Genomic DNA, 115343 nt, shown 5'->3' with positions numbered 1-115343 from the left:
GGTTGTTAACGGGAAGGGAGTGGAATTTTTGATAGAATTTAAAAATATTCGCAAAGATTTTAAAAACAAAACAATACTCAAGGATATTACACTAAAGATAAATAGAGGAGAGCTTGTTGCTATTATAGGATCAAGTGGATGTGGAAAGACCACAACCTTAAAAATGATAAATAGGTTAATTAAGCCAACAGCGGGTAAGATTTTTATTAATGGAGAAGATATTGCATCAAAAGATGTAATAAAACTTAGAAGAAATATTGGCTATGTGATACAGCAGACAGGATTGTTTCCGCATCTTACAATTAGAGAAAATATTGAGATGATTCCTAAAGTTGAAAAGTTAAACAAAGTAAGTATAGAAAAAAGAACTCTTGAACTTATGGATATGGTCGGATTAAATAGCAATGACTTTTTAGATAGATATCCAACAGAACTTAGTGGTGGGCAGCAGCAGAGAGTAGGAGTTGCAAGAGCCTTTGCTACTAATCCAGAAATAATTTTAATGGACGAGCCTTTTAGTGCTTTGGACCCAATCACTAGAGTTCAGCTTCAAGAAGAGTTAATTGATTTACAGAGTAAATTAAAAAGAACTATTGTGTTTGTAACTCATGATATGGATGAAGCAATAAAAATAGCGGATAAGATTTGCATAATGAATAAAGGCGAGATTGTACAATATGATACTCCTGAAAATATACTTAAAAATCCTATAAACGATTTTGTAAGTGAATTTATAGGGAAGAATAGAATATGGTCTTCACCTGAATTTATAAGAGCTAAGGATATAATGATTGATCACCCTGTTGTCTGTTTTAAAAATGCATCACTTTTAAGATGTATTGAAAAAATGAGAAGTTCAAAAGTTGATAGTTTAATGGTTATAGATAAAGAAAATTATCTTTTAGGAATTATTACAGCAAAACAGATTCAAAATAAAACTGATAGAAATATTCCGGTAGAAGAGATAATGACTAATAAATTTATAAGCGTTGAGCCTGATGATTCTATTATAGATATTCTTGAACTTGTAAAGGAACATAAAATAGGACAAGTACCTGTTCTTGATGACTTTGGAGTTTTAAAAGGTATAATTACCAAAAGTAGCTTGGTAACAACTCTAAGTAGCCAGTTTTTAGATATGGAAGAGGTGAATTAGTATGAACGAATTTTTAAATTATATATTTACATCAAAAGATCAGATAATTACATTACTGCTTGAACACATTAAGCTTACAGCATTATCAGTTGGGATAGCTATAATAATTGGTATGCCACTAGGAATTCTTACAAGCTATGTGAAAAAACTAAACAAGCCAATACTAGGAATAGCTAGTGTTGTACAAGCAATTCCAAGCATGGCACTACTAGGATTTGCAATACCGTTCTTAGGGATTGGTACACCGCCAGCGATTGTAATGGTAGTACTATACTCATTATTGCCAATTATAAAAAATACAACAACAGGGATTGATAGTATAAATTCAGACATTCTAGAGGCTTCAAAGGGAATAGGACTTACTAAATTTCAAGTTTTAGTTAAGGTTCAAATTCCATTAGCACTACCAGTAATAATGTCAGGAATAAGAATTTCAGCAGTTACAGCAGTAGGACTTATGACTATGGCAGCCTTCATTGGTGGCGGTGGTCTAGGATATTTAGTATTTTCTGGTATAAGAACTGTTAACAATTATCAAATTTTAGCAGGAGCAATACCTGCATGTGTATTAGCATTATTAGTAGATGGATTATTTAGTATTGTGGAAAAACTTGTTACACCAATCAGTTTACAAAAAGCTAATAATAAATCCAAAGAAGCAAAAATAAGAGCTAGAAAAATACAAAAGGGTATATTAGCAGCCACTGCATGTGTACTTATTGGGATTTTTGCAGTAAGTGGATTATCTCAAAAGATTTCTAATAAAAAAGTTATTACAATCGGCAGCAAGGACTTTACTGAACAAGAGATTTTAGGAAATATATTATCAGAGCTTATCGAAAGAAAAACAGATATTTCAGTTAATCGTAAATTTGCATTAGGTGGTACTCAGGTTATATTTTCAGCTATGCAAAATGGAGATGTTGATATGTCTGTAGATTATACGGGTACAGCCTATGGAGATGAATTAAAGTATAAACCAATATCAGATGTAGAAGAAGTTTATAATACAGTAAAAAAAGATTTTAAAGATAAGTATAATATAGAAGTATTAAAACAGATGGGATTTAATAATACCTATACACTTGCTGTAACGAAAGAAACTGCTAAAAAGTATAATTTAAAAACAATAAGTGACTTATCTAAAGTTTCAAATGACATTACTGCGACTACAACCTTAGAGTTCCTAAATAGAGAAGATGGGCTAGTAGGTTTATCTAAAAAATATAGCTTGAATTTTAAGAATACCGTGGGCATAGATGGTAGTCCAAGATATGCAGCTTTAATGAATAAAGAAAGTGATGTTATAGATGCATTTTCAACAGATGGATTATTAAAGAAATATGATTTAAGTGTTTTAAAAGATGATAAAAACTTCTTCCCCCCATATTATGCGGTTCCGGTTGTACGAGCTGAGACATTAAAGAAATATCCTGAAATACAACCACTTGTAGAAGAAGTAGGAGATTTACTTAATAATGATGTAATGAGCGAATTAAACTATGAAGTAGATGAATTAAAAAAAGATCCTAAAGATGTTGCTGTAGATTTTCTAGAAAGGAATGGATTGATTTAATTAAATCAAAATAGATTTAAAGATAAACAATATATAACTTAGACTTATGCAATAATCCACCGAAAGGAGAAACATTGTTATTTCACAGGACTATGAAAATATTTATAATTTCTGGTGAAGATATGAACTTAAAGCTTTAGAAATTTTGTAGATTGGATATTCATAGGCACCCAATTTAGGAATTTCATATATGAGTTAGGTCAGGCACTATATATACAATAAATAAAAATTATGTATAAGTTCACTTATATGCAGAATTATTACCCATTATCCTTAAACTTTTATGTGTACCTGTACCAGAAATACATACATTTTTGTGAAACAGGCATCTGAAATTGAGCTATTGAAAGTTGTTAGTGAAAGGTTGTTCCGTTTGCTGCTTGTCATCAACTTGTTTGAGGAGCATGCAGCAATGGGCACAACCTTTTACTTAGAACTTTCTAGAGAAAATTTCATAAGTCCTGTGGAATAAAAATGTATGTAATTTCGTATTATCATCATATAAGTTTAAGCTTATCTATAAGTTCTAAAGAATGTACGAATTTCTTCAGTAAAATGCTCGGGATCTTCCATAGCCGTAAAATGTCCTCCTTTAGGCATTGTAGTCCAGCGGGGGATGTTTAGATTGCGCATAACCCATTCCTTTGGTGGCAGCAATACATCAGCTGGGAATAAAGCCATGCCTGTTGGTACATCTATGTGTCCCATTGGTGGCAATGAATGTGTATTTTCATAATATGCATTTGCTGATGAACCTATGGTATTTGTGACCCAATAGATCATTATATTAGTGAGAAGTTCATCTTTAGTAAAGATTTTATTTAAATCACCATTACAATCACTCCAGCTGAGAAATTTTTCTATGATCCATGCAGCTAGGCCAACAGGTGAGTCAGAAAGTCCATAGGCAATGGTTTGAGGTTTTGTAGATTGAATAGACATATAACCCCCTTCATTTGAAATCCATTCTGAAGCAATTTTCTTATAATTTAATTCATCTTTTGAAAGCTCTGTATCATCTGATATCATAAGATCTCTGATAATTCCAATATCAGTTAGATAGATTCCTATTAGAAGTTCTGGATGGTTTAATGCCAAGTATCTTGTAACACCTGAACCCATATCTCCACCTGCAGCAGCAAACTTACTGTAGCCAAGCTTTTCAATCATTAGTTTTGCCCAAAGTTCAGAAACACGATAATTATTCATGCCACTATGTTTTGAGGCACCAGAAAAACCAAAGCCAGGTAATGAAGGGATAATTACATCAAAAGAATCATTAGGATCACCACCATAACTTGCAGGGTCAGTAAGAAGTGGGATAATCTTTTGATAGCGTATGAAACTGTCGGGCCATCCATGAGTAAGTATAATTGGGGTGGGGTTAGGTCCTTTACCTGTTTCGTGTATGAAGTGAATATCTATCCCATCTACATTACAGCGAAAATGAGAAAAACGGTTTAATTCTTTTTCTTGTGCACGCCAGTCAAATTCATCCTTCCAATATGAAACAAGTGATTTTAAATAATTTATATTAGTGCCTCTTTCCCAACTTGAGTTTTCTAACTGTTCAGGCCAGCGTATATTATCCAATCTGTATTTTAAATCATTAAGTACCTCATCGGATACTTGGATATTGAATTTTTTAATAGACATAATAATTCTCCTTTCATATAAGTTATAGCAAAATTTATGTGTAAGTTATTAATAGACTTATTGTACATAACTTTCTTTAATTCTTAATAATAGTCTATCATTTAGAAAATATGATACAATGTCATAAATGAAGCTTCTAACTATACTATTTGTAAATGAACAAGAACAAAATCTCAGGTGACTTTGGACTGGGGAGTTTTTTTACACATCTGTTTTAGAATTTGCTCTTGATTAATGAAAATATAAATGGTAATTTGAATTCGTTATTTATTTTAATGTACCCAATGGAGGAATGTTTATGCCGCAGGAAGACCGTCACAAAAATAGAACTGTATATATAGAATTTATTGCAAATGAAAACTTTGTAAATCTTCCTTATAAGGAGCGTTTAACTATAACTTTTATTACGAGTGGAAGCATTAACTTACAACTAAATGATCGCCCTGTAAAAATTGTCGCTCCAAGTATTCTTTGTTTATCGATGGAGGACAAAATACAAGTTGTTGAAAAACAAAATGTATCTTCGCAATCATTTTGTTTCCATCCAGATTTTTTTAATACAGCTCATTTCTCAGAAACTAATGGATATCTGTCAACTAATCTAAAAATAAAAACGGGTCTTTTACTTTTTGGAAAAGATAAAATTCATACTAGGGTATATGCTGTAGATGAGAAAATATATTTGAAATTATATGAGTGGTTCTTTATTATGGGAACAGAAGTATATGCACAAAGTGACTCGCTTTGGGTGTGCAGAATAAAAAAATACTTAATACAAATACTTGGATTGCTTGAAGAGCTGAATCACCATAGCGAAAAATCACCTGTTAATTTAGTTTTAGAATATATACATATAAACTATTCTGATAAAATAACCTTAGAAGATTTAACAAGATGTGCTCACTTGAATCGTGTGTCACTAAATAAAAATTTTCAAGATTTATGTGGATATACAGCAATGGCTTACTTACTGGTATGCCGCTTAAAAGTTGCAGAGAGTCTATTGACCCATACAGATATGAGCTTAAACGAAATTGCACGTGCCACTGGCTTTGAATATGATACATATTTTATAAAACAATTTACGGCTAAAAGGGGCATGACTCCAACAGAGTTTAGGAAAAACTCACGAGAGTTTTCAAGTAAACAATAAAAAATGTGAAATATATTTGATAATGCTATTTAAGAAATGGAATTAGTAATAGAGGATGCTGAAGTTTATAAAAATCGGCATCCTCTATATTTATGGTATTTAATAAAAATTATTTGAAAAAAGATAATTTTTTTATTGTGTATAGATTTACAAAACTTGAATATTTATGAAATTGAGAATAAAATGATATAATGACAGAAAATGTTGAATTATGAAATTATTTATGTATTTTATGCCGGAGGTGGTTTTATTTATATTAGTTTATTTATTTCGTTAATGTTATGTTGCGTTTTTTATTCGTTTATAGGTATATACGGATACAGAATGGACAAAAAATCAAAAGCTAATCAAATATTTTTGAATTTAAGCATGTGTTGTGCTGTTTGGGCATTTGGATATGCAATGATGCTGACTTGTGAAAATATAAATATAGCGTTTTTTTGGAGGGCAGTTTCAATTTTGGGTTATTGTTTTTTTTCAGGTTATTGGCTGTATTTTGCATTTGTATTAAATAATGAGAAAGAAAGTAAATACAATCGGATTATAATAATTTTAGTCCATGTTCCTGCTGCATTATTATTTATGCTAAATATTATGGTTGAACCATCTTCAGCTATGATTAGAAGACCTTATGGATGGATTGATGTAGCTCCAAATTTATTTGGTCAAATTGCATACAGCATATGCTCTATAATTTATTATGTATCAGGTCTTATAATGCTATTTAATAGAGGAAGATATTCAAAAAAGAATAGGATAAGAAAGCAAAATAAAATTATTTTATGGACGTGTTTTATAAGCATTACCATAGGGGTATTCACAGATATTATTTTACCTATGTTTGGAATTCTTGTCTTTCCTTCAGCAGTTTTGAGTGGAACTATAGCTTTAGGTGGTATTTGCTATGCAATAAGTAAGCACAGGTTTATGTTAACTACTTCGAAGTATTTATCAGAATACATTTTTAATAGTGTTAAAAACCCAATATTTATTTTAGATGAGAATTTTGCAATCCAAAATTGTAATGAAGCGTCATCAAATATAACAGATTATAAATTTAAAGAATTAGAAGGAAAAATGTTCAGCGATTTAATATCTTATGAAAATATTGATTTTAATAATATAATAGAAAATAGTTATGTGAGAAATGTAGAGGTTAACTTACAACAAAAAGATGAAGGATACATTGTATGTGAATTATCAAGCACAGTTATATATGATGAGTATGACGATAAACTAGGTCTTGTAATTTTGATACATGATATTTCAGAAAGAACGAGAATAGCAGAAATAGAAAAGAAATATACTTTAAAATTGGAAAGAAAAAATTCGAAACTTATAGATCAAATAAAAGATAAGATACGTGCAGAAGAAAAAATACGTCACTATGTATATTATGATGCCCTCACAGAAATTCCTAATAGAAAAATGATGTTAGAAAATATTAATGAGCTATTAAAAAATAAAGATAGGAAGTTTGCACTACTTTTTATAGATTTAGATGATTTTAAAAATATAAATGATAATTTTGGACATCAAGTTGGTGATAAAGTTCTTAAAAAAGTAGCATCAATACTAAAAGATGCTATAGATCGGCGTGATATAATTAGCAGAATTGGTGGAGATGAATTTATAATTATATTGAAAGATATAGACTCTGACATATATATTAAAGAAATTGCTCTAAGAATACAAAAGGAATTGAAAAAACCAGTTACTTATAATGAGGAATCTTTAATTCTTGGAGCAAGTATAGGAATAAGTATATTCCCAGAGCATGGAGAGGATTCAGATACTTTAATTAATAATGCTGATTTAGCCATGTACGAAGTTAAGAAAAGTGGCGGATATGACTTTGCTATATATTCGCCTAAAATGGAACACAAAGCAATTGATAAATTAGAAATGAAGATGAAATTAAATAAAGCATTATCAAATAATGAATTTATGGTTTATTATCAACCTATTATGGATTTAAAATCTATGAAAGTATTAAATTCAGAAGCTCTTATAAGATGGAAGCAAGGGGATGGAATTATTCCGCCTATAGAATTTATTCCTATTGCTAAAAGTGTAGGAGAAATAATACCAATCGATAATTGGATGTTAGAAAATGCTTGTATACAGTGCAAAAAGTGGAATGAAATTGGCTTGAATGAATTTAATGTATCAGTAAACACCTCTTATTCTCAACTAAAGCAACCTGAATTTGTATCACTTGTTCAAAATATATTAGAGGCATATTCTCTTTCTCCTAAATACCTGAACCTAGAAGTTACTGAAGATGAGGCAATGGAAGATTTTGAAACAATTATAAACATATTGGAACAATTTAAGAGCATGGGAATAAAAATATCATTAGATGATTTTGGGACAGGCTATTCGTCTCTTAATTATGTAAATAAATTACCTATTGATAAAATAAAAATTGATAAATGTCTTATAATGAATTTAGAAACAAACTATAAAAATCTAACGATCATTAAATCTATAATAAATATGGGACATAGCCTAGATATTAAAATTGTTGCAGAAGGAATTGAAACAGAAGAACAGCTTAGAATTTTAAACGAGCTTAAATGTGATTTCATCCAAGGGTATTTAATAGGAAAACCTATGGAAGCATCAGACTTTGAACATAAGTTTATTAATTAATTTGGCGTTTAAAATTAAGCTGATCCATATGAAGAGGATTTATTTTAATGAATTCCATACTGCTTAGTAATTGGGTCCATAAAAATCGGCAATTTAGGAGGAAGAAAAGTAAAAAGAGTAAAGCAAATTATTATTAAAGAACCTATTATAATAGATAAATAAAAATGAAGCATAGTTAATGTTGCATATTTATAAATATGCAAAGATAAACATTGAGCAATAGAAAGCCCTAAAAATAATGAAAATATGTCAAGAAATAATGATTGTATTCCAAGAGCACCTGTGTAGGTATAGTAAAAACATGTTATAACAATACAGCTAGTAATAACTGAAATAACAGAGCATATAACCCAGATATACAAGTTAATTTTATCTCGAAATACTAAAATGCCTAGTATATACCAAATAAAAGTAGGATAGGTTGAAAGCTTTAAGTGTTCCCAGATACTTTCGTTAACAGGAGTAAAAATACCTACTATAACTGATTTACCGCTCCAATCATATGCAAAGTGAGCTAATGATCCAAGTAAAAAAGTAATTGGAATACCGATAATAAACCAAAATTCAGGACTTAAAAGAATGTTGTTCATAATTTAGATACATCTCCAATTTAAATTCTATAACTGCTTTAAATAATGTTATAGATATCCAACTTTAAAACTAGATTTATGTGTTAACTTATCGAAATTATAAATATTTGATTCCGAAAAGCTATAAAAATATCGCTGAAGATTCTAAGCAGTAGGTTGTATCCACTTTAGCATGCTCCAACTCGACTCGCGTTCTCTCGCGAGTAAGCGATTCTCACCAAATCAAAGATGCTCACAGAGAAAGTTTTGCTAGCCAAATATAAAATTTGGAGCATCACTTTTGGATTCTATGCTTAAGAATCTTTAACAGCTTATTTTCAAATATTTTCTTCACATTATGACCCTTGTGGTTACAAATATATTTATGATTTCCAGTGAAGATATGAACTTAAAGTTTTAGTAGCCTTGTAAGTGTGTTAATCTAATAATCTGAATTCTTAAATTGTTTATCTCTATAAACTAATAATAAAGCAGTTTCATATAATAAATATATGTAGCATAGATGGAAATTAATACCTAAATATCTATAATAAAATTTTGCTCGAGTAATTAATATATTACCATATTAAACCACGCTTAAAATATTGGAGGAAATAATGAATAAAGAACGTAAACCACATATTTATAATGAATATAAATATGTATTTGATGAAATTAAGAACTTACTAAAAGATAATGAAAAATTAGTAATAGCCATTGATGGAAGGTGTGGCGGAGGGAAGAGTTCCTTAGGAGCAATGCTTACAGAAGAGTTTGATTGCAGCCTTTTTCATATGGATGATTTCTTCCTTCATCCAAGAATGAAAACAAAAGAACGATTAGCAGAACCTGGTGGAAATGTTCACTACGAAAGATTTGAGGAAGAAATATTAAAGCCACTAAAAAACAATGAGCCTGCTGTATATAGAAAGTATTTATGTAATAAAGGGGAGCTAAGTCAGCCTATAAAAGTAGAAACGAAGAACTTAACTATAATTGAAGGAAGTTATAGTCTCCATCCTACACTAAGAGATTATTATGATTATAAAATCTTTATAACCATTGATCCAAAAGTGCAGCATGAACGAATTCTAAAACGTAATGGTGAAGAAAAACTTCAGGATTTTATAAATAAATGGATCCCACTGGAAGAACATTACTTTACAGAACTAGACATTGAGAATAAATGTGACATAATACTTGATACTACAAACATAAAGAGATAAATGAAAAGTTCGTAGTGTTAAATGAATTATTGAAAAAGTACATAGATATCCAACTCATAAACTAAATTTATGTAGTAACTTACCGAAATCATAAATATTTTGTTCCGAAAAGCTATGAAAATATCGCTGAAGGTTCTAAGCAGCAGGTTGTACCCACTTTAGCATGCTCCAACTTTCAGTTTGACAAGCTAAAATGGAACAACCTACAGCCAAGAACCTTTAACAGCTCATTTTCAAATGTTTTTTCCACAAATATATTTATGATTTCTAGTGAAGATACGAACTTGAAGTCTTAGCGACTTTGTAAAAATGTTCATCTAATAAGTCTAATTCTTAAGTTTTTTATCTATAGAATATAGAAAAAGCACTGCAAGTCTTTAGAGATCCGAGTAGTGCTTTTTCTTGGCTTTTAGATTCACTTGTAACTTTAAAATAATATATAACAGATTAAACTAAAGTGATATTTATGAAGAATAAAATAAATCATCTTTAACATAGTCACATGCCTTATTGAACTTTTTTATGAAAAAGCTCATCCAAAAGTAGTATTTCTGCTTTTGCGCTTATAGCATGGTTTCCAAGCAAAACATCAATAGTAAAATCATTACTAAGCATTTTTCGATACATTGCGATGATATCATCTTCAGATAATTCGCCCATTAAATTTGTTTCCTTTGGGATTACTGGAATTCCTGCTTTAGCAACCAGATGTATATTTTGTTTCAATTCCTTGGCAATCTTAAGTAAAGTGTCTTCACTTTTTGCTGTTTCTATATCCATCATACCAGCATTTGTATAAAAATGTTTAATAACTATAGCAGTGGCAGCATGTGAAATATGGAATGCTTTGATATTTTCTTGTATTTCATAATGTAAATTTGATACTTCAAATATTTGAGCAAGATCTTTAACTCTTTCAGTAATTTGTCCATTTATTTCACCGAAAATGGTTCCTTGATGCTCTTCAGAACCAAATTGTGCATATAAAATACCATCTTTCATATCGCCACCTGCACCTGGAAATCCAGGAAGCAATCGATCCCCTACAATTTCAAGCCAACGGTCATATCCCATTGTGTTAGTTAAGGTGATAATAGTTCTGCTATGATTATTTTTAATTGCTAACAGTGCAGATTCTGCCTGATCATAACGAACTGGAACAAAGATAAAATCGTAGATATCATTATCTTCTAGCTTTTCGATAGTCTTGATAGATATGTTCTTTATAACTCCATTATCGTTATATCTTAATCCATCGTTTTTAAGTGATTTAAGCCTTTCGCCTCGAGCTAATAGAGTAACGTCAAGTCCTGACTGTGCAAATCTAAGTGCATATATACTGCCGACTACACCAGCTCCAAATATTAAAATTCTTTTTTGTTTTATGTTCATTATTATCATTCCTCTCAAGTAATTGTGTATATGTTGTCTAAGCAACATGTGTATGATATTATGATAATACGGTGCTATTGCTATTACAACCAGCAGATTAAATGAAAAGTTGCTTAAACAACAGATTTTGAGATTTGCTGTTTTAGAAAGGAAGATTAAAGTATGGTAAATCAAGATGATCCAAGAGTTTTACGCACACGACAATTAATAAGGGAAGCTTTTAGTGATTTGTTACAGAAGAAAGGATTTGATGCGATTACTGTGAAAGATATCGCACAAAAAGCTTCGATTAACCGAGCTACTTTTTATGCTCATTATGAAGATAAATATGCTTTGTTAGAAGAAATCACAGAACAGGCTTTTCATAAGATGTACCCTGAAGAAGTTATGAATGCTAATGAGTTTACGGATGAGATATGTAATCAGTTAATAATACTTACGTACAATTACATAGTGACTTTTTATAAAACATGTGGATGGGATTCTAAATCTATTGGTACAATTGTTGATGAAAAGATAAAAAAGATGTTGCAAGAAACAATAGGGAATATATTTTTAAAAGGGAAGACTTTCCCCATGGAAGATAACATTAATACTAAGATTGTTTCAGCAATGACATGCTCAGCTATTTATGGAGCTGCATATTCTTGGTTTAAGGATGGGAAAAATGATCAAACTGATTTACTTTTAGATATTGTGCGCCCATATATAATGAATGGTCTTAATATGTATCGCAATATGGATGTTAATAATTATGAAAATGGTGAGAATTAATGAAAGTATATAATAAATTAGTAAGAGATAAAATTCCAGAAATAATAAAAGCTGATGGAAGAGAATGCGATATAGAAGTAGTAACAAAAGAAGAAAAGTATGAGCTTTTAGAAGTAAAACTAAAAGAAGAAGTTAATGAATTTTTAGAAGATAAGAATCTAGAAGAATTAGCTGATGTTATGGAAGTTTTGTTTGGACTTGCTGACAGCCTAGGGTTTAGTGAAGAAGAACTTATAAAAGCTAGAGACAAGAAAAGAGAAGAACGTGGGGGATTTAAGGAAGGGATTGTCCTTAAAAGTACAAAATGATTTTGTTGAGAAAATACAATATCAACATATGCAAATAGCAGGATGTGTTGGACTTCTAGGTTAATTTCACACGCTTAAAAATACAGGCGTAAAAAATTCTAACTTAAAGCCATCTCTGATTTAAAAAGAGAGTTTACATAAAGTAGGCTCTCTTTTTGGTGTTAAGAAAAATATACAAATTTAGAGCTAGAAAATCCAGTTATTTAAATACCTCATGTATATGAGTTGTATGAGAATCTCAAAGTTCTAGAAAAAAGGGGATATGACTTAACCACTTTGTTTTGTTAAGTATACTCATATTATATTTTGTTACATTTCACAAAGGTCATTTATTAAGTGATGAGATAAAGTCATCTATCATGAATTTAAAGGTTTCTTCTAAATCAACCTCACCTTGGAAATATCCAAAGGAATATAATGAAATAAAACCATGTAAGAGACTTCTTATGGTTCTGCTCTTATGTACCAAAAGAATTTCATCCTTAATGTAAGACTTTAGAATTTCATGAATAATATGAGTTGTTTTTCTCATCAAATTAAACAATTCCTTATTTTTAGTGCTAGGAATACTGATAAAAAATTTATAAGTTGTCTTATTTTCAAAAGCAAATTCTTTATAAACACTAGCATATTCTCTTATGGCATCATAACCACTCTTGCCAATCAGCCTCTGCATCAATTTTTGATTCAGCTCATTTAACATATATACCGTCATTTCAATTTTAAGTTCATCCATATTATTAAAGTGATTATACAAAGAAGGATATTTTACATCCAATTTTTCAGCGATCTTTTGAAAATTAAGTTGATTAATACCAATTTCATCTGCTAGACAAAAAGAAACTAGAATAATCTTTTCTCTGGTTAGATTTCTTTTGTGCATACACTTTTCACTCCTATAATCTTATCGTATAAAAATAGTTTAACATTTAAAAAAATATATATGTTGCAATAGTAAATTTACATTTAAAACTCTAATAAGGCAAGTGTTAGTCAAGAGCATGATGTAGAAACTTAATTGCAATATATAATTACAAAAACATTTTGAACTATATAATATAATTATAAACTATAAATTATAATTTATAAACTATAAATTATAATTTATAATGAAATTGAAGATAGGAAACAAAAAAATTAAGGGGAGGAAGTAATACAAACTTATCAAAATGTTAATAGTTACCAATATTTTGTATTCTTTAGCAAATTGTAATGTGGTTAAATTTGAGGAGGATTTATATAAAAGGTTACTCAGATGAGGTTACATGTAATTTTATTTTTAATTTATACAAATAGAAAGGAGTATGCTTATGGAAATATGGAGAAAAAATTTAATAGTTTGTTGGTTTGGAATATTTGTTGCCGCCATAGGGATGAGCCAAATAGCTCCAGTATTACCAATTTACATACAGCATCTTGGAGTTCAAGATACAGCATCAATTACAAAAATTTCAGGAATTGCCTTTGGTATTACTTATGTAATTTCAGCTATTTTTTCACCAATTTGGGGTAGTGCTGCTGATAAATATGGGCGAAAACCAATGATTCTTAGAGCAAGTCTTGGTATGGCAATAACTATAGGGTGTATGGGATTTGCACAAAATGTATATGTTCTAATAGGGTTAAGATTACTTCAAGGGGTAATCACAGGGTATAGCACAGCATGTACAGCACTTATTGCAACTCAGACAGATAAAGAAAATGCAGGATATGCTTTGGGTACACTTTCAACAGCAAATATTGCAGGTTCCTTAATTGGACCAACAATTGGTGGTTTCATAGATGAGATATTTGGTCTACAAAGCGTATTTTTCATAACAGCAGCATTACTTTTGATTTCATTTATTACAACTGCTTTATTTGTAAAAGAATCTTTTACTCGTGAAGATAAAGAAGTTCTAAGCATTAAGGAGGTATGGAAGGCGATTCCAGAAAAAAACCTTACTATTACAATGTTTGTAACTTTCTTTATATTAACTGTTGCATTATATTCTGTTGAACCTATTGTAACAGTATATGTTAAGCAGTTATCTAATAATAGTAGTCATATTGTGCTTTTAGCTGGATTAACATTTTCAGCTTCAGGTCTTGCAAATATAATTGCTGCACCAAGGCTAGGTAAGCTTTCGGATAAAATAGGAGCTCATAAAATAATACTGGCGTGCCTTATAGGTGCAGGAATAATTTTTATACCACAAGCTTTTGTACAAAACACTTGGCAGTTAATGGGCCTTAGGTTTTTATTAGGTATAGCATCTGCTGGGCTTAATCCATCTGTCAATATCCTATTAAAAAAAATAACCCCAGCGTCTCTTACAGGGAGAGTATTTGGATTTAATATGTCAGCAGCATATTTAGGCGCATTTGGAGGTGCAGTTTTAGGCGGACAGATAGCAGGAACATGGGGGATGAAATATGTATTTTTCATCACAAGTGCATTATTATTTATAAATGCAGTTTGGGTCTATTTTAAAGTTTATAAAAAGCTTAGTTTAAATCAATAATTATTATATAAATAAAATGAATGAAAAGGAGAAAAGAAAGATGGAAGATTTAAAATTAAATGAAAAGGAACTTATTAAAGCTGAGACTAGCGCTCTTGTACTTATAGACTTACAAAAAGGAATTGCAGGTGGAGGAATTTCAGGTTCACCTCATTCAATAGACCAGGTAATTCAAAATGCTAGTAAATTAGTTAAGGAATTTAGTGAGAAGGGTGCATTTATAGTTTTAGTAAGAGTTTCAACTGTAGATGGAAAAGATATGGCTAAACCAAAAACAGATTTGGCTGCTAGTGGAATGAAATATCAAGAAGGCTGGGACGAACTTATACCTGAAATAGCAGGAGCTAAGAATGCTCATATTGTTACAAAGAGGCAATGGGGAGCATTTTATGGTACTGACTTAGATTTACAGTTAAGACGTAGAGGGATTGATACAATTGTGTTAGGAGGGATTTCAACTAACATTGGAGTTGATACTACAGCAAGAGAAGCTTTCCAACATGGCTATAATCAAATTTTCGTAGAAGATGCAATGACAGCGATAAGTAAAGAAGAACATGAATATGTTTGTAAATATATATTCCCCAGAATAGGCAAGATTAGAACAAGTAGTTTCTTTATTAAAATAGATATTAGAAGATAGATTTAGAAGAAGATATAGAACATATAGTTCATCGTATCTTCTTCTTTTTTATAAGGTTTACTTTAAATGCTGGGAGTTTCAAATGTACAAAACATTCTAATATGCCAAGACGCTCTCGTAAAAGAGGCAAACAAGTTAAGAAAAGAGAGATGATGCATATGTCACAAATGGTTCTATACTTTGTACTGATAGTCATAAAAGTTATATTCAATTTGCAAATGATTTATCATTAGAACACAAACGTATAAAAAGAGGTGAACATAAAGAAGCATTATATTGCATTAAACACATTAATGCTCTACATAGCAATTTAAAGAAATGGATGAATAGGTTTAATGGTGTGCAACAAAATATATTAGTAACTATATCAAGTGGTTCAAATGGTTTCAAATATGTGGTCAGATAAAGAGACAATAAAGGCTAAAAACTTTATGGTTCAAAGTAATGTAGCATATTCATACATAAAAGCAAAAGATTTTAAAAATAGGGACCTGCCCATGTATAGCAAATTATATATTTTGTAAATTGTGTTATAATAAGTATTACATAAAACTATAATCTAAATAAACAATAACTTTATATTATAATTTAAGGAGATAGCATATGAAACAAGAAAGCACATTTACAAAATGTTCTTTCGGTATTTTAATAGTATCACTTTTAGTATTAGCAAATGAATTTATTCAACTAATACCTACTCATTCTACACGCTTAGAAGGATTTTTATTGTATTACGGACCATTTATATTTGCAATTATCGGTGGAATACTTTCAATAGTTGGATTAATTGAACACAAAACAAAATTAGGGTTGTTGTTAATAGTAATTAATTTTATATTATGTTTTTGGCCAGTATTTCTTTGGAGTTTACCAACTTCTATCTGGGGATTATAGAAATTGATAAATGTAATCTATATGTAAACATATAGATGGACAATCCCACCTATATGTTTTGTCTTAATTTCAACACTATATTAAATCATAACCTAAAAAAATATAGGGGAGTATCCTTGGCGCTTTAAGATATTAAATGATATCATTGTGCATAAAGACGTATACAAGAACATACTAAAGCAAGTTCAAGACAATATCATTTAAATCAATAAATTGATAAGAATTCATGTTGAATATTGTCGAAAAGATGATAAGATAGAGACATGTCCTTACTCGAAAGCAACAAAAACTTAAAAAATACTTTTTGTTTAAATAAAAATTATAAGGACAAATAAAACATATAGAAGGAGAAAAACTAATGAGAAAGAATGGTTTAAGAAGAATAGTAACTACAGTTATTGCAGTTATGTTTGTGTAATAATATAGATATAAATAATTTTTTAAATACTAATTCATTTGTGAATGCTTCTAATGTAAATAACGCTAATAATACAGATGCAGTTTCAAAAAGTGGCACAAATACAACATCAGTAAATGTACAGGGGCTACCTAACCTGCCGACAAATTATTCAATCAGCATGCAAAATTCTGCTGAGGATAAAATTCTTCAATTAATGAATGAAAAAAGGAAAGAAGCGGGTCTTCAGCCATTAACTATAGATAATACATTAGTACAAGTTGCACGATATAAGAGTGATAACATGATTCAAAATAACTTCTTTGATCACACAAATCCAGATGGAACAAAGTGGACAAACTGGTTACACACAATAGGCTATACTTATACTACAGCAGGAGAGAATATTGCATATAACACTTCTGACCCAGTTGAATTATTTAATCAATGGTGGAACTCACCAGGTCATAGAGCAAATATGATGAATGAAAAATATACTAAGGTTGGTATAGGTGTAATCTACGGAAATAACAAATACATGGGAACACAAGAATTCTCAAACTAATTATTAATAATAAGAGCTTATGCAAATAGGCTCTTATTTTCTATTGTATAAGTGTAGGTGTAGACTATAAATAGTTATACATTTGCGCTTATTTTTTTATTTACTTACTTAAATATATTAAAAATATCATACTTATATCTTTGCATTCAATCAATTATTAGGGCGTAATCAGTATTTTAATAATGTAAAATTGCTTTGTAACTTTATAAATAAGTATATCTATTAATTCCAAAAGTAAAGGATTAGAGAATTATTAAAATATAAGTGAAATATTAGAAATAAGACATTAATATATATAGTTTTAATTAATTATGTGACATAAATCTTTGAAAATAATATTATAAAGTGTCAATGTTATGCGAAAAAAGTAAAAATTAGAATAAATACGATAGACATCATAGCTTAAATTAAAGTATAATTAACTTGTTGAGAAAAATATTGGGAGGAATAATGATGGGATTTAGCAAAATTAAGTTATCAAACAAACTAATTATAGCATTTTCATTAATGATTATTCTAATTATGGGAGTATCCTCACTAGCTATACTTAGATTAAGCCAAATTAATGGAACTGTTGATCAATTAATTGACGTAGAAAATGAGAAAGTATCAGCTGCATATAATATGAGAGGGAGCCTTAACAAAGTTGCAATTAGTATAAGAAATATATCAATTAGCAATGATATGGATTATATGAAAGAGCAAAAGAAAATACTAGATAAGAATAAAATTATTTATTATGAAAACGAAGATAAACTTGGTAGCTTAGTTTATACTGAAAAAGGCAAAGAAATATTTAAGCAAATAAAGAACAATTCTAAATTAGCATTTTCAGCATTTGATGAAGCTATTGATTTAGGAATGAGAACTGGAGTATCAACCGAAGAGCTTCAAGATATGATTACTAAGATAGAGAAACCACAAGATGAATTGCTTTTAAGTATAGAAAATATGATAGATGCTCAAAAGAATTTAATGAAATCACAAGGAGAACTTTCTAAAGAGATAACAGATAGTTCTAAACAACAAATGGTTATACTATTAGTAGTAAGTATTATTATAGGAATTTTATTTATGTACTTAATTAGAAAAAGTGTCATAAATCAAGTAAAAGAAGTTATGAAAGGTGCAGGAAAATTGGCAGATGGTAACTTTGATATACAAATGAAAGTAGTTGCTAAAGATGAAATAGGAAATACTGCAACTGCATTAAATGGTGCAGTTGAAAAACTGAACGAAAGTATGTTGTTTATTAAAGATAAAAGCAGAAGTATTCTTGAGAGTAGCGAATTAACAAATAAAATGTTTTCAGAGGTAAGTTCTAAAGTAGATGAAATATCAGCAGCGACAGAAGAAATATCAGCGGGAATGGAAGAATCATCTGCAGCTGTTGAAGAAGTTACATCTATGGCTGCTACTGTAAAAGAGGAAGTGAATGTAACAGCTCAAAAAGCTCAAGAGGGATTAAATGTTGCACTGAATATACAAGAAAAAGCAGTTTCAATCAATAATGATTCTATTAAGTCAAGGGAAAATGCAGAGAGAATATATAGAGAAACAAAAATTGGATTAGAAAAAGCATTGAAGGAAGTTGAAGTTGTAAACGAGATATCAGAAATGGCAAAAAGTATAGATGCAATAGCAGAGCAAACTAATTTACTTGCGCTAAATGCGGCAATAGAGTCCGCTAAAGCAGGGGAAGCAGGTAAAGGATTTGCTGTTGTAGCAGAAGAAGTTAGAAAACTTGCAGAACAGTCATCGCTAACAGTTTCTGAAATTCAGAATAAAATAAATGCTGTATTAGCTTCAGTTGGAAAACTTTCAGGTTCATCACAAGATATCTTATTATTTATAGAAAAAGAGGTTCTTAAAGATTATGATAAACTAATTACTATAAGTGCTGAGTATAAAAAAGATGGAGATACTGTTAAAGAAATTATAGGTAACTTTGCAGAAGTTTCTGAAAGTGTTTCTGAGTCTGTAGATCAAATTTCAAAAAGTATGGAAGATGTTGCAATTTCAGTATCAGAGGTAGCTAAATCATCCACTAATATTGTTTCAAATATTATTGATGTAAGCAGTAAAAATGAATCTATATTAGCTGCATCTAACAATAATGCAGAAAGTGCTTTAAAGTTAGAAGAAATTATAGATCAATTTAAATTAAAATAAAATATAAATGCAAGGAAAACGTTATTTGTACACTTATATTCAACTATAATAATACAATAAATACTTTTTCCAATTGCCACTAACTATAGGTATTATAAATGCAGATTAAGCAATAGAGGTTTAATCTGCATTTATTTAATGCTATCATTCCTATATCAAAGAGGTGCTGTTCATTTAACAGCACCTCTACTTAATTTGTGGCTTAAAAAAGACTGCAAGTGGTTAAAAATCATTATAAAATGAAAAGCCTAAAGTGTATCTAGAAAAGTTTATTATGTTAAGTAAAAATTTAAACCATTACTTTTTTGTAGTGATTGAAATTTATTTATAAAAAGAAAAAGTTGTTAGCAAAGACAAGGAAAGTGAGAATCTATTTGTAAAATAAGTAATTATTGTGATAATATACTAATGTGTACTAGCAGTAATAAAATTGAGTAAGTTAACATAAATGACCTTAACCAGCTTATGGATATAAAGTTAGAATATATGTACAAATAAAAATAGGTTGAGTGTTAATATAGCTTAAACGAACGTGAATACTGAGATAGGGGGATTATATGTATAGTAATGAAATTGAAATAATAATGAAGAGCTTTACCCAATATAAAGACTTTATACCTTTATGTGATGAAGAAAACAAAGTAAGAACAGATGGAAAAGATAATATAATGATGAAAGATTATTTTGGCACAATGATTGTGCTGGAATTAATTAATGGAGACTTGTTTTCAGAAGAGGAAATAAGACAATATTTCATAGATGTGAAAGAAAATCTTCTCAACATTGATAAAAATAAAATTGTATATTCTTTCGGGATATTTATTTTTGAAAATGAGCCACCAATAGATAAAGTTAAGATTATTGAGGATAACCAGGTCAATAAAGTTATAGGTAAAAAATATTTAAGAAGTATAGTTGTAAATCTTGAAAAGCAAAGTGTTATGAGTCATTCTAAAACTAAAAGGGATGAGTTTGGAGTAAAAAAACATTTAAATAAGTATTTTAGTGAATATAAGAAAAGTGATAATTCGCTTGTAAGCTTTGAGGACATTGTAGAGAAAAAGAAATTAGAATCCAGAATTGAGTTTAAGAGTGAAAAACCAACAATTACATATATATTAATTGCATTAAATCTTTTAGTATTTGCAATAATGGGGTTATATTCATGGGACTCAGGTACAGATTATAATGCACTGCTATTGGAATTTGGAAGTAAAGAAAATGGTCATATATTGCAAGGAGAATATTGGAGGTTTATAGCACCAATATTTTTACATGCGAACATAGTTCATGTAGCTTTAAATTGTTACTCATTATATTTTATAGGCATTCTTGCTGAAAGAGTTTTTGGAAAAGCTAAGTTTATAGCTATATATTTTGCGGCAGGAATTTTGGGTAATATATTTAGTTTCGCATTTAATTCAAGTCCTGGAGTGGGAGCATCAGGAGCTATCTTTGGATTATTTGGAGCTATACTTTTTATATGTATAGAGAAACCTGCATTATTTAAGTCTGGATTAGGAGCAAACATTGTTGGAGTAATATGCGTAAACTTATTTTATGGATTTACTAAATCAGGAATAGATAATTTTGCACATTTGGGAGGGCTTATAGGAGGATTAACTTTTGCAGGAATTTTCAATGAATCGAAAAATAGATTATGGTATTTTAATAGATATGTCTACTTATTACTAGCACTTATAATAACATCAGCAACAGTTTTATGGGGCTTTAATAATACTCAAAGTAAGACAACAAGATTAGTAACTCAACTAGAACAAAATTTTAAAGCACAAAATTGGAAAGAGGTTGAAAAAACGTCTAAGGAAATTTTGGCATCAAATCCATCTAAGGATATAAACACTTATGCTTTAAAATGTATTATTAATTCAGATATCTTTTTAATGAAATATGATGCTGCTGTTAACTATTCAAAAAACTTAGAACAATTAGACTCAAAAGATGGGCATTACTTTTTAGGAATAGTATATTATAATGCAAAGAATTTTGATTTAGCAAAAGAAGAATTACTTAAAGCGAAATCACTTGGAGCTAATTATAATAATATAGATGCAATACTAAAAAGTATTAAATAAATTATTTAAGGAAAGAGCTAAAAATATAGATTAAATAAAAACTATCTGTTTTTGATAAGAGTTTATGTAAAAGTAAGCTCTTATTTTTATTGTAGTATATAGTTGAGTTATGGAATAAACACTAGTAACATACCTCCAGAAGATGAAGCAATGAAATATTTAAAGGGAGCGCATCAAGCATATTTAATGTTCCTTGCAGACAAGTGGTATATATGTTAATTTATGAAATTTCAAATAAGAAGAATAAAGAAACACTAGGAAAAGGAATAAGCAGCTAATTCTTTGGAATGTTTAACAAAATTAAAGAAATGAATGAATTCTTAAATAAATCACAAATAAGAAAAATAATAAATACTAAAGAATATAGAAAATATAGGGGAGTATCCTTGGCACTTTAAGATGTTAAATGAAATCATTGTGCATAAAGAAGCATAAGATAACATACTGAAGCATGTCTAATTCAATATCGTTTAAATCAATAAATTGAGAAGAAGTTATGTTGAATATTGTCGAAAAGATGATAAGATAGAAACATGTCCTTACTCGAAAGCAACAAAAACTCAAAAAATATTTTGTGTTTAAATAAAAGTCATAAGGACAAATTAAACATATAGAAGGAGAAAAACTAATGAGAAAGAATGGTTTAAGAAGAATAGTAACTACAGTTATTGCAGCTGCTGTTTTATAATAATGTTAATATAAATAATCTTTTAAATACAAATTCATTTATGAATACTTCTAATGGAAATAATGCTAGTAATACAGATGTAGTTTCAAAAAGCGGCACAAATGCAACATCAGTAAATGTACAGGGGCTACCTAATCTGCCGACAAATTATTCAATCAGCATGCAAAATTCTGCTGAGGATAAAATTCTTCAATTAATGAATGAAAAAAGAAAAGAGGCGGGTCTTCAGCCATTAACTATAGATAACACATTAGTACAAGTTGCACGATATAAGAGTGACGACATGATTCAAAATAATTTCTTTGATCATACAAATCCAGACGGAACAAAGTGGACAAACTGGTTACACACAATAGGCTATACTTATACTACAGCAGGAGAGAATATTGCATATAACACTTCTGACCCAGTTGAATTATTTAATCAATGGTGGAACTCACCAGGTCATAGAGCAAATATGATGAATGAAAAATATACTAAGGTTGGTATAGGTGTAATCTACGGAAACAACAAATATATGGGAACACAAGAATTCTCAAACTAATTATTTATTAATAAAAATTAGAGAATAATATCCTTAATTTGAGGCTATTCAAATTAAATATAAATTTAAACCACTACATTTTTGTAGTGGTTTAAATTATTTTACATGTTTCAATCATTAAACTAACAACATAATTTTATAAATGCAGAATTTGAGTCGCAACATTAATTTTTATTCAGCATTCCTACATGGCCATTTTTAAAATAAGATCTAAATAAATAAGACATTTTCTCTGAATTAGGAGTACAGTTTGACTTTAACCACCAATCAATAGTACCTATTAAAGCATTAGCAGTAAATAAGAATGCCATTTCTTGAATCTCTGGTGAGCAGCTTTCGTTGCTTACAATGAAAGAGCCTCGCAAGTTTTCACGTTCTCTAAACATTGAGATGATGTTGCTGCGCAGTCTAGATATAAACCATATGTTACATGAATCATCCAACATTGACAAATATAATCGCTTGTTTTCAGCAAAGTGATCAAATAGCTTCACCCATGGGTCAGATATTTGTTCTTCATTATAATACTTAAGACTCCTTTTGGGAGGGCCTAAATCCCTATTCATTTTTTCCATTGCTTCTTCAAAAATTTTTAGCACAACGTCATATTTATCTTGATAATACCTATAAAAGGTAGAACGATTAATCATGGCTAAATTAGTGATATCACTAACTGTAATGTTATCAAAATGTTTTTCGGAAATAAGATCAATAAGTGCATCTCTTATTTGCTGATGTGTCCTTTTTGTTCGAATATCATGTTTATTCTGCAACATTTTCACTCCTTTGTTGTATATAAAACAAACTATAAATATTGTTGGTTGAATACAAATCTGTATCTGATATATTTTAATTATAGCAACAAGGTGTTGCATAAACAATAAATACTATAAAGGAGAATGACCATGAATAATTTGATTTTTGAAGATGATCAATTTGCATCCAAGGTATTAGGACTTCTTGGAGACACTGTCTTCAAAGCTGCAGATATAGGAGAAGTAGTTTCGACAGCAGAAAAAATTAAAGAAGGAGATTATGAGAGCTGGTGTGAAGAATGGACTAAAACAGCCAAGCGTTTGCAAAAAGTTGCAGAGGATAGCTACTCAAATGGCCATTTAATAAGTGCAAGAAAATCTTATCTTAGAGCTTCTAATTACTATAGAATTGCAGAATTCTACCTTCATGAAAATCCAGAAGACCCAAAGATAGAGAAATTATATAGTGCAAGCCTAGATTGCTTTTCATATGTTATGAAGCTGAACAAGCCTCTTATTGAAGAAGTGAAAATCCCTTATGAAAATACAACACTTCCAGGACATTTTTATAAATTAGAGGATTCAGATGAACCAAAACCAGTTTTAATTGCTATGACTGGCTTTGATGGAACAAAGGAAGCATTTTACGGAGTGGCAATGGATGCACTTGAACACGGTATGCATTGTATAACTTTCGAAGGGCCAGGACAAGGAGAAGCAGTACATAAGCAAAAACTATTTTTTAGACATGACTATGAAAAAGTTATAACTCCAGTTGTAAACTATCTGCTTACAAGAAGAGAAGTAGACCAAAAGAAAATTGTCTTATGGGGACAAAGTTTAGGCGGGTATCTTGCCCCTAGAGCAGCAGCTTTTGAAACTAGGCTTGCAGCTTGCATTGCAAATGGAGGAGTATATGACTTTTTGGGAGGATTTACAAGTATATTTAATATGCAAAGAGCAGAATTTTTAAATTTCGCACGTTCTGATTCAGAAAGATTTAATAAAGCTATAAAAGAAATAATGGAACTAAGCTCAAAAGCAAAATGGAGTTTTTCACAAGGCATGTATGTATTTGGTGTAAGTACCCCTGCTGAATTTATCCTAAAAGTTGGTGATTTTTATATGAAAGGATTGGCAGAAAAAATACAATGCCCTACCTTAATCGTTGATTCAGAAAATGACAAACTTCTTAGAGATCAAGCAAGGCAATTGTATGAGGAGCTTAACTGCTATAAAGATTTTACTTTATTTACAGCTGAAGAAGGTGCTGAATTCCACTGCCAAGCTGGAGCTAAATTAATCGCAAATGAACGTATTTTCAGTTGGATTGAAAAGATTCTTAGGGATATAGATAACCCAATTAAGACCTGAACTTATGCATATGTCTCGCCGAAATAAGGATTATGCTATTGTTCCAGTTTCTAAGGAAATTATGATGTATGATTCTAAGATCACAAGTTGCACCCAAGATGCTAGCCTCAAAGGCAAGCTTTGAACTAGCATACTTGGAACAACTTTTAATCTAAGAATCAAAACCATCAAATTCCTAATGAAACATTTCACAAAAGCATAATTCTTATTTCTAGTTGAGATATATTTCATGGTATAAATCTAACTTATAATTGGGTTATCTATATAGATAACCAACTTTGAACTTAGACTTATGTGTTAATAAGCAGAAATTATATACATTTTTATATTATAAGGAGAGATGCGAAATGACAAAAGTGGTTATTTTTAAAGGTAGTCCAAGAAAGAATGGATATACAACAAAATTATTAGATCAAGTAGCAAAAGGAGCAAAATCAAAAGGCGCTGAGGTTATTGAATTTGATTTAAATAATACTGGAATTCGTGGATGCCAAGGATGCTTTTATTGTCGTACTCATGATGGATGTGCTGTTAATGATTATTTACAACCAATGTATAAGGCTATTGATGAGGCAGATGCCATTGCATTTGGTTCCCCAATATATATGTACCAAATTACAGGTCAGGCAAAAACTTGGTTAGATCGTACGTTTCCAATGGTTGAAGAGCTTCCCAATAAGTTTATTCCTAGACATCCAGGTAAAAAGTTAATAACTGTATTTGCTCAAGGAAGCTTAGATCCTAAAAAAGGTGCAGAAGCCATTAAATATGTTAATAATATTTTTGACGTATTTGGTTGGAAATTAGAGGATTGCATTCACTACTGTGGAACTGATGATGAAATTTTTAATGATTTATCTTTAAGAGCATTTAAAGATGGGGAAAATTTAGTTGGATAAATGCATCATGAATTAATGTTAGATAAACTGAATTGATCCTTGAAAATTGAATAATGTGCCTGCTAATAATCTTGCTAATCTTGATTTTTTCATATTTATATCCAGTTAAATCTTCAACAACATGCTTTGTTTCAGTAGTAAAATCATTCTTTTAAGAAATCAGATTGAAGACGATCCATTTAATTTTTGATAACCTTATGTATATGTGGGTTAAGATTAAAGGTACAGACTAAATATAAATATATTGAATAAACAAAACATATAAGAGGATTAATGACAAATGAAATCATAAATCCTCTTATCAAAAGAACTAAAATCTAAACTGAAAAGGCTGAGGTTCAAGGCAAATCTGTCTAAAATTCATAGCAAAGATAACTTAAGTTTCCTAATTGGTAATCTCTAAATATAACTCTAGGGGTTAATTCTGAACTGCTGCCTAAAGCTATAAATAGTGGGACAAGATGATCTGCGGTTGGAACTGCTAAGTTAGCATGAGGAGCATATTTTTTATAGTTATTAAGGGCATTTATCTCCTTGTTTCCTATCTTGTCAATTAACCAATCATCAAATTCTTTAGACCAAGAATCAATTGTCTTACTATTAAAATTAACCAATCTTAGATTATGAACTGTATTTCCACTTCCAAGAATCAAAATATCTTCAGCATCAAGTTCTTTGAGGGCATTACCTATTTTAATCTGCTGCTCAATAGGTAGAGTATAATTTATAGAAACTTGAACAACTGGTATATTAGCTTTTGGATAAAGATGCTTTAAAAGAGTCCATGCACCGTGATCCAAGCCTCTTGTTAAATCTGTTTTTACATCAATACCTGAATTTATTAATTTATTTTTAATTTTTGTTGCAATAGTGCTAGAACCTCTAGCAGGGTATTTAATTTTATAGAGTTCTTCTGTAAATCCATAAAAATCATATACAGTATCATATATAGAATCAGAAGCAGAAATAGTAAGTGTTTCAGTTGTCCAATGGGCTGTGAACACAACTATAGCTTTGGGGTTAATAGATCCTCCAAGATCATTTAAAAATTTAGTATACACGCTTTGCTCAATTGCCATCATAGGTGAACCATGAGCTAAAAATAAAGGTTTAATCATATAATAAACACCTCCAAATATTTTGTTAAATTAAATATATTTCATAATAATTAAACTATAAATTTATTTTGCTCAGTGATTAATTTCTTTGTCATATTATTTAAGGTAGCAGAAGCTTTTGCGACTTCATTAGATAGCTTGTACATTTCGTCAGTAGAAGCAGATATTTCTTCAGATGAAGCAGATATTTCTTCGGCTATAGCAGATGTACTTTCAATCTTATCAAGAATATCATCCTTTTCTTTATTTATTTCTATAGTTGCTACATTTACAGTTTGAACTTTTGGAATTACAGTTTTAATAACATCAATTATATTTTCAAATGAGTTTATAGTTTCATTTATAATGCTAACTTGATTGTTGAGATCTGTGGTCATGCTATTTGTATCATCTTTTATTACATTAGTATCATTAGATATATCAGATACTAATTTACTAATATTTTGAGATGAAGACTTTGTTTGTTCTGCCAAGACCTTTACTTCATTTGCTACCACTCCAAAACCCTTGCCGGCTTCACCAGCATTTGCAGCTTCTATAGATGCATTTAATGCTAACAAGTTAGTTTGATCTGCTATTGAATTAATAATTTGTACTATGTTATTTATTTCTTTTATATTGCTGCTAAAAGTAATAATTTTATTAGATAAATTTTTAAAAGATAAACTTATGCTGCTTACTGTATCCATTAATAACTTCATGCTTGAGCTGCTATTATTTGCAAGTTCATTCATTATTATTGTATTTTTATCTATATCTTTAGTGTTCATTACTATATCTTCAAGTTTGCTGCTGAAGATATTTAAAGTTGTAGTGATTTCCATTAGGTTATTCGCTTGAGAATTGATTCCACTTGCTACCTCTTGCATTGAATTTGCCACATTATTAGAAGATAAGACCATATTTTGAGATATAGTTGATAAATTACTTGAGTTTTCATCAATTATTAGGGAACTGTCCTTAGACATTTTAATCATATCTCCAATTGAGTTCTGCATAGTATTCATGGAGTTAGCGATATCACCAATTTCATCTTTAACGTATAAATATTTTTCACTTATCTTATTAGTAAAATTTCCAGTAGCCAATATATTTAAGGAATTAGAAGCATATCGGATTCTTTTAGATAGCCTATTTGAAATAATATAAATTACAAGAATTCCAATAAACAAAAACAATATAGATGTAAGGGTTATTGAGAATTTTAGAGAGTTAAGTTCTGATAAAAGTTCAGATTTCTCTAAAATAACAACTACCGACCATTTTTCTTTTTCGATTGGAGCAAAGCCACCATAAGATTCTTTTCCACCAAAAGTATATAAACTTAAACCAGTTTCACCAGCTATCATTCTCTTTTGCATATCAGCGATACCTTTTAGACTAGGATCTTTTTCTGCTTCTCTTATAGAATTATATTGATTTAATGGCATACTTGAATCTTTATAAGCAATACTATTGCTTTGACTGTTAATCATATAGGCACTTCCAGTTTTACCAAAAGAGATCTTCTTAATCATATCACTAAGTTCCATTCCATCTCTAACTGATACTAACACGCCTATAATTGAGTCATCATTTTTTATTGGTACTGAATATACCATTGTCATTGCAGTTTTGTCTTCATTAACTTCAGGATCATTAATAAAATTATCTCCAGACATTGATTTTTTAAAATAAGTAGTATCTTTTATATTAGTTTGTTCACCAGTAGTATATATAATATTTCCATTCATATCAGCGTATCCCATTTTAATACTGCCATTTCTTTTTGCTTCAGCTTTTAAAATAGTCATTAATTTATCTGGAGTATCATTGCTTAATGAAGCAGTCTTAGCAGTAACTTCCAGTGAATTTAATTGATTATCTAAATTAGCTTGAACAGTATTAGAAGCCTGGATAGCTATTTCTGGTAATGTCTTTTTAATATTTGATATTAAAGCGTTAGATGCATTAATATATGAAATAATCCCAAATCCAGTGCTTACAACTAAGAGTAATATACTTATCAGAATAATTAATTTTGATTTTATAGTTTTTATAAACATAATTAAACCATCTCCTTAATATTTATTTCATAGTTTTCTTATCTTCATATAGATCTCGCATTTTTATAATCAAGTTCTGAGCTTTTAATAGTGATTGAGATAACTCAGCTATTTCTTCATTAGAAAGAACATTAAATCGTTCTAAAAAAATATCTTCGCCAGATGCAGCAACAGATGAAATGAGATTTAATGATTTATTTGATAGTGATAAATAAACAATTCTTTTATCTTTTTCATCTTGTTTTTTTATCAAGTAACCAAGATTATATAAAGCATTAATACTTCTGCTCGTATTTGGTACAGATATATTTAATTTTTTACTTATTCTTGATGCTGTAGTGGTACCTTCAAAATGAATAAAATTCAGTATTTTTGAAAGAAGGGGAGTTATTTCTGTATTAGTTAGGTCTGGAATGAGATCTATAAACTCAACATTAAACAAACTATAAAAGTTAACCATATTTAAAATTAATTCTCTATTATCTTTTTTAGTCATATGAAAACTCCTTTGATAATTATTATTAGTTAAGAGATATTATAACAATATAGTTATCATTTGACAACTACTCTATGAGTTTTTATCATAGAAGTTATTGATAATTCATGGAAAACGATTGACAGGCTAAGAATCTTATGATATCCTTAACATAAATTAAAAGGAATGTTACTGGTTATGCAGGCTTTACCATTTTATAGATAATATTTATTAGTATTATTTGTTGTGGTACGGTCTTTTTTTGTGTCATAATAATAAAAACTACTTTAGATAAAGCACTTTAAATTACAATTTACTAATAGCTAGTGTGTCTTTTAAATTAATTTACTTATGTCAAAGGGGAATATTTATGAAGATAGAGAAAGTAATTAATAACAATTTGGTTCAATCTTTTGATAATAACAATAAAGAAGTTCTTGTTATGGGATGTGGACTTGGATTTAAAAAAAAGGCTGGAGAAATTATTGATAAAGATAAAGTGGAAAAGATTTATTCTCTTGAAGACAAAAACTATTCAAATAAGTTAATAGAATTATTATCAGATATTCCTTTAGAAGTCATACAAACAACCAATGAAATAGTATCTTATGCAAGATACTCTCTAGGTAAGAAGCTTAATGATAATATTTATATTCTATTAACAGATCATATAAGTTTTGCAATGGAAAGAGTTAATAAAGGATTACAATTCAAAAATGCATTATTGTGGGAGATAAAAAGATTTTATAATCATGAGTTTCTAATTGGTAAAGAGGCACTTCAAATAATTGAGAAAAGATTACATGTTGATTTACCAGAAGATGAAGCTGCTAATATAGCATTACATATTGTAAACGCTCAATTAAATTCTAGTAATATAGATGACACTATGAGCATGACTAATATGATTCAAAATATTTTAAACATAGTAAAATTTCATTATAAGTTAGAATTGGATGAATATTCACTTCATTATGAAAGGTTTGTTACTCATTTAAAATTCTTTTCACAAAGAATTTTTAGAGGAAATGAAATTGAAGATGAGGATACAAGCCTTTCTAAAATAATGAGAGAAAAATATAAAGAAGCATATAAATGTGCAGAAAAAATTAAAAAATACGTAAAGAGTGAATTTAATTCTGAGCTTACTGATGAAGAAATGATGTATTTAGCAGTTCATATTAACAGAGTTACAAAGCAAACTGAATAAAAACGGACTGTTAATTTACAATGCAATCTATACCTGAGAAATGTAAAATGAGCGCTCTTTTATGATTCTTAGATATTTTTTATAAAATTATAAACAAAATAAATCTAAATGCAAGGTAGTTACTGTAAGCAGAAAAACTGTGTTACGGGCTTTACTTCATTAAAATTAATTCCAAAAAATTTATCCGGTAGCTAGTATCTGTAATACTCTAACTTTTAAGTGGAGTTAACGGCTACACGCTCATGGATAAGTTAATCTAAAAATAACTTAATTTTAAATGGAGGATTATACTATGGATTATTCAATAGTTGCAAAAGAAATAATAGAAAAAATAGGTGGAGTAAATAATGTAAGTAGTGTTATACACTGTATGACAAGACTTAGATTTACCCTAAAAGATCAAAGTATTGTAAAAGATGAAGAAGTTAAAAAAATAAAAGGTGTTATGGGCGTTATGAAAAAAGGCGGCCAGTACCAAATAATCATAGGGAATGAAGTTTCTAAATGCTATAAAGAAGTATTAAAACTTGGTAATTTTAGTGATAGTGCTAATAATACTGAAGGTTCAAATGAAAAGCAAAATATAATTACAAAAGTGTTAGATGTAGTATCAGGAAGTATGTCAGCTACTATGCCAGCAATAATTGGTGCAGGTATGGTAAAAGTGCTAGTAGTGTTACTTACAACTATTGGACTTTTATCGAATACAAGCCAGGCTTATACTATATTATCAGCACTTGGAGATGCAACGTTTTATTTCTTGCCAATGATACTTGTAATTTCAACTTCTAAAAAGTTTAATATTAATCCATATACTTTTGCAGCAGTAATAGGTGTTATGGTATATCCTGATTTTGTGAAACTACTTGGTTCAGGATCACCTATATCATTTTTAGGATTACCAGTTACAACAGCAAGTTATGGGTATTCAGTTATACCAGTTATACTAATGGCTTGGGTAATGAAATATATAGAAGAAATTGTAGATAAAATTACACCAGCAGTTACAAAGAACTTCTTAAAACCAATGTTAATATTACTTATAGCTATGCCAATTGCAATAATAGTTATTGGACCACTTGGATTCTTAGTAGGTAAAGGTTTATCAACAGTTATGTACACAATTCAAGATAAGGCAAATTGGATTGCATTACCTTTAATGGCTGCGCTTATGCCACTTATAGTTATGACAGGAATGCATTGGGCGTTTATACCTATGGCATTAACAGCTTTAGCAAACCCAGGATATGAAACATTATTATTAGTAGCAATGCTTCCATCTAATTTAGCACAAGGAGCATCAGCGCTCGCAGTATCACTAAAGTCTAAAAATAAAGACTTAAAACAAGTTGCAAGTGCATCAAGTATTTCAGCTTTACTTGCAGGGGTAACAGAACCAGCAATGTACGGTGTAACTATAAAATATAAAAAACCTTTAATAGCAAGTATGATAGCAAGTGGTATAGCAGGTCTATATGCAGGAATTGTAGCTTTAAAAGTTTATGTTTTTGCAACACCAGCACTTATATCAATAGTTCAGTTTATTGATCCAAATGGTAGCTCAAACTTTATTAATGCTTTAATAACAGCAGCTATTGCAATTGTAGGTTCATTTGCATTAACATGGATTATTGGATTTGATGATCCAGCAAATGAGGAAATTGAAGAGATCTTAATTGAAAACAAAATGGAAGTTAAAGAAGCTGCCTTAGATAAAGCTGAAGCTAAAAGCGAAGCAATAATCTTAGCTCCAATTGAAGGAAAATCAGTTTCATTAAGTCAAGTAAATGATATAACATTCTCAGAAGAAATAATGGGAAAGGGTGCAGCTATAATACCAAGTAAAGGTATCGCAGTTTCACCAGTTAATGGAGTGATTTCAGCATTATTCGAAACAAAACATGCTATAGGAATTACAGCTGAAGACGGAACAGAAATTTTGATACACATAGGATTAGATACAGTAAAATTAGGTGGAAAGCACTTTACAGCTCATATTAAGAGTGGAGATAAAGTAAAAATAGGAGACTTATTAGTTGAATTTGATATTGAGGCAATAAAAAGGGAAGGATATGAAGTAATAACCCCAGTTCTAGTTACTAATTCAAGTGATTATAAGGATGTATTATCATTAATAGATAAAGATGTAAAAGAAAAAGATGAGTTAATAAAAGTAATAATGTGAAACTTGATTTAGATGAGGTTTGATCCTTATATAAACCTTAGTTGAACTTATACCATCAAAGGGCACAATGTCCAGGAGCGTGCAGCCGTTAGCTCTCGCTTAAATAAGCGAGAGTGTTACGTATGCTAGCTACTGGATAAAATAATATTGATAAATTATGCTAGTTAAGATATTTTTAGATATGCTTGCTAGCATTATTACTAAAATAAATTTTGAGAATTTAGTATTCAACACAGAGTATATAAACATTTTGTAGGAAAATATAAATATTATAAATTATAAAACATAGGAGGTAAAGTTATGTCAATTAAATTTCCAGAAGGATTTTTATGGGGCGGAGCTACAGCAGCTAACCAATTTGAAGGTGCATATAACGAAGACGGAAAAGGATTATCTACTCAGGATATAGCACCTAAAGGTGTGATGGGAGCTTTAACAGATGAACCAACAGAAGATAATATGAAACTTATAGGAATTGATTTTTATCATAGATATAAAGAAGATATTAAGCTATTTGCAGAAATGGGATTCAAAGTTTTTAGATTATCTATTGCTTGGTCAAGAATATTTCCAAATGGTGATGATAAAGAGCCAAATGAAAAGGGATTACAATTTTACGATAATGTATTTGATGAGTTAGCTAAGTATGGAATAGAGCCACTAGTTACAATTTCCCACTATGAGACGCCACTTGCACTAGCTAAGAATTATGATGGCTGGGTAAATAGAAATCTAATAGGATTTTTCGAAAACTATGTAAGAACAATATTTAACAGATATAAAGATAAAGTAAAATATTGGCTGACTTTCAATGAAATAAATTCTGCAACTCATTTCCCTTATATGAGTGCTGGAATATGGACACCAAAAGAACAATTAAACAAGCAGGATTTATATCAGGCTATGCATCATGAACTAGTAGCAAGTGCACTTGCAGTAAAAATTGGTCATGAAATAAATCCAAAATTCAAAATTGGTTGTATGATTCTTGGAGTACCAAACTATCCATTAACACCAAAACCAAGTGATGTACTTAAAGCAATGGAAGCAGATAGGGAGAATCTTTTCTTTGGAGATGTTCATGTAAGAGGAGAATATCCAAGATATATGAATAGATTTTTTAAGGAAAACAATATAGAAATAAAGATGGAACCTGGTGATAAAGAAATACTAAAGAATACAGTAGATTTTGTTTCGTTTAGTTATTATATGAGCTCATGTGCAAGTGCAGATCCTGAAAAAAATGTTAAAGGAAAAGGAAATCTCATTGGAGGAGTACCAAATCCATATTTAAAGGCTTCAGATTGGGGTTGGCAAATAGATCCAGAAGGATTAAGATACATGCTTAACTTATTCTATGATAGATATCAGAAACCATTGTTTATAGTTGAAAATGGTTTAGGTGCTGTTGATGAATTAATAACTGATGAAAATGGAAATAAAACTGTAAATGATGATTATAGAATAAATTACTTAAATGATCACTTAGTTCAAGTAGGAGAAGCAATTGAAGATGGTGTTGAAGTTATGGGATATACTACATGGGGATGTATAGATTTAGTAAGTGCATCAACAGCTGAACTTAAAAAGAGATACGGATTCATCTATGTAGATAGGCATGATGATGGAAGTGGAACTCTAGAAAGATATAAGAAAAAGAGCTTTTATTGGTATAAAGAAGTTATTGCTACAAATGGAGCTCATTTAAAAAAATAATAATTTAAATGCGATATATAAGGCAGTGTAGGAATTAAATTTTCTACTTTGCTCTTTTTGCTAAATTTAAGCAATTAAGAAAGATAGCATTACTCATTTTTGTTACACTACTTGGTATTGTAACATTTGCAAATTGTCCACCATTTAGCTCATAAATTTAAAGAAACACCCTTTTTTTTCGAAGAGGGTGTTTCTTTGAATTTATAAGTTAACTGTATTTTCTGTGCTCAGTTGTTATATATAATTCTAAAATACTTTTGATTCTAATGGACTTGTCCATTTACTTTGCTTACTAGTTTTTTCCACCATAGCTTTTATATGTCGCATACACTGCATTTGCATATTGATCTGCTAGAATTGGACGGCCATATGAATCTGTAGCTCCTGGATACCAGTTTGGTCCTCCATTGTAATGTAATAGACCATTGTATATATTACCAAATTGCTTAATGTTATCATTTATAATCATTGATCCCATATATACTTGGTCTTGAAGATTACTATGATTGTAGGCATGTCCATATGTTGATTGGAACTCACTCGAATAAGCATTTCTAGTGTTTGGTTCTACTTGCATTAATCCGTCTCCAGAAGATGGACTACCACCTAAACCTGCTCCATAATTACATTCTTTTTTAATAACAGCACATATTAATAAAGCAAAGTCTCCATTTTTACCAAATTTCTTATCAGCATTAAGTGCATATCCCCATATATCATTTGGAGCTTCAGCAGGCTTTGATACTGAGGGGTTTGTAGGGTTTGTAGGGTTTGTAGGGTTTGTAGGGTTTGTTGGATTTGTTGGGGTTGTAGGTCCTGCTCCAATCAATTCCCAAACATCAGCTGAACCAGGCTTATCACCTTGAGTCCACCATTTAGCTTTGTAATTACTGTTCTGATAAGAAACAATATCACCAGATACATAAGCTTTACTACTGTCCCAAGCAGCATAAGTATTATTACTAGGGTTAGATGGTGCTGTTCCAATCAATTCCCAAACATCAGCTGAACCGGGCTTATCACCTTGTGTCCACCATTTAGCTTTATAATTTTTACCTTCATAATTAACAGTATCTCCACTTACATAAGCTTTGTTGGCATCCCAATTAGCATAAGCTACAGATGCAGAGACAATTACTGTGGATGCTTCTGTTGTTGCTGCCTTGGCTAGTATTGACATTTGTGGTAATGCAAACGAAAATACTACAGCGAAAGCAAATAATTTTTTTAATTTCATGTATTTCATAATACATCAACTCCTTATATATTTTTTTGAAATGTATATAAATTATACGTTCCCACTTAAATGTTATTATTTAATTAGTATTTTGGATTCGTTGGTGTAGCAGCTCCAATTAATTCCCAAACATCAGAAGCACCAGGTTTATCACCTTGAGTCCACCATTTTGCTTTGTAATTGTTGTTGTTATAAGAAACAATATCTCCATTTACATAGACTTTACTACTATCCCATGCAGGATAAGAAGTACTAGGATCACTTGGGTTTGTTGGATCCGTTGGATTACTTGAATTAGTTGGGGTTGTTGGCGTAGTTGGATTACTTGGGGTTGTTGGATTAGTTGGTGTAGCGGCTCCAATTAATTCCCAAACATCAGAAGTACCAGGTTTATCACCTTGAGTCCACCATTTTGCTTTATAATTGTTGTTGTTATAAGAAACAATATCTCCATTTACATAGACTTTACTACTATCCCACGCAGGATAAGAAGTACCAGGATTACTTGGGTTTGTTGGATCCGTTGGGGTTGTTGGATTACTTCCACCAGCAAGTTTGTTTGCCATTAAAGTAGTTAATGGGAATCCATTTGGGTCATCACCTGAAATCTCCTAAGCAATCATTCCGCCATAACCGTTATTTAATACGTAATCACATCTTTCTGTAAGAGATTCTTCATCTTCATATGTGTACATAATTCCTTGTGATGCATTATATAGATAAGGAACTTTAGCATATGGATCTCTATATTTTACGTAACCTGATGTTTTTTCCAATTCCTTCATTTTGAAATAAGGGTTTTGTCCACCTGGAGATTGTGCATTATCCCATGTACCTACTGGTGCACCATTTGCAGAAGCAAATAATCCAGGTAGGCTTCCACCATTGTTCACAACATTTTTCCATCCTCTTGAATAGAATGGTGTTCCAACATTTAGTTTGCTTGCAGGTATATTATAAGTATCCATGTACAATCTCATTGCTGAATCAGTATTATATTTATTTTTTATATCTACAGGAGAAGTTCCAGATGGATCATTAGGATTTGGATATATTGCAGCATGATGATTAGTAGTTGTTTCCCAAGCCCCATGCATATCATAAGTCATAACGTTTATAAAATCTAAGTATTGAGCATAAACGTTAGGTTCAGTATATTGTGCTTTATCATATCCAGATGGTGCTGCTATTGTAAGCATTTTATTAGACAATCCATTATCATTGTAAGCTTTACGTATTTCACGAAGAAGTGAAGTAAAGTTTTGTTTGTCCTCTGGTCCACCTGGGCAACCTTTATCAAATTGATCATTTGGATCTGCTTTTCTATCAATACCAGGGAATTCCCAGTCGATATCAATTCCATCTATGAATGGATATTTTTTTAGAAAATCTACTACACTGTTTATGAACACAGCACGAGAACTAGAACTTGAGGCCATTGCATGGAAATTAGCACCCCTTGTCCATCCACCTACTGATATAAGCACCTTTACATTTGGATATTGAGATTTGTAATACTTATATTCACCCATGTGTCCTCTAAGTTTATCTGCATCCCAACCTTCAGAATGTGGGAAAGATTTATCAAAATCTGCATAAGAATCAGTAGAATTGAGTTTAAAGCTTGAATCTACTTCAAAGAATGCATGATTGATTACAGTGACCTTGTCCCAAGGTAATTGATCAACAGATATGCTGCTGTGAGCTGCGTTGTAGGTACCCCAATTAGGAAAATAAACTACAACATTTTTTTTATCAGATTTTTCTGCTGCTTTAGGCATTAGTGTTATTTGCGTGAATGTAAGTAGAAAGACTACAAAAAAAGCAAGAAATTTTTTTAATGTTACGTGTTTCAAAACACATCAACCCCTCTCATATAATCATTAAAATTTTTGGGAAAGTAATTTTAATAATAAATTGTTCACCCCCTTAAAGCAGTAATAGAGAATTTTCTCTTGCGTAATAAGCAATAAAATATTTCACGCCTATATTTACTGTCTATTACTTTGTAAAAAAGTAAAACTGTAGGAAATTTATAGAATATATGACTGTACTATATTCAATACGAGAAATGTGTAATTTTTGTGTGGGACAGAATTAACTTTTTTTAGTAAAACATTAAAATTTAACCACAACAATATATACAAATGTAATAAAATGTAATATAATTACTTATATTGTAAAATATAAATATTTATAAGAGAGGAGTGTAATAAATTTTATTTTATTATTTATAAAACCTATATATTAGAGCAAAGTTAAGTATATGAGAATGGTATATTTTGGTCGTTACGGTAATTGGTATAAAGAGGTATTTATTATGTAGGGGGGAAAAGTATTGTCAGATAGTAAACTATTTTATGATGATACTAAAGATAACAAATCAATATATGGATACATAGAAAGAATTAGAAACGGTGACGTTAAATTAAAAGATAAATTAATAAAAGACTATTTGCCATTTATAGGTAAGTCTGTGTCTAAAGTATCAAAAAAATATGAAGATATAAGGTACAGCGATATATTTAGTATAGGAATGATAGCTTTTAATGAGGCGTTAGATAATTATGATGAAAATAAAGGAAAAAATTTTTTCGCTTACTGTGACATGATAATAAGAAGTAGAATTATAGATTATTATAGAAAAAGTGAAAAAGAAGAAAAAGCATATCCATTTACTTATTTTGAAAATGAAGATGAAATTAATTTTGAGGAAAAATATTTAAGATCTAATTCATTTAATCAATATGAGAATATAGAAACACAGGATGAAATGGAATTCTTTCAAAAAAAGTTGAGTGAGTTTAATATAAACATATATGATATTGGAGAAGAAATTCCCAAACACAGAGACTCTATTATTATGTGTATAAAAATTGCAAAAGAATTATGTGATAATGATTACTTATATGGAAAATTGATTCGAAATAAATCCATTCCGTTAAAGGAATTAGTGTCAATGGTTCAGGTACATAAAAGAACCATTGAGAGAAATAGGAAATTCATAATTGTAGTAAGCTTAATATTTAAAACAGAATTTACGTATTCAAAGGAATATATAGAAGATTTTTTTAATGGATCTAATGTATAGGTAATTGTAGTAATAACAATTTTATTCAAGTGTGTCTCAGAAAGAATAATGATCTTTCATGCATTCGGTTATACATTTATTGTATAATTTGTTCTAATTTATAATTTATCCCACTTAAATAGAATCTTTTTACGTATAATATAGTGTACGTTAAAAGTAATTAATTTAGGAGGTGATATGAAAAAAGTTCAGCAAAAAGGTAACAAAGTTTAATAAAATATTTCTGTAAATAAGGGGGGAGTAAACTACTACTACTAATAATAATAATAATAAATAGAGGTATAGGGGGAATTTTTATGAATAGAAAAAAACAACTAATTATGTCATTAGTTATTTCTTCACTTATGGTTTCATCATTTATTCCAACAGTTACAGCGAAAGCTGATACAGGATGGAATCTTGCATGGAGTGATGAATTTAATGGGACAAGTATAAATACATCAAATTGGAAATATGAAACTGGCGGAGACGGTTGGGGTAATAATGAACTTGAATATTATACTAATCGATCTGAAAATGCAAGAATTGAAAATGGAAATCTTGTTATAGAAGCAAGAAAAGAAAATTATAATGGGATGAATTATACTTCTGCTCGCTTAAAAAGTCAGGGATTAAAAAACTGGACTTATGGGAAAGTAGAGGCAAGAATGAAGTTACCAGCTGGACAAGGCGTATGGCCTGCATTTTGGATGTTAGGAGAAAACATTTCTCAAGTTAGTTGGCCAAAATGTGGTGAAATAGACATTATGGAACATATAAATAATGAAAGTGCAATCCATGGAACTATACATTGGGATAGCACTGGTAACAATACGCATGCACAGTATGGCGCTGCTTCACCTAATATCGATGTAACTCAATATCATGTATATTCAATTGAATGGAACGCTTCATCAATAAAATGGTTTGTAGATGGAACACAATATTTAGAAGCTAATATAGCAAATAATATTAATGGTACTGAAGAATTCCATAAACCATTCTTTATATTATTTAATCTAGCAGTTGGAGGAAATTGGCCAGGTAATCCTAATGGATCAACTCCATTCCCAGCTAAAATGTTTGTAGATTATGTTCGTGTATATCAGCACGGGTAAACTAATACAACACCAGAACCTACAGCACCAGCCGTTCCAAGTGGATTGTCTGCAGCTGCTAGCAATCAATCTACTATTAATGTGTCTTGGAACGCATCATCAGGTGCAACAGGTTATGATTTAAAAGTTGATAATAACATTATTAGTAATGTAACAGCACCTTATGTTAATAGTGGTTTAACTGAAAATTCAACACATACTTATGCTGTTAGAGCTAAGAATGCTAATGGAACAAGCAGTTGGAGTAATTCTATCAGTGCCACTACTAAGGCTTCAAGCAATCCTACTACTGGAAGCTGGGCTCCTAATACTGCATATAAAGTTGGAGATATAGTTTCTTATAATGGTAAGAATTATAAATGCATTCAAGCTCATACTTCATTGGTAGGATGGGAACCATCAAATGTTCCTGCTTTATGGGTATTAATATAAATGCAGAATATGTAGACTTGGTATTCCATGAAAAGGATACAGCACTTACAACTAATCAAGTAAAGGCTAAGGTTGATAGTTATAGAAATCAAGTTGTTACATTTAAAGATACTGTAGATTAATATTTTAAGTTATGTATAGTAATGGATAAATATTAATAGATTAAATGTATATAAAAGAGAAAGCATAAACCTTAAAATAGATCTCTATAAAAAGGGGCTATGCAGCTTCTAGAAGATGATTTCTGTACTTTACAGGAGTCATCTTTTTTAGATTTAACTGTGAATGGCTAGTATTATAGTAGATTATGTATCATTATGCTTCTTCATATGCTCTAATTGCAATATGTATATTAATAGGGAAATTAAATGTTTTATAAAAGGGTTCCAGTTTACTGATATTTTTGGCAAAATAAATAAAATCTTAAAGTGAGGGAGAGAAAAGTATTGAGTAAAAAGAAATTTTTTAAAAAGATAGTTTCAGTCATGGCTATGGCAAGCCTTATGGTTACAGGAGTGGTATTAGGTAATTCAAATAGTGCATCAGCGGTAACAAGCAGTAGTATTCCCAATCATGTACTAGTAGGCTACTGGCACAATTTTAATAATGGGTCAGGAGACATTAAACTCAAGGACGTTTCATCAAACTTTGATGTTATTAACCTTTCATTTGGAGAACCAACCTCTGTTACTTCAGGGGATATAAGGTTCACCCCATATAATGAAACAGAGACTGAGTTTAAAAGTGATGTTCAATATCTTCAAAGTAAAGGAAAAAAAGTATTGTTATCTATTGGAGGACAAAATGGTGAGGTTCAACTAACAAGTTCCACATCTGTTAATACCTTTGTTAATTCTGTAAGTACTATTATTGATAAGTATGGATTGGATGGATTAGATGTAGATTTTGAAGGACATTCTCTATATTTAAATGCAGGGGACAAAGATTTTAAAAATCCAACAACACCTGTTATAGTTAATACAATTAGTGCTTTAAAACAATTAAAGGCTAAGTATGGTAGTAGATTCGTATTAACTATGGCACCTGAAGCATTCTTTGTGCAACTAGGACATACGTACTATGGTGGATTAAATTCATATGTCGATAACAGAGCTGGAGCATTTCTACCAGTAATCTATGGACTTAGGGATGAGTTGAACTGGCTTCAAGTGCAATATTATAATTCAGGTTCAATAAATGACATTAATGGTAAAGCTCAATCAATGGGAAGTGGAGAATTCTATGCTTCTTTAGCAGATATGCTTTTAACAGGTTTTAATGTAAATAATGATTCTAATTATTTCTTCCCAGCATTAAGACAAGATCAAGTAGTTATTGGTGTTCCATGTTGTAATACTGCTGGAAATGGATATGTTTCAAATGCTGAGGTACAAAGTGCTTTAGATGGATTAATCAATGGTGGAACAGTTGGAAGTTATAAGATTAACAATAAATATCCTAATTTAAGAGGTCTTATGACTTGGTCAATAAATTGGGATCAATATACAAACTTTAATTGGTCTAATTATTTTAGAGGTTATTTTAATAATTTAACTCCACCTGTAAATAAACTTAATGCAGCAGTACTAAGTTCTTCAGAACTTATTAATGGAAGCTATTCTATATCAGCAGTAGTTCCAGCTTATAATACTGCAACTTCGTATAAAATTTATGAGGGAACAACAGTAGTAGCTTCAGGAAATTTAACAGCTGGACAACCTGCTAAGACGCTTAACTATAATGCCATATCAAAAGCTCCAGGGACATACAGCTACAAAGCTGAATTAAGTGATGGAAGCAATACAGTTACTTCAAATCAAGTAACTGTAACAGTTCCAAAAGCAGGAGATAACACATTACAACCAGCAATATTATCTGCTAGTGCAGTAAATAATGGAGCATATACTTTAACGGCTGTAGTTCCAAAAAATAATACTGCAACAAGCTACAAGATATATGAAGGAACAACAGTTGCTTCTACGGGAGCTTTAACTTCAGGTGTAGGCGAAGTTAGCATTTCTTATGCTATTACTAATAAGGCTAAGGGAAGCTATGATTATACAGTGGTTCTATATGATAGTACAAATTCTGTTAACTCTAACAAAGTTACAGTAACTGTACCAGATTCTGAATCTAACAATGCATGGGTTGCAAATCATGCATACAAAGTTGGAGATATTGTAACTTACAATGGCGGTACTTATAAATGCATTCAGGCTCACACTTCATTAGTAGGTTGGGAACCAAGCGCTGTGCCAGCTTTATGGCAAATTCAATAATAGATAAAGGGAGTTGTAGTTTTATGTAAAAAAATGAGCTAAGATTATCTTGGCTCATTTTTTTGAATTTGCATGTAATATAAAGTATTTTAGTTTGATGAAAGTAGTTAAGAAAATAAAAAAGATGCTGCATTAAATTTTGATACAGCATCTTTTTACAAATCTTATGGTCTAATTTATTTAATTTATTACCAACCTACATTAATTATTGCATACTTAGGGTCAGCTACATGCAATGTGCTGCTGAAGTCGAAAACATCATCATAGCAGAAGCCATATGATTTGTTTTCATAAGAATGATCATGCCAGAATTTTGCAAAGTAATTTGCAGGAGCATCTTTATAGAAATAGGCTGAGTTATTCCAGTGTGCAGGATCAAGCATAACATGTCTGTTAAAGGCTGCACAAACCTGTGCTTTGATAGCTTTTTCATCATCATTTCCACCATCAAAGATTCCATTTCCTAATAAAACTTCTTGTGTACTTGGTTTCCCATGTATATAAAGATTATATGCACCACCATTTTTATTGAAGACAAAATCACTGCCTACAACATGTCCACTATAAGTTCCTCTATCACATGTAAAGGTTAATTCATGGGTTGCGTAATAACTATATACGTCATTGATATAACTATCAAAATAGTGAGCATTAGTTTGTGATGCTGTAAAAGTTCCAAGCCCTGAAGCAGGGGCATAGATTCTATCAGAATGAGCTAAAGACTTAAATTCAGCAGGTACAGAATTTTTATATGCATTCATTAAATCTGCACGTGTTCCAGTATCTCCATAAGTTTTATTGTAACCGCTATTACCTACTAATTGTATATTATAAGGATAACAGAATTGGTCTACTCTTGTTGTATTTATCCATAATCCGTCATTAGTCCATGCCATCTCAGCCCATTCAAACATAATGCCTGTATTAGGATCAGAAGTGTTTGCAAGGTTTGGTCCAGCATATCCAATTAATCCATCTGCTGCTTGATTTACTTTAATATATAAAGGTTCACCATAACTGATGTACATTCTTGCTCCTATGATTTTGGGAATATAAGCATAGCTTTGTTGACTGGCTTTGCAGAAATAATTTGAATAGTTAAATGTTCCATCAGGAGTAGTTTTAGTTAAATGACCAGCTGCATCATTATCTGAAATTTTCATAGGAATAAGGTTTCCGTTTAAATCTACATGAACAAATTGGTTAGTGGCTGGGTCTTTTCCTACAATAGCCCAGTAAATTTGATCATTTGAATATTGTCCGTTTGTATTATTTTTTACTTGTAAAGTAACAAATCCGGATTTAAGTGGTGGAGTAGTAGTATCACCACCAGTATTTGTAGTTGAATAAATTTTAACAGAAGTCATTTTATCATTAGCATCATTACCGATCCATGGTGTATCTGAAGTATATGTCCACTTTGTCCCTGTAAAATTATCGTTTTCATATACTTCGACTGTCCAGCCGCTTGGAACTTTAAGTGATGTCATCCAATCATTTGGAATTTTTGCTGTATTTAATTGTGACAAGGTGTAATTTCTAGGTTGTAGTGATACAGAAGATCCTCCGTAATTAATATCTTCATAGAACGTAACCGCTTTCGTAGGAGAAGACGGAGAGCCTACTGTATAATTATACCAAGGAGAGTCATATGCAGGAGTACCGTTATTATATGTGAATGAATAGCTCACAGTATCTCCAGAAGATACTGTGACATTTTGCTCATATCTTCCAGATGCGCTATTATAGGTAGTTCTGATATTTTGTTGTGCTCCTGAATTAATTTTATAATGTACATCAACCCAACTAGTGTTTGCTAGTGGCTTAAACCATATTGTTGCAGTATTTCCAGATACATCTACGCCGTTTGTAAAGTCGGCTGCTGAAACACTAAGTGTAGATATTGGACAAAAAAGAAAAACTAAAATAGAAACCATTACTAAAGCTTTTTTGAACATAAATTATCCCTCCAAATTCTAATATTCTTGAAATAATTGTTAGTTAAAGTTTTATAAAAAATGCATTAATAGTTTAGGTCTCTGTGCTCAATTGTCATTTAAAGGCATGTAGTATGATTTTATTATTATGATCACCTCGCTCACTTAAAATTGTACATAATGAATAAGTAAAATAAATAAAATATAACATTTTATTTATTAAGTAGAATAATAAAGTTCCATACTATAATTACCATAGTTTACATTTTATTCATTATATATTTATATTATAACAAATTTGTTTGATACTTGGAATATTTTTCGAAGAAATGATAGCAATTTCAACACCATTTTTCATCCATACGGTTTAAAGAATTCTCGAATTTCTTCAGCTAGAAGCTAAAGTTTTTACACAGAACTAAAATGTCTACCCATAGGTAATGCGGTAAAGCTATGCGTATATTTGTCACCAAGTTTTCTTAGTTAGCAATAAACCTTTTTAAGAATTTAGGAATTTAAGAATGAAAAAAGTTAAGAAGTAAAAAATTAAGAACTTAAGAAGTTAGAAATAAAAAAAGTTAACAATATACACTATACACTTATGAAAAAGTGCGAACACATGATTGCTGGTATATTTAAATAGTGGTAAAATTATTATTGAAAAATAAATTTTAGGATATAATTTAGTAGATACTAAACAAGATTATAGCTTGAATTGTAAGGAAGTGAGAAACGTGGAAAAACAAATAATAGATCTTAAAAGAGATGCATACAAAAAACTATTAGAGTGGAAAAATAACCACAATAATAAGGTACTATTAGTAGAAGGTGCAAGGCAGGTAGGAAAAACTTATTTAGTGAAAAAATTTGCAAGAGAAAATTATAAGCATTTAATATATATAAATCTGTTGGAAGAAACGGGAGAGGACTTACTTACAATTTATAATATAATAAAAGAAGAACGTCTATCAGGAAAACTAGACAGGGAAAAAACAAATACATTAAAAGAGATGTTTAAGAGATTTTCCAACAATTTTGAGGATAGTAAAGAATGCATAATTATAATAGATGAAATACAAGAATCCTATAAAATTTATAATATGATAAGGCAATTTGCAAGAGAATTTGATGCACATTTTATTATGACTGGAAGTTATTTAGGAAGAGTTGTTATGCAGAAAGAGTTTTGGTCTCCAATGGGTGATGTAGATTTTCTTGAAATAAAGCCATTATCATTTACTGAATTTGTTAATGCGCTTAATTTAACACAAGCTTATGAGTCACTAGATTTGTATGGAGATGGCGATAAAAAGGATTATGATCTATTTTATGATAAGTATAAAGACTACTTAGAAGTTGGCGGCTATCCAGAGATAGTATGCGAATACTTAAGAAATCACAAGAAAAATATTAATGATTTGTTTGAAAAATTATTAAGAGTATTTTGTGAAGAATCTTCAAGATATTTTGATGGAGATATATTGACTACTAGAGTATTTGAAGACTGCTTAAGCGCAATAATTGAAATTCTAGCTAGAGGAAAAAAAGGCATTAAGGAAAGCAGTTATACGGAAGAATTACAGCAAATAATAACCAAACAATATTCAAGTAATATCACGAAGGAAAATTGTAATAGAGTACTTCAATGGTTTTACACGTCAAAATTTGTTAAAGACTGTGATAAGCTTATAGATTTTGAATTTACCAATATAAAAAAGAGACAAAGATATTTTTTGTCAGATGTTGGTATGGCAAATTATGTTATGAAAAAAGCAAACCTATTAGCATCAGAATCGAGCGGGTTATTAAATGAAACATTTGTTTACCACTGTCTTTTGGATAAGATATCTACAGTTCCTATGTTTGGAATCTATGGTGATGGAGAACTTGATTTTGTCTACAGAGATAGGGAAAACGGTTATGTTTACGGAATAGAAGTTAAGGCTGGTAAGAATCCGGGTAAAACCATAACAAAATCATTAGCTAATGGAAAAATTAATTTTGCAGTTTATCTAAAAGGGGTAACGCAAGGTGGAATTGCAAACAAGACTTATACAATTCCGATATTTTTATTTCCAAGATTTGAGTTCAGTAAAATATAAAGATATCTATGATAAGAGTTTACGTAAAAAGTAAGCTTTTATTTTTTGTATTTTAGAATACCACAAGCTTGTATTTGGGTCCCCAATCAAGTAGGAGAAGCAATTGAAGATGGTGTTGAAGTTGTGGGATACACTAAATTGGGATGCATAGATTTAGTAAGTGAATCAACAGCTGAACTTAAAAAGAGATACGGATTCATCTATGTAGATAGACATGATGATGGAAGTGAAACTCTAGAAAGATATAAGAAAAAGAGATTTTATTAGTATAAAGAAGTTATTGCTACAAATGGAGCTTATTTAAAAAGTTAACAATGTACACTTGTGAAAGTGTGCGGACATAACCAATAGCTTCATGAGTTGTAGAAAATATGCGGCCTTAAAGGCAAACTCGGAAGGTTGTCTTTTAAAAGAGAATAAAAAATAAAATATATTAACCTAATAATAGTTTTAAAAAAGGCTCATACCAAGGGTGCACGAATAATTTGAAAGCACCCCAAGTATAGGCTTCAAGGTGTTTTATTTTTAAATCTAGGTTAGCCTTAATAGGTTTCTTAAGTCATCATATGAATATCTGATCAGCCTTAATTATATTTTCTGCTTTCTTAATTAGCCTGATTATTAGAAGCAATTATTTCTTTAAGCTGTACATTTTGATTTATGAACCTAGCTTTGCTTTTCTCAGATTTCAAATGAATTGCATTTTGAGGACAATGATGTATACATGCTAGACATACTTCGCATTTATGGGAAAACCTAGGTTTGTTATCAACTTTAATATTATTTGCAGGACAGACCTTTTCGCATACCTTACAGCTAGTACAATTATCCGTAACAATAAATTTCTTAGCTGCAAAATTATTGCTAATTTTATCTGCTATTCCACGGGCATATTTAGATAGAGTATTGGATACAATTCCTTTTTTTACAAGAGAATTTCGTCTATTTGTAATATCAGCTATTATTCCACTCAGTTTTTCATCAATTACTTCTGGCTTCTTATTTATTATTTCATCCTCCATCTTAAAGGTTGAAAGGAAATTATCCACCATCAGTATTTCATTTGTATAGTTGAACTTGATTCCAGATTCCTTGGCCACAAGCTCCATATGCCTTAATCCAGAGAATGCATTACCACCATATGTCATAATTGAAAAGAAGTAATCAGCTTTAAATTTTGACTTTTTAATAAAGTTACTAACTATTTTCGCCATTCCGAGTCCATGGCAAGGAAATATAAAGCCTATAGCATCATCCTCAAATTCATATTTACCTTCCTTTATCATTTGAGGTATTGAATACAATTCTCCACCAATCTTTTTTGCAACATATAAACTATTTCCTGTAGCAGTAAAATAAAATATTTTCAAATTAATTCCGCCTTTCATTATTTCAACGCATATTGATTTTTCAACGCTTGTTCAATATAATAAATTTATCAATTAAGTTAGTTCAATTCAATAGTTAAAACAATGAGATTTGTTTATTAATGAACAAAACACATATGAGTGTTGATTATTATAAGATAAATCAGTTTATAGGAAGTACATTAGGTACACAAAGGAGATATTTTTATGGATAGACGTATTGAAAAATCTAAACAGGCTATTATGGGTGCTTTTATCAAACTCATGTCGGAAAAAGATTTTGAAAAGATAACCATTAACGAAATTGCAGAAGAGGCAAATGTAAACCGTGGCACTGTATATTTGCATTATGAAGACAAATTTGATCTGATGAATAAATGTATAGATACTCATTTAAACCAATTATGTGACAGTTGCATTTCAGATGGAGAGAGCAGCAATTTTGACTCCAAAGCTTCGCTACTTCAGACGTTTCAATATCTTGAAAAGCATGCTATTTTCTATTCCAATATGCTCACTAACAAAGCTATGCCTGCTTTTAGAGAACGTATTTTAACGATGGCTCTTAAAAGTATGGAAGAGCATCTTGACATGACTGCAAGCAATGAAAATATAAGCAAGGAGATAATGGCTCAATATGTTGCTTCAGCCGCTGTTGGTGTAATGGAATGGTGGATTGTAAATTCAATGCCTTATCCTGCAGCATATATGGCGGAGCAATTGTGGCAATTACAAAAGCGAGAACAAATAGTGAAGGGCATTTAATTGTTTTGCTTAAAAAATGCCACTTTAAATGTGATATTTCTGTGAATTTTTTATCTCTTATGCTTGCAGTATAGCACAAAATAAAGAAATTGACTTTATGTTATGAATTATATATCATGATAAAAAAGTAAGTATGCACTTATTTGTTATACTATGGCTAATAGTTGATATTCAGTTGATTTTAGAATGGTAAATTGAAATAGAATCATTCTAGAGTTTCTCTAGAAGATTAGGTAACAAAGAGTTTAATTGGGAGGTGAATTAATGTTTAATATTTTGGTTGTTGAAGATGATGCTAATACACAAAAACTTATATGTGCAGTCATAAAGCGTGGCGGTTACAATGCTTTTAAGGCTAATGATGGTATGGAAGCCTTGAATATGATGGAAAAACAGTATTTTGATTTGATTATCTTGGATCTAATGATGCCGAGGATGGACGGTTATCAGCTTTGTAAAGAATTACGCCAGGTAGGAGATAATATTCCTATATTGATGATTACAGCACAACAAGAAATTAAGGAGAAACATAGAGGTTTCCTTGTAGGGACAGATGATTACATGACAAAGCCCTTTGACGAACAGGAAATGCTGTTTCGCATAAAAGCATTATTACGTCGGGCGCAAATTACAAATGAGCAAAAGTTAACAATGGGTGGAACTACTTTGGATTATAATGCTCTTACGGTCACTTATGGTGAGGATATAATTATGCTTCCACAAAAAGAATTTTATTTACTCTTTAAATTGATGAGTTATCCAAATATGATTTTCACCCGTATGCAATTGATGGATGAAATATGGGGGCCAGATACAGAGACGGATGAGCATACCTTGAATGTCCATATTGGAAGGCTCCGGGAAAAATTTAAAGATAATCTGGATTTTGAGATTATTACTGTACGTGGACTAGGATATAAGGCGGTGAAGCTTACATGAAAAAACGGATGAGTCTTGCTGCTACACTGGTTGTATTTGTATTTTTAGTAATGGTTCTATCTGTTGTAATAGGAAGGTTATGTACATACTTTCTAGAATTAATTTTTGGAAGCAGCTTTTTGGAAAATGGTTTTGTAGCATTTTTTGCGCTGCTTTTAACAAGCACAACTATTGGAATTTCTATCACGGCTTTATTAAGCAGGTGGATGGTTAAACCTGTCCGTAATCTTATTGAAGCTATTGAAGATGTAGCAAAAGGGGATTTTTCAGTTACAGTTAAAGGCAGCAATATTCCAGAGCTTGAGAGTCTTGCCTCCAGCTTCAATAAAATGGTTGGAGAACTTTCAGGAATTGAAATGCTACGAATTGATTTTATAAATAATTTTTCACATGAGTTTAAGACGCCTATTGTTTCTATTAAAGGCTTTGCAAAACTTTTGAAGGAAGGAAATCTAACCAGCGAAGAAGAGCAGGAATATTTAGATATAATAATTCAAGAATCCCAAAGGTTGGTTGACCTTTCTACAAGTGTGCTTAATTTATCAAAGGTTGAAAATACAGAGATTATTAGTGAAAAAGAGGTTTATGCCCTAGATGAACAAATTCGCTGTGCCATACTTATATTAGAACCCAAATGGAGTGCTAAAGATCTTTCAGTAGATATAGATTTGGAAAGCATGAATATTTATAATAATGCACACTTACTTCAACAAATATGGATAAACCTATTAGATAACGCCATTAAATTCACAGATAAGGGTGGGGAATTACAAATTAGTTTAAGACGTATCAATTCATCGATACAATTTTGTTTACGAGATAATGGGCATGGAATGGATGAGGAAACAAAACAACATATCTTTGACAAGTTTTATCAAGGAGATACATCACACACAACCATTGGCAATGGACTTGGACTTACGGTGGTTAAAAAAATTGTGACTCTCTGTAATGGCAATATAGAAGTTGAAAGCAGTTTAGGAAAAGGCAGCACCTTTACAGTTTCATTACCTTCCGGGATGTCCTTAGATAAAAGGAGCAGCTAAAACCTACACTATAATATATTTTATAAAAGCGCCTGTAAATGGATTAAAAGCACATTTACAGGTTTTTTTATTTTACTTGAATAAATGCGAAATTTTTTAAAATACTCTTTAAAAATTTATTTGAGATGCTTATAAGTTGAGGTAGAGTTGATATTAGATTGATAGTATAAAGCTACTACAAAATGAGGAGTTGAAAACTATGAATATATTCTTAAAGCAAAAAATCAGTGGAACAGCTGCAATACAAATCGATGGATTGTGCAAAAATTTTGGCGACTATGCAGTACTGAATAATCTGTCACTTGAAGTGAAACGAGGTGAAATATTTGGATTTCTAGGGTTAAATGGAGCAGGAAAGACAACTACTATAAAGACACTCTTAGGGATGCTAAGGCCAACTTCAGGTAAGCTCTACATGTTAGGTGAAAAGGTTGATGCCGGAAACTATAAATTGTGGGATAAGGTTGGTTATTTGGAGGAAGCTACTTTTTATCCTGATTTGACAGTATTTGAAAATCTTGATATAGCAAGACGTATGCAAGGAATATCAGAAAAAGAATCCGTAGATAGAGTTATTTGTAAGTTAGGACTTGAACCACATAAAAAGAAAAAGGCAAAGAATCTTTCTTTAGGAAACAAGCAGCGCCTAGGACTTGCAAAAGCTATGATACATAATCCAGAAATACTGATACTAGATGAACCAATAAATGGTCTTGATCCGGCAGGAGTTGCTGAGATACGTACTATGTTATATGATTTAGCAAAAAATTCTGGCGTAACTATTTTCATATCTAGTCATCTATTAGATGAACTATCAAAAGTTGCAACGCGTATTGGGATTATTCACAACGGTCACCTTATTCAAGAAATTGAAATGAATAAGCTTGAAAAATCCTTGCAGAAGAATTTAGTTATAGATGGGCGCAACCAAAATGCAATAAAGACTGTACTTACAGAACATGGTTATGAATTTGAGGAAACAATGGATGGCCATTTAAAATTAAAAGATGAACACTTAGTTGAAAGTCCTGAACAGTTATCCGAACTGCTTGTTAAATCTAATCAACCGCCAACTCTGCTTCAAGTAATTACAGAAGATCTGGAAGGGTACTTTCTTCGTACAATTGGAATGGTAAGGGGTGATAATTAATGAGTATTTTTTCTATTTTACATTGTGAAATTCGCAAAATTATCAGTTCTAATGTGTTTTGGATAGTGTTTCTTGTTTTTGCTTTTGGTCCAATCATGATGGGAGTCGGAATTATTTTATCCAATAACTTAGGTGAAATCAATTGGCAAATATATTTAACAGAATTGCTTAATAATCTTGCGGCACTGGGTCTTATAGGATATACATTTATTGCTGCATGGGTATTTGGTCGAGAATTTACAGATAAAACCATTAAAGATTTACTTGTAAAGCCAGTACCAAGAGCATATATTGTAATTTCTAAGTTAATGGTCATTTTAGCTTGGAACGTATTACTTTCCCTATATATGTTTTCTATCAGCATTGCTGTAGGCGGTGTTCTAGGACTTACTGGCTGGTCAGCTGCCATTATTGGAGATGTTTTTCTAAAGTTTGTTATAACATCGCTACTGTTTATTGTTGTTACTACACCGGGTACTTTTCTAGCGAATGTTAGTAGAGGATACTTAGCACCATTAGCACTCATATTGGTAATAGTTATTTGCTCAAACGTATTGGCATCTATGGGATTTGCGCCATATTTTCCATGGACAATCCCCAGTGTATTTCAAAGTACTGGATTCCTTAATTTAAGTAGCATAATTATTCTTATTTCTACAGGGATAGCGGGTGCAGTAGGAACTTTTGTTTGGTGGCAATTTGCAGAGCAACAATAAACTGAAACGTTTGTTTACCACTGTCTTTTGGATAAGATATCTACAGTTCCTATGTTTGGGATCTATGGTAATGGGGAACTTGATTTTGTCTACAGAGATAGGAAAACGGGTATGTCTACGGAATAGAAGTTAAGGCTGGTAAGAATCCGGGTAAAACCATAACAAAATCATTAGCTAATGGAAAAATTAATTTTGCAGTTTATCTAAAAGGAGTAACCCAATGTGGAATTGCAAACAAGACTTATACAATTCCAATATTTTTATTTCCAAGATTTGAGTTCGGTAAAATATAAAGATATTTAAAACAAGAGTTTACGTAATGTAAGCTCTTATTTTATGGTAAAATATACTTATATTATAGATTAATTAACACTATTACGTGTTTATAAATATTAGATTTATGCAAAAAACAGTGAAAAATACAGCAAGGTTTGCGATTTAATTGAAGAGGAAGTGATTCAAATTATTAAAAGATGTGAATGGGTGACAAAAGAAGAATTATATATTAAATATCATGATAAGGAATGGGGAGTACCGGTATATGATGATAGGAAACTATTTGAAATGCTGTGCTTAGAAGGAGCTCAAGCAGGCTTAAGCTGGTGGACTATTCTTAAAAAAAGAGAAAACTATAAAGAAGCTTTTGATAATTTTGAGGCTGAAAAGATTGTGAAATATACTGAAGAAAAATTAGAGCAATTAATGCAAGATAAAGGCATTGTTCGTAATAGAAGAAAAATTGAAAGCGTTGTGACTAATGCAAAAGCATTTCTAAAAATTAGAGAAGAGTACGGCTCGTTTTCTAATTATATATGGAAGTTTGTAGATAATAAGCCTATTATTAATTCGTGGAAAAGCATAGGAGAGGTTCCAGCAACAACTGAATTAAGTGATAAAATGAGTAAGCAACTAAAAAAAGATGGTTTTAAATTTGTTGGAAGTACAATTTGTTATTCATTTATGCAAGCAGTAGGAATGGTTAATGATCATACAACTGAATGCTTTTGCTATACAAAATTAATTTAGAAAAATATATAAATACACATTACTTACCTAAATGGTATAAGCATTTAGAGGGAGTTACACCTAAAACTAAATGGAGAAATAGTGTGTGCCAAATAAAGAAAAAATAATAGATATGCTAAAAGGTTTTGAGTCAAGTCAGTAATATATTATTAGCTTGCATTTTGTAAAGAAAATAGCTTACTATGATATTTTAATTTTATCGTAGCAAGCTATTTGTTTATATTAGTTTTTTATAGTAAAAAACTGTTTTTTACTTTAAAATATGTTGAACTTGAATAATATCGAAAACGACTAACTATCAGCTTTTGATTTAGATTGTTGCATTCCTTTAGCTTTAGCTTCCTTTAGAGTAATTTCTTGAATATTTTTGCTTCTACTTAGTGTTCCATCGCTCTTGCTTAAATGGTATTTGTTGCTGCCAGGAACATAATATACTATTGTATTCTCATCTCCGCTATTTGCAGAAGTGGCATTATTAGTACTAGCAGAACTTGTACTTATGCTCCCTGACGATTTTGTTGAGTTATCGCTGTTTGTAGCTGTTGAAGGGGCAACCGAAGCAGAAGAATTGTCTACAGATTTTGTTTTATCTTCATTGGGTTTATCATCGACAGCTGTATTCTCCTCTTTTACTTCTGGTTTAGAATCTTCTTTGATTTCGGCTTCTTGTTGCTCCGATGGCTTGTCAGAAGAATTTGTTGATTCTGTTGTAGTTTCAACTTTGGAGTTTGAAGCAATTGTTTTGTTAGTAGTTGGAGCATTTTTTATTCCAATTATAAGAAGAGTAAGCAAAATTAAAACAGAACTTAAAACTATTTTACCTGATTTGGGAAAAGATCTGAATTTAACGTTCTTCTTATTTAAGTATACTATAAGTCCTGCTCCAGATAGAAAGATTAAAAATGAATACTTGAAAATTATTGCAAGAGCAATAAGACTCATTACAATTTTAAAAACTTTAGTTTGATAGAATTTCATAATAACACACCTTTTCTGTCAATATTTCTTAGATGGTACTATAATATAACAATTTTAGAATATTTAATACAGGAAAATGTTGGACGGAAATTTATAAAGTATATCATTATGTTTTGTTAAGAGTTTATGTAATATAAGCTCTTATCTTTATGGTAGAATATACTTATATTATATTTTGTTGGGTGAAATTAAAATCAATCAAATATGTACTTCTAAAGAACAGCTAATATTGCTAAAAGAAATATGTGAAGTCCATTATAGTATAAAAGAATTTATTTTATATTAAGATATGGAGGAATTAAATTATGAAATATAAATATGAATTTAGTTTTATAGAACTAGCAAATGGTAATAAGTGTTTGGTTATTAATCTGCCTAAAGAAATTGAATTAGTGGAAGCGTTCCTATTTCAAATGTGCAAAAATGAAAAATGGTTTAATATATGATGATTATGAATATATGTTTTGTGAGTTTGAAGACGAGGCACAAGGAGATGCTATGGAGAATAAGGAAGTACCATTTTAGAGTTTACTTAATGTAAGCTCTTATTTTATGGTGAAATATACTTATAATATAGATTAATTAACACTTTTACGTGTTTATAAAGATTAGATGTATGTATAGAACGGTGAAAAATACAGCAAGGTTTGCTATTTAGCTTAAGAGGAAGTGATTCGAATTATTAAAAGATGTGAATGGGTAACCATAGAAGAATTAGAAAAGTATTCTGGTTATGATGAATGGATTGATGTTTGCAACGGTTGGAACAATTAAAGTAATTAATAATTTTGAAATTGATTTCAGAGGTTAAAATGAAAAATACAAGCTTTTAGAAGCTAAATTATAGTAAGAATAAAATAATTTTTAATTTATATTAGTGACTTTCATTTTTAAGCATATATCCTATATAGATAAATTATTTATATAGGAGCGTGTTAAAAATGAGAGAAAGAAAATGTGTTAAATTTAATGTGAATATGTATGAGGATACAAAGTTCAAAATAATAGATAGAATGGAAAAAAGAGATCTTATAAATTATGTTTGGACTAGGATTGTGGTTCTTGCAGGTAAGGTCAATTTAGAAGGAGAATTATTTTTATCTAGAAATATACCATATACTCTAGAGACTTTGGCTATAGAGTTTAATAGAGAAGTATCTGAAATAGAATTAGCTATAAAAACTTTTATAGACTTAGAAATGGTTGAACTCACTCAAGATAAAATATATAAAGTAAAAAACTTTGTAAAGCATCAAAATATTAAAACAAAAGAAAAAGTTCAAAATAAACATAAGGCAGAAGAAGTTGAAATTAGCGAGAAGAAACAGCTAAGCAGCAGCTGTATAGAGAATATCAATGTGGAGAGTGAGAATAAACATAAGGATAATAAAGTCATTGATATAAAAGATAATATTGCAAATAAAAATGTCACTACTGCTGATAATAAAAGCTGTATGGAAACAAGTACAAGTATACATTTAAACAGCTGTAATAAGAATGTAACAGAAGTAGATAATGAAGCCACTCAGAAATTAAATATGGAAAAATACAAAAGCAAAGAGCTTTTACCTAATGAGATAGTAACTACCTTAGAGAAGAAAAAGGTAAAAAATAAAAGTAAGCCTAAGAAAAAAGAGAAGATTAATGAAATTAGTGTTGTTGATGAAGTAGAAAATGATGATCTGATGAAGATTACTGAAGGGGAGCCGGTAATAGGAAAAGATGAGGAGGTTGTTTTGGCATTTAGCTTTTGACAGAAGGAAAAACTTCAAGTATATTTAATACTCCGTGTAGACAAGCTGTGTATGCTAAAAACTACACAAAAGCTATTGAAGAAAATAAAACAAATTTAGGAGTAAGCTTAAGTCCATTATCTTATGGAATATGTGACAAAATACGTGAAATAGATGATGTTATAGACGCATTATGTTTAGCAATTACAGGAGTTATTGGATTAGAAAATGGATTTGAAACAATATCTGAGGTGCCTATGGACGATAAAAGAGGGATAAAAATGCAAATGGTTTATGGGGAATTAAGTAAATATAATAAAATAATGAAAAAACATACAATAAATTTGTAAGAGATAAAATCTCAGACATAATAAAAGCCGATGGCCGCGAATGCAATACTTCAAGTTTAGCTGGAGATGAAAAGTACAAACTTTTAGAAGCTAAATTACAAGAAGAAATTAATGAATTTTTAGAGGATACGAATTTAGAAGAATTAGCAGATGTAATGGAAGTATTGTTTAGGCTTGTAAATAGTTTAGGTTAAAGTAAAGAGGATCTTTTTAAGTCTAGAGATAAGAAGAGATAGAAACTAAGGCGATTTAGGAAAGGGATTGGACTTGAAACTATTGAGTAAATAATTGGATTAAAATGATAGTTTATGTAAAGTGAAATCTTATTTTTATGTTAGAATGTAGATAGATTGTATTAAAATGGGTGAAGTTGAATGGATAAAGTATATATGCCACAAGAAACTATAATATTACCAAAAGAAATATGTGAAGTCCCTTATAGTAATGAAGTTGATTATGCTACATTCTCTAGAGCACTTAGAGATGATAAGGTTGTGGCAAGTTATAAGATGTATTGGCTGCTGGCTTTATTAGATGAAATTTCTTTGGGTAATTTTGAAATAGAATTTAGAATATTAATATGTAAAATGGTCGTAAAGGCTTGGTATCCTCTTTTGAAATATAAGTTAAGTTTTGGACTATGTGATAATTTAGCAAAAGTAGCTACTTACATTTCAGATACATATAACTTGGAAAGCAATTATGATGAACGTAAGCTCTTTGATTTTATATATTCATCACAAGATAAAACATTAAATAAAATGCTTAAAGAATTAACTTTAAATGTACCATATAGATTTTTATCACCATTTTTTGAGAATAAACTTAGAGGTCAGAAAAAAGTTCAAAAACTCATAGAAGAACTATCCAATGAAGATAATGAATGCATTTATGAAATTTATAAAAATAATAAGGATGAAAATTGCATTAGGATTAAAAACAATTGGTGTAATTACTTAAAGTATAACTACAGAATTATTCAAGGCTGGGCGTATTATAGATTGGTATGCTTCCTGCAAAAGCGCAATCCAAATGTGCCAGGTATAGCAATGAAATTAGAAGCTCCTAAAAATAGAGACTTGAGAGAGCAGACAAAGATATGGAAGCAAGTTATTGAACAAAGGCATATAGCTGACTTATATACAGGCTTAGATTTCACAGAAAGAAATTATAATGATTATGGAGTTTTAAGCATAGATCACTTTATACCTTGGAGCTTTGTCCTTCATGATCAAATGTGGAATTTGGTACCAACTTTTAAGAATATCAATAGTAAAAAAAGTGATAATTTACTACAATATGATAAATATATTGATAGGTTTTGTGAAATTCAGTATGAAGCCTTTTGCTTTGTAGTTGATGAAAATAGGAAAAATCAAATAGAAGAATATGGACAAGTTCTTAAGGTTGAGAATCTTAGGAAGTTTAAAAAAGAAAATAAGGAAGAGGAATTCGTTAGGAGAATTAAACAAGAGATTGGTCCGGTTTATGGAGTGGCAGTTAATCAGGGGTTCGGAGTACTGGATAATTTTATTCTATAAATAATTTAAAATATAAGAAAAATCGAGTAATTACACATAAAATTACTCGATTTTTCTTATATCTGGTAAAAACGATAAATTTAGAGTTTTAATATTATATAAATTAGTACTATAATGTATAATATGGGGGAATATGCAAATTTAAGACGAATAGGGGGAATAATAATGAGTGTTTTGCTAGGTATCATTGTATTTTTTAGTTTTATAGGACTTATAACAGTAATACCACTATTTATTTATTCAAAAAAGAAAGAAGATTATAAGTATAAACCAGAGAAATTATTGAAAATACTGAAGGGATTAGCAGCGACCTTTGTGGTTTCAATAATTCTATGTGGTTTTGTAGGAACGCCTGATAATAGTACTAAAGCCGTCCGAGGACAAGCTCAACAAGAGCAAAGTCAAGAAACTAATGTAACTGATAAATCAATTAATAACGGAAAATATACAGGGACATTAAAAAATCAGAAAAGAGAAGGAAGTGGAACTTTCACAGCTAAAAATGGAGATGTTTATAAAGGTGAATGGAAGGATGACAAAATGAATGGACAAGGTACACTTAATTATGCCAATGGAGATGTCTATTCAGGAAATTATGAAAATGGATTAAGATCTGGAAAAGGAACTTTTACATGGAAAGGAACTAAGGATCAATACACTGGTGATTGGAGCTCAGATGTCATGAATGGACAAGGCACTTATACATTTGGATCAGGAACAAATTCAGGAGATAAGTACAATGGTGCTTGGGTTAACAATAAGATGGAAGGAAAAGGTTCATATACATATAGTAATGGAAAAACAGTAACTGGAAATTGGAAAGACAATAAATGTATTGAACAAAGCAAATAAGGGGGATACATATGGGGAAAATTAATTATCCTAAAATAAATAAAAATATTCAAGATTTTATATATGAAGAAGAAGGAAACATAAGCAGAGATAAGGTGCTATTTATTGGATCAATGTTAGTTATTTTAGCTGCAATGATGCCATCAAAAGCTTTTGCAGCACATAGTTCGCATTCATCACATGCTTCACATTCCTCGCACACATCATCAGCACCACCTCCAGGACATGCATCACATGAATCACATGCTTCACACACATCATCTTCGGGAGTAACAGATCCTAGTATAGCTCCAAGAACATCAGGTACAAGTGATTCAACTTCAAGTACATCAGGTTCTGGATCAACTCAATCTAGTTCGAATGCTGTATCATCAACTAATTCAGCCAATACAACTACAACTGAAACAGCACAACAAACACCTGGTACACCTCAAATACCAGATCAAACACCTAAATTGTAATACAGAATATTTATGAGTGATAGATTATCAAATAAAAGCGGTAAGTTCATAGTTTTGCATTTATATTAATAAATATTATTTTAATGTTATCTTTTTAAAAAGCGGAATTATATAGAATATTATTAAAAAATGCAGGATTTATGAAACTAGCTAGTAATAAAAGAAATACAGTGTAAACAGATTTTTATTATATATAATTATCATATTTATTATAGAATTAGGGGGATGAAAATGATAAAAATCAAAAAATTATTTGCTGGGATAATTGCAAGTACGCTATTATTTACTATTAATCCAACAAGTGTTAATGCGGAGTGGAAACAATCATCACAAGGATGGTGGTATTCAGAAGGAAATTATTATGCTATTGGATGGAGGCAGATAAGCGGTGTATGGTATTATTTTGATAAGAATGGATACCTAGAAACTGGATGGGTAAATGATGGTACTGCGCAATATTATATGGATTCTAATGGTGCCATGAAAACTGGCTTTCAAGCAATAAACGGTGTAATATATAAGTTTGGTGAAAATGGCGCTTTAGTAGGAAAATTTATTGGACAACCTACTGTGTCAGAAAATGGAAAAGAATATAAAACTTTTTGTTGGCAAAATGGAGATATTTATAATGGTGAGTGGGAGAATAATGAAATTAGTGGCCATGGAACACTGAGTTATGCTAATGGAGATAGGTACGACGGAAATTTTCAGAATGGAGTTAAAAGCGGTCAAGGTACATTTAAATGGAAGAATGGAGATATATATCAGGGGCAATGGGAATTTGATAAGATGAATGGAAATGGAACATATACATTTATTTCAGGAACAATTGATGATGGTAAATGGAAAGATAATAATTATATTGGTTAGGAGGAATTTTAGTTATGGGAAGTATTAACTATCCAAAGATAAATAAAAGAATTCAGGATTTTATGTACGAAGAAGAAGGAAATGTAGGGAGAGATAAGGTCCTGTTTATTGGATCGATGTTAGTTATATTGGCAGCAATGTTACCTTCAAAGGTTTATGCATCTCACAGTTCACATTCTTCACATAGTTCGCATACATCGTCAACATCAGATTCTGCAGGCCATGAGTCTCATCAATCACATGAATCTCATCAGTCTCACCAATCACATACATCTTCGTCAATTTATACAGATTACACAGATGAACCTTCTATGACACAAGTATCTCAAAACACAATTGAAGTACCTCAAATTCCCGATTTGACACCAACTTTAAAATAAGAAAGTAGAGAAGAATTATGGATAAAAAACATATAATAAAGGATGAAAATAAAATAATTTTTTACTTAAGTAAGGACATATATGATGTCAAAACGATAATGAAAACTGCCTACAATTTTATAGAAGAATTTTATATTATATTAAATTATATTAATGATAATATTGAAGTTATTTTGGAAGGTAAATCTCGAAAGAATAGTAATGAAATGGAAAAGTATCAAGGTGAATTTTATAATGAATTGTTAAGACAGAATGTTAGATATATAGTAGCACAAGATACTAAAAATATTAGGGAGTTGGTTATGGGAAGAGCATTATATGATACATGCATTGAATATGAAGATAATGTTCAAGAAGATGAGCTAAATGAAAAAAATGCTGATTTAAATGATCAATTAGATATATTGGTTAATTGGTTTGATAAAAATGAGGTGTAGTATTATGCAACAAATAGAAATGAACTTTGTGATTTTCGAGAAAGACGTAGTGCAAAAGGGCTTTAATGAGTTTAAAAATTTGGTTAAAAGTAATTTAGAGGCTTATGAGGACAAAGCTATAATTACGTTTTATACTGATGATATGTATATTACAAAAGAATTTTCAAATTATGTAATAGCCTTGAGCGCGGCTGGAGCATAGAGATAAATGATTAATAATTTATATATAGCATTTTTGATTTTGTGTCTTTTAGTTATAAGTGTTATTACATTTATAACTGATTTTAATCATGGGAAAATATTAAACAGGCATTTAAAACTATTTATGAAAATAGGACTTATAATTCAACTTTTGTATAGCGTATATCTTATATTTTATGAGAAGCAGATTCACTTTTTAAGTGGGTATTTTATAAATTTTCTTATAGGTACATGTATTTCAATTTGCCTATATTATTTTGATATTTGGGGAGCTGGGGATTCGAAATATGTAATATTAATGCTTTTGATATCACCAGTTGGCATTTTTATGGAAAATGATACTATTGCTATTCATGGATTGATGATTTTTGTAATTACATTTTCTATTGCTTTTGTATATTTATTTGGTGAAAGTATATATTTTTTTATTAAGGAAGTACCTGCACTTGAGCGTAAGAACTTATTTAATATGACCAATGCTAAAGGATTTACTGTAAATTGGATTGTATCTTATTCATTCATAACAATTATTTATAAAAGTATTAATTTAATATCTAGAGAATTTTTAGCAGTTAACATAATATTCATTAGATTTTCGATAATGCTGATAATGTTTTATTTTTTAGAAAAGATAAAGAAAAAAAGCATAGCAATTTCGATAGTGACACTAGCGATTTTAAGTACTATATTGGATTATTTCATTAATGGATATAATAGCAACTTCATAATCGACTATAAAATACTACTATTTATATTAGCTGTAATAGTTATAAGAAATATATGTTCTCGATATAATTATAAAAAAATAAAAACAGATTCTGTAGAAGAAGGGATGATACTTTCAGCAGGGACCTTTGTGGGATTTTTTAATTCTAGAGTTAAGGGGCTTCCTAAATTTCAATCAGAGTCAATTCATTCAAAGATAACTTCTGAAGAAGCTGAAAGTGTTAGAAGATGGGCAAAGAGTAAGTATGGACAAGAATATATTTATATTGTTAGGCAAATTCCCTTTGCTCCGTTTATATCACTTGGAGCTATAGGAAGTATCTTATATTTTATCTTTTAAAGGAGCACATTAAATGGAATTCGTTGGAAAAATTACATATGATAATGCAGATCTAAAAGACAATTCAATATTGGTTATTAAAGATAATGAATATGAAGCATTTAAAGAGGGGTTTACAGGATATATATTTGAAGGAAATTCACTTCCAGACAAATTAAAAAAATATTTATTAAATAAAAAAATTCAGTTTATTTCTGGGGTCAATATAAATAAGATGGAATCCGGGGATATAGTAAAGTTAAATTCTGATAAAACTTCACTAAAGGTGTTGTATAAAGGAAGTTCTACAGAACAGATTATTTTAACAACTAATCAATGTAATAATAATTGTATAATGTGCCCAGATTCTGATGGGATTAGAAAAACACGACATAATGCAGACATAGATGCTTTAATTGCAGCAATTAAATTAATGGATAATAATACTAAATTTATATGCATTACTGGTGGAGAACCAACTTTATTAAAACAGGACTTGTTTGAAATTTTAGATACATGTACCAATAGCTTTAATAATGCTGAATTTATAATGCTAACAAATGGAAGAACCTTTTATTATGAAAATTATATTAGGGAATTTATAAAACATAGCCCCAATAACATGATTATTGGAATTCCACTTCATTCTCATAGGAAGGAAATACATGATGACATAACAAGAGCTAATGGCAGCTATGTCCAAACTGTAAGTGGAATAAAAAATCTGTTAAAGTATAAACAGCTTGTTGAAATAAGAGTTGTAATAAATAAATTGAATTATTTAGATTTAGTCAATATAGCAGAAATGATTAGTACGGAGTTTCCGAATTGTCACAGAGTAAATTTTATGGCTATGGAAATATTGGGAAATGCATATATGAACCTTGATGAAGTCTGGATTGATTTTAAAGATTTTAAGGAGCAATTAGAGAAGGCATGTATTATTTTATTATCTAAAGGAATTCGCTCATATATTTATAATATTCCATTATGTTATATTGATAAAAAATTTTGGAGTATAACTAAGCGAAGTATCACTGAATATAAGGTTAGATATGGAGAAGAATGTGAGGGATGCAAAGTAAAAGAAAAATGTGGAGGATTCTTTTTTTCTACTAAGAAATTTAAAAACTTAAAGGGAATGGGTATTGTGTAATGAAAAGTTTAACAAAAGCAGACTATAAGCTTAATTATTTTAATTTTGAAAATACAAATGATAAGTACCTAATTACTAATGATTTAGGCAGGTTTTTATTTATTGATAAAAATGATATGAAGAATATTATTGAACATAATTTTAATATTTCTGAGAATGTACTTAAATTGTTAGAAGATAACTATTTTATATATAAAGATAGAGATGAATTTATTGAAAAAGCGTCAAACGAATTAAGCAAGATGAAAAATTACCTTAACGGTGGGACTAAATTACATATATTTGTTCTTACTACCTTTTGTAATTTAAGCTGTATATACTGCCAAGCATCAGCTAAAAACAATGTAGCGAACTGTGAAGCTAATCATAAGTTTATGAACAAAGAAATAGCAAAAAAGGCAGTTGATATAGCACTTCAATCTCCATCTATAAATTTAACCTTTGAATTTCAAGGAGGAGAGCCACTGGCAAACTTTGAAGTATTAAAGTACATTGTAAATTATTCTAAGGAAAGAAATAAAGAATTGGAAAAGAATATATGCTATTCTATGGTCTCAAATTTAACATTATTAGATGAAGAAATGATAGATTTTATTCTTGAAAATAATATCGGATTATCTACATCAATTGATGGTCCCGAGGACGTACATAATGTAAATAGAAAATATAATAAAGGAAATAGCTTAGAAATAACTAAAAGCAAAATAAAACAAATTAATAATAAAGCTAATTCATCAAATATAGTCCAAGCGATACAGACAACAAGTAAATTTAGTCTTAATTATCCAAAAGAAATAGTTGATGAATATGTTTCATTAGGATTAAAAACAATATTTGTGCGACCATTAACACCAATGGGATATGCAGCAAAATACTGGGGCGAGTTTGGATATACTGCAGATGAGTATTTAAAGTTTTATGAGAAAACCTTAGATTACATAATAGAGCTTGCTTTAAAAGGAATAAGAATTTCAGAAGCTAATGCAGTAATATTCTTAAAGAAAATTCTAAATAATGATCCAATTAATTATATGGAATTAAGGTCACCTTGTGGCGGTGCAATTGGACAACTTGCTTATAATTACGATGGAAATATTTATACCTGTGATGAAGGAAGAATGTTAGCCGAAATGGGCGATGAAAGCTTTAAGCTAGGAAATGTATTTGAAAATAACCTTAAAGATTTGATAAAAAGCCCAGTATGTAAGACTGTAGCACTTTCATCATGCTTAGAAGCAATTCCAGGATGTGAGCAATGCGTTTATAGTCCATATTGCGGAGTATGCCCAGTATGCAATTATGCTCAGTATGGTAATTTATTTGCTCCTAATATTAATTCTTATAGGTGTAGGATTTATAAGGGGATGTTGGATATATTGTTTAAGAAAATTAATGAAAAAGATGAGAATGTTATTGGGATTTTTCATAGATGGGTGGAGTAAAGTGTTTACAAAATTAATATAGGCATTATGTTTATAATGAAAAGCTAAGAAATAAATCTTTATAAATATAGATTGACGTAGTCCAGTATTTAAATTATGTACAGATATTAAAATAGATTAAGAGGAAGAATTATGAAACCAAAATACATTAAACTGCCACAAGACAAGCTTAGAGAGAAATATCACTGCTATGGTCATTTTTATACGTTGCAAGTTAAAAACAAATTAATTCCTTGCAGAAGTGTACTAGAAATTGTAGAGGCAAGTAGTGATTTGGATAATAAAATTGATCAAATATTAAAAAAACCTGATGCAATTGCAATTATGATGAATCCTGGCGGATCAGAACCAGATATGCTAAATGAGCCAGATTATATTGAAACAATAATAGATGGCAATTTTTTTAGTATAGATTTTATAAATAAAACGTTAGTTAGAGCAATTCCAGATACTACTCAGGATAGAATAATGAATATAATGAGTGTTAGAGAATGGAGGCATGTAAGAATATTAAATTTATCAGATGTTAGAGAAAAAAATTCAACTTACCTTAAAGAGCATTTGCTTAAGTTCAAAGATGCATCAGATTCAAGCGTACACAGTATTTTTTCAGCCAAACGAAAAGGTGAAAGGGATAATGCATTACGAATAGATGATATGCCTTTAATAATATTTGGATGGGGAACTGAAGCTTGCTTGGAAAAGGTAGCGGAGCATGCTTTTAAATATATTACATTAAATAATAATACAAAGTTTGTTGGGATTAAACAAGAGAAGTATAACTTTTATCATCCTGGGAGAAGAAAAAATTGGCATGATGATATATTAAATCAAATTTTTAATTTATAAATCTTGTTACGTATATAATACACATAAATTTTGTTTGATAATAATAATGCTTCGGTGAATTCCATATTGAATAATCCAAATGAATTTGTAAGATATTTTTAAAAATGGGGAGAATGATTTTTAAATGTGCAAAGAGAAAAAACTTAAAGTACTAAGTATTGATGGAGGAGGTATAAAAGGTTTATATTCAGCATACATACTTAAATATATTTCAGAAGAATATAATGTAGATCTGAATGAATATTTTGACATGTATTGTGGTACATCTACAGGTGGAATAATTGCTTTAGCATTAGCTCACGGAATAAAGATAGACCAAATAATTGATTTCTATGAAAAAAAAGGACCTTTAATATTTCCTAATAAAAAATCAATTACTTATGGATTTTCTACTATTAAACAGTTAGTGTTTCGTGGGAAATATTCTGATAAAGAACTTAAAACTGCATTGATACAAGTCTTTGGAGATAAGAAGATAAAAGATTTGCATAAAAATATATGTATTCCGGCAATAAGATTATCAAATCAACAAATGACAGTGTTTAAGAAGGATCATAGTTCAAATTTGAGTTTACATAATAATATAAAGCTTGCAGATGTTGCACTTGCAACATCTGCAGCACCAACATATTTCCCAATAGCATATATTAAAGAAGCCGGAGAAGGGTCATTTATTGATGGAGGTCTTGGTGCAAATGATCCTGCATTGATAGGTGCAATAGAAGTTTCAAAATATTTTATAAAAAATAAAGGCAAATTTGATTTATTATCCATAGCCAGTATTTCAAATACAAATGGATTTTCATCTACAATGAATAGGCGAAAATGGTCTATATTTTGGTTTAAGAACATTATAGAGATGGTAATGAATGTTCAAAGCGTAGCTATTTATAACAATTTAAAATTTTTGAAGGATTTATTACCCTGTGATAAATATATAAGAATAGAATCTCCACCGTTGTCAGAAGACCAAAGAAAAACCATTAAGTTGGATAATGCAAGTCCTAAAGCTATTAAAACGTTATGTGAGATGGCATTCAACAAATGGGCTGAAATAAAAAATTCTAATGAAATTAATGACTTTTTTATTTAAATTAATAGGCGATTTATACAAAGAAATCTGTATGTAATTAGTACTGAAAGTACTATTATTACGTGTATATTTAAAGTGATGAAAAAGGAGGCAAGATGTAAATATGGAAAGTGTTAACGACCTGAGGCTAGCATTAGATCAATTAAGTTCTTATATTACAGAATTTGTAGGTATTGGATATAATGTGAAAATAAATTCAAAAAATGTGAACTCATCAACATCACGCTTAGAGTTTGTTCCTGAAAATGAGCAATCTATAATTAAATATGTTGACAAGCATTATGAAAAAGCATTAGAAATAATAGATTCAACTATCAAAGATTATTTAAAAAAAAATGAATTAAATTTCGATGACATAAGTCATATTTTTAATAAAATAGCAGTTTCTATTATATTCAGAGATATAGCAATAGATTCAGATGGTAAGAAAATCAGAAAGCAGCATTTTATAAAAACATTGCAAGATATGAGTAATTTAACATATGAAAATGAAAATATCAAAATGGGAATTTTCTATTGTAAGAATGGTAAGGCAATAGACTTTTTTAAAGATAATAATAACTTTGAATACATCAAAACTAAAACTTGTGATTTAAAAGAATTTATATGTACGCAGAAGCCATTACTGAAAATTATAGATAATAGAAATTATGCTGTAGTATTGAATAGTGACTTTGATGTTATTGGAGTAATCAAAATAAATTTTGGCTGCAATAAGATATGTGATATTATGAGTAATATTAGGCAATTAAAGGAAAAAAGTCTGTTTTTAAGCGACTTGATTGATGAGATGGTATTAGGAACAGAAAACTTGTATTCAGAAGCTTTTTTTCAATATATTCTTAATCAAAATTTTTGCAATCAAAAACATATTGGGATAAATAAGAAGGAATATTTGGAATTTGTAAACAACAGAAAAGAAAAAGCAAAACATCCTTTTGAAGAAATGGGAAGATTTGTAATAGATATTCTGAAGGAAGAAAAAGAAAGAATTAATAAAGAGTTAGAAGAATATTCTGGAAAAATAGATGATATATTGTATATTACTATTGAAAACAGAGAAATAGAGTTTGGGATTAATGATTATTTTTCAATATGTCAAAAGAGTTGCGATTGGAAAATTAAAAATTACGTTTCTTTAGCTCATCACATATTTTCAGGTATATACCTAAATCCAAATTTTCTTGTTTATGATAAATTCCAGGATATTATTAGAGATGTATTCAAAAACTGTGAATTTAATAGCTATAATAAGGAAAAAGTAAAGAACATAATGAGTAAGGAAATAAAAAATATTCATGTTATTTCAGAAAAAATATTTAAACTTATATGTAATGTTAAAAAAATGTCCATAAGTAATACGGGGGCACTTTTTGTAATAATTACTGATGAAAAATATTATAAAGAAAATAAAAACAAACTATTTGAATCTAGTATATCTATTAACACATATAAGAACTTTATTAAATCTAATAATATGAATCCATGTATTACTGAGGTTAATGATGATACACTTCAACTGATAGCATCAGTAGATGGAGCAACATTACTAGATAAAGATTTTAATATTATATCCTATTCAGAAATGATAAAACAACATAAAAATTTTGATAAAAGTAAATGTGGGAAAATGTATGGCGCAAGAACTAATGCTGCAGTTAATGGAGCTTATTTTGCAATTACAATAAAAGTCTCAGAAGATGGAGATATAACTCTATTTAGAAAGGTAAAGTATCGAGGAAATAAAGATAGAGTAGAAAAACTTTTGACAATATAACAATTAATTTAAGTAGGAATTAATATATTACATTAGATTTTGATATTTTATTTAATTCTTTCAAGCTTAATGATAGTAAAAACGGATAGAATTTGATTTTCAATCATAGAAATAAAAAGCTTATATAAACATATTTTTGATTTTAAGATTTTATAAAAAATAGTTGTGAATAGGAGGAATAAAACAATATGGCAAATCTAAATGAACTTTTTTTAAAATATAATACTAATATTTCATTATCAAACATAGAAAGAGAACGTATTATAAAAGGAAGAGATGCATTAAGAAATAAAATAACAAGTAAATTTAAAGAGAAAGGAAAAAGTATACCTAAATTTTGCATGCAAGGGTCATTTATTATGAAAACTACAGTAATTCCAAAAGAAGGAGAAGAATACGATTTAGATAATGGAATATATATACAAGGATATTCTGATGATATATCTAAATGGCCAACTACACAAACTATACATAATTGGATTTATGATGGCGTGGACGGGCATACTGATACGCCTCCAGTAGATAAAAATACTTGTATTAGAGTTATATATAAGGCGGATTATCATATTGATTTACCGAGCTACATTGTAAGGGATGAAGAACAAGAAGATAAAACTATAATTAAAGTAGCATATTTAGCGCATAAGACCAAAGGCTGGATTGTAAGTGATCCCAGATCTTTTACAAATTGGTTTAGAGAAAAGGTAAATGATAACGGAGAACAGTTACGTAGATTAGTGAAGTATTTAAAGGGTTGGAAAGAAAATAAAGGTATCGATTTAAAGGGAATAGCTATAACAATTTTAGTTGGAAATCACTTTCAAGGTGAAAAGGAAAGAGATGATATAGCATTATTAAGCACTATAACAAACATAATTGATGAGTTAGAAGATAATTTCCAATGTTATAAACCTGTAATTCCAACTGATGAGGATTTATTTAGTGGAGCAAGCGAGACAACAAAAACATCAATTATGAACGGATTAAATACCTTGAAGAAAAAACTTGATAAAGCTATAAATGAAATAAACAATGAAAAAGAAGCAGCTGCAGAATTAAGAAAAATATTAGGGGATAGTTTTCCGGAAGGTGAGGATATTATAAGAGAAAATATGGCATACGCATCAACAACAGCTCCAATATTGTTAAGTAAGGAGAATCATCATTTTGCATAAAGAAGTATATAGATACTTAAGAAGCAAAGGGTATAAGTGTGAAATTAATGAAAAGGATGAGTGTGTTTATTGTAACTGCATTATTTCAAAAAAGGATATTACTTTTAAAATAGTTTTTCCGAATGAGTTTCCTGCTAAGTATGTAGAAATTTTTATAGATGATGATAGTAAAAAGGGTATACTTATACCTCATATATACAAAGGTGGAAAGCTATGTTTATATGATGAAGATGAAAGTAATCCTAATACTATATTTTATAAAGAAGAGGTTGAAAATACTATTCAAAGAGCCATAAAGTTAATTGATGATAGTATAAATTTAAGAAATTTAGAGGATTTTAGAAAAGAAATAGTAACTAGATGGGAACAGAACGCAAAAATTAAAGCTGACGTAATATTCCAGCCAATAAATAGTCCTAAAATATTATATGCTGCAGGAGGAAAAACTTATTTAGTTATAGCTGAAACCAAAAAAAAATTAAGCGATTATATAAAGTATACAAAAGGAATCGATGCTGATATTAATATTAAGAAAGTTTTATATATACCATTAGATGATATAGAGTTAATATTACCACCAAGAGATATTAATGATATAGTAAAAAGAATGGATGAAACTAAATATGGAAAGTTTTATTATAATTATGTTGCTAGTAATACGGAGGATCCAATTATTATAATTTCACAAATTATTAATACTGAAAGGATATTATTAGGAATAAGACAGCCGAGTATTAAATCATCCTTGGTTAAGATAAATAATAAAACAATAAAAAGTATTCTAATTTTCCAGAAAGATAAAGAGGTAAAAAGAATAAAATTTAATAACTTTACTCGGAAAAGGATTTTCACGAGAGGTGGAGATGGAAAAATCACTGAGAATAAAAATATTGTAGTTGTAGGATGTGGATCAATAGGAAGCATGTTAACAAAGGCTATTATTGATGTTGGAATATCTAGCACTATTTCACTAATCGATAATGATATATTAAATTCGGAAAATATTGGAAGGCATGTTTGTGGAGCAAGTGAGGTAGGGTTATATAAAACAACTGCAATGAGGAATGAAATATTAAGGCACTATCCAGATACTGAGTTGGTACTAATTAATAAGGATATAAATGATATACTCGAGAATGACATTGATATTTTAAATAGAAATGATTATATATTTATAGTTGTTGGGAACATAACTATAGAAAAAAAGATAATAAGTTTATTAGAAGATGGTAAAATTATAAAGCCAACAATTATAATGTGGGTTGAACCTTATTTAATTGCTGGACATGCTATAATCTGTCGGAAGAAAATTGATAAAAATACTATTAATTCAATCTTAGATAGTTCAGAAAATTTTAAGATATCAGTATTAAAAGAATCTTGGAAATACTTAAAAAGTGAATCTGGATGTCAAAGTGCGTATGCACCTTACTCAGGATTTGAAGCACAACAATTTATAAATAGTTTTATTGATACTTTCAATAAGAATTTTATTGAAAAAAAAATTCAAGGTAATTATATTTATACGAAAATAGGTAGAATTAAATGGGCAAGGAAGAATAAGATGAAAATAGCTGCTGATTGGATAGCTAAGAATGATAGATATGAGAAATTTGTGAGGATAGATAACAATGAGGACATATAATATTGGTGAATATTCTGTATTAAAGATTGAGGATGTTGCTGTTAACAAGTTGCTGGAATTTAATGAAAAGAGTGACATTGATGAAACAGGAGGAATAATATTAGGTAAATTTAATCAAGATTGTTCTGAATATTTAATTACTGATATTTGTGAGGTAAAAAGTTCTTTAAGAAAAACTCCGGTTTCTTTTATTAGAGATAGAGAAATTGCGCAAGGAATAATTAATGATATGTGGAAGAAATCAGATGGTTCCATAAATTATTTAGGAGAATGGCACACTCATGTTATGATTAGAGCTAAACCATCGAGAACTGATAAAAGTACCATTATTAAAATAGCAAAAGAATCTATTGGTATTAAAAAATATGTTTTCTTAATTATTATAGGAGAAAATAAAGAAATATTTATTTGTTCAGTTGAATTCAATGGAGAATTTAAAGTGATATATAATGGAAGGGTTTAAAGTTAATATATTAAATTTTATATATGAGAGGTAAGAAGTTAGAAAAGTTAAACTGATTCATAATGTGATTGAAATATGATATATCTGTAAATATCTTATTGAAGTTATAAATTATAAAGAAAATATTAAATGCTCAACGTAGAATGTTGACTTGAAAATGAGGAAGGTATTTTTAAATAATAAATGGATGAGATTTTTATGAAAAAAAATATAATTGAAGATAAAATGATTACGCTAAAAAAAGAAAAGGAACTGATAATAAACGAATTTACTAAGATATTGGGTACAAATATCTTAATAAAATGCATTAAAGATATATATTGTTTTGATTTAAATCTAGATGATGAGAGGAGTAATCCAGAATATGAGCTGAATTTTTATTCATGTGAAAATAACCAAGATGTAAGAGATTCATTAAAGTTAGCTATAGAAAATTTTTTAAAAAACGACTACGAGTTTTATAATGAAATGAAGACTGTGTGTGATAGTTTTGGCTTTCATATCAAAGAATCGCTAAATAAAAGTAGTCTTAACTCGATTTATTGGTGCTCCAATCCTCAAGAATATCGTGATATTTTGCGATTTGGTGATAAAGAAAAACTTTATAAATTTGCTATAATTGAATTTTATAAAGAAACTTATAAAACTCTACTATCATTTAATGGGAAAATACATCCTTTCATACATGAATTAGAGTATATCTGGGCAGTTGAGTGGAGGAGGGATCTTCATAGAATCAAAAATTATGATGAAATATTTAGGCGTGCTTCCGTGGAGAGTAATGGATTTCTTTATAATAATTCTGTACATCTTAATATGCTTTCTACTATGCAATATGAAAAGTCTGCAAATAAAGGGAGTATTATGTTTTTTGTTAAACGAAACAAAGACACTAACATAGATAATTTAATATATAGTAGAAAAGAACTAATAACTTTGAAAGAGTCAGTAGCTTTAAATGATTATAAACGTATTAGAAAACTGCTCCAAATTACTAATAGTGATATTTCTTTATTCCTGAACGAAGACAATGAAATCTTTGCTATTGGTAATGGAAAGGAATGTGAAGGCTATGATTGCTATAAAATTGTATTTACTGAATATTCTAAATGGAAAATGTTCATTAATGGAGTAGAATTTTTATCGTATTCAAATCTATTACCTAAAATTCCAGATAATATTATTAATAGTAGCAATCAAATAAAGGAAAAGCTAAGAGAAACTTTTAAAGATATTGAAATAAAAGAAGATGCAATTATTGAAATAATTAAGCAAGCAAAATTACAGGAACATGGAACAATGGTTGTTATTTCAACCGATGCAAAAGATGAAGTTGAGAGATTAAAAGAATCAGCAACTATGGTTTATCCTAATGAACTTGAAAAAAGAGTAATAGAACTAGTTACGTGTATAGATGGTGCGGTTGTGTGTGACACTAATGGAGTGTGTCATGCAATAGGAGTAATTTTGGATGGTATAACATCTAGTAAAACGGATCCAGCTAGAGGTTCTAGGTATAATTCAGCGATAAGATATGTTGAACAACAAAAGTTGAAATGCCAAAAGACTTTTGTTGCTGTTATATCAGAGGATAAATATGTTAACTATATATCTACAAGTGATTAAATTTTAATATTATAGTATGTGACCATATGAATTTATCTGAAATAGATTGTTTAAAGTCTTAAACGAAAATATAGTTTAGTCTTACATAAAAATTAATAAGAGAAATTTATTTGAGTTTTAATATATAACAATACTGAATTAATATGGACTGGTGAGTAACATAATTCAATTAGATAATGACTATTAACTTAAGTGATAGTATTCGGGTTAATAATCAACTTTCTATTATTAACATATCCATTAGGCTAATAATCGGAAGCTATGTTTTGAGAGCAGGCTGGATAAAAAGCTAGATTGTGATACACTGACTGAATCATATCATAAATAACTATTATTCTAAGTAGACTTTAATAAAAGAGTTATATATCATCCAACTTGAAATAATACGCATTTGTGCTTGAGCATTTTAAAAGTTATCCGTTTAAATAGTAAAGAATAACAGAATCACAAGTAAATGGGGAAATCAGTTTATAAGTGATGATGCTTCTGGGATGCTTTCTTTAAAGCATTATAAGGCACAGATAAAAGAAATCAATTTGATAGAGGATTATACGTTGGAGAAGTCATTATACCTCACAGCTTATTTTTTTCACTTGTTCCTAAATGTTTTACAGATTTGTTATAATAAGAATTAACTCAGATTATTTCAATGGTTAATGCGAATGTAGAGGAACTAAACTATTAGTATAAGAAATCTTGGAGATAGAAGAAATGATGATAAAAGAGTATTTAAAATATTCAATGAATGAAAAGACATCCTTGGAAATAGAAAGTGTAAAAGGCAGTAAGTTTGAGGTTGAAGTCCTGCAATACAATTCAGAAAAAGTTTTTTATACGTTTTTAGGCAATGGTGAAAAAGGTCAAATAAAATTTGAAAATATTAAAAAATGTAAGTTCAAAGACAAGGAAGTTGAAAAGAATTTTTATTATTCTCAAATAAATAAACAATATAACCGAACGGATATAAAATCTGTTGTTGAAAATTTTGCAAGATACTATTTTGAAATCTTTGAATTGCTGCAACAAAGAGAAAAAGAGGGTACATTTGAGTATGAGCACTACGATTTTAAGAAGACTATTTATCAAATGATTTTTGAGAATTTACACACCCAAAAGGATAACCTTCTATTTTCGTACTTTACAGGAGAAAAAAGTGTTAATAAGGAGTTAAACGAATGTAAGTTCCACAGTCACCCAATTATATTACTTCAGCAGTCCAATCTATCACAGAAGAAATCAATAGAAGCAGCTCTGAATAATAGAATTTCTATTATTGAGGGGCCACCGGGTACGGGGAAAACGACTACTATTCTTAGTATTATCGCTAATCTGGTATATGAAAATAAAAAAGTAGTAGTAGTGTCAAAAAACAATTCTGCTATTAATAATGTTGTGGAAGAACTAGAACAAATGCCTATTCCAGATTTTTTTATTCGTTTAGGGAAAAAAGAAGTTATGGATTCGTTAAGTTATGCACTAGAAGAAAAGATGATGACATATGAGCAACAACTTAAAAATATTTCATTTACAACTACAGAAGCTGAAAAAGAAAAAATCAACATATTATTTAATCAATTAACGCATTTGGAAGAGCAACTAAACGAGTTGATTTTACATAAAAATCAACTGAGTGAGTTTAAAAACCAATATAGGCATCTAATAAAACGCAGAGAAGCATATGATTTCTCTGTATATGAGCATCTGATAAAAAAAATTAATCGGAAGAGTAGCAGTTCGAAAATCGTAAAACAGGAACTGGACCGATTAGCAGAACTATTAGTGAAGAGGGCAGATGGACAAAAGATAGGCTTTGTTAAAAGAATTTTGATGTACTTTAGGTGGAGAATGACGTTAGCTAAGTTGAAAAGCGAGGGAATTGTGCTCCAAAGTCTTTTGGAAGAAAAGTTCTTGAATATTGAAATAGAAGATTTAGAGAAAAAGTTGGAAAAAGAGAATTTATGCCAGCTACAAAAGAAGATTAGAGAAATATATAAGTATGAGTATATAGAATTATCCAAGAAGTTGCTATTAGAAAGTTTAAAAAAGAAATATGATAGCAGCGTTTATCAAAATATTTATTCAAAAATAAAAGAGAATGATAATGAGGCGCCCATAAAAAGATGCAAGGACGATCTAATAGGTTTATATCCCGTTATTTTGACTACAGTGGATGCGGTTTTATCCAATTTTTACTCTTTTTTTAATAATGGTGCAAAGATTGATTGTATCATTATTGATGAGGCTTCACAATGTGATATTTTATCAGCATTACCAATACTATATTTAGCTAAGCAGTTAATAGTAGTTGGAGATAATAAGCAGTTACCAGCAATTATTAATCTCTCTTCAAATGGGATTAGCAATAAAGTGCAAGATGGATATGATTTTACTAATGAAAGTTTTTTAAGTACTATTTCAAAAACGATTAAACCAGTTTCTAATTTGTTGTTAGAGCATTATCGGTGTGATTACAAGATAATAAATTATTGTAACCGTTATTTTTATGATAATCAACTAATCATATACAAAGACGCAAGTGACGATGCAATGATTTTAATAGATGATGATAAAGGAAAATATGCTGAATTAGAGAGTGGCTCGTTTGTAAATTCACGAGAGATTGTAACTATTGATGATGCAATATGTTCAAAAGTTGAAGGAAAATTCATTATTACACCATTTCGCAAACAGGCAAGTAAGTTGATGGAAAAATATAATAAGAAACAATGTGGCACAATTCATACTTTTCAAGGAAAAGGAGAGAATGAAGTTTACTTTTGTACTGTTTTAAATCATATTGATAAGGCTATAAATCATTTGACAGGAAAAAATAATTTGTTTTCAAAAGAATTGATAAATGTAGCCGTTTCAAGGGCTAAGACGAAATTTGTCCTAGTAACAGATGTTAAGTTTTTTAAAGAGTATGATGTAAATACTAGAAACTTAATCGAGTACATAGAAGCTTATGGTGAAGTAATACCAGATAAAACAGTATGCATTTTTGATTATTTATATCAACAAATGAAGACCTATACGGTAGTAGAAAATTGTGATAATATTTTCGAAAAAACAGTTAAAGAATATCTTGATAGGTATACCCAACAACATCCCGAATATCATGCGGTGGTGAAACTTCCATTAGCTAGTGTTGTAACAGATAAGAAGTTTTTAGAGGTTAATCCTGCAGTTAAACAGTTTATTATGAATAATGCGCATTTAGATTTTACCATTTACGATAATCGTATTGGTAAACCTATTGCGGTAATTGAACTTGATGGAAAGTTTCATAAAACTCCTGAACAAATAGACAGAGATAAAAAGAAGAATTTTGCGCTTAAACATATGAGCATTAAGTTATGGAGATTAAAATCTAAGGAAGCGGTAACGAAAGAACAATTTGATATGCATTTAAATGAACTATTAAGTAATTAAATCTAAAGTGTATCAAAGATAACTTAGAAAAAAAGCAACTTGTAAATTACTATATTGTACTTAAGAGCTCTTATAGGATAAACAAGACGTAAAAGTTATTTGTTTATCAGAAATTCGGAAGGCATAGGTGCCAATCTGTCAACTTATCTAAGAAATCGGTGTTCAGTATAAGTGTATATTATTAAAATGGGTTTTTATTACTTGCTTTTACCACGGTAAAAGTATTATACGCAATGAGATGTTGTTGATTATATGTTTATATGACATTAAAATTATACTACAATATAATCAAAGCATCATAGAGATTTCCTATAGTCTATAGTATCAAAAAATGGTGGTGAAATCATGAAACAAGGAATTTATGAGCAAGTAATTAATAATGAAATAATAAATGAATTAGAAACTTTAGATATAAGCAATCTTTTAATATCAAAAGAGGATATAGATAATGAAGAAGCTAAAGTAATCTTATCTCAATACATAGAAGGTGTAATAAGAAAATCTCTTAATTATATTAGAGATAAGGAAAAAGAAGATAATGATAAACTTTTAAAGCAAATTGAAGTGTGTAATAAGATAATTAATATTTTAGCAAAGGAAGCTAATGAAGAGGATATTAAAAAATATAAGATTGATGAAAGTGGAGAGCTTTTAACTTCCCTTTATTTGAAGATAAATAATAAAAGAGCCATTAATAATGGAAAAGCTGTAAGGCCTATGACTTCAATTTCTCAAAGTTCTTTATTCACAGGCTCTATTATGGAGCCTAATATGCTTAGTGAGCTAAATAGAGAGATTCTTTCTTGTGATTCAATAGATTTACTTATATCCTTTATTAAGTGGAGTGGGCTTAGATGTATTATTGATAGTTTAAAGGAAGCAACTAATAATGATAAAAAGTTAAGAATAATAACCACATCATACATGGGAGCGACTGATGCTAAGGCTATTTATGAATTAAGCAAACTTCCTAATACTGAAATTAAAATATCTTATGATACTGAAAGGACAAGACTTCATGCTAAAGCTTATATGTTTAAAAGAGAAACAGGGTTTACTACTGCCTACATAGGATCGTCGAATCTTTCAAATGCTGCTTTAACTTCTGGGCTTGAATGGAATATAAAAGTTACAGAAAGGGATTCTTTTGATATTATAAAGAAATTTGAAGCTACTTTTGAAAGTTACTGGAATGATTCAGAATTTATAAGTTACTTAGGAACTGATAGTGACAAGGAAGTTTTATCTAAATCCTTAATGAAAGAAAAATATGTTGGGGAAACTGAGTTTAATTTTGTCTTTGATATAAAGCCTTATTCTTATCAAAAAGAAATACTCGAAAGACTTAAAGTTGAAAGAGAAATCTTTAAGAAGTATAAGAATTTAATAATTGCAGCTACTGGTGTTGGAAAAACTGTAATTTCAGCTTTTGATTATAAAGATTTTTGTAAGGAAAACAAGATGAATAGTAATAAATTATTATTTGTAGCTCATAGAGAGGAAATCTTAAAACAAAGCAGAGATACTTTTAGAGCTATACTCAAAGATAATAATTTTGGGGATTTAATGGTTGGGAATAATATTCCTACTTCTTTGGAGCATTTATTTGTTTCTATTCAAAGTTTAAATAGCAAAAATTTATGTGAAGTAACTTCAAATGATTATTATGACTTTATTATTGTAGATGAATTTCATCATGCAGCAGCTCCATCATATCAGAGATTATTAGAGTATTATAAACCTAAAATTTTACTAGGACTCACAGCAACTCCTGAAAGAGCAGATGGAGGGGATGTTTTTAAATATTTTGATGATAGAATTAGTGCTGAAATTAGATTAAATGAAGCTATTAACAGAAAGCTATTGAGCCCATTTCAATATTTTGTTGTTACAGATACCATCGATTTATCTAGGCTTAAGTGGGGAAGAAGAGGTTATGATATTACAGAATTAAGTAACCTTTATACAGGAAATGATCTCAGAGTAAAACAAATAGTACAAAATCTTAAAAATTATGTTACAGCTTTAGACGAAATAATTGGACTTGGATTTTGTGTTAGTGTTGAACATGCTAAGTTTATGGCAAAAAGTTTTAATGAAAATAATATACCGTCAATAGCTTTACATAGTAATAGTGAAGACAATGAAAGAGCTGATGCCAAAAGAAAATTAGTTAATGGTGAGATAAAGTTTATTTTTGTAGTAGATTTATATAATGAAGGTGTTGATATACCTGAAATTAACACAGTTTTGTTCTTAAGACCAACTGAAAGCTTAACAGTGTTTTTGCAGCAATTAGGAAGAGGTTTGAGATTAAGTGAAGGTAAAGAATGTTTAACAGTATTGGATTTTGTAGGGCAAGCACATAAGAATTATAACTTTGAAGAAAAGTTTAGAGCACTCATAGGTAAAACGAATCATCCAATTAAAGATTATATAGAAAATGGATTTTTAACTTTACCCAAAGGATGTTATATTCAACTTGAAAAACAATCAAAAGAATATATTTTAAGAAATATAAAATCATCAGCAAATAACAAAGCAAATTTAATAGTTAAATTAAAGAATTTCATGCTAGAGACTGATATGGAATTGAATTTAGAAAACTTTTTAAACTATTACCATTTATCATTAGTAGATTTTTATGGAAAATCTGGTGATAGAAGCTTTAGAAGAATGCTTGTGATAGCAGGATTAAAAGAAGAGTTTTATGAAGAAAAAGAGAAAGAAATAACAAAAAAATTAAAGAATTTATTTAATATTAATTCTAGAAGACTTATAAATTTTATCTTAAATATATTTAACAATAATGATATTTATAATAATGATTTAAATGAAGAAGAAGTTCTTATGTTAAATATGTTATATTACACGTTTTATAATGATTCACCAGAAAAGCAAGGTTTTAAATCAATAAAAGAAGGAATTGTGAGCTTATTAAAAAATGAAAATATGATTAAAGAAGCAATAAGTATCTTATCATATAACTATAATAATATCGATTTTATTGATGAGAAGGTAGAGCTTGGTTTTCCTTGTCCTATAGATTTACATTGTGAATATTCAAGAGATCAAGTTATGGCAGCACTTGGATATTTTAATGAAAATAAAAAGCCGGCTTTTAGGGAAGGTGTAAAATATTTTGAAAATAAGGCTTTGGACATATTCTTTATTACCTTAAATAAAAGCGATAAAGATTTCTCTCCATCAACACTCTACGAAGATTATGCTATTAATGAGAACTTATTTCATTGGCAAAGTCAAAGTACAACCTCTGTAGAAAGTATTACTGGAAAGAGATATATAAATCATAAAGTACTAAATAGTAAAGTGGCTTTATTCGTTAGGGAAAGCAAAGAAAAGGATGGAATAACTGCTCCATTTACTTATTTAGGTTTATGTGAGTATGTTAGCCATACTGGAAATAAACCAATAAGTTTTGTATGGAAGCTTGAAAAAGAAATACCATCTAAAATTATAAATAAGGCTAATAAGAGTATTGTTATATAGGAATGAACTATGATGAGTTTTAATAATGCTTAGAAATACTTATGAAATTCATTTTGTATTATATATGCTATAATAAACATAAAAACTGGTAAACCCTAGAAAGAGTGATCAAAATGAAGGAAACAATAGATAGAATAAGAAAATTCAGAAATGACAGGGATTGGAGTCAATTTCATACTCTGGCTAATCTTTCTAAAGCAATATCAATTGAAGCAGGTGAGCTTTTAGAAGAATTCTTGTGGGATGAAGAAAACTATAATAAAGAACACGTTCTAGAAGAGCTTGCTGATGTTATGGTTTATTGTATTCATATGGCTGATGAATTAGGTGTTGATTTAGAAGAAATCATAAATAGTAAAATGGATAAAAACGAAAAGAAGTATCCAGTTGAAAAAGCAAAAGGTAACAGCAAAAAGTATACTGAGTTTTAAGAGGGGCGTATAAAAGGTGATTGTATATCAAGCTAGTAAAAAAGATTTTATGAAGCATGTTACTAATGATGAAATCAGTATTTTGATTGATAGAGAATATAAGAATAAAATAGGAAGGTCTAGAGAAAGAGAATTTAAAGCTTGGGATAATTCAATGCTTTATATGTTTAAGGCCCTTAGCACTGATGAAATACCTGATGAATGCGGAGTTGCTATTGAATATAGAATTCCTGCAACGTCAAAGAGAGTTGATTTTATTTTAACTGGCCTTGATGAAGAGGATAAGGAAAATGTTATAATTGTTGAGCTTAAACAATGGGATGAATTAGAGGAAGTAGAAGATGAGGATGGCATAGTAAAGACTTTTTTGAATAAAAGTAAGATAAAAACAGCTCATCCATCATATCAAGCTTGGTCATACTCCAGTTTAATTGAAGATTATAATGATTCTGTTGAGAAGAAAAATATTAAATTACATCCATGTGCGTATTTACATAACTACATAAAGAGAGAAGAGAATGATCCTCTTGAAAATGAAATTTATAATAATTGGCTACATAAAGCACATGCATATGCTAGAGGAGATGTTATAAAACTTAGGGAATTTATCTGCAAATATGTTAAAAAGCCTGATCAGGGAAAAGGTATTTATTATATTGAAGGTGGTAAGATTAGACCTTCAAAGTCTCTTCAAGATGCTCTTAAGGTAATGATTGATGGTAATGAAGAATTCATTATGATTGATGACCAAAAGGTTGCTTTTGAGAGTATTATGAGAACTGTTCGTGATTGCGTTAAAAATGAAAAGAAGAAAACTATAATAGTTGAGGGAGGCCCTGGGACAGGTAAGTCTGTTTTAGCTATTAATCTTCTTGTTAAGATATGCAATATGAATCTTAATTGTCAGTATGTAACTAAGAATGCTGCTCCTAGAAATGTATACTGCGAAAAGCTTAAGGGCAATTATAAACAAAAATATATTAATAATTTATTTAAAGGATCAGGTGTTTATACTGATACCTCTAAAAATGAAATTGATGTTTTGGTAGTTGATGAAGCTCATAGACTTAATGCAAAATCAGGTATGTTTAAGAATATAGGAGAGAATCAGATTAAGGAAATCATAAATACTGCAAAAGTATCTATATTCTTTGTAGACAATAATCAAAGAGTTACTATGGATGATATAGGAAGCATTGAAGAAATTAAAAATCATGCAAAAGCTTTAGAGGTTAAAACTAGGAAATTAAAACTTACTTCTCAATTCAGATGCAATGGTTCTGATGGATATGTAGCTTGGCTTGATGATGTATTAGAAATAAATGAAACAGGTAATTTTGATGGGTTTGAATTCGACTTTGATTTTAAGATATTCGATAATCCAAATGAAATGAGACAAGCTATAAAAGAAAAAAATCTAATAAACAATAAGTCAAGATTAGTTGCAGGCTATTGCTATGAATGGATTACTAAAAAGAAAGAAAACTATAATAAATTTGATATAGAATTCCCAGAGCATGATTTTAAAATGAAATGGAATTTAAGTAATAGCTCCACTTGGGCAATTGATAAGGAATCAGTAAATGAATGTGGCTGTATCCATACCTGTCAAGGTTTAGAATTTGATTACGTTGGAGTAATAATTGGACAAGATTTAAGATTCGAAAATGGAAAGATAATAACCGACTTTTTTAAGAGAGCAAAAACTGATAAGAGTTTAAATGGAGTCAAAAAGTTGTATAAAGAAGATAAAGAAAAAGCTCTTAAAGTAAGCGATGAACTTATTAAAAATACTTATAGGATACTTATGACTAGAGGACTTAAGGGATGTTATGTATGGTGTGAAGATAAAGCTCTTTCTTATTATTTTAAGGAGAGAATAAATTCTTTTAGTCGTCAAGTTGGAGTGAAGGAAATTGAAGAAAATGAAATTTCAGATGTTGTTAAGAGTTTAACATGATTTAATTATATAATTTGAATTTATTTTACTAAATAGTTTTTGGGTTAATATAAATCAAAAAAGAGCATATGCAAGTATGTTCTTTTTGTTTAATATGATTATGGTAAAAGTCTTGATTAATTGTATTTTCCAGAATTATAATCCACAAAAAGAATTAATAAATACAAATATAACAATAGAACTAAATAGTTTGTAAAAAAATATTGCATAACGTTAATAGAATATATTGGACAAGCTATTAGTATAATTTATTAAATAGTAATCATTTAGGGTAACTTATTAAATGGAAATAGCGCAAGGTATTGTGAAGAAATGTACATGGAAAGTATATAAAGGTAACTGTTTAGATACACTAAGAAACATGGGGGATAAAAATGAGTTAGTAGATTGTATTGTTACTAGCCCTCCATATTTTAATAGAAGGTCTTACGGTGCACCGCCTAAATGTGATGGAAATATAGCAAAATGGTTATATGCTTCTCCTGGAAAACCAATAGAAGGTGAAATAGGAAATTCAAATGATAAAGATAAGTATATAGAAGATATAGGAAAAGTTTTAGAACAATGCTACAGAGTTTTAAAAAATGATAAACTTATGTTTATTAATATAGCAAATACTCATAAAAATTTAGAATTATTAGATTTTAGTTCTAAATTTATAGATTGTGCTAAAAATGCAGGATTTATACACTGGGATACCATAATATGGGTTAAAGAAAATCCAATGCCGCCTGGAACGCATGGAGGTTACTATCTTGCACAAGGATGGGAATATATTTTAGCATTTAGAAAAGGTGAAAAAGTTCAAATAGATAGTAGCACTATAAAGATTAAAACTCATTTTAAATGTAAGAAATGTGGGGAAGAAAATTATTTGGATTCCAAAATAACACCTAATTATCTATATAGTTATATTGGATGTTACGGAAGGAAGTTAAATAAAACAATATCTCATCCAGCAATATTTCCTATTGATATACCAGAATATTGTTTAGGAATAGCGACAAAAGAAGGTGATGTTGTATTAGATCCTTTTGTGGGGAGTGGAACAACACTTATAGCTGGCATAGAACAAGGACTAAATGTTATTGGCTGTGAATTAGTGCCTGAAATATATGAGGGCTTAGTTAGTGGAATGAATTTATTAAGTAAAAAACAAATTTAAAACTGCATAAAAATAAAAAAACTATCCAAACTAAAATATAATTTTTACTTTAAGGAGTATTTATTATGGAGAAAAATTATATAAAAATTTTGGATAGTTTTAAATTTAATGATTATATTACAACAAAACAGATTAAATATGAATTGAAATACTCTGATCATGTTGAAGCAACCAAAATTATAAAAAAATATAATATTGCACAATCTTATGATTATATAAGAGCATGCGGAAAAAGCGGGTTTACAGATTTTGCATTAAGTAAATTAGAAAAAATAACAGAAAACGATAGTAAATATATTATTTCAAGAAAAATCGATGATAGAGTTATCTATCTATATAGTAATAAGTTACCAGAAAAAGTTGAAGAAATGAAATGGTTAGTATCAAAAGGATATTTTGATACAATTCAATCGAAAAACAATAAAATTAAAGGCTATTTTAAAAATGAGAATGAGATAACAATAGGTAAAAAATCTGTTGGAGAGATTAAAATAATATTGGATGAAGCAGATATTAATTCAATAGTTACAAGAAAATATTATTTATTTAATAAGAATCATCTAAATATTCAAGCTCAAGTTGGGGCATTAGGTGTCCATTTCGGTTATATATCTAAGTTGGCTCGTAATAATAAGAATGAAGAAATATATGGAGTTAATCTAAATGAAGTTTGTACTGCAACTATGGAAAATTTGAATTTGTCAAATTTGAAATCAGAAAAATCTTCCGAAAAAATAGATTATGTAGATGTAATATGGATAGATGATTTAACACGCGATTTAACTGTAGCGTTTGAGGTTGAATTTAAAGAAGGTTGGCTAGATGCTTTAATGAGGTTGTTATCTTTAAGCCTTGCTTCAGGTTGTTCTAGTAAAGTAGTAAATGTTATTATATCTCAAAATGAAGATGATTTTTTCATTATTAGAGATATATCTAATATGGATATTATATCTCCTATAGTGAAAAAATCTAAATTAGCACATTTGACAACTCAAAAGCTTTTACGAATATTAGACTCAAGAAATAAGGGAATTGATTCAGAATTATTAAAAAAGAGATTCTTTAAAGAATTAAGGTATATACAAAGTTAGGATTTACTTATCTTGGGTGCTTTGATGTTAATACTGAGTAAGAGTTCAAATTAAATTTTTCGAATGCGGTATATATTGGCATTTTAAACTTAAAAATATTATATAAAATAGGCTTAAAGTAAACCATAATATTCTTTAAGTCTTTTTATTTTATATTAAATCCTAATATCAAATAACTAAAAAAATGTGTTATAATTATAAATAAAAGAATAATATGGAAAAATAGGTTTAAGGTGTGAGATTAATGTCAATTTTTGATAAGCTGTTAAATAAAAGAACAATAACTAGTTCGATATTTCTAAAAGAATTTGAAGATAATAATAAGCAATTGCAAGATTTAAATGATCTTTTAGAAAAGGTTAGTGGTGACAAAAAGAATTTAATTAATAGGGATATATTTTTTATAAAGCAAGAATTATATGGTGAGAAAAATGTTTATAATGAACTTAAAAATTCATTTATACCAATGTTAGCTGTTCATAATATTAGATTAGAGTTTAATGATTATGTAGCTCAATATGATTTTATACTTATAACTGCTAAGTGCATTTTTGTTTTGAAAACTAAGCAGTTAAATGGAGATATTGATATAACTGAGGATGGAGATTTTATAAGAATAATAAAAAATAAAGAAGGTAAATTCTTAAGAAAACAAGGTATGTATAATCCTATCTCAGCAAATGAGAGGGAAGCATATATTCTTGAAGAAATTTTACATAGAGAAAAGCTTTTAAATAGTATTACCTTAAAACCTATAGTTGTAATATCTAATCCAAAGGCTATTATAAATAAATCCAAGTGTCCTGAAAAAATAAAGAGTAACTTATATAAATATGATCAAATTTCAACTTTAATTAAGAAAGTATTAGATGATAGTAAATATGCTAAGGAATTAAGTGAAAAAAATATGTATGAGATTGCAAATTATCTAATAAATAATAATAAAGAAGAAAATATTGATTATATCTCTAGATATTCATTAGATAAGGTAGAGACAAAAAACGAGAATGTAGATAAGGTTAGAAATCTACAGCTAAATAATGTAGAAAAACATGTAGGTTTAAAGGAAAAAGATATTGAATTAAGTCAAGATAGTACTGATTCTAAGCGAAATGAAAAAAGCAGTAATAATGAACACTCTGAAGTTTATGAACTACTTAGAGAGTACAGATGGAATAAGTCAAAGGAAGAAGGCTTTAAACCTTATATGGTTTTTAATAATGAAGAATTAAATTCTCTTGTTGAAGCTAAACCAAAGAGTAAGGAAGAGCTTTTAAAAGTAAAAGGATTTGGTCCTAAAAAAGTTGAAAAGTATGGAGATGCAATATTAGAAATTTTAAATAAGTAAGGATTGGGAAGGCGTGAGATAATGCAGCTTAATTTAGAACAGAAGAAAATTATTGAGAGCAAGCCAAATGGACATACCTTAATTAAAGGGGTTGCTGGATCTGGAAAGACAACTGTTGCTGTTAATAAAATACCATTACTTATTAGACATTATTGTGTAGAACGTGATGATAAGGTACTTATGGCAACTTATAATAAATCACTTTCAAATTATGTAGCATTTATATATGAAAATATTAAAAATGAGGTAAATGATCAAAAGAGTTTATTTGATGAGAGTAATGAAGACAAGTTAGAAATAAAGACTATAGATTCATTAATGTTTTATTATTTTGTCCAATATAAGAAAAAACATAAATTGAAAATGGAAATTGCGAGTCCTAAAGAAAGTCAGAATGCACTTATAGATGCAATACATTATGTATCAAATAAATATGAAGATATAAAAATAATTGATCCAAGGTTTCTTCAATTTATTAAGGAAGAAATATTATGGATTAAATCTTGTAATTATTTAGAACTTCAAGAATATCAAAATGTAGATAGAGTTGGTAGAGTAAGAAAAATTAATAATGATGGACCTCAAAAGCTTAGAAAAAATTCTAAGCAAAGAAACGCAATTTATGAAGTCTTATTGAAATATAACAGTAATTTAGAGAAAATTAATAGGCTGGATTTTCAAGACATGTCGTTATTAGCTTTAAAGCAGGCAAGGAAAAATCTAATTAATAAATATACACATATTTTAATAGATGAAAGCCAAGATCTGACAAAGGTTCAGCTTGAATTCTTAAAGACTTTATATAATGAAAAATCATATTCCAGCATAACTTTTATAGCAGATGTAGCGCAAAGTATATACCCACAAGCTTGGCTTATAAAAAATCGCTCATTTACTAGTATTGGCTATGATATGAAAGGTAAATCTAATTCATTAAGTAAAAATTATAGGACAACCACTCAAATAGCTCAGGCTGCTTTCAGCCTTATACAGAAGGATGAAGATTTAATTGAAGATGATAATTTTGTTAAGCCAAATTTAATTGATAAGCAAGGAGAATATCCTATCTACAAAAATTTTGATAATAAAGAAGATGAATGCAGTTATATTTCAAGTTTAATACTAAAGGACTTACGAAAATCGTATGATCTTAAAGATATTGTAATAATTGCAAGAACAAATACTCAGCTTAAAGAAATAGAGAGCTACTTGCAAAAACATAACATACCATGCTTATTGTTTGATGGAAAAGATGAATTCGACTTCGCTAAAGAATGTGTAAAGCTCGTAACTATGCATTCTATTAAGGGCCTTGAATTTAAAGTTGTAATAATGGCTGGAATGAACTCAAAAGTAATGCCATTATGCTTAAATAAAAACGAATTTGATGACGTTGAAATGTTGGAATCAAGAGAAAGAAAACTATTTTATGTTGGTATGACAAGAGCAACTGAAAAGTTATTTATAACATCAGATGGTATACCATCTAAATTTATAAAGGATATTGATTATAAATATTTAAGAGTAAAAGAAAGTTGCTTAATGAGAAGAATTCATACAATTAAAATAGAGGATTATTTATTAAAAGAAAGTATTCCTGATATGTATTCAGAAGAAGAAAGAGTTAGACAATGGATATTAAAAGAGCTAAATGAAGTGTACAAATATCCATTAAATTTATTTACTATAGAACAAAAAATTAATATAGGTTCAAGTGTTAAGTTTGCAGATATAGCAATAGACATATATAGAAATAAAGTTAAAGGACCTTACATTTTAGCTGAAGTTAAAAGATGGGGAAATGGGGCAAAAAATGCATTATCACAACTTAAAAGCTATATGGCAAACTGTCCAAGTGCACAATATGGAATTGCTACAGATGGAAATGAACTTATTATAATAAATAAAGAATTAGAAGAAATTAATGATATACCAAAATTCAGTTCATCGATGATACCATCTACTCTTGAAACGATTGAGTACATTAATTTAAAGCGAAATATTTCTCATAAATTCATAAAAGACTCAGATTCAATAAGTGAAATTTATGTAGAGAATAATGGAATTGAAGAAAAAATTGAAAATATAAGATCTATACCAATATACAATGAAATTGCTGCAGGTAAGCCTATTTTAATAAATGATTCTTTAGAAGGCAAATATTTTTTACCTTCAGATTGGGTTGGAAATTCTAATGATTTATTTATACTAAAGATAAAAGGTGACTCCATGATAAATAAAAATATTAATGATGGAGATTATGTAGTAATAAATAAGCAAAGTGTAGCAGATATTGGGGACATAGTAGCAGTCGATATAGAAGGGAATGCAACATTAAAGACTTATAAAACCATGGGTGGTAAAATATTATTGATGCCTGAAAATGATGCTTATGAGCCATTTATGCTGGATGAAGATCAATTTAGTATTATCGGGGTGGCTGTTGGGATTATAAAGAATTAGTAAAGCTGAGGTTTTCTTTATGTTGGAAAACCTCAGCTTTATTAAAAACATTCTAAGTTAATGAAAGGAATCACATATGGAGAAGATTTTAAAATTAATACCTAATAAAATTGAAGATAATCAAGATATAGAGAAAATGATACAATATTTAAATAAAAGCATAGAGGAATTAGATGTAGTTATTTTTGAACGTCAAAAAGAGAAGAATGCCTATTTTGTTGTGCCTAGGAAAATTTATGATGAAAATCTGGTTAGAGAGAAAAATGGAGAAAAGATAATCGGAAATAGAAATGTTTTAACTTGTTGGCAGTTTAAAACTAAAATTATGTTAAGTATAAGACCAATGTTTAATCCGTCTAAAAGCAATGATAAATGCACATTTCTAAATATACAAGATCTTGAAAAAGAAAATATTGATTTTGTAATTAAAAATAAATATAAAGAGCTTATAAATAATAATTAGTACAATATTTATGAAGAAAATGATATAGAGGATTTAGGGAGTAATAAAGAAAGATCTGATTCATGGAGTAAGATCCAAACAGAAAATATAAATGCAATAGCAAGAAAGGCAGTAGATCATAGTACATTTCAAGAGGGAACAGTTATTCCAACACGATATCATGAGAGATTTATTGAAAATCTTTCTAATGAGTTAATTAGAAGTGGGAAAGTAGATATAACTATAGTTATTGATAATCAAAAGTTCGGTGCATCAATTAATTTCCCAAATTTAAATAGAAAAGATAAAGTTATAAAATTGTTATTTAGAAAAAAATTAAAAGAATACTTATCAAAAGAATTAAATACAAGCTATCAATATATTATGAGAGTAAAAGATCAAGGTAGTAAGGGAAAAATAATTAAGTTACCAGATGAATCCCAGGAATACATGGACTTTTACAAAGGTGAAGAAAAGGATACTTTTATAGTAAAACTAATTAAAAGAGATGAAAATGCAACTACTGATGGTGACGATGAAGATTTTAATGATAATAATATAGAAGATATTGAAGAAACTTCAAATGAAACTGAAATAATTAAAGATTTTGAAGTTGGGAAAGCAGTAGATTACATTCACAATTGCATAGAAAGCCAAGGCTATACTTATGATAAGTTATTAATTAAAAATCTTTATATATCTCTAAAAACAAAACCATTTGTAATTCTTTCAGGAATATCGGGGACAGGTAAGAGTAAAATTGTAGAGTTATTTGCAAAGTCTATTGGAGCTACAGCAGAAAATAAAAGATTTAATTTAATTCCAGTAAAACCTGATTGGTCAGATAATACAGATCTTTTAGGTTTTAGAAATATTGAAGGAAAATTTACACCTGGAATAATAACTAAGGTTTGTTATGATGCTATGATACATCCTGAGCTTCCATATTTCATTTGTTTAGATGAAATGAATTTAGCTAGAGTTGAGTATTATTTTAGTGACATTTTATCTCTTATGGAAACAAGAAGATTAAATGAAGATAATGAAATAATAACTAATACTCTTCTGAGTTTAGAGCAGATAGGGAGGGATTCTGTATCTATTAGTACTTATGGAGATGTTTATATTCCTCAAAATTTATATATTATAGGAACCGTAAATATGGATGAAACAACCTTTCCATTTAGTAAAAAGGTTTTAGATAGGGCAAATACAATTGAATTTAATAAAGTTGATTTAAGTTATTCTTTTGAAGATGATGATACAAGCTCTGATAATTCTAATATTGACGAGGAAATTAGAATTTATCATAATGATTTCTTAAAGTCAGAATTCTTAAAAATTAAGGATTGTAAAGAATTTAAAGATACAGCTCAAAAAGCTATAAATGAACTTATTAAAATTAACAGCATTCTAGAAAAATATAATTATCATTTTGGATATAGAGTAAGAGATGAAATAACTTTCTATATGATTTATGCTGTTAAAGATAATTTAATGAGTTTTGATGAAGCCTTTGATTTATGCATTGTTCAAAAGATTCTCCCTAAAATAAGTGGAAGCAGCAATGAAGTTTTGGACATGCTCTTAGATATATTTGAATTATTCAATGAGTATAGATTTTCAAATAGAGAATATTTAGAAGAAAAAGAATTGAAAGACTTAAAAGAAAAAGTTACAGATTTAAATGAAGGTTCTGATAAAATAAATTATAAATTCAAATTAACTAATGAAAAACTTATCTATATGATCAGGAGGTTCATAAGAGATGGATTCACAACCTTCTGGCAATAATAATGAACTTATATCTGTAGAAACAGAAAATATAATCTTTGTTCTTAAAGGTGAAAGATATGGCATAAGTGATGAAGCAATCTTAAGGATTAATACATTTAATAAAGATCTCATCGAATCTGATATTGAATATATAAAAGGATTATTTCTTAAAGAATACTCCAATTATGAAATTATAATTCAGAGCAAAAATGGCGCTGATGTAGAGTTTTATCATCAAAATATAAATATAAGAAATAAGGTAACACCAATAACTTCAAAATCAAAGAACTTAAGTGGTGTAATAAACTTTAAAGGAGATATTGGAGCTACTGATTTTGTAGTTACGGTTAATAATAAGATAGAACTTGAAATTATCTTAGAAGTATATCCAACAAAAATAAGTTATAAAGAAGATTATAAAGCTATTTTAAAAGATGTAAATGAAGAAATATATAATTTGGCTTATGGCTTTTTAGCAAGAACTTATTTATCTTCTGAAATAAATAATAAGAGCAATAATAATGATAGTGAATTTTATAGCATTCTAAATTATGTCTTTGATAAACTAAAGAAATCCATAGACATAATCTTGTATAATCCATATCATGAACTTCAAAAAGATTCAAGGGTAGTAAAATATCATAAAATAAGAAATGCACCTAATGAAACAATAAAATATTTAGAAAAAAGACCATATTTAATGGAAAAGATAAATGGCACCTATTTGCCTAAAGAAGCATTAATCACAAATAAAACTGTAACTACCAATACAAAAGAAAATAGATTCTTAAAGTTTATGCTATTAAAAGTAATTGATAAAATAGATAAGTTTCTTTTAAAGTTAAAAAAGCTTAATAACAATGACAAAGAAATATTAAAAAAATTGAACAGCTTTAAAAGGGAAATAAACAAAAGAATTAATACTTCAATTTTAAGAAATATCCCATGTGAATATAATGAAGCTAATCTTTCATTAGTATTTTCAATGGGGAATGGATATAAAGAAGTATATAAATATTATCTTATGCTTCAAAAAGGCTTGAGTATCAATTCAAATATATTCAGCCTTTCAATGAAGGAGCTTTCGTTATTATATGAATATTGGTGTTTCATAAAGATAAACTCATTGCTTAAAAAGAAATATAAATTAGTAAGCACTGATATATTAAAAATTAATAAAGATGGGATTACAGTTTCACTTGTAAAAGGTGTTGAATCATCACTTACTTATTATAATCCACAAACAAATGAAAAATTCAAAGTTTACTATAATTCCAGAAGAAGTTCCAAAACAGTATCACAAAAGCCAGATAACGTATTATCTATGCATAAAGATAGCAGTATTAAATCATATGAATTCATATTTGATGCAAAATATAAGATAGATACATCCCCAGAATATATTGAGGCTTATGGAAGTGTTGGTCCTAAGGAAGAGGATATTAATACAATGCATAGATATAGAGATGCCATTGTTTATGATTATAACAAAGATAAATTATTAGAACGTAAAGATAAAATAAAGAATCCTGTTGGAGCTATAAATAACTGCATATTTGGAGCATTTGTATTGTTCCCATATGATAATGAAGAAGAATTTAAAAATCATAAATTTTATAGGAGTATAGAAGAAGTTAATATAGGCGCAATACCGTTTCTTCCTTCAACTACAAATCTCATGGAAGATTTCCTAGAGGAAATTATTGATGAATCATCTTATTCAAGTTATGAAAGGGCAATAGAGCCTGTAGGAAAAGAGGATTATTTAAAAGATGAATACTTTAAGCAGAGAACCAAAATCTATGATTTTGAGTGAATCGCTTACTCAGCGAACGAATGTGAGTCGAGCTTCCTTAAATAGAGAGGTATTAGTTGGATCATTAAAAGGTAGAGAACAACTAGAAGTAAGCATTAAATATAACTTTTACCACATTCCAAAGAATAAAGTCAATTTAGCTAAAAACAATATCAAGTATATTGCTTTGTATCAGTCAAAAAACAAGTTTGGTGATGATGCAGGGATATTGTGGTATGGGAAAATTAAGAATATCGACATAGTAAAAAGAAGTGAAATACACGAGCTGCCAAAGGCTGATGACACGTTATACTATAAGTTTGAGATTGAAGAGTGGTATAAGCTTCAAAATAAAATAGAAATATCAAATCAGTCTATTAGAAGCTTTATATATACAACTTTATATCTGCTAAATAATTCAAAGAACACAACTGAATTATTTATAAAAGCTAAAGAGGAATTCAGACTTTTCACAGAGCTTAAAAGAAGACATAGTGAAATATCCATTGAAATAGATAATATCGATGATAAAAGTAAAATTAAAGCTTTTAATATAGATGATGTGAAAATTATTGTTGATGATAAAAATATAATGAGTGTAATAGGAGAAAATGTAATTAGGGTTTCTAAAGATGAGTTTTTGAAGAGGCCTGTGAAGTCTATTAAGGAACTTTTAAGAAGATAAGATTTTAACGCCTAGAAGTACTATTGATAAGGAATTGCGGAGGATGCAGTAAAAATGTTAGAAGCTGGAAGGAAGATATAAAAATAGATAAAGTGACTGTTTTGAGATAATAGTGAATATTATTGGTAATTATGTTAAAATATTAATTTAAAATGAAGGGGTAAAAAGTGGGGAAAAATATGAAAAAGTTAAAATTAACAAAAGTAATAGCTAGTGTATTAGTAGTAGCTTCAGTATTATTATTAAATCCAATAGGTGCAAGTGCAGAATGGCAACAAAATTCTAATGGCTGGTGGTATTCAGAAGGTGATTCATACGCTAAAGGTTGGAGATATATTTCTGGAAACTGGTACTATTTTGGTGTATTTGGATATATGGACAAGAATAAAGATGTAGATGGCTGGTATTTAGATGATAGTGGAGCTGGGATAGAATGTATTAAAGCTGGAGAGTTTGATATTCTTAAGTCAACTAGCGGAATTGTAAAATTTAATAGGAAGGTCCCTTGGGGTCCAGGAATAACTGGTATTCCATTAGTTATACCAGGAAAAATAGGGGATATTGAGATAAAAAGCATAGGAAATAGTGCATTTTATGAGTGTGAGTATTTAACAGATGTAACAATTCCAGACAGTGTAACAAGTATTGGAAATAATGCATTTGGAAGGTGTGTTAGTTTAAAAAGTATAATAATTCCAGATAGTGTGGAAAGTATAGGACATGATGCATTTTACGCTTGTGATGATGCTGTGTTTTATGTTAAGAGTGAAAAAACAAAACAATATTTAATCACGTATGGTATATCTCCAAGTAGAATTATATTAAATACTAAATGATGCTCATTAACTAAATTTATATTGGAAGGAATTGCTAATTTTAAGCAATTCCTTTTATTTTTTTATCTTTTTTAGTCAGTCTTTAGCTGGCTCGAAGTTTTTTAAGCATCCTGCTTTAGGAAGCTGTATTGAGCTGAATACAGTTTATAATAATAACCATGATTTTTAAGGAGTTCATCATGAGTACCTGACTCAACTATTCTGCCTTTAGAAAGTACAAAAATTTTATCACAATCTCTTATTGTAGAAAGTCTATGAGCTATTACTATTGAGGTCCTTCCTTTCATAAGCTTTTTTATACCTTCTTGAACTAATAATTCAGTTTCAGTATCTATATTTGCAGTTGCTTCATCTAGTATTAGTATTCTTGGATCTGCAATTAAAGCTCTTGCAAAAGCTATTAATTGTCTCTGACCAAGGGAGAGTCTTGAACCTCTTTCATTTACATCAGTATCATATCCCTTTTCTAGTTTTTCGATAAACCCATGAGCGTTAACGGCCTTTGCAGCTTGTATTACCTCTTCATCTGTAGCGTTTAATTTACCATAGCGTATATTTTCTTTAATTGAGGTTGAAAATAAAAATGAATCTTGAAGCATTATACCCATTTGGCTTCTTAAGCTTTCAACAGTGACGTCTTTTATATCTACACCATCAATTTTTACAGAGCCAAAGGTAGGGTCATAGAATCTGCTAATTAAATTAGTTATAGTTGTTTTTCCTGCACCAGTTTCACCAACTAAAGCTATTTTTTCGCCAGCTTTTAATTTAAATGAAGTATTCTTAAGGGCTGGAATATCAGCATTAGTGTAAGAAAAAGTAACATGATCAAATTCGATATCTCCTTTAATTTGAGGGAGAGCCTTAATTGATGCTTCATCTACCATATCACTTTTGGTATCTAAAATATCAAAAATTCTTTCGCCAGCAGACATACTGGTAACAAAGGCATTGTAAAATGAAGATAGATTTATAATAGGTCTCCAAAGCATTTCAATGTACATAAAAAATGCCATTAACGTACCTAAGCTTAAATTTCCTTGTTTGCTTAACAAATATCCAGAGCCGAGTAGAATTACCATACTTAAACCACGGAAGGAAGTTAAAAATGGCCAAAAGAAATCTTGAGTAAATACAGCAGTCATAAAACCATTTGCATGATTTCCAATATGGCTGTCAAATTTATCTTTAGCGTAATATTTTCTGCTAAAACCTTGAATTACTTTCATTCCTGATAAAGATTCATGAGTGTATCCAATTAAAGAAGAACGATGTTCTCTAAAAATTTTCCATTTATTATCTGCCTTAATCTGAATGTAGAACATTGCAAATAATAATAAAGGCATTGTAATTAAGCAGATACCAGCTAGCATTGGATTCAATATAAGCATTAGGCAAATTACTAGGATAATAGTAAAAACATTAGGAATTAAATTTACAATACTATTATTTAATAAATTTTGAAGAGCATTTACATCTCCAACAACTCTTGAAATAATCTTTCCAACGGGCCTATTATCAAAAAAGTTAAAGCTTAAAGTTTGTATATGAGTATATAAGCTATGTCTAATATCCACTAAGATTTGATTGGTAATCTTAGACATGGCGATAGTTCTGATTCTAGATAAAATCATTGAAAATATATTCATAAGTATTAGTCCACATCCAAGAAGAAATAAGGCCTTAACATTTTTTTCTGCAACAAAAGTATCTATAGATATTTTCATTAAATAAGGGGTAACTGAATTACAAGCCATTACAATAAGTAAAAGTAAAATTACAAAAGTAACTTTCAGCTTATAAGGTTTAACATAGGTTAATAGTCTTTTTACTATTTGGATCTTGGATGATTCATGTGAAATATCATTCATATTAATTTGCCTCCAATGTAAGTGCTTCAAAATCCTGGAATTGGTGAGAATATACACTATGATAGTAACCTTTAGCCTTTACTAAACTTGAATGATCACCTTTTTCTACAATTCTACCATCTTTCATAAATAGAATTATATCAGCGTCTTTTACACCAGAAATCCTATGGGCAATTATAAAAGTAGTTGCTTTTTTCTTATCATTTTTTAGATTTTGAAGAACTTTAAATTCAGTTTCCATATCAAGGGCAGAAGTTGAATCATCTAGAATTAAAATAGGTGATTTTCTTAATATTGCTCTTGATATAGCAAGTCTTTGTTTTTGTCCTCCTGATAGGCCAAGACCTCGTTCACCAATAATGGTATCAAAACCTTCTGGCATTTCTTTAATAAAGGAGTAAGCGGCACTATCTTTAACAGCTTTAATTAAAGCACTTTCAGATTTATTACTTCCAAAGTATATATTGTTTTTTATTGTATCTGAAAATAAGAAAGTATCTTGAAATACAACAGACATATTAGCTCTTAAAGTTTCTAAATTCCAGTTCTTAACATTAACATTATCAACTAAAATTTCTCCTTTAGTCACATCGTAATACCTACCTATTAGAGAAAGTAAGGTACTTTTACCACATCCAGTAGTACCCATTATTGCAACAGTACTTCCATGAGGAATATTTAAATTTACATCATGAAGTACTTCAACATTGTTATAGGAAAAGCTTACATTTTTAAATATAATATCTCCTTTAATTTCAGTAGGGTTGTAACCATTTTCCATGGAAGTAATTTCAGAATTTCTATCTAAAATATCAGTTATCTTACCCATAGAAGCTTTATTTTGTGAAAGTAAGTTAATAAAAAAACCTAAATTCTTTACACACCAAGAAAGATTAAAAATATAACTAGTAAATGCTACTAAACTACCAAAACTTAAATTTCCTTGAATACATAAATAACCACCATAAACAATCATTAAAATTGGTGCAGCGTTTGTTAAAAGTTCAATTATAGGACCATAAGTCCCAACTATTTTTGCTTGCTCAACATTTAAATCAAAGAATTTTTTGTTTACTTTCAAAAATTTTGATATTTCATATTTTTCACGAGCAAAAGCTTTTACAAGTCTTATACCTGAAACATCTTGCTGAACTATAGAGTTTATTTCGGCTGTTTGGTCACTAATTTGTGAATATACAGTCCAGAACTTCTTGTCCATAATTGTTCCAATATAAGCAACTGGTAATAAAACAAGTAAGCAGATAATAGTTAAAGTTTTATTTATATTAAACATTATAAAAGCAGAAACTGAAAAAAGTATTATTGCTTCCAATAGCAATCTCAGTCCAAAGGATAGAGTGTCCCATACTACATCTACATCTTCAATAATTCTCGAAAGTAATTCACCAGTGTTATTATTATCAAAAAAAGAGAATTCAAAAGATTGAAATTTAGAGTATAAATCTTGTCTCAATTTTTTACATACTATAAGAGCAAATTTATCGAACAAAAACTCATTTAAGTAAGAAAATAAACCATGAATTAGTGCAACTGAAGCAACAACTATTAAAAATATAATTAAATAATTATCCATATGACCAAGAATTATATTATCAATAAATATCTTTTGAAAGTAAGGATAAGAGCTATCTGCACAGATGGAAACTATCATAGCAAACATAGGCAAAAGTAGTAATTTCCATTGCTTCGCAATGTAATTTTTAAATAAGGTCATAAAATTTCCTCCTTTTTGGCATATGATTTCAATAATCTGATAGTTTGATATGCCTAGATATTGTATGATGTTTAAAATTTTAAATTTATAAAGTCTTTAATTAGGTGCATGAAGATAAATAACAAGTTTTGAACGTGCCCTAAGTTAAACAAAGCTACTTTATAAACTTTTAAACGCAAAAAGACACAGCTATTCAGAGCTGTGTTCAACGCAAAATAATATAAAAGTTAAACGCTAAAAGTTAATGATAGATATCACATAGCAGTTCTTTCGCGAGGTTTCACAGATGAATAAGTACATGTATTTAATTTTATAAATCTAACAAATAATATAAATGTATTCATAGTTAAACCTCCTTAAAAAATTATTTTTTAAACATCATGTTGCAAATATACTACAAATTAACAAAAAAGGCAAGGGGATAATTAAATCTCAATAGATTCTTTTGGAGTTCCGTTATTTGCGATTTTACCACTTGGGAACCTATATAGATTTGGTTATTTCATAACAGGAGAGCGTAAAGCACATAATATTTCTTTGTTTTCATTTTTTATAATTCCAGCTATAACATTTATTTTTTTTTCAATTTATAACACCTCAAGGGTATTTTACGGGATTAAGAATTATTTTTAAAAAGTATAGATTTATATACTTAGAGATCTTCACAAAATTCATTTTATGTGATATATGCTATAATAAACATAAAAACTGGAAGAGAATAGAAAGAGTGGATAGTATGAAAGAAACAATAAATAGAATAAGAAAATTCCGAAATGACAGAGACTGGAGTCAATTTCACACCCCAGCAAATCTATCTAAAGCTATATCCATAGAAGCAGGAGAGCTTCTAGAAGAATTTTTATGGGATGAAGAAAATTATAATAAAGAACATGTTTTAGAAGAGCTGGCTGATGTTATGGTTTATTGTATACATATGGCGGATTCATTAGGAGTAGATTTAGAGGAAATTATAAATAGCAAAATGGATAAAAACGAAGAAAAATATCCAGTAGAAAAAGCTAAAGGTAACAGCAAGAAGTACACAGAGTTATAAAGATCATATTTATAAGCTGAGATTTTCTTATATTTAGAAAATCTCAGCTTTATTATTTTGCACTGCATCGACATCACTAAAAGGGTCAGACCCTTTTATTAAGAAGAATATTATCAGATGAAACAGGCATATATCAAAAATCTATACAAGCATACTGCATGGGAGAATATGGGGATTCACAAATGGTACCATGGTCTCATGTGTCTTGGCTTAATATGTTCTATTTGGCTTTTTTGTGGTAAAATGTTATTATAAGTAATTTCTTATAAATATATATCGAAAAATACTTCATAATTATCTTAAAATCTATTAGGAGAACTATTCCATGAATAAATTATATTTTTTGAAAAAGCTAGATTTAAACCTTACAGAAGATCAAAAGGCTACTGTTATCAATGATATTAATGTAACTAATCTTGAAAGAATGAAGTTAATTCTTATTATATTTATAATAGTTGAAATTTTATTCATATTATTTAATGATATCCCTTACTTAATAAACCATTCTTCAAATGTAATTTGGAATGATAGTAAATATTTTATTTTACATTCACTCAATGTGATTGTTTCTTTTGTTGGAATTATTCTTATAAAACTATTAACTAAATATAGTAAAAATAAATTTAGACTTATGAATAAGTTATTAATTCCAACTTTAACTATATTAATTTTAAGCTCTATGGCTATAATTAGTGCTTTAGATCAAGCTAAGCCTGGGAATGTAAGTAGTGTATTTATTGCTAACCTTATTATATTTAGTAGTATTATAATGTTGAGAGCTCCCTTAAATTTAGCTGTGTATTCTATTCCATTCTTAGCTTATTTAAGTGGATTGGTAATATTTCAGAATGATATTAATTTGTTAGTTACTAACATTATAAATGGTTTTATTTTCTTTTTAGCAATTATTATAATTTCAACAGGAGTTTATAATTCTAATTATGAGAAAATAGCTCAAAACATAATTCTAAGAGAGATTAATACAAAATTGAACTACATATCAAGTCATGATTCATTGACAGAACTCTTAAATCGTAGGAGTTTTAGTAATCATGTTTCTGAAAAAATGAGAATAATTGGTAAGTCTAAAAAAGTCGCATCTCTTATTTTGATAGATGTGGATCATTTTAAACATGTAAATGATAAATTCGGTCATTCTGTTGGAGATACGGTACTTAAAGAAATAAGTAATATTATAATAAAACATATAAAAACTACAGATTTAGCTACTCGCTGGGGTGGTGAAGAATTCCTAATATTTCTTTTTGAAACTTCAATTAATGAAGCCTGTGTATTAGCTGAAAATATTAGACAAGAAATTCAGAATAAAGTAATCGTAACTGATAAATTCCAAATACAAATAACTGCAAGCTTTGGAATTTCTTTATTAAAAGATAATTTTTCCAAGTCCTTTGATACTTCGTTTAAATCAGCAGACGTTGCTCTTTATAAAGCTAAAAGTCAAGGTAGAAATCGAATAGTAATAGCACCTGAAGATTCAAATAATACATTTAGCTTTCGAAATGCCTATTAGAGGAGCCATAAAAAATCAGGAGAAATATTAACTCATGACGTTACGATCTAGGGCGTTAACAGTCCCCGTTTGGGAGAACAAAGATTTTGAGTGGATGGAATTATTAAGAGAAAACGGATCAAATGAATTCAACAAAGTAAATGATAGAATTTATTTGATCCATATATCTAGAATCTTATATTATAATTTTTGAACATTTATAGCCATAGGTCCCTTTTCGCCACTTTCAATGTCGAAGGTAACACTTTCATCTTCATGCAGATCTTTATCAGGCCCTTTATCTTTAATTTGGGAATGATGTACAAAAACATCATCTCCTTTGTCACAAGATATAAATCCATAGCCTCTTTCTGTATCAAACCATTTAACTACGCCAGTAACTTTAGCCATGAGAAATTCCTCCTTTTTGCAATAATTATATTTTATAGTCTTTGTTAAAAGAATGGATTTTAAACATTAAAATAATACAATAAATCAAAAGTTTAAAGTGAAAATTAATCAACTTTAAGCTTTTTTTGTTTTATATTAAATTCTAATATAAAATCAGAAAAAATGTGCTATAATTATAAGCAAAAGAATATTATGGGAAAATAGGTTTAAAGTGCGAGATTATTGTCAAATTTTGATAAACTCATTTTTTATTTGCATTATGGAATAGGATAGATTCGGGGTGATTTGATTTAAAGTAGTTTTTAAACAATATAATGCTTATTTATTATGGGATATAATTTAATAAAGAAATATATTTAATATATAATAAGAATATAGCAATATACATTTTTATGTCGAATTTGGCAATGAAACAGTACAATAATATTTTTGCAAAGAGTAATGGTATAAAATAACGAAAATGAATTTGGAGGTGATTTTATTTTGAAATTAAGTAATATCAAAATAAAAAGTAAATTACAATTATTAAGTTCAATACTATTGATTTTTACAGTATTTGTTGGTATTTTCGGTTACATTGAGCTAAAAATAAGCAATGATAATATGGAATCAATGTATAATAATAAATTAAATGCAATTAACTGGTTAAATGATAATAGAAATCAGGCAAGGGCAATTGAAGCAGATATGTATTACATAATATTATATCCAGATGATAAAGACAAACAAAATGAAAAAATGAAAGATATTGAACAAAGAAGGAAAACATTTGATGCTAACTTTCAAAACTATAAAAAAGTAGAGTTAGATACGTATGAAGAAGATATAATTACAACGATAGAAAACGATTTGTCAAAATATAGAGAAGGAATGGATGAAATATTAAAACTTGCTTTAGAGGGAAAGCAAAAGGAAGCATTAGAAAAGAATGAGGATATTAAAACTGTGGCCAACAATTTTCAAGCAAGTTTAAAAGAGTTAGCGCTTCATAGTGTAGAAGAAGCCGATGAGATTAATGATTTAGACAATAAGAATTATAAAAAGATAACAATAATCTTTCTTATATCTATAGCTGTTTCTATTATAGTAGGATACTTGATGTCTAAGATTATCACAAAAAATATAGTTAAACCTTTAGATATTTCGGTTAATTATTTGGACATACTATCAAGTGGCGATTTTACAAGTGAAGTGCCTGTAGAATTTAAAAAGAGAAAAGATGAAATAGGAACAATGGCAAAGGCTTTAGATAATATACATGTAAGCTTAAAATCCTTAATTAAAAATATTGTAGAAGAATCAGATAAAATAGAAGAGGTGGTTAACACAGTAAATAACGAAGTTAAAATTCTTAATGGAAATATAGAGGATGTTTCAGCAACTACGCAGGAACTTTCAGCAACTATTGAGGAAACCTCTGCTTCAGCAGAAGAAACTTCAGCAACTTCTCAAGAAATAGGTAAGGCAGTACAATCAATAGCTGAAAAATCACAAGATGGAGCGATTCAAGCAGGAGAAATAAATAAAAGAGCACAACAAACTAAAGAAGATATTGAAAAGTCTCAAATGATAGCTCATAACACATTTGTAAATACAAAAGACGGACTTGAAAAAGCTTTAGAAAAGTCAAAAGTAGTTGAAGAAATTAATGTACTATCTGATTCAATCATGCAGATAACAGAACAGACAAACCTATTGGCATTAAATGCAGCGATAGAAGCAGCAAGAGCTGGAGAAGCAGGGCGTGGATTTTCTGTAGTTGCAGAAGAGGTAAGAAAACTTGCAGAACAGTCAAAAGATACTGTATCAGAAATACAGAAAGTAACAAATAAGGTTAGAGAAGCAGTTAACGATCTTTCATATAATTCAAATAATCTTTTAGAGTTTGTGTCTAAAGATGTAAAGAGAGACTATAGTAATATGCTTGAAGTAGTAGGAAAGTATAGTGAAGATGCAAAATTTGTAGATGACCTTGTTATGGACTTTAGTTCAACATCAGAGGAACTTTTAGCATCAATTAATGATATTTTAAAAACTATAGATGGGGTAGCAGAAGCAACGAGCGAAGGAGCAAGTGGAACGGTAGATATAGCAAATAAAGTTTCAGAAATTAGTCATAAATCCAATGAAGTATTAGAACAGGTTACACAAACAAAAGAAAGTGCAGAAAAGTTAAAAGCTTAGGCTATATATCTATGAAAAAAATTCAAATAAGTAATAAAGTAAATATTAATATTGAGCCTGTAACAAGGCTCTTTTTTAATTTGGAGATTAAGTTATTAGCAAGTCATTCGTAAAGTCTCTGCTACAAACGCTAAGGTCCATAAATTATATATTTATAACTGCTAAATGTATTTGTTTAAAAAATTTCATCTGTAATCAAAGTAAAAACAAAAACTTAAGATGTCTTTGTGATTATATGTTATAATTATTTTTTAGTGAGGAATTATGTAAATATATGAAGGGTATCAAAATTAAGCCTCTTCAATGTTTAATACTAGCTTTTGAATCCAGTATATATATTGTTAGGAGAATAGAAAAAATGAACTTAGATATTGATTTAGATAATTTTGAAATAAAGAGAGAGTTACTTATTAAAGTGAATACAGATGGAGTAATTAAATCTATTTCTAAAAACTGTTATAGAATTTTAGGATTTATGCAAAATGAAATACTAAATACTAATATTGATAAATTTTTAGGTTATAGATTTGATGATTTATTATCACGTGAAAGTTTTGAGACTTTAGTTTTAAAGAAAGATGGTAATCAGTTACGTTTCGAGGTTGTCTCTAAACCTGTTTTTAATGGCGTATCTAAAATAGTTGGAGCATACCTATCTCTTATAGATATAAGTAAATACCTTCACATTGAAGAGAGATATAATCAGCTAATTAAAACGTGTGAAAAAACCAAGGACATTTTCTTTGCATTTCAAATTCTACCTGAGTTCAAATTTATATATCTCACTTCCTCCATTGAAGAGGTTTTAGGATATGATTTAGAAATACATTATACTAATGCTAATTTGCCATTTGAAATTATTCATCCTGATGATATTCATATACAAAAATCTAAAGTAGATAAGAACTCGGATTTTTCCAAAGCTTTTTGTGCAAGATTTAAACATAAAGATGGACATTATGTTTGGATAGAGGATTTTTTAGTTCCTACATATAATGAAAATGGGGATTTGGTATCTGTATCAGGATTTGGTAGGGATATTACAGAAAGAAAAAAATTAGAAAAAATGCTAGAAGAACAAAATAAATTATTAGAGATGGATGTTACTGCTGAAATAAAGGCGAATAAAATCATGGAAAAGACATTAAAATCACAGGAAGAGTTATTAGTTAATATATCTCATGAACTTAAAACTCCATTAAATGTAATTTCGGCAACGGCTCAGTTATTAGAAATGTATTATATGGATGATTCAATAATAAATAAAAAGGATACACTTATAAGACATGTTAAATCAATAAGGCTAAATACCTATAGGTTATCAAAGCTTATTAACAATATAGTGGACACATCAAAAATTGAAGCAGGATTTTTTCAACTTAACCTGTTAAATGTGAATATAGTTAATGTCGTAGAAGAAATAGTAATGTCAGTAACCAGTTTTATTAAAATTAAAGGCTTAAATATTATTTTTGACACGGATACAGAAGAAAAGATTATTGCGTGTGATCCAGAAAAAATCGAGAGAATAATGCTAAACCTTATTTCCAATGCCACAAAATTTTCAAATGATAATGGTGAAATATTTGTAAATGTCAAGGATATGAATGAATGGGTTGAAATATCAGTAGAGGATAATGGGATTGGTATTGAAGAGAAAAAAATGGATATTATATTTGATAGATTTGAACAAGCTGATAAATCTTTATCTAGAAATGCGGAAGGTACTGGTATTGGATTGAGTCTAGTTAAATCTATTGCTATATTACATGGTGGTAGTATAAATGTTGAAAGTGAATATGGAAAAGGAAGCAAGTTTACTGTGATGCTTCCAGCTGGAGCAGTAGCTAAGGAAAATACGATATATAATAGAAATATTAAAAATAAGGATGAACGCATAAGAATAGAATTTTCAGATGTTTATTTTTAACTTTTGAAATTATGAACTGCTAAAAATTTAATAATATATTTTAGTACATAAAAGAAAATAACAGATTCAAATATGCTGATGAATTAACTTATCATTTTCTTAATAGTGTCTTAATTTAGTAGAATCAAGATTAAAAAACCGTATTTAGCATAGATGTATACTAAATACGGTTTTTTAAAGAGCATAACAATCTTCACTAGCACAATAAAAGATAGCTTATCATCATATTATAATCTTTCGACTATAATACAATAAATCACAACCAATTACCATGGTTCGCTCCACCACACAACATATTTATTCAACTTAATATAACCTCACGGCCATATTAAATCAATTCAACACATTGAATAATGTTAACTCGACCTTATATAATAAGTTGGAGTACTATTATAATAGATATAAATCAACTATAATAAAACTTTTCCCCACCAAATAAAATCTTATCGCCGACTATTATAACAACTATATGTTATAACCATTATAAAATCTTTGTTCGACTTATATACACCCTTATATCAAGAGCATATATAAATCTTTGCTCGACTGTTATGTTCCTTATGATATTAGCATGTGTAGTTTTGTTTTGAATATACATGGCACGAAAAATAAATTTTAAAATATTTATAGGAAAAATGAGAGAATTTGCAAGTGAATTAAATCAAATAAGCAAACAATCATAATTTTATGCAAAGTAAGATAGTATCTGATAGGATTAATATTATAGATAACAATTAATATAAGCCTTTTTTCAGGAGGAATAATCAGAGCCTCAACTAGGGAGACTATAAGAACCTAGAGAAGGAATATGGCAAAGAGTGATATTCATAATAGAAATTAGACAATAAAATCACATAGAACAATAAACCCAATTATTCTTATTGTGATTAGAGGAGGTTCAAGTATGATAGAACAAATTACGATTCAAGCTAACACAGCTTATCCATTGGAGGGAATTTTGACGCTGCCAGATACACAAACAGAAAAAGTTCCAGCGGTTGTATTTGTGCATGGTTCAGGTCCCGTGGATAAAGACGAAACAATTGGAGCTAATAAACTGTTTCGATACTTCGCCGACGGTCTTGCCCAAAAAGGGATTGCATCACTAAGATACGATAAACGCACCTACAAATATGGCAAGCAGATTATTCGAGAACTTGGTGGCAGTTTAACCGTTGAAGAAGAGGTTATTCATGATGTTCTATTTGCTTCCCATATGTTAAAGACAGACCCGCGTATAGATGCTAACAGCGTATTTATGATTGGTCACAGTTAAGGTGGGATGCTCGCTCCCAGAATCGATGCTGAGGGCGGTGATTTTGCAGGACGAGTAATTCTTGCTGGTACATTTCGAACCCTGGAAGAAGTTATCATTGACCAGAATGAAGATGTCTTGAAACAGCTTGACGAATCTCAGTATGAAATGGCATCACAGCAGATACAAGAACTTAAAGACAAGCTTAATTCTATCGCCAACATGTCTGAAGAGACAGCAAAACAGACCCCATTGGTTGGTTCCCTCTATGCATGGTATCTAAAGGAAATGAAGCAGCACCCAATTAAAGAGTTTCTTATAAAAACTGATAAGCCACTTTTAGTTTTGCATGGTGATAAAGACGTTCAGGTTTCGATTGAGAAAGATTTCAACCAGTACCAACAGATATTAAAAGACCACAACAACGCCACATGCAAACTCTACCCTGGATTAAACCATATGTTTATGAAAGCGATATATGGTACAATAGTGCGAATATTAGAAGAATACAATATTCCCAAAACGTTGGATAACTCAGTCTTAGAATATGTGGCTAAGTGGATTCTGTCGATTTAGACCACATGATGTTCTTTATAAAAGATGACTTGATAAGTGAGTTTATAAAAATGTCTGATATCAATTACACTTTGCCTTTTACGCCTGTCCTTGTTAAGGAAAAATTTTTACAAGTTAACTATGAAGGAAAAATGACTGAACCTGATCCCAGATGCAGGTTTAGTGGACGTTTGACAATGGTAAATTAGGAAAGGTGGCCAATAAATGGCCAGCCTGAATCTAAACTTGAGGATAAATTAGATTAATTATTTGCTTCAATAATTTCTTTTAAAGTTACATTTTCATTAATAAATCTTGCATTTGGATTACGTTCTCTTTTCAATTTTATGGCCTTTTGTGGGCAAAGGTTTATGCAGGCAAGACAAAATTCACAATTATCACCGTAAATTAGTTTTGATTTACCAGCATCCTTATTAATTGCGATATTGTCTCTAGAGCATACTTTTGCGCATGTTCCACAACCATTACAGTTATTTTGAACAGAAAAGTTTTTAACTGAATTAAAATTTGGAAATATTTTAATTAAGCCCTGAATAGAGTTTGTTGCAATTGAATCAAGGTAAGTACCACTATTAACATATTGCTTATTTTCAGAAACATCATTTACCAAGCGATTTAAATTTTCGTTTATATTATTAGGTTTTAATTTTTGTTTTTCAATATCAAAGACTGGAAGGTAGTTATCAATCATAAGCAGACTGTCAGCATATTGAACATTTATATTATTCTTTTTAGCAAAATCTACAAACCATTTAATGCTGCCACCAGTCTTATTTCCATATGTCAAAATAGTAAAAATATAAGGACTTTTTAGGGTAGCTTTTTCTATAAATTCCTGTACAATCTTAGGGGCTGCAAAGCCATAAACGGGGAATACTATTCCTATTTTTTCATCTTCAAAATTTAATTCATTACTTTTTAAGACTTTTGGTATTGAGTAGAGTTCTCCTCCAAAGCTTTTAGCAACAGCTAAACTGTTTCCGGTTCCAGTAAAATAAAATATTTTCATAATAAACCTCCATTAATTTGTATTGCCAGCAATATAATATTAATAGAAAACTATATTTAATGCGGCAAATTCATATATAATTTATATGTTTCGAAAGCTTCGATATTTCAATAATTTGATAATAATCGAATTATAAGAGGATTTTAAACATAGGGATAAGCTATGTTTATTCCTATGTGTTAAAAAATATTCTACCATTATCTAAGCTATAATAATTTGAGCTGTTTAAAATATGCTACAAATTATCCACGTTGAAATGATATTAGTTTGCTAACTTCTTCGATTAATTCTTCATTAACCTTGCATATTAAAAATTTACCTTTTTTTTCTGTACTAATCAAATCCGCATTCACTAATTCTTTAATATGATGTGAAATAGTAGGAGCACCAATACTTAAAGAATTGATCATGTCATATACAAAACATTCACCTTTAGTTTCAAAACTAGATTCATTAGCCTCAGCTATTTTTAAATATAGTTCGAGTCTATTGGGATTTGATAGTGCCTTAAATATTTTTGCTGCTTTATTAGTGTCCATTTTACAACTCCAAACTTATAATATCAAGATTCGATAACCTTCGAATTGATTATAACTAGTCTAAACGATCCTGTCAATATGTTTGGGGAATTAACAGCAATTGAATATTTTGAAAATCTAGTTTAAATTTTATCGGATTTATCTTAAATGCATAATTATATAATTACAAAATATATTGTGATTAATTGGTAGCATTGATTTCCAAATAGAATAGTTCGAACTTAATAATGAATAATATTAATTTGTTTAATAATTGGGTATGTTATTATATGGGAAAAAACAAACAATTTTATTACGAGAAAAGTTCAGTTTCTACTATGTCATAATAATTATTTTATAAATATAAAATTACGCTTTTATAGGGAGGGATCATTAAATGAATAGTAGAAATACATGGGTATGATATAATGAAAAGGTTAGTATGCATATAGGTATATGATTGTAATGATAAAGAGAAAATATCGGATAAAAATGTATATTTGTAGCAATAATAGTAAAAAACATGGAAAAGAGATGATCAAATGATAAAAGCAAATTTTAATGATTATAAGTTATCCAATGAGTTATTAAAAGCAATTAGTATGTTGAATTTCAAGGAGTTAACAAAAGTTCAGGAACAGGTTATACCGATTGCGTTAGAAGAAAAGGATATAGTAGTAAAGTCTAAAACAGGAAGTGGTAAGACTGCATCATATGCTATTCCTATTTGCCAATTAGTGGATTGGGAAGAAAATAAACCTCAAGCATTAGTGATTACGCCAACAAGAGAACTTGCTATTCAAGTCAAAGAAGATATTTTTAATATAGGTAGATTTAAAAGAATTAAAGTAGCTGCAATTTATGGAAAGTCCCCTTTCTATGATCAAGAAAAGGAACTTAAACAAAAAACACATATAGTAGTTGGGACACCTGGTCGTATTATAGACCATATAGAAAGAGGTACATTTGATACATCAAAAATAAAGTATCTTATAATAGATGAAGCTGATGAAATGCTTAATATGGGATTTGTAGAGCAAATAGAAACAATAATAAAAAGCTTATCAAAAGAACGTGTGACCATGTTATTATCAGCCACAATGCCAAAAGACATAGAGACTTTATGCAATAAATATATGAGAGATCCTATACATATTGAAATTGAGGAGCAAAATAAATCTGTAGATAATATATATCAAGAAAGATATAACGTAAATGAATTGGATAAAATAGAACTTTTAAGAGATATAACTATAATAGAAAATCCAGATAGCTGCATGATATTCTGCAATACAAAACAAAAGGTTGATGAAGTTTATAAGGAGCTAGCAAAGCTCCAGTATGATTGCAGAAAAATACATGGTGGAATGGAACAAAGTGATAGATTAAGGGTAATGAATAATTTTAGGCTGGGTTATTTTAGATATCTAATAGCTACAGATGTTGCAGCTAGAGGGATAGATATAGATAATATCACCCATGTAATTAATTATGATATACCAGAAGACAAAGAAAGCTATGTTCATAGGATAGGAAGAACTGGACGTGCAGGCAAGATGGGTAGAGCAATTACTTTTGTAACACAAAATGAAAGTAAGTTTTTAAATGATATACATGAATATATAGGTAAAGAGATTCTTTTGAAGGAAAGACCTAAAGTGGAAAATGTAAATAATCTTAAAGAAGAATTTGATTTAAAAATGAATACAAGACCTGAAATTAAAGAAACAAAAGGTGCGAAGCTTAGTAAAGAGATTATGAAATTACATATTAACGCAGGTAAGAAAACAAAGATGAGGGCGGTAGATATTGTAGGCACACTTTGCAATATTGAAGGTATGACAAAGGACGATATAGGAATCATCAATATAGTTGATATATCTACCTTTGTAGAAATATTAAATAATAAAGGAGAGTGGGTGTTCCAGCAGTTACAAAAAACACCTATCAAAGGTAGACTACGTACCGTAAGTAAAGTTGATATATAAGAATAAACAAGAGTATCTTTATGAATTTAAAAATAATATTTTACCTGTACCTTAATAGAATCTTGAACAGGATATGTAGTAGATTGTTTAAAGGGTAGTTTTAAAGTTGAGAGAGTGAGTAATCCTTATGAAGAGGTAATAAAGAAGTCTATTTTCTTATTTCTAAGGTAAAAACCCCCGACAATAGTCGAGGGTTTTTATGTAGATTGGGTACCTAATATTTTAAATATAACAGTTTTTATTCATTTAAATTCACTTATACTACAGTTAGATTATATTTTTGGATTTTAACTTATTAATGCTTTGCTTAACTAAATCAATTGCTTCGGACTGACTCTGTCCCTTATGCTTTATCTCATTATCACCTATTTTTGCAATTGCCTTATATGGGTATTGATTTTCATTATTCTGTATTACAATTATTTCATGATCTCCATATTTCTCCATAAAGCATACCACCTCTATATATTTTTATCTTATTATATCATATTCTAAATATTTTGAATATTCTTTCCTTTGAAATTTAACTGAAAAAATACTTAAAACTAAATAAGGAAGAAATATTAAGAATTAAGATTTGAATAATTGGATAATATATGGGAAAGACTTATTAATCATTAAGCTGCAAAGCAACATTAAAAAATGCAAAGAGAGTACCAATCATAAGGGGAATATGATTGGTACTCTTTATTTATTAGGGAAATATATATGAAAAAAACTATTATCTAAACAGCTAATTTCAAAACACATAATTTATAGAGAGTTATTTTTCAGGGGTAAATCCTTGTTTCTTCATTGCATCCTTTACTTTTGGATAATATATATTTTGATAGATACTTGAAGTTAAAGTACTCCAATTTTTTTCTTTATCATATCTGCCGATGCCTTTTAAGTAAGATTCCATTTCTTCATCATAGCTATCAATAGAATTTTCAACGACTTTTTTACTATAGGTATCTTTATGTCTAAAGCTTTCAAAAGGAATTCTTGGCTTAGTGTGTGATTCATCTGAAGGATATCCTATTGCAAGGCCTACAAGTGGGAATGTATATTTAGGCAAATCTAAGAGTTCTATAACTTCTTCTGGATTTTTTCTTATTCCACCAATTGGAACAGTTCCAAGCCCAAGAGATTCAGCTGCAATTATTGCTGCACCTAAAGTAATTCCACTATCTACAGCACCAACTAGAGCGCCTTCAATGTCTTCATGAATTATTTGCTTAGAACCAGTTTTTTCTCCAGCTAAGTAAGTTCTATAAAAATCCATTACGAAAACTAAAAAGACTGGTGCTTTAGCCACATATTCCTGATTTCCAACAAGTTCTGCAAGTTTTTCTTTTTTTGCCTTATCTCTTATAGCTATGACAGTTGTTTGCTGACCATTTATTGAATTAGGCATAGCTTGGGCTGCTTTTATGATCTCATCTATGATTTCATCTGAAATATCTTTATCTAGATATTGTCTAATTGATCTATGATTTTTTATATTTTCTATTGTATTATTCATTTTATTCAATCCTTTCAAGTTTAAGTGTTACTTTAAGACTTATTATACTTTCATTATAGTTTTATTTTTAAGAGAGGCTACACCTTCAGGAGTGTGAGTTGATAAATAAACTGTATCATTTTCTTTTATAAAAGTTCTGACTTTATTTAATGTTTCAATTGCTTGTCCTTTATCTTCAAAAACAACAGATAATTGGTTTTGCCTTAAAGCTTCGTCAGTGTAAGTTACATCGCCATGAATCATGTAGTGAATACCGTCATCATAAACAACAATTAATGAATTTCCAGTAGTATGTCCATAAGCTGGGAGCATATAAATATTTTTACTTATAATTTGACTTTTATCAAAGTTTTTATAATGTCCATCAGTAAAATTAACTTCAACTAAATTGTCGCCTACAATATTCATAGCTTCAAGCTCTATTTTTGATATATAAATCTTTGCATGATCAAACATTCTAAGTTCACCAGCGTGATCGGGATGTTTATGAGTTAAAACTACTTTGCTAACATCTTCTGGAGCATAACCTACATTTTTTAGTGCTTCTTTAAAATTAGCAATTTTTTCACCCATATATAAGGCTTGATCAGGTTTATCTTCAAAATCAGGAGTCTCAACTGGTAAACCTGTGTCTACTAGAATAACCTCTTTTCCAGTATCTATTAAATAATTTTGCAGGCTTGCAGGGTAATCTTTGTTTATATTAATTTTTTCTTTTTCAAGTGATCCTCCAAATGCAAAAGATTCTTTCATTCTTCCATTTTTATAAAATTCCAATGCTAAAATTCTCATAATCTATTCCTCCAATATAATTAACCTTTATGCAATATTTACTATGAACAAATTATATTGTATAAAATTAAATTTGTCAATCGATATTTTGTTTTAAAATAACTTAAAATACGACTTAAAGTACATAAATATTGGCATCTAATGAATAGAATTTAATCTAAATATATACCATATATTATATATTCTATATATGTTCAGAATATTTCGAATATCATGTTTTTGCTAGAGGTTGGATTATAAATATGATACAATAACTAATAGAAATTATTATATAACATTAATACTCTATTTTGAGAATTAGAATTAGGAGAGATACGCGATGAAAACTGATTTATTAGAAAAAGGAGCAATATTACAAAGGGATAAGGAAACATATGCAATTGCTCCACATTTAACTGCTGGACTTGTAACTCCAGAGATTTTAAGAAATATTGCAGATGTAGCTGAAAAATATAATGCAGCAGCTATTAAAGTTACAGGAGCTCAAAGAATTGCATTAGTTGGATTAAAAGAAGAAGATTTAGATAACGCTTGGGATGATCTAGGGATGGACCCAGGTGCAGCAGTAGGTCTATGTGTAAGAAGTATAAAAGTATGTCCAGGAACTACTTTTTGTAAAAGAGGTCTTCAAAATTCAGTAGCAGTTGGTTCAAAATTGGACAGCTTATATCATGGAAAAGAATTACCTAATAAATTAAAAATGGGAGTAAGTGGTTGTCCTCATAGCTGTGCAGATAGTGCATTTAAAGATATAGGATTAATAGGAAGCGGAAAAGGATGGATGTTCTATGTTGGCGGAAAAGGTGGAGCTAGACCAAGAATAGCAGATAGAATAGCACTTTCTGTATCAGAAGAAAAGGTATATGATTTAATAGAGAAAGTTATTGAAGTATATAGGGAAAATGCAACTAACAGAGAAAGATTAGGAGATTACATAGACAGAGTAGGATTAGATGAGTTCAAAGAACAAATAAATCTTAATAGTTATTTATAAAGTGAAAATTTTAAGATAGTGTCTTATCTGTATAGAAAATTTTCAAATTAATGAACAAATCAATTAGTTTAAATTAATATATCTTATAGTGTAAAAAAATCATGCTAAATAATAGCATGATTTTTTATTATTTCAAGTACAGCAGGAATATCTGCAGGAGCCCACTTCAAAGAAAGCAGGCTTTCTGGTTTCAGCCATAATAAAGCTGCATGTTCATTAGCTTTAGGATAGCTATTTACTAATTCGCAGTTAGTGGTTATCAAATTTACAATAAAATCATCGTATTCATGCCTATTTTCATTATGTATATTAATATATCGCACTTTACAATTCAATTCTTCAAAGATTTCTCTTTCAATAGCTTCTTTTGGAGTTTCGTTAGCCTCTATTTTACCACCTGGGAACTCCCAAAGATTTGGCGATTTCATAATAGGAGAGCGTAGAGCGCATAATATTTCTTCGTTCTCATTTTTTATAATTGCAGCTACAACATTAATAGTTTTCTTCATCATAACACCTCAAAAAATATTTTATAATATATGAATTGTATTTTCAAATAAACTTGTAAAATTTAAACCTTCTTTTAAATAAACCTTGTTAACAATAAGCATTTTTTCGAAGGTTTAATTAAATATTTTAAAAAAGGAACAAAGGTAAAAATGAAAAAAGTTAACATCAAGGCTTTTCGGAACGAAACATTTATGATTTCGGTAAGTTACAACATAAGTCTAGTTTCAAATTTGGATATTTATATAGATATCCAACTTAAGAATTAAACTTATTCATAGTAATTTCTAGCATAGACTAATGACTTAACCATGTTAAAATCTTCATTTAAATGGATATATATTGAATTTATCGATTCAAAAAGCTCATCAATAGATATAAAAGCACTAGTAGTAAAAATACAATTTTTCAACTTATTCCAGATATTTTCCTGTGGATTTAGAACTGGAGAATATCTAGGAGTATTTATTAAAAACAATTCTTCGCTATGCGCGTCAGCGAAGTCCTGCATTATTCTAGAAGTGTGAAATTTAGCATTATCCAGTAAAACATACACTTTTTT

The 115343-nt window shown here is 29.3% G+C and carries 94 protein-coding genes and 6 pseudogenes; 75 read left to right on the top strand and 25 right to left on the bottom strand.

Annotated features, from left to right (window positions below; translation table 11 throughout):
• Positions 1-28 precede the first annotated feature (28 nt).
• Together T483_RS0110975 and T483_RS0110970 are read left to right on the top strand one after the other, a co-directional pair.
• The gene (locus tag T483_RS0110975; RefSeq protein WP_026886888.1) at positions 29-1156 is read left to right on the top strand and encodes an ABC transporter ATP-binding protein; all 1128 of its coding nucleotides are present in this window, start codon (positions 29-31) and stop codon (positions 1154-1156) included.
• Between the two features lies 1 nt (position 1157).
• Positions 1158-2732, top strand: coding sequence for a glycine betaine ABC transporter substrate-binding protein (locus T483_RS0110970; RefSeq protein ID WP_026886887.1), 1575 nt, complete (start codon positions 1158-1160; stop codon positions 2730-2732).
• 513 nt (positions 2733-3245) lie between these two features.
• Here T483_RS0110970 and T483_RS0110965 read toward each other — a convergent pair.
• Positions 3246-4388: an epoxide hydrolase family protein gene (locus tag T483_RS0110965; protein ID WP_026886886.1), complete on the bottom strand. Its 1143-nt coding sequence runs from the start codon at positions 4386-4388 to the stop codon at positions 3246-3248.
• Positions 4389-4686: 298 nt separating this feature from the next.
• Here T483_RS0110965 and T483_RS0110960 point away from each other — a divergent pair, with 298 nt between their 5' ends.
• Together T483_RS0110960 and T483_RS0110955 are read left to right on the top strand one after the other, a co-directional pair.
• Positions 4687-5541: a helix-turn-helix domain-containing protein gene (locus T483_RS0110960; protein ID WP_026886885.1), complete on the top strand. Its 855-nt coding sequence runs from the start codon at positions 4687-4689 to the stop codon at positions 5539-5541.
• A 276-nt stretch (positions 5542-5817) separates the two neighbouring features.
• Positions 5818-8196, top strand: a complete 2379-nt coding sequence (locus T483_RS0110955) for an EAL domain-containing protein (protein ID WP_026886884.1) — start codon at positions 5818-5820, stop codon at positions 8194-8196.
• A gap of 44 nt (positions 8197-8240) precedes the next feature.
• Here T483_RS0110955 and T483_RS0110950 read toward each other — a convergent pair whose 3' ends face one another.
• Complete coding sequence (locus T483_RS0110950; protein WP_026886883.1) at positions 8241-8786, bottom strand: DUF6512 family protein; 546 nt, start codon at positions 8784-8786, stop codon at positions 8241-8243.
• Positions 8787-9382: 596 nt separating this feature from the next.
• On the opposite strand from T483_RS0110950, the gene T483_RS0110945 reads away from it, so the two are divergent.
• Positions 9383-9991, top strand: coding sequence for a uridine kinase family protein (locus T483_RS0110945; protein WP_026886882.1), 609 nt, complete (start codon positions 9383-9385; stop codon positions 9989-9991).
• 507 nt (positions 9992-10498) lie between these two features.
• On the opposite strand, the gene T483_RS0110940 is transcribed toward T483_RS0110945, so the two are convergent.
• Entirely contained in the window at positions 10499-11431 is a 933-nt protein-coding gene (locus tag T483_RS0110940) for a ketopantoate reductase family protein (protein WP_242841838.1), read from the bottom strand.
• Between the two features lie 114 nt (positions 11432-11545).
• On the opposite strand from T483_RS0110940, the gene T483_RS0110935 reads away from it, so the two are divergent.
• Entirely contained in the window at positions 11546-12157 is a 612-nt protein-coding gene (locus T483_RS0110935; protein WP_026886880.1) for a TetR/AcrR family transcriptional regulator, read from the top strand.
• On the top strand, positions 12157-12465 hold the full coding sequence (locus T483_RS0110930; protein ID WP_026886879.1) for a nucleoside triphosphate pyrophosphohydrolase: 309 nt from the start codon (positions 12157-12159) through the stop codon (positions 12463-12465). The genes T483_RS0110935 and T483_RS0110930 overlap by 1 nt, the downstream gene beginning before the upstream one ends.
• A gap of 325 nt (positions 12466-12790) precedes the next feature.
• Here T483_RS0110930 and T483_RS0110925 read toward each other — a convergent pair whose 3' ends face one another.
• Positions 12791-13348 (bottom strand): TetR/AcrR family transcriptional regulator, encoded by a 558-nt coding sequence (locus T483_RS0110925; RefSeq protein ID WP_026886878.1) that lies wholly within the window; start codon positions 13346-13348, stop codon positions 12791-12793.
• A gap of 427 nt (positions 13349-13775) precedes the next feature.
• Here T483_RS0110925 and T483_RS0110920 point away from each other — a divergent pair, with 427 nt between their 5' ends.
• The 8 genes and pseudogenes from T483_RS0110920 to T483_RS29005 all read left to right on the top strand — a co-directional run.
• A complete protein-coding gene (locus tag T483_RS0110920; protein WP_026886877.1) occupies positions 13776-14969 on the top strand; it encodes a multidrug efflux MFS transporter in 1194 nt (397 codons plus the stop codon).
• Between the two features lie 40 nt (positions 14970-15009).
• Complete coding sequence (locus tag T483_RS0110915) at positions 15010-15612, top strand: isochorismatase family protein (protein ID WP_026886876.1); 603 nt, start codon at positions 15010-15012, stop codon at positions 15610-15612.
• 166 nt (positions 15613-15778) lie between these two features.
• Positions 15779-16136 (top strand): annotated as a pseudogene (locus tag T483_RS30470) (IS1595 family transposase); the annotation flags it as partial.
• Positions 16137-16215: 79 nt separating this feature from the next.
• Positions 16216-16506 (top strand): hypothetical protein, encoded by a 291-nt coding sequence (locus T483_RS0110905; protein ID WP_026886875.1) that lies wholly within the window; start codon positions 16216-16218, stop codon positions 16504-16506.
• Positions 16507-17027: 521 nt separating this feature from the next.
• Positions 17028-17468: pseudogene (locus T483_RS29010) on the top strand (CAP domain-containing protein); the annotation flags it as partial.
• Between the two features lie 453 nt (positions 17469-17921).
• Positions 17922-19640, top strand: a complete 1719-nt coding sequence (locus tag T483_RS0110895; RefSeq protein ID WP_026886874.1) for a methyl-accepting chemotaxis protein — start codon at positions 17922-17924, stop codon at positions 19638-19640.
• A 557-nt stretch (positions 19641-20197) separates the two neighbouring features.
• The gene (locus T483_RS0110890; RefSeq protein ID WP_026886873.1) at positions 20198-21736 is read left to right on the top strand and encodes a rhomboid family protein; all 1539 of its coding nucleotides are present in this window, start codon (positions 20198-20200) and stop codon (positions 21734-21736) included.
• 713 nt (positions 21737-22449) lie between these two features.
• Positions 22450-22968, top strand: a pseudogene (locus tag T483_RS29005) (CAP domain-containing protein); the annotation flags it as partial.
• A gap of 164 nt (positions 22969-23132) precedes the next feature.
• Here the strand turns inward: T483_RS29005 and T483_RS0110880 are convergent.
• Positions 23133-23744: a TetR/AcrR family transcriptional regulator gene (locus tag T483_RS0110880; protein ID WP_026886872.1), complete on the bottom strand. Its 612-nt coding sequence runs from the start codon at positions 23742-23744 to the stop codon at positions 23133-23135.
• A gap of 129 nt (positions 23745-23873) precedes the next feature.
• Between T483_RS0110880 and T483_RS0110875 the strand changes: the two genes are divergently transcribed.
• Entirely contained in the window at positions 23874-25097 is a 1224-nt protein-coding gene (locus tag T483_RS0110875) for an alpha/beta hydrolase family protein (RefSeq protein ID WP_026886871.1), read from the top strand.
• A 347-nt stretch (positions 25098-25444) separates the two neighbouring features.
• Complete coding sequence (locus T483_RS0110870) at positions 25445-25996, top strand: flavodoxin family protein (protein ID WP_026886870.1); 552 nt, start codon at positions 25445-25447, stop codon at positions 25994-25996.
• 353 nt (positions 25997-26349) lie between these two features.
• Here T483_RS0110870 and T483_RS0110865 read toward each other — a convergent pair whose 3' ends face one another.
• The 3 genes from T483_RS0110865 to T483_RS0110855 are packed head-to-tail and all read right to left on the bottom strand — an operon-like array spanning position 26350 to position 29655.
• Entirely contained in the window at positions 26350-27114 is a 765-nt protein-coding gene (locus tag T483_RS0110865; RefSeq protein WP_026886869.1) for a DODA-type extradiol aromatic ring-opening family dioxygenase, read from the bottom strand.
• 50 nt (positions 27115-27164) lie between these two features.
• On the bottom strand, positions 27165-29159 hold the full coding sequence (locus T483_RS0110860) for a methyl-accepting chemotaxis protein (protein ID WP_051560352.1): 1995 nt from the start codon (positions 29157-29159) through the stop codon (positions 27165-27167).
• Between the two features lie 22 nt (positions 29160-29181).
• Positions 29182-29655: a MarR family winged helix-turn-helix transcriptional regulator gene (locus T483_RS0110855; RefSeq protein ID WP_026886867.1), complete on the bottom strand. Its 474-nt coding sequence runs from the start codon at positions 29653-29655 to the stop codon at positions 29182-29184.
• A gap of 349 nt (positions 29656-30004) precedes the next feature.
• Here T483_RS0110855 and licT point away from each other — a divergent pair, with 349 nt between their 5' ends.
• From licT to T483_RS0110840, 3 genes are all read left to right on the top strand, one after another.
• Positions 30005-30844 carry a BglG family transcription antiterminator LicT gene (gene licT, locus T483_RS0110850; RefSeq protein WP_026886866.1) on the top strand — a complete coding sequence of 280 codons (840 nt, stop codon included), beginning with the start codon at positions 30005-30007 and terminating at the stop codon, positions 30842-30844.
• Positions 30845-31136: 292 nt separating this feature from the next.
• Positions 31137-33029 carry a beta-glucoside-specific PTS transporter subunit IIABC gene (locus tag T483_RS0110845; RefSeq protein WP_026886865.1) on the top strand — a complete coding sequence of 631 codons (1893 nt, stop codon included), beginning with the start codon at positions 31137-31139 and terminating at the stop codon, positions 33027-33029.
• A gap of 300 nt (positions 33030-33329) precedes the next feature.
• Positions 33330-34745: a glycoside hydrolase family 1 protein gene (locus T483_RS0110840; protein ID WP_026886864.1), complete on the top strand. Its 1416-nt coding sequence runs from the start codon at positions 33330-33332 to the stop codon at positions 34743-34745.
• 292 nt (positions 34746-35037) lie between these two features.
• Here the strand turns inward: T483_RS0110840 and T483_RS32440 are convergent, their stop codons facing one another.
• The 3 genes from T483_RS32440 to T483_RS29000 form a co-directional block, all read right to left on the bottom strand.
• Positions 35038-35991, bottom strand: coding sequence for a carbohydrate-binding protein (locus T483_RS32440; protein WP_026886863.1), 954 nt, complete (start codon positions 35989-35991; stop codon positions 35038-35040).
• A gap of 74 nt (positions 35992-36065) precedes the next feature.
• On the bottom strand, positions 36066-36548 hold the full coding sequence (locus T483_RS32125) for a carbohydrate-binding protein (protein ID WP_242841837.1): 483 nt from the start codon (positions 36546-36548) through the stop codon (positions 36066-36068).
• Positions 36549-36593: 45 nt separating this feature from the next.
• The gene (locus T483_RS29000) at positions 36594-37838 is read right to left on the bottom strand and encodes a glycoside hydrolase family 18 protein (RefSeq protein ID WP_242841836.1); all 1245 of its coding nucleotides are present in this window, start codon (positions 37836-37838) and stop codon (positions 36594-36596) included.
• 482 nt (positions 37839-38320) lie between these two features.
• Here T483_RS29000 and sigI point away from each other — a divergent pair, with 482 nt between their 5' ends.
• From sigI to T483_RS31000, 4 genes are all read left to right on the top strand, one after another.
• Positions 38321-39073, top strand: a complete 753-nt coding sequence (gene sigI, locus T483_RS0110825) for an RNA polymerase sigma-I factor (RefSeq protein ID WP_026886862.1) — start codon at positions 38321-38323, stop codon at positions 39071-39073.
• A gap of 296 nt (positions 39074-39369) precedes the next feature.
• Complete coding sequence (locus T483_RS31890) at positions 39370-40170, top strand: glycoside hydrolase family 16 protein (protein ID WP_207641433.1); 801 nt, start codon at positions 39370-39372, stop codon at positions 40168-40170.
• A gap of 45 nt (positions 40171-40215) precedes the next feature.
• The gene (locus T483_RS31885) at positions 40216-40602 is read left to right on the top strand and encodes a carbohydrate-binding protein (protein ID WP_207641432.1); all 387 of its coding nucleotides are present in this window, start codon (positions 40216-40218) and stop codon (positions 40600-40602) included.
• The gene (locus tag T483_RS31000; protein ID WP_155268472.1) at positions 40587-40724 is read left to right on the top strand and encodes a hypothetical protein; all 138 of its coding nucleotides are present in this window, start codon (positions 40587-40589) and stop codon (positions 40722-40724) included. The genes T483_RS31885 and T483_RS31000 overlap by 16 nt, the downstream gene beginning before the upstream one ends.
• Before the next feature lie 97 nt (positions 40725-40821).
• On the opposite strand, the pseudogene T483_RS30995 reads toward T483_RS31000, so the two are convergent.
• Positions 40822-40914, bottom strand: a pseudogene (locus tag T483_RS30995) (IS3 family transposase); the annotation flags it as partial.
• A 134-nt stretch (positions 40915-41048) separates the two neighbouring features.
• On the opposite strand from T483_RS30995, the gene T483_RS31880 reads away from it, so the two are divergent.
• Complete coding sequence (locus tag T483_RS31880) at positions 41049-42881, top strand: carbohydrate-binding protein (protein WP_051560350.1); 1833 nt, start codon at positions 41049-41051, stop codon at positions 42879-42881.
• Between the two features lie 188 nt (positions 42882-43069).
• On the opposite strand, the gene T483_RS0110805 is transcribed toward T483_RS31880, so the two are convergent.
• Positions 43070-44839: a beta-1,3-glucanase family protein gene (locus T483_RS0110805; RefSeq protein WP_026886860.1), complete on the bottom strand. Its 1770-nt coding sequence runs from the start codon at positions 44837-44839 to the stop codon at positions 43070-43072.
• A 713-nt stretch (positions 44840-45552) separates the two neighbouring features.
• Between T483_RS0110805 and T483_RS0110800 the strand changes: the two genes are divergently transcribed.
• Together T483_RS0110800 and T483_RS0110795 are read left to right on the top strand one after the other, a co-directional pair.
• Positions 45553-46920, top strand: a complete 1368-nt coding sequence (locus tag T483_RS0110800) for an ATP-binding protein (protein ID WP_026886859.1) — start codon at positions 45553-45555, stop codon at positions 46918-46920.
• 87 nt (positions 46921-47007) lie between these two features.
• Positions 47008-47187, top strand: a pseudogene (locus T483_RS0110795) (family 1 glycosylhydrolase); the annotation flags it as partial.
• Positions 47188-47525: 338 nt separating this feature from the next.
• On the opposite strand, the gene T483_RS0110790 reads toward T483_RS0110795, so the two are convergent.
• A complete protein-coding gene (locus T483_RS0110790) occupies positions 47526-48290 on the bottom strand; it encodes an EFR1 family ferrodoxin (RefSeq protein ID WP_026886857.1) in 765 nt (254 codons plus the stop codon).
• Positions 48291-48494: 204 nt separating this feature from the next.
• Here T483_RS0110790 and T483_RS0110785 point away from each other — a divergent pair, with 204 nt between their 5' ends.
• The 6 genes from T483_RS0110785 (at position 48495) to T483_RS0110760 (ending at position 53929) form a co-directional block, all read left to right on the top strand.
• The gene (locus T483_RS0110785) at positions 48495-49052 is read left to right on the top strand and encodes a TetR/AcrR family transcriptional regulator (RefSeq protein WP_026886856.1); all 558 of its coding nucleotides are present in this window, start codon (positions 48495-48497) and stop codon (positions 49050-49052) included.
• A gap of 264 nt (positions 49053-49316) precedes the next feature.
• The gene (locus T483_RS0110780; protein ID WP_026886855.1) at positions 49317-49991 is read left to right on the top strand and encodes a response regulator transcription factor; all 675 of its coding nucleotides are present in this window, start codon (positions 49317-49319) and stop codon (positions 49989-49991) included.
• Positions 49988-51037 (top strand): HAMP domain-containing sensor histidine kinase, encoded by a 1050-nt coding sequence (locus tag T483_RS0110775; RefSeq protein ID WP_026886854.1) that lies wholly within the window; start codon positions 49988-49990, stop codon positions 51035-51037. Before T483_RS0110780 ends, T483_RS0110775 begins: the two co-directional genes overlap by 4 nt.
• 199 nt (positions 51038-51236) lie before the next feature.
• Positions 51237-52187, top strand: coding sequence for an ABC transporter ATP-binding protein (locus T483_RS0110770; RefSeq protein ID WP_026886853.1), 951 nt, complete (start codon positions 51237-51239; stop codon positions 52185-52187).
• Positions 52187-52903, top strand: a complete 717-nt coding sequence (locus T483_RS0110765) for an ABC transporter permease (protein ID WP_026886852.1) — start codon at positions 52187-52189, stop codon at positions 52901-52903. The genes T483_RS0110770 and T483_RS0110765 overlap by 1 nt, the downstream gene beginning before the upstream one ends.
• Before the next feature lie 453 nt (positions 52904-53356).
• Positions 53357-53929 carry a DNA-3-methyladenine glycosylase I gene (locus T483_RS0110760; protein ID WP_080696977.1) on the top strand — a complete coding sequence of 191 codons (573 nt, stop codon included), beginning with the start codon at positions 53357-53359 and terminating at the stop codon, positions 53927-53929.
• 291 nt (positions 53930-54220) lie between these two features.
• Here T483_RS0110760 and T483_RS0110755 read toward each other — a convergent pair whose 3' ends face one another.
• The gene (locus tag T483_RS0110755) at positions 54221-54907 is read right to left on the bottom strand and encodes a hypothetical protein (RefSeq protein WP_026886850.1); all 687 of its coding nucleotides are present in this window, start codon (positions 54905-54907) and stop codon (positions 54221-54223) included.
• A gap of 305 nt (positions 54908-55212) precedes the next feature.
• On the opposite strand from T483_RS0110755, the gene T483_RS30985 reads away from it, so the two are divergent.
• The 34 genes and pseudogenes from T483_RS30985 to T483_RS0110585 all read left to right on the top strand — a co-directional run bounded on the left by T483_RS30985 (position 55213) and on the right by T483_RS0110585 (position 94937).
• Positions 55213-55353, top strand: coding sequence for a hypothetical protein (locus T483_RS30985; protein WP_155268471.1), 141 nt, complete (start codon positions 55213-55215; stop codon positions 55351-55353).
• 495 nt (positions 55354-55848) lie between these two features.
• On the top strand, positions 55849-56661 hold the full coding sequence (locus tag T483_RS0110740) for a phage replisome organizer N-terminal domain-containing protein (protein ID WP_026886849.1): 813 nt from the start codon (positions 55849-55851) through the stop codon (positions 56659-56661).
• Entirely contained in the window at positions 56658-56990 is a 333-nt protein-coding gene (locus tag T483_RS32120; RefSeq protein WP_026886848.1) for a DUF429 domain-containing protein, read from the top strand. Before T483_RS0110740 ends, T483_RS32120 begins: the two co-directional genes overlap by 4 nt.
• Positions 56991-56998: 8 nt before the next feature.
• Positions 56999-57181: pseudogene (locus T483_RS32115) on the top strand (nucleoside triphosphate pyrophosphohydrolase); the annotation flags it as partial.
• Between the two features lie 183 nt (positions 57182-57364).
• The gene (locus T483_RS0110730) at positions 57365-58531 is read left to right on the top strand and encodes an HNH endonuclease domain-containing protein (RefSeq protein ID WP_026886847.1); all 1167 of its coding nucleotides are present in this window, start codon (positions 57365-57367) and stop codon (positions 58529-58531) included.
• Between the two features lie 165 nt (positions 58532-58696).
• Positions 58697-59383 (top strand): MORN repeat-containing protein, encoded by a 687-nt coding sequence (locus T483_RS30120; RefSeq protein ID WP_026886846.1) that lies wholly within the window; start codon positions 58697-58699, stop codon positions 59381-59383.
• Between the two features lie 11 nt (positions 59384-59394).
• Positions 59395-59844: a His-Xaa-Ser repeat protein HxsA3 gene (hxsA3, locus tag T483_RS28985; RefSeq protein ID WP_051560348.1), complete on the top strand. Its 450-nt coding sequence runs from the start codon at positions 59395-59397 to the stop codon at positions 59842-59844.
• Positions 59845-60075: 231 nt separating this feature from the next.
• Complete coding sequence (locus T483_RS30115) at positions 60076-60714, top strand: hypothetical protein (RefSeq protein WP_051560347.1); 639 nt, start codon at positions 60076-60078, stop codon at positions 60712-60714.
• A gap of 14 nt (positions 60715-60728) precedes the next feature.
• Positions 60729-61094, top strand: coding sequence for a His-Xaa-Ser repeat protein HxsA3 (hxsA3, locus tag T483_RS28975; protein ID WP_051560345.1), 366 nt, complete (start codon positions 60729-60731; stop codon positions 61092-61094).
• Between the two features lie 17 nt (positions 61095-61111).
• Positions 61112-61531, top strand: a complete 420-nt coding sequence (gene hxsD, locus T483_RS0110705) for a His-Xaa-Ser system protein HxsD (RefSeq protein WP_026886845.1) — start codon at positions 61112-61114, stop codon at positions 61529-61531.
• Between the two features lie 4 nt (positions 61532-61535).
• Entirely contained in the window at positions 61536-61733 is a 198-nt protein-coding gene (locus tag T483_RS0110700; RefSeq protein ID WP_026886844.1) for a hypothetical protein, read from the top strand.
• Between the two features lie 6 nt (positions 61734-61739).
• Entirely contained in the window at positions 61740-62798 is a 1059-nt protein-coding gene (locus T483_RS0110695) for a hypothetical protein (RefSeq protein ID WP_026886843.1), read from the top strand.
• Positions 62799-62811: 13 nt separating this feature from the next.
• A complete protein-coding gene (gene hxsC / locus T483_RS28970; protein WP_051560343.1) occupies positions 62812-63933 on the top strand; it encodes a His-Xaa-Ser system radical SAM maturase HxsC in 1122 nt (373 codons plus the stop codon).
• Positions 63933-65375 carry a His-Xaa-Ser system radical SAM maturase HxsB gene (gene hxsB, locus T483_RS0110685; RefSeq protein ID WP_026886842.1) on the top strand — a complete coding sequence of 481 codons (1443 nt, stop codon included), beginning with the start codon at positions 63933-63935 and terminating at the stop codon, positions 65373-65375. The genes hxsC and hxsB overlap by 1 nt, the downstream gene beginning before the upstream one ends.
• Positions 65376-65507: 132 nt before the next feature.
• Positions 65508-66224 carry a DUF1643 domain-containing protein gene (locus tag T483_RS0110680; protein ID WP_026886841.1) on the top strand — a complete coding sequence of 239 codons (717 nt, stop codon included), beginning with the start codon at positions 65508-65510 and terminating at the stop codon, positions 66222-66224.
• A 124-nt stretch (positions 66225-66348) separates the two neighbouring features.
• Positions 66349-67317, top strand: a complete 969-nt coding sequence (locus T483_RS28965) for a CBASS cGAMP-activated phospholipase (RefSeq protein WP_051560342.1) — start codon at positions 66349-66351, stop codon at positions 67315-67317.
• A gap of 103 nt (positions 67318-67420) precedes the next feature.
• Positions 67421-69094, top strand: a complete 1674-nt coding sequence (locus T483_RS0110670) for a diadenylate cyclase (protein ID WP_026886840.1) — start codon at positions 67421-67423, stop codon at positions 69092-69094.
• Positions 69095-69282: 188 nt separating this feature from the next.
• On the top strand, positions 69283-70269 hold the full coding sequence (locus tag T483_RS0110665; RefSeq protein WP_026886839.1) for a CBASS cGAMP synthase: 987 nt from the start codon (positions 69283-69285) through the stop codon (positions 70267-70269).
• Positions 70262-71914, top strand: a complete 1653-nt coding sequence (locus T483_RS0110660; RefSeq protein WP_026886838.1) for a ThiF family adenylyltransferase — start codon at positions 70262-70264, stop codon at positions 71912-71914. Before T483_RS0110665 ends, T483_RS0110660 begins: the two co-directional genes overlap by 8 nt.
• On the top strand, positions 71901-72377 hold the full coding sequence (locus T483_RS30110) for a Mov34/MPN/PAD-1 family protein (RefSeq protein WP_051560341.1): 477 nt from the start codon (positions 71901-71903) through the stop codon (positions 72375-72377). The genes T483_RS0110660 and T483_RS30110 overlap by 14 nt, the downstream gene beginning before the upstream one ends.
• A gap of 198 nt (positions 72378-72575) precedes the next feature.
• Positions 72576-74003: a diadenylate cyclase gene (locus T483_RS0110645; RefSeq protein ID WP_026886837.1), complete on the top strand. Its 1428-nt coding sequence runs from the start codon at positions 72576-72578 to the stop codon at positions 74001-74003.
• A gap of 711 nt (positions 74004-74714) precedes the next feature.
• Positions 74715-77435 (top strand): AAA domain-containing protein, encoded by a 2721-nt coding sequence (locus T483_RS0110640; protein WP_026886836.1) that lies wholly within the window; start codon positions 74715-74717, stop codon positions 77433-77435.
• A 345-nt stretch (positions 77436-77780) separates the two neighbouring features.
• Positions 77781-80945: a DUF3427 domain-containing protein gene (locus tag T483_RS0110635; RefSeq protein WP_026886835.1), complete on the top strand. Its 3165-nt coding sequence runs from the start codon at positions 77781-77783 to the stop codon at positions 80943-80945.
• Positions 80946-81058: 113 nt separating this feature from the next.
• Positions 81059-81376 (top strand): nucleotide pyrophosphohydrolase, encoded by a 318-nt coding sequence (locus T483_RS0110630; protein ID WP_026886834.1) that lies wholly within the window; start codon positions 81059-81061, stop codon positions 81374-81376.
• Between the two features lie 16 nt (positions 81377-81392).
• Entirely contained in the window at positions 81393-83336 is a 1944-nt protein-coding gene (locus T483_RS0110625; protein ID WP_026886833.1) for a DUF2075 domain-containing protein, read from the top strand.
• 283 nt (positions 83337-83619) lie between these two features.
• A complete protein-coding gene (locus T483_RS28950) occupies positions 83620-84501 on the top strand; it encodes a DNA-methyltransferase (protein WP_035790102.1) in 882 nt (293 codons plus the stop codon).
• A 65-nt stretch (positions 84502-84566) separates the two neighbouring features.
• Complete coding sequence (locus tag T483_RS0110615) at positions 84567-85592, top strand: hypothetical protein (RefSeq protein WP_026886832.1); 1026 nt, start codon at positions 84567-84569, stop codon at positions 85590-85592.
• Between the two features lie 244 nt (positions 85593-85836).
• Entirely contained in the window at positions 85837-86940 is a 1104-nt protein-coding gene (locus T483_RS0110610) for an HRDC domain-containing protein (RefSeq protein ID WP_051560339.1), read from the top strand.
• Between the two features lie 21 nt (positions 86941-86961).
• Positions 86962-89403 (top strand): transcriptional repressor LexA, encoded by a 2442-nt coding sequence (lexA, locus tag T483_RS30460; protein WP_026886830.1) that lies wholly within the window; start codon positions 86962-86964, stop codon positions 89401-89403.
• 76 nt (positions 89404-89479) lie between these two features.
• Positions 89480-89866: a hypothetical protein gene (locus tag T483_RS0110600; RefSeq protein ID WP_026886829.1), complete on the top strand. Its 387-nt coding sequence runs from the start codon at positions 89480-89482 to the stop codon at positions 89864-89866.
• A 363-nt stretch (positions 89867-90229) separates the two neighbouring features.
• Complete coding sequence (locus tag T483_RS28945) at positions 90230-91639, top strand: McrB family protein (RefSeq protein ID WP_155268470.1); 1410 nt, start codon at positions 90230-90232, stop codon at positions 91637-91639.
• The gene (locus tag T483_RS28940) at positions 91614-93437 is read left to right on the top strand and encodes a DUF2357 domain-containing protein (RefSeq protein WP_051560332.1); all 1824 of its coding nucleotides are present in this window, start codon (positions 91614-91616) and stop codon (positions 93435-93437) included. Before T483_RS28945 ends, T483_RS28940 begins: the two co-directional genes overlap by 26 nt.
• Positions 93394-94101 carry a hypothetical protein gene (locus T483_RS30100; RefSeq protein WP_051560331.1) on the top strand — a complete coding sequence of 236 codons (708 nt, stop codon included), beginning with the start codon at positions 93394-93396 and terminating at the stop codon, positions 94099-94101. The genes T483_RS28940 and T483_RS30100 overlap by 44 nt, the downstream gene beginning before the upstream one ends.
• 179 nt (positions 94102-94280) lie before the next feature.
• Positions 94281-94937, top strand: coding sequence for a leucine-rich repeat domain-containing protein (locus T483_RS0110585; protein WP_026886828.1), 657 nt, complete (start codon positions 94281-94283; stop codon positions 94935-94937).
• 101 nt (positions 94938-95038) lie between these two features.
• Here the strand turns inward: T483_RS0110585 and T483_RS0110580 are convergent, their stop codons facing one another.
• Together T483_RS0110580 and T483_RS0110575 are read right to left on the bottom strand one after the other, a co-directional pair.
• Positions 95039-96808 (bottom strand): ABC transporter ATP-binding protein, encoded by a 1770-nt coding sequence (locus T483_RS0110580; RefSeq protein ID WP_026886827.1) that lies wholly within the window; start codon positions 96806-96808, stop codon positions 95039-95041.
• Between the two features lies 1 nt (position 96809).
• On the bottom strand, positions 96810-98543 hold the full coding sequence (locus T483_RS0110575; protein ID WP_026886826.1) for an ABC transporter ATP-binding protein: 1734 nt from the start codon (positions 98541-98543) through the stop codon (positions 96810-96812).
• Positions 98544-99279: 736 nt separating this feature from the next.
• Here T483_RS0110575 and T483_RS0110565 point away from each other — a divergent pair.
• On the top strand, positions 99280-99597 hold the full coding sequence (locus tag T483_RS0110565) for a nucleotide pyrophosphohydrolase (protein WP_012058997.1): 318 nt from the start codon (positions 99280-99282) through the stop codon (positions 99595-99597).
• Between the two features lie 325 nt (positions 99598-99922).
• A complete protein-coding gene (locus tag T483_RS28935) occupies positions 99923-101131 on the top strand; it encodes a GGDEF domain-containing protein (RefSeq protein WP_051560329.1) in 1209 nt (402 codons plus the stop codon).
• Positions 101132-101311: 180 nt separating this feature from the next.
• Here T483_RS28935 and T483_RS0110550 read toward each other — a convergent pair whose 3' ends face one another.
• A complete protein-coding gene (locus T483_RS0110550) occupies positions 101312-101521 on the bottom strand; it encodes a cold-shock protein (RefSeq protein WP_026886825.1) in 210 nt (69 codons plus the stop codon).
• A 483-nt stretch (positions 101522-102004) separates the two neighbouring features.
• Between T483_RS0110550 and T483_RS0110545 the strand changes: the two genes are divergently transcribed.
• From T483_RS0110545 to T483_RS32105, 4 genes are all read left to right on the top strand, one after another.
• Positions 102005-103705 carry a methyl-accepting chemotaxis protein gene (locus T483_RS0110545; protein ID WP_026886824.1) on the top strand — a complete coding sequence of 567 codons (1701 nt, stop codon included), beginning with the start codon at positions 102005-102007 and terminating at the stop codon, positions 103703-103705.
• A 358-nt stretch (positions 103706-104063) separates the two neighbouring features.
• Positions 104064-105635, top strand: coding sequence for a PAS domain-containing sensor histidine kinase (locus T483_RS0110540; protein WP_026886823.1), 1572 nt, complete (start codon positions 104064-104066; stop codon positions 105633-105635).
• Between the two features lie 904 nt (positions 105636-106539).
• On the top strand, positions 106540-106911 hold the full coding sequence (locus tag T483_RS32110; protein ID WP_242841835.1) for an alpha/beta hydrolase family protein: 372 nt from the start codon (positions 106540-106542) through the stop codon (positions 106909-106911).
• A gap of 6 nt (positions 106912-106917) precedes the next feature.
• On the top strand, positions 106918-107466 hold the full coding sequence (locus tag T483_RS32105; protein WP_242841834.1) for a hypothetical protein: 549 nt from the start codon (positions 106918-106920) through the stop codon (positions 107464-107466).
• Between the two features lie 241 nt (positions 107467-107707).
• Here T483_RS32105 and T483_RS0110525 read toward each other — a convergent pair whose 3' ends face one another.
• Both T483_RS0110525 and T483_RS0110520 read right to left on the bottom strand, forming a co-directional pair.
• Positions 107708-108475 (bottom strand): EFR1 family ferrodoxin, encoded by a 768-nt coding sequence (locus tag T483_RS0110525; RefSeq protein ID WP_026886821.1) that lies wholly within the window; start codon positions 108473-108475, stop codon positions 107708-107710.
• A 242-nt stretch (positions 108476-108717) separates the two neighbouring features.
• A complete protein-coding gene (locus T483_RS0110520) occupies positions 108718-109014 on the bottom strand; it encodes an ArsR/SmtB family transcription factor (RefSeq protein WP_026886820.1) in 297 nt (98 codons plus the stop codon).
• A gap of 521 nt (positions 109015-109535) precedes the next feature.
• Between T483_RS0110520 and T483_RS0110515 the strand changes: the two genes are divergently transcribed.
• Complete coding sequence (locus T483_RS0110515) at positions 109536-110981, top strand: DEAD/DEAH box helicase (protein WP_026886819.1); 1446 nt, start codon at positions 109536-109538, stop codon at positions 110979-110981.
• Positions 110982-111248: 267 nt separating this feature from the next.
• On the opposite strand, the gene T483_RS0110510 is transcribed toward T483_RS0110515, so the two are convergent.
• The 3 genes from T483_RS0110510 to T483_RS0110500 all read right to left on the bottom strand — a co-directional run bounded on the left by T483_RS0110510 (position 111249) and on the right by T483_RS0110500 (position 113280).
• Positions 111249-111428, bottom strand: a complete 180-nt coding sequence (locus tag T483_RS0110510) for a hypothetical protein (RefSeq protein ID WP_026886818.1) — start codon at positions 111426-111428, stop codon at positions 111249-111251.
• A gap of 316 nt (positions 111429-111744) precedes the next feature.
• The gene (locus tag T483_RS0110505) at positions 111745-112488 is read right to left on the bottom strand and encodes an NADPH-dependent oxidoreductase (RefSeq protein WP_026886817.1); all 744 of its coding nucleotides are present in this window, start codon (positions 112486-112488) and stop codon (positions 111745-111747) included.
• Between the two features lie 42 nt (positions 112489-112530).
• Positions 112531-113280 (bottom strand): MBL fold metallo-hydrolase, encoded by a 750-nt coding sequence (locus T483_RS0110500; RefSeq protein WP_026886816.1) that lies wholly within the window; start codon positions 113278-113280, stop codon positions 112531-112533.
• A 319-nt stretch (positions 113281-113599) separates the two neighbouring features.
• Here T483_RS0110500 and T483_RS0110495 point away from each other — a divergent pair, with 319 nt between their 5' ends.
• Entirely contained in the window at positions 113600-114274 is a 675-nt protein-coding gene (locus T483_RS0110495) for an NAD(P)/FAD-dependent oxidoreductase (RefSeq protein ID WP_012058982.1), read from the top strand.
• 104 nt (positions 114275-114378) lie between these two features.
• Here T483_RS0110495 and T483_RS0110490 read toward each other — a convergent pair whose 3' ends face one another.
• Both T483_RS0110490 and T483_RS0110485 read right to left on the bottom strand, forming a co-directional pair.
• Entirely contained in the window at positions 114379-114783 is a 405-nt protein-coding gene (locus T483_RS0110490; RefSeq protein ID WP_026886815.1) for a (deoxy)nucleoside triphosphate pyrophosphohydrolase, read from the bottom strand.
• A gap of 269 nt (positions 114784-115052) precedes the next feature.
• On the bottom strand, positions 115053-115343 hold a 291-nt coding region (locus T483_RS0110485; protein ID WP_026886814.1), incomplete at its 5' end, for a transposase.

This window comes from Clostridium beijerinckii HUN142 (assembly GCF_000621745.1).
GTDB lineage: Bacteria > Bacillota > Clostridia > Clostridiales > Clostridiaceae > Clostridium > Clostridium beijerinckii_A.
This window is presented reverse-complemented; position numbering and strand designations above follow the sequence as displayed.

Excerpts from the sequence above, each read along its gene's own strand:
- T483_RS0110865 (WP_026886869.1), bottom strand. The coding sequence starts at position 27,114 with ATGATTAAACCTTTATTTTTAGCTCATGGTTCACCTATGATGGCAATT.
- licT (WP_026886866.1), top strand. The coding sequence starts at position 30,005 with ATGAAGATAGAGAAAGTAATTAATAACAATTTGGTTCAATCTTTTGAT.
- T483_RS0110550 (WP_026886825.1), bottom strand. The coding sequence starts at position 101,521 with ATGGCTAAAGTTACTGGCGTAGTTAAATGGTTTGATACAGAAAGAGGC.
- T483_RS0110700 (WP_026886844.1), top strand. The coding sequence starts at position 61,536 with ATGCAACAAATAGAAATGAACTTTGTGATTTTCGAGAAAGACGTAGTG.
- T483_RS31890 (WP_207641433.1), top strand. The coding sequence starts at position 39,370 with ATGAATAGAAAAAAACAACTAATTATGTCATTAGTTATTTCTTCACTT.
- hxsC (WP_051560343.1), top strand. The coding sequence starts at position 62,812 with ATGGAATTCGTTGGAAAAATTACATATGATAATGCAGATCTAAAAGAC.
- T483_RS0110855 (WP_026886867.1), bottom strand. The coding sequence starts at position 29,655 with ATGACTAAAAAAGATAATAGAGAATTAATTTTAAATATGGTTAACTTT.
- T483_RS0110940 (WP_242841838.1), bottom strand. The coding sequence starts at position 11,431 with ATGTTGCTTAGACAACATATACACAATTACTTGAGAGGAATGATAATA.
- T483_RS32125 (WP_242841837.1), bottom strand. The coding sequence starts at position 36,548 with ATGGCAAACAAACTTGCTGGTGGAAGTAATCCAACAACCCCAACGGAT.
- T483_RS0110585 (WP_026886828.1), top strand. The coding sequence starts at position 94,281 with ATGAAAAAGTTAAAATTAACAAAAGTAATAGCTAGTGTATTAGTAGTA.
- T483_RS0110785 (WP_026886856.1), top strand. The coding sequence starts at position 48,495 with ATGGATAGACGTATTGAAAAATCTAAACAGGCTATTATGGGTGCTTTT.
- T483_RS0110500 (WP_026886816.1), bottom strand. The coding sequence starts at position 113,280 with ATGAGAATTTTAGCATTGGAATTTTATAAAAATGGAAGAATGAAAGAA.
- T483_RS0110740 (WP_026886849.1), top strand. The coding sequence starts at position 55,849 with ATGAGAGAAAGAAAATGTGTTAAATTTAATGTGAATATGTATGAGGAT.
- T483_RS31000 (WP_155268472.1), top strand. The coding sequence starts at position 40,587 with ATGGGTATTAATATAAATGCAGAATATGTAGACTTGGTATTCCATGAA.
- T483_RS30110 (WP_051560341.1), top strand. The coding sequence starts at position 71,901 with ATGAGGACATATAATATTGGTGAATATTCTGTATTAAAGATTGAGGAT.
- T483_RS0110505 (WP_026886817.1), bottom strand. The coding sequence starts at position 112,488 with ATGAATAATACAATAGAAAATATAAAAAATCATAGATCAATTAGACAA.
- T483_RS0110520 (WP_026886820.1), bottom strand. The coding sequence starts at position 109,014 with ATGGACACTAATAAAGCAGCAAAAATATTTAAGGCACTATCAAATCCC.
- T483_RS0110920 (WP_026886877.1), top strand. The coding sequence starts at position 13,776 with ATGGAAATATGGAGAAAAAATTTAATAGTTTGTTGGTTTGGAATATTT.
- T483_RS0110770 (WP_026886853.1), top strand. The coding sequence starts at position 51,237 with ATGAATATATTCTTAAAGCAAAAAATCAGTGGAACAGCTGCAATACAA.
- T483_RS0110580 (WP_026886827.1), bottom strand. The coding sequence starts at position 96,808 with ATGAATGATATTTCACATGAATCATCCAAGATCCAAATAGTAAAAAGA.
- T483_RS0110540 (WP_026886823.1), top strand. The coding sequence starts at position 104,064 with ATGAACTTAGATATTGATTTAGATAATTTTGAAATAAAGAGAGAGTTA.
- T483_RS0110840 (WP_026886864.1), top strand. The coding sequence starts at position 33,330 with ATGTCAATTAAATTTCCAGAAGGATTTTTATGGGGCGGAGCTACAGCA.
- T483_RS0110970 (WP_026886887.1), top strand. The coding sequence starts at position 1,158 with ATGAACGAATTTTTAAATTATATATTTACATCAAAAGATCAGATAATT.
- T483_RS0110600 (WP_026886829.1), top strand. The coding sequence starts at position 89,480 with ATGGAGAAGATTTTAAAATTAATACCTAATAAAATTGAAGATAATCAA.
- T483_RS0110610 (WP_051560339.1), top strand. The coding sequence starts at position 85,837 with ATGTCAATTTTTGATAAGCTGTTAAATAAAAGAACAATAACTAGTTCG.
- T483_RS0110960 (WP_026886885.1), top strand. The coding sequence starts at position 4,687 with ATGCCGCAGGAAGACCGTCACAAAAATAGAACTGTATATATAGAATTT.
- T483_RS0110640 (WP_026886836.1), top strand. The coding sequence starts at position 74,715 with ATGATGATAAAAGAGTATTTAAAATATTCAATGAATGAAAAGACATCC.
- T483_RS0110525 (WP_026886821.1), bottom strand. The coding sequence starts at position 108,475 with ATGAAAATATTTTATTTTACTGGAACCGGAAACAGTTTAGCTGTTGCT.
- T483_RS28945 (WP_155268470.1), top strand. The coding sequence starts at position 90,230 with ATGAGAGTAAAAGATCAAGGTAGTAAGGGAAAAATAATTAAGTTACCA.
- hxsA3 (WP_051560345.1), top strand. The coding sequence starts at position 60,729 with ATGGGAAGTATTAACTATCCAAAGATAAATAAAAGAATTCAGGATTTT.
- T483_RS0110510 (WP_026886818.1), bottom strand. The coding sequence starts at position 111,428 with ATGGAGAAATATGGAGATCATGAAATAATTGTAATACAGAATAATGAA.
- T483_RS0110870 (WP_026886870.1), top strand. The coding sequence starts at position 25,445 with ATGACAAAAGTGGTTATTTTTAAAGGTAGTCCAAGAAAGAATGGATAT.
- T483_RS0110755 (WP_026886850.1), bottom strand. The coding sequence starts at position 54,907 with ATGAAATTCTATCAAACTAAAGTTTTTAAAATTGTAATGAGTCTTATT.
- hxsD (WP_026886845.1), top strand. The coding sequence starts at position 61,112 with ATGGATAAAAAACATATAATAAAGGATGAAAATAAAATAATTTTTTAC.
- T483_RS0110670 (WP_026886840.1), top strand. The coding sequence starts at position 67,421 with ATGGAAAGTGTTAACGACCTGAGGCTAGCATTAGATCAATTAAGTTCT.
- T483_RS0110765 (WP_026886852.1), top strand. The coding sequence starts at position 52,187 with ATGAGTATTTTTTCTATTTTACATTGTGAAATTCGCAAAATTATCAGT.
- T483_RS30985 (WP_155268471.1), top strand. The coding sequence starts at position 55,213 with ATGAAATATAAATATGAATTTAGTTTTATAGAACTAGCAAATGGTAAT.
- T483_RS30100 (WP_051560331.1), top strand. The coding sequence starts at position 93,394 with ATGAATACTTTAAGCAGAGAACCAAAATCTATGATTTTGAGTGAATCG.
- T483_RS0110845 (WP_026886865.1), top strand. The coding sequence starts at position 31,137 with ATGGATTATTCAATAGTTGCAAAAGAAATAATAGAAAAAATAGGTGGA.
- T483_RS0110945 (WP_026886882.1), top strand. The coding sequence starts at position 9,383 with ATGAATAAAGAACGTAAACCACATATTTATAATGAATATAAATATGTA.
- T483_RS28950 (WP_035790102.1), top strand. The coding sequence starts at position 83,620 with ATGGAAATAGCGCAAGGTATTGTGAAGAAATGTACATGGAAAGTATAT.
- T483_RS0110495 (WP_012058982.1), top strand. The coding sequence starts at position 113,600 with ATGAAAACTGATTTATTAGAAAAAGGAGCAATATTACAAAGGGATAAG.
- T483_RS32110 (WP_242841835.1), top strand. The coding sequence starts at position 106,540 with ATGATAGAACAAATTACGATTCAAGCTAACACAGCTTATCCATTGGAG.
- T483_RS0110935 (WP_026886880.1), top strand. The coding sequence starts at position 11,546 with ATGGTAAATCAAGATGATCCAAGAGTTTTACGCACACGACAATTAATA.
- lexA (WP_026886830.1), top strand. The coding sequence starts at position 86,962 with ATGCAGCTTAATTTAGAACAGAAGAAAATTATTGAGAGCAAGCCAAAT.
- T483_RS0110630 (WP_026886834.1), top strand. The coding sequence starts at position 81,059 with ATGAAGGAAACAATAGATAGAATAAGAAAATTCAGAAATGACAGGGAT.
- T483_RS0110645 (WP_026886837.1), top strand. The coding sequence starts at position 72,576 with ATGAAAAAAAATATAATTGAAGATAAAATGATTACGCTAAAAAAAGAA.
- T483_RS28940 (WP_051560332.1), top strand. The coding sequence starts at position 91,614 with ATGGATTCACAACCTTCTGGCAATAATAATGAACTTATATCTGTAGAA.
- T483_RS0110950 (WP_026886883.1), bottom strand. The coding sequence starts at position 8,786 with ATGAACAACATTCTTTTAAGTCCTGAATTTTGGTTTATTATCGGTATT.
- T483_RS0110875 (WP_026886871.1), top strand. The coding sequence starts at position 23,874 with ATGAATAATTTGATTTTTGAAGATGATCAATTTGCATCCAAGGTATTA.
- T483_RS0110680 (WP_026886841.1), top strand. The coding sequence starts at position 65,508 with ATGAAACCAAAATACATTAAACTGCCACAAGACAAGCTTAGAGAGAAA.
- T483_RS30115 (WP_051560347.1), top strand. The coding sequence starts at position 60,076 with ATGATAAAAATCAAAAAATTATTTGCTGGGATAATTGCAAGTACGCTA.
- hxsB (WP_026886842.1), top strand. The coding sequence starts at position 63,933 with ATGAAAAGTTTAACAAAAGCAGACTATAAGCTTAATTATTTTAATTTT.
- T483_RS0110695 (WP_026886843.1), top strand. The coding sequence starts at position 61,740 with ATGATTAATAATTTATATATAGCATTTTTGATTTTGTGTCTTTTAGTT.
- T483_RS30120 (WP_026886846.1), top strand. The coding sequence starts at position 58,697 with ATGAGTGTTTTGCTAGGTATCATTGTATTTTTTAGTTTTATAGGACTT.
- T483_RS0110575 (WP_026886826.1), bottom strand. The coding sequence starts at position 98,543 with ATGACCTTATTTAAAAATTACATTGCGAAGCAATGGAAATTACTACTT.
- T483_RS0110925 (WP_026886878.1), bottom strand. The coding sequence starts at position 13,348 with ATGCACAAAAGAAATCTAACCAGAGAAAAGATTATTCTAGTTTCTTTT.
- T483_RS0110775 (WP_026886854.1), top strand. The coding sequence starts at position 49,988 with ATGAAAAAACGGATGAGTCTTGCTGCTACACTGGTTGTATTTGTATTT.
- T483_RS0110965 (WP_026886886.1), bottom strand. The coding sequence starts at position 4,388 with ATGTCTATTAAAAAATTCAATATCCAAGTATCCGATGAGGTACTTAAT.
- T483_RS0110615 (WP_026886832.1), top strand. The coding sequence starts at position 84,567 with ATGGAGAAAAATTATATAAAAATTTTGGATAGTTTTAAATTTAATGAT.
- T483_RS0110490 (WP_026886815.1), bottom strand. The coding sequence starts at position 114,783 with ATGAAGAAAACTATTAATGTTGTAGCTGCAATTATAAAAAATGAGAAC.
- hxsA3 (WP_051560348.1), top strand. The coding sequence starts at position 59,395 with ATGGGGAAAATTAATTATCCTAAAATAAATAAAAATATTCAAGATTTT.
- T483_RS0110905 (WP_026886875.1), top strand. The coding sequence starts at position 16,216 with ATGAAACAAGAAAGCACATTTACAAAATGTTCTTTCGGTATTTTAATA.
- T483_RS0110730 (WP_026886847.1), top strand. The coding sequence starts at position 57,365 with ATGGATAAAGTATATATGCCACAAGAAACTATAATATTACCAAAAGAA.
- T483_RS0110955 (WP_026886884.1), top strand. The coding sequence starts at position 5,818 with ATGTTATGTTGCGTTTTTTATTCGTTTATAGGTATATACGGATACAGA.
- T483_RS0110635 (WP_026886835.1), top strand. The coding sequence starts at position 77,781 with ATGAAACAAGGAATTTATGAGCAAGTAATTAATAATGAAATAATAAAT.
- T483_RS28935 (WP_051560329.1), top strand. The coding sequence starts at position 99,923 with ATGAATAAATTATATTTTTTGAAAAAGCTAGATTTAAACCTTACAGAA.
- T483_RS0110665 (WP_026886839.1), top strand. The coding sequence starts at position 69,283 with ATGGCAAATCTAAATGAACTTTTTTTAAAATATAATACTAATATTTCA.
- T483_RS32105 (WP_242841834.1), top strand. The coding sequence starts at position 106,918 with ATGCTCGCTCCCAGAATCGATGCTGAGGGCGGTGATTTTGCAGGACGA.
- T483_RS0110880 (WP_026886872.1), bottom strand. The coding sequence starts at position 23,744 with ATGTTGCAGAATAAACATGATATTCGAACAAAAAGGACACATCAGCAA.
- T483_RS0110890 (WP_026886873.1), top strand. The coding sequence starts at position 20,198 with ATGTATAGTAATGAAATTGAAATAATAATGAAGAGCTTTACCCAATAT.
- T483_RS0110515 (WP_026886819.1), top strand. The coding sequence starts at position 109,536 with ATGATAAAAGCAAATTTTAATGATTATAAGTTATCCAATGAGTTATTA.
- T483_RS0110930 (WP_026886879.1), top strand. The coding sequence starts at position 12,157 with ATGAAAGTATATAATAAATTAGTAAGAGATAAAATTCCAGAAATAATA.
- T483_RS0110860 (WP_051560352.1), bottom strand. The coding sequence starts at position 29,159 with ATGTTTATAAAAACTATAAAATCAAAATTAATTATTCTGATAAGTATA.
- T483_RS32440 (WP_026886863.1), bottom strand. The coding sequence starts at position 35,991 with ATGAAATACATGAAATTAAAAAAATTATTTGCTTTCGCTGTAGTATTT.
- T483_RS0110895 (WP_026886874.1), top strand. The coding sequence starts at position 17,922 with ATGGGATTTAGCAAAATTAAGTTATCAAACAAACTAATTATAGCATTT.
- T483_RS28965 (WP_051560342.1), top strand. The coding sequence starts at position 66,349 with ATGTGCAAAGAGAAAAAACTTAAAGTACTAAGTATTGATGGAGGAGGT.
- T483_RS0110565 (WP_012058997.1), top strand. The coding sequence starts at position 99,280 with ATGAAAGAAACAATAAATAGAATAAGAAAATTCCGAAATGACAGAGAC.
- T483_RS0110915 (WP_026886876.1), top strand. The coding sequence starts at position 15,010 with ATGGAAGATTTAAAATTAAATGAAAAGGAACTTATTAAAGCTGAGACT.
- T483_RS0110780 (WP_026886855.1), top strand. The coding sequence starts at position 49,317 with ATGTTTAATATTTTGGTTGTTGAAGATGATGCTAATACACAAAAACTT.
- T483_RS0110805 (WP_026886860.1), bottom strand. The coding sequence starts at position 44,839 with ATGTTCAAAAAAGCTTTAGTAATGGTTTCTATTTTAGTTTTTCTTTTT.